The sequence below is a fragment of the Zobellella taiwanensis genome (genome assembly GCF_003012795.1).
In the GTDB taxonomy this organism is placed as follows: Bacteria; Pseudomonadota; Gammaproteobacteria; order Enterobacterales; family Aeromonadaceae; genus Oceanimonas; species Oceanimonas taiwanensis.
In genome coordinates, this window is sequence record NZ_PXYH01000009.1 from 55,446 (window position 1) to 143,443 (window position 87,998).

The window sequence follows — 87,998 nt, forward strand, 5'->3', positions numbered from 1 at the left end:
GCCTGGTTCCGGGTGGTGCTGGTGATCAGCATAGGCGCGGTGGCGACAGTGCTGCTGACCCTGGGCGGCAGTGGCGTGGTCGATACCGTCCAGACCGGGACCATCATAGGCGCCTTCCCCTTCTCCATCGTCATCCTGCTGATGATCATCAATACCATCAAGCGGCTGCTGAACAGGGACAGGGCGACCAAGGAGCTGGAAAAGGTGGTCAACAACCCGGATCCCAAAGTGGAGCTGAAAATCGATGAGGCCGGCGAAGCCAGGGCCGTAACCACGGATGGCATGGCACTGGGCAGTGGTGGCGCGCGCTAGGCCATTTTTCCCCGGCCGGGCAGGCTCCGGACATAAGCAGACCGGTTAGTGGTGCCCGCCTTGCTGCGGACCCGGCAGTGGTATTCTCCCGCTGCCGGGTTCGCTTTTTTACTGCCCCTGCCAATCTTCATTAACAAAGTTAATCAATAAATTAAAAGTATTGATTTCATTTATGTCCGATGGGTGTTTAGCATCGATCTTGAGCACGAGTCCTGTGTTTTCCCGCATTGTGATATCAGCTACAAGGAAGGAGTCTTTTCATGCAAATGCCCAACACCCTGACCATCCCCAACGGCGAAAAAGTCCGCGGCATGTTTTCCGAGGCGGAAATGCGTTCCCGCCAGCAGAAGCTGCGCCAGTACATGGCCGCCAGCGACGTGGATGCGGTGCTGTTCACTTCCTACCACAACATCAACTACTTCAGTGATTTTGTGTACTGCCGCTTTGGCCGCGACTACGGCCTGGCGGTGACCCAGGACATCCACACCACCATTACCGCCAATATCGACGGCGGCCAGCCCTACCGTCGTAATGCCCTGGGCGACAACCTGGTGTACACCGACTGGCAGAAAGACAACTTCTTCCGCGCCGTGCAGCAGCTGATTGGCGGCGCCAAGCGGGTGGGCGTGGAGTTCGACCACCTGAGCCTGCAGAACCTCGACAAGCTCAAGGCCGCGCTGCCCGAGGCTGAGTTTGTGGACATCGGCGTGCCCACCATGAAGATGCGCATGATCAAGTCGGCGGAAGAAATTGCGCTTATTAAGCAGGGTGCCCGGGTGGCCGACGTGGGCGGTGCCGCCATTCGCGACGCCATTGGCGTGGGCGTGCCGGAATACGAAGTGGCCCTGGCCGGTACCCAGGCCATGGTGCGCGAAATTGCCCGCACCTTCCCCCACGGCGAGCTGATGGACACCTGGGTGTGGTTCCAGTCCGGCATCAACACCGACGGCGCCCACAACCCGGTCACCAGCCGCAAAATTGAGGCCGGCGACATCCTCAGCCTGAACACCTTCCCGATGATCGGCGGCTACTACACCGCCCTGGAGCGGACCCTGTTCAGCGAGCACGTCTCCGACCGCCACCTGGAGCTGTGGGAAATCAACTGCAAGGTGCACCGCCGTGGCCTGGAGCTGATCAAGGCCGGCAACCGCTGCTGCGACATCGCCGCTGAGCTGAACGAAATCTTCGCCGAGCATGACGTGCTGCAGTACCGTACCTTCGGTTACGGCCACTCCTTCGGTACCCTGAGCCACTACTACGGCCGCGAAGCGGGCCTGGAGCTGCGCGAAGACATTGAAACCGTACTGGAGCCGGGTCACGTGGTGTCCATGGAGCCGATGATCATGCTGCCGGAAGGGCTGCCCGGTGCCGGCGGTTACCGCGAGCACGACATTCTGGTGATCAGCGAAAGCGGGGTGGAAAACATCACCCGCTTCCCCTTCGGCCCCGAATACAACATCATCAAGGGATAACATCCGGCCCACCCTCCTGCGAGGGTGGGCATCCGGTTTTTCAGGGCATCAGGTCCTGCTACAACGCTCAACGACGACGCCATCCCTTTCCCCAGAACCCCGCGCCACCCCGGTTTTCAATCTCCGGTCACTCCCGCCTCGCTCCGTGGGGCCCGCACAGACGGTATTCCATAGGTCTGTTGCCGCAGGAATTCATCAGGCAACAAATCATTAACATCACAAATGGTCCGATTTGAAGTATTCATTTCTGTTATGAATGCCGGGGTTCTAGCATCGAAGAGACGCGCTTAACCGGTGCCGGTTGGCGCAACGACCCATCAAAAACCAGCAAGGAGTCTGTTCACGCTGTTAGCGCCGGCACCGGAGCCGTTGCGGCGGCCAGGGAGTTGTCTGGCCGGTTATTCAAGGGCGGTAGAAGGAGTGGTTACCGCCTGCCTACTTCTGGTGAGGCCGGCCCTGGCCGGTGGAATCAGGGACATTAACGCCAGCTTCGCAAGAAGCCGCTCGAAGAGGTAGAAGTCATGCTCAGTGAATCCTGGACCATGGAATGGTTCGTTTATCTCAACGCCATCATTCTTGCCTGGGCCGCCCTGGCCTATGTCTACCGGGAATACGTTCGTAAATCCGATGATTGATGAACGACTCGACCAAACGACCAAAGGGAATTTGTGATGGAAAATTATTCATTTTTAAACTGGGCCCTGCTGCTGGGCTCCTTCGGTGTGCTGATCTTGATTGGCTGGCTGTCCAGCCGGGTGGTCAAAGACAGCGACGAAACCGGCTTTCTGGTCGCCGGGCGCAGCCTGGGGCCCTTTGTGGGGGCCGGCACCATAGTGGCCACCGGTTTCAGCGGCTGGGGCTTTATGGGCTCCCCCGGCGTGGCCTATGAGTTCGGCGCGGTGGAAGTGCTGGGCAACTTCTTCTTTGCCCCGGCCATGGTGATTGTGGTGCTGTATTTTGCCAACTTCCTGCGCCGGCGCGCCGAAGAGCTGGGCAGTTGCACCATCCCCGAGTATGTGTCCCAGGTGCACGGCGGCGGCGCGCTGCTGGAGCGCTGGGTCAAGGGGGTGGCGGCGGCCATTACCATAGTGCTGCTGTTGGTGTTTCTCACCAGCCAGATCAAGGCGGTGGGGCTCTTGGGCGCATCCTGGCTCGGCATCAGCCTGAACGAAAGCGCGCTGCTGATGATTTCGGTGATCATCCTCTACACCATGCTCGGCGGCCTGGCCGCGGTGGCCTGGACCGACACCCTGATGGTGGCGGGCATGGGCATCGGCGCCCTGGTGATGATGGTGCAGATATTTACCGATGTCAGCCCGATGGAAATGGTGGAGCGGCTCAACGCCATCGATCCGTCGCTGCTCAACCCCACCACCTCGGCGCCCTATGGAGAAAGCAAGGGCTCCGTGTTCCTGGTGCTGCCCTATGCCTTTTTGTTTACCGCCGTGCTGCCTTACATGGCCGTGCGTTTCCTGGCCTTCAAACCCACGGTGAAGATGCATCATGTGGCGATTTGGGTCGCCCCCATGGGCTGCCTGCTGAGCCTGGTGCCCATCGTCGGCATGTATGTGCGGGTGGCGCACCCGGAGCTGGCCGAGGCGGATCAGGCCATGCCGGTGTACCTGGCCAACTTCCTGCACCCGGCCCTGGCGGGGGTGATCACCCTGTTCATTCTGTTCGCCATGAAATCCACCGCCAACTCGCTGCTGCATACGGTGTCGAGCGCCGCTTCCCACGATCTGCGCACCGCCCTGTTCCCGCACAGCCGGCCCTCGGGCGCCCGCATTTTGTGGATCAACCGCATCTGGGTGGCCATTCTCGGTTTTGTCGGCTTCCTGATGATGCTGTACGCGCCGCCCTTTATGTTGTCCTGGCTCGGGATCCTCGGCTCCGGCACCCTGCTGGCGGTAATGATAGGCCCGGTGTTTATCTCCGCCTTCTGGCAGGGCAACGGTTACGGCGCCCTGGCCGCCATGCTGGTCGGCCTGGTGACCAGCGGCAGCTTCCTGCTGTTCACTCAGGTGGGCTGGGTGGAAGGCCCCCTGTATGGCTGCCTGGCCTCCGGCCTTGCCTATGTGGTGGTGAGCAAACTGACATCGGGCCAGCCGGTGGCGCGCCGTGCCACCGCCTGAGGCTAAAGCCAGCATTGATGAGGGCGCCGCAAGGCGCCCTTTTGCTATGTAATGCCGGGAAACGGCCGGGCAGGGGTTACTACTCCCCGCCGGGTTTTTTGCGGCGCAGGGGGGCCGAGCCATCGTCGGAGCCCAGGCCCGGGCCGCTGAAGCGCTCGGCCCGGCTGTGCGCCGGCTTGGCGGGCTTGTGTGGCTGTGCCTGGCCGGCGCTGTCCTTGCCGGCCGACCGTGGTTTGGGCCCGGGTCTGGCCGGGGCTTTGCTTGCCTTGGGCCGGATACCTTTGAATTTGCCTTCCAGCCCCTCGATGCCGGCAAAGGCGATATCCTGGCGCATAAAGCGTTCAATCCGCTTGAAGGCGTCCCAGTCTTTGGGCCCGACCAGAGACACTGCCATGCCGCTGGCTCCGGCGCGGCCGGTACGGCCGATGCGGTGCACGTATTCCTCCGCCTGGCGCGGCAGGTCGAAGTTCACCACCAGCGATACCTGCAACAGGTCCAGCCCCCGCGAGGCCACGTCCGTGGTGATCAGCAACCGCTGCTGGCCACGGGCGAAGCTGTCCATCATGCGGTTGCGCTCGGCCTGGCTCATGTCGCCGTGCAGGGCGGCGGCACTGTGGCCCTGCTGTTGCAGCAGGCCGGCCAGCCGTTCGGTATCGGCGCGGGTGGCGGTGAAGATGATGGCCTGCTGATAGCTTTCGTGGTTCAGCAGGTGCAGCAGCTGTGCCTGTTTGTGATCCAGGTGATCGCTGAGCAAAAACCGCTGCGCTATGTCCCTGTGCTCAGTGTGAGCCTCGCCCACCGCCACCCGTTTGGGCGCCTTGAGCAGGCGAGTGGCCATGTGGTCGACCTCGGCGTGATCCAGGGTGGCGGAAAACAGCAGGGTCTGGCGGCGGCGGTGATCGGCGGCCTGGTGGATCTGCTCCAGCTGGGGCGCGAAGCCCAGATCCAGCATGCGGTCGGCCTCGTCCAGGATCAGCAACTCCAGGTTGTGGAGCAGCAGCGAGCGGGCATCCAGATGGTTGGCCAGCCGGCCGGGGGTGGCCACGATAACCTGGGGCTGCTTGCGCAGGGTTTTGAGCTGATCGTTGAAATTTTCGCCGCCCAGCAGCAGGGCGATGTCCAGGCCGCTGCCGCCGGTCAGGGCGCGCAACTGCCCAAACACCTGACGGGCCAGCTCGCGGGTGGGCGCCAGGATCAGGGCGCGGGGATCCCGCTTGCCGAGGGCACGGGTTTTCAGCAATCGATGCAGGGCCGGCAGCAGAAACGCCAGGGTTTTGCCGGAGCCGGTTTTGGAGGACGCCATCAAGTCGTGGCCGGCCAGCACCACAGGTATGGCGTCCTGCTGGATGTCGGTCGGGGTGTCCAGACCCAGGTGGCCCAGGGCCCTGATCAGCCGGGAATCCAGCCTGAAGTCGGTGAAATGAGGAAATTGTTGCGCCAAGTTGCAGCTCCGGAAACGGGGATGTGGGCGGGCATTGGGCCCTTGCCGTGAAAAGGAGCCGTATTGTAGCCAAACTCGGCAAGGATGTAATGATCCCCACGTCAAAGGGGGCCGGCCAGGGATTTCGCTACAGGCGGTGCAGGGCATTCCTCAGGTAATCCAGCAGCATGCGGCTGGCGGCGCTGAGATCATTTTTGTTGTAGCAAAAGCCCACGGACACACTGCCCAGGCTGGGACAGTGCTGATACTCCATGGAATGCTCCAGATCGTCCGGCACTGTGCTTTTGGCCAGGGCACTGATGCCGAGCCCGGCCTTGATGGCCGCATGGATGCCGAGCAGGCTGGCGGTGCTGTACACGATACGCCAGGGGCGGTTGGCCTGGGTGAGGGCGTTGATCATCGACTTGCGGTAGAGGCAGCCCTTGGGATAGAGGATCAGCGGCAGGGGAGCCTCGGCGGGCAGGATAAAGTTGCTGCTGCGCACCCACACCAGCGGCTCGAGGATAAAGTCGGTCAGTTGGGGATGTTCCGGGCTGCTTTCTTCTATGGCCATCACCAGGTCGTAGGCCCCCTTGCGGTAATCGTGCAGCAGGTTGGTGCTGATGTCGCTGCTCACGTCCAGGGTAACGTCCGGGTAGGACTGGGAAAAACGGCCCAGGGTGGTGGCCAGGAAGGACACCTCGAAGTCGTTGGGAATGCCGAGGCGCACCGAGCCGCTGACTTTGGGCGTGCCCAGCCGGGAGATGACGGCATCGTTGAGATCCAGCATTTTCTGGGCATAACTCAGCAATAACTGGCCTTCTTCCGTCAATTGCAGGCCACTGTTGCGGTTGAACAGCCGGATATCCAGCAACTCTTCGAGCCGCTTTACCTGCAGGCTCACCGCCGGCTGGGAGCGGCCCAGCATTTCCCCCGCCTGGGTAAAGCCCCCCAGCTGGTTGATGGTAACAAAGGTGCGCAGCAAATCCGTGGGCAGGTTCTTCATCCTGAACGCTCGACATTTCCAGTGTTAATAACCGGGCTATTGTCATTAACTTTGGCAATGAAAGCCAGTGTCAGGGTGCAGAGAATGAGGTTTTGTCCGTATTTGGCGACCGGCGTCAACCCGGGGAGTGTCGCTGCCGGGCCGGCGATCTTGGGTGCCTTAGCCGGCTTTCCCTGCCGTTGTCCGGGAATGGAGTGTTACATTACCGGGACAGTGCAAAGGGCGCCGTAGGGTGGCCGGCAGGAGAGGGAGTATTAGGAATGAGAAGCAAGGGACTGAGCCTGTGGCTCGACCGGCTGGCTTATGGATTGTTCTTGTGCGGGGTAGTGGGGCGGTAGGGATGACAGTTCTGGTGTTCGTCAGTACTCTGTCGCGCTATCTGTTCAATATACCCTGGCATTTTGCCAATGAACTGACAGGACTTCTGTTTTTTTCTCTGACGTTCCTGACCATTCCCCATGTGTTCAACCAGGGGGGGCATATACGGCTCGACCTGCTTACCCAGCGTCTTCCCGCTGGCCTGGCGAGGATTGCGGAGGCACTGGCGGCGCTGATCCTGCTGCTGTTTGCCGCCATTCTATTGTATGAGTCCTGGGATTTTATGTTTGTCTCTTACGGGCTTGCCGCCCGCACCGAGATCAGCGGCCTGCTGCTATGGCCATGGATGGCGCTTATGCCGCTGTCATTTCTGCTGTGTATCCTCATCCAGCTGCGCCATGGTCTGTCAGCCCCGGGCAAGCATTGCACCGGGGAGGGGGAGTCATGAGCTGGTTGATGTTGAGCTCCGCCTTGCTGGCACTGCTTGGCAGTGGCGCCCTGCTGGGTGCTGCGCTGGGCCTGGTGGGGTTGATCCTGCTTCACTTCCAGGCTGACGGCGCCAGCTTCCTGGCGGTGCATGCGGCCTGGAATCTGCTCACCGGCTTCTCGCTCACGGCGGTGCCGCTGTTTATCTTTCTCGGCGATATCCTGCTGGCCAGCGGGGTGTCGACCAAGGTGTACAACGGCCTGGCGTCCCTGTTCCGCCGGGTGCCGGGCTACCTGACCTTATCTTGAAGATAAATGTGGAGCTGGTCATCTGGTGTGGCGGTGATCGGATGTGTAAATAAAAATGTAACAGCAACAAATGATTAGCTCAGGGAAAAGGCTTGATATACTGGTTGGATATATTCCGAAAAGAGACTCAGCCATGGACCTTATCCGCATTATCGTCGCCATCCTGCTGCCCCCGCTGGGGGTATTTTTGCAGGTGGGATTCGGCAAGCACTTTTGGCTTAATATCCTGCTGACCCTGTTGGGCTATATCCCTGGGATCGTACACGCAGTGTGGATTATCGCCAAAAAATGAGTTACCGGCCCGGGCCGGTGGCAACCATTGCCATGGCCCAGCTGCTCGGCACCTCGCTGTGGTTCAGTGCCAACAGTGCGGCGGATGACCTTATGGCCAACTGGGGGCTCGGCAACACCGATATCGGCTGGCTGACCGGGGCGGTACAGGGCGGCTTTATCCTGGGGACGCTGATCATGGCGCTGACCGGCCTGGCGGATCGCTATCGCGCCAGCACGGTGTTTGTTGCCAGCGCCATTGCCGGAGCCCTGTTCAACGCCGGTTTTGCCATGGGGGCAGACGGGCTGGCCAGTGCCATGGCCTTTCGTTTCCTGGTGGGCCTGTCGTTGGCGGGGATTTATCCCATGGGGATGAAACTGATCGTCGGCTGGGCTCCCGAGCGCACCGGCCAGGCGCTGGCGCAACTGGTCGCCATGCTGACTCTCGGGACGGCGCTGCCGCACGCCCTGCGGGAACTGGGCACAGGACTGCCCTGGCAACTGGTTATCCTGGCCTCGTCGGGCCTGGCTCTGCTGGCGGCCGGACTAATCCATGCCCTGGGCGATGGCCCCCATCTGCCGCTGGGCCGGCCGGGGCAAACCACAGGAGCCAGGCCCGGGGCTGTGCTCAAGGCCTTTCGTATTGGCCGGTTTCGCGCCGCGGCCTGGGGCTATTTTGGCCACATGTGGGAACTGTATGCCTTCTGGACCCTGGTGCCGCTGCTGGTTTCCCACACCCTGCCGGCCGGCTGGATCCCCGGGCTTGGCACCTTTGGTATGGCGTTTGGCATCATAGGCGCGGGTGCGCTGGGCTGCTGGCTCGGCGGCCGGCTGTCGCTCCGCGTTGGCAGTGCCCGGGTGGCGCTGGCGGCACTGGCCACGTCCGGTGCCTGCGCCCTGGTGTTCGCCCTGTGCTGGCGGGATCTGCCGGCCCTGGCCCTGGGCCTGCTGCTGCTGGTATGGGGGGCGAGCGTCGTCGCGGACTCGCCCCAGTTTTCCGCCCTGTCGGCCCGGGCCTGTCCACAGGAGTGGGTTGGCGCCGCGCTGGCCATGCAGAACGCCATTGGGTTTGCCATTACGGTGGTTTCCATCGCGGCCACCACCTCACTGTTCGACCGGATCGGCCCGGATGCGGTCTGGCTGCTGATCCCGGGGCCCATCATCGGGGTGCTCGGTTTTGCCCTGGCATCCCGCCGGGCCGGCGCTACTTCCTGAGCCGGTGATTCGCTCCCGGCGAGATCATGGTACATGCTTGGTGTTATCCATGTGGGTCCAAAGGTGGGGATTTACCCTGCCGGGCCTCGTTTTCTCCATTTTCGACAGGAGTCGTCCATGAAGCCATCCGTTCACGTGCTCGCCTTAATCCTGCTGCTCGCCGGCTGCACCGGCCAGCCCCAGTCATTCCGCTACCAGGCCCCGCCGCCCCAGCCCGAGATCGCCTCCGGCTACCAGGAAAAACCCGGCTGGGCGTTGCGGGACTACGCGGTGGCGGCCGCCAATCCGCTCGCCACCGACGCAGGCCGCCAGGTACTGGCTGCAGGGGGCTCGGCGCTGGACGCGGCCATAGCGGTGCAGATGGTGCTGGGGCTGGTCGAGCCGCAAAGCAGCGGTATTGGCGGGGGGGCCTTTCTGATGTATTACGACGGCAAGCGGGTCCGCGCCTACGACGGGCGCGAGACGGCGCCGGCCGCCGCCGATGAAACCCTGTTCCTCGATGCCGAGGGCGCGCCGCTGGCGTTCAACCAGGCGGTAGTGGGCGGCCGCTCGGTCGGTGTGCCGGGCACGGTGGCGATGCTCGAGCTCGCCCACCGCGAGCACGGCACCCTGCCTTGGGCCGAGCTGTTCCAGCCGGCGATCCGGCTCGCCGAGCGGGGCTTTGCAATCAGCCCGCGCCTGTACAGCCAGCTCGAGTCCGATGCCTTCCTCCGGCAGGATCCGGTGGCGGCGGCCTATTTCTACCAGCCCGACGGCAGCCCCTATCCGGTCGGCCATGTGTTGCAGAACCGGCCCTATGCGGCGGTACTCCGGCACATCGCCGCCGAGGGCAGCGCGGCTCTGCACAGCGGCGAGATAGCCGAGGCCATCGTCGCGAAAGTCCGGGGCCATGCGACCAACCCCGGCCAGCTGACGCTGGCCGACCTTGCCGGTTACCGGCCGAAGCAGCGCGAGCCCTTGTGCAGCGATTATGACGCCCGCGGCCGGGAGTATGTGCTGTGCGGCTTTCCCCCTCCCAGCAGCGGTGCCATCGCCGTCGCCCAGATCCTCGGCATCCTGGGCCATACCGAAGCCGCCGGGCTGCCGATGCAGCCCACCGACGGCGGCGAGCCGTTGCCTTCGCCCCAGTGGCTGCACCTGTACACCGAAGCGTCGCGGCTCGCCTTTGCCGACCGCGCCAAGTACCTCGGCGACCCCGACTTCGTCAGCCCGCCCGGGGGCGACTGGTCGAGCATGCTGGCGCCCGACTACCTCGCCGCCCGGGCCGGCTTGATCGGCGAGCGCAGCATGAAAACCGCCGAGCCCGGCCGGCCCGGCGAAATACCGGTCGCCCTGGGGGTGTCTGCGGCGCAACCCGAATACGGCACCAGCCACATCAGCATTATCGACCGCGAGGGCAGGGCGCTGAGCATGACCACGACCATAGAGGCCCAGTTCGGCTCCCGCCAGATGGTGAACCCCTACGGCACGGATCCCGGCGGCTTTCTGCTCAACAACGAGCTGACCGACTTCAACTTCGCGCCCAACGACGCCGCCGGCCTGCCCACCGCCAACCGGGTGCAACCGGGCAAACGCCCGCGCAGCTCGATGAGCCCGACCCTGGTCTTCGACAAGCCGAGCGGCCGGGTGCTGTTAAGCGGCGGCAGCCCCGGCGGCGCGCTGATCATCCACTACACCGCCAAGACGCTGTACGGCATGCTCAACTGGGGCATGGACGCCCAGAGCGCGATTAACCTGCCGAACTTCGGCGCCCTCGGCGCGCCGACCCTGCTTGAGAACAACCGTTTCCCGGCCGGGACCCTGGACTGGCTGAGGTCACGGGATCACGACGTGATCGAGATGGACATGACCAGCGGCCTGCAGGCGATAGGGCGTACCGACCAGGGCTGGTTCGGCGGCGCCGATCCGCGCCGGGAAGGCGTGGTGATGGGGGAATAACCGCAGAGGTAAGGTAGGAATGGCGCCATCTCGGGGCGGGGAGCCGGCGCCGTCCTTTCGGGCGGCCGGATGTGCTGATAGGCGCATTTCCGTGCAAGGCCAATCGGCGTAAGATGCGGCCGACAGAGTGGTATTTTAAGACTACCTGAACCTGCTTAGATCCAGCGCCACCGCCTCACCCAGCCAGTAGGCATGGACAGTATGGTCGGCCAGGTTATCTCCCGTATCGGCATGCACCAGCACACTCAGTTCTCCCCGGTTCCGGTCCAACCAGGGAATAAAGCGGTCAAAATCCGCGTGAGTGAACTTCACCTGACAGCTCCACAGGGTATGCGGCCCCACCGGCTTTTGATGAATGCGGCCCACTTCCAGTAACAATTCCCTTTCAATGCGTTGGCACAGCGCAGTGGCAAACGCCAGAGTGCTGGCATCGAAATACACATGGGCATGATAGGCATGGTGTTGATTGACGGGGCTTTTGGGGCTGGTCATTGGGTAACCTTGAGTAAGTTATGGGAAAAGCCAACGGTTGCAGTTTGAGTATATTGGCATCGCCATGGTGGTTGCGAGGAGAAAACACGCCGTAGTCACCTGGTTCACGGCCGGGCAGGCCCATCAGCCGCAGTTCCAAACCGATCCAGGACATCAGGCGATCACATCGCCGTCATCGACATCCTGCCAAAGCGCCTGCCCCCGAGCCGTTTCTGTCGGTGGGCGCCAATCTGACCATGCGCTGGAAGGAATGGTTGGCGGGTATCGAGTTGTAATTGCCGTGTCTTTGGGGATGCACGAGTAAGGTCCCAACCTCGGTAAACGACAAAGCCCTGGATGCAACTCCAGGGCTTGTTTTTGCGGGCCGCGATCACTCGCATTGAGGGAGCAACCGCCCCACTGCAAACGCAGGGGGCGGTCGGCTGAGCCTGCCGTGCTTGCGGTGTTACTTGGCCCATGCCTGGGTGGCCGGGGATCCGGCCTTCTCGGGCCGGGCGGCTTCCTCCGCGCTCAGCCGGGGCGAGAACCAGCCCAGGTAGCCGTAGGCCATGCCGATCAGCGGCGATAGCCAGCAGGCGAAGGCCAGGGGGATGTACAGCAGGTTGATGGTGTTGCCCTCGGCAATGCCGAGTCCGAGGGCGGTGATCACCACGGCGCCGCCGGCGTTCCAGGGAATGAGCGGCGAAATCAGGGTGCCGCCTTCCTCGGTGGCGCGCGACAGGTTGAGAGCCGAGTAGCCCTTGGCCTTGTAGGCCGGGGCGAACATGCGGCCGGGCAGGGCGATGGACAGGTAGGGGTCGCCGCCGATCACGTTGGTCATGGCCGAGGTGGCGATGGCGGAGGACTGCATGGCGCCGAAGCTGTTGGAACGGGACAGGATTTTTTCCACTATCACCTCCAGGCAGCCGGTACGCTCCAGCACGCCGCCGAAGGCCAGGGCCACCAGCATCAGAGTAATCACCCAGGTCATGGACTGGATACCGCCACGGTTAAGCAGGGCGTCAATCTCGCGCACGCCGGTGTCTATCTGGTAACCGCTGAACATGAATTCAAACGCCTGCTGCAGGCCCACTCCCTGGCTCAGCATGGCGGTGGCCAGGCCCAGCAGGGCGCCGGCAAAGAGGGTCGGCAGGGCCGGCATTTTCTTCAGGGCCAGGCCTATGGTCACCAGCAGTGGCAGCAGCAGGGTCCAGGACAGCTCAAAATGCTGCTCCAGGCCGCCGATGATGGTGTTGATGCGGGCAAAGTCCACCTGCTGGTCGCCGATCAGGCTGAATCCCGCCACCAGGTAGATGACCAGGGCGATCAGCATGGCCGGTATGGTGGTGGGCAGCATGTTGCGGATATGGGCGAACAGGTCCACCCCGGTCACCGCCGGCGCCAGGTTGGTGGTGTCCGACAGGGGCGACATCTTGTCGCCGAAGAAGGCGCCCGACACCACGGCGCCGGCGGTCCAGTACATGGGAATGTCGAAGCCGTTGCCGATGCCCATCAGCGCCAGGCCCACGGTGCCGGTGGTGCCCCAGGAGGTGCCGAGCGACACCGATACCACGGCGCAGATCAGCACGCTGGCAGCCAGGAACAGCTCGGGCGAGATCAGGCTCAGGCCCAGCGTGATCAGGTAGGGCACGGTGCCGCTGGCAATCCAGATGCCGATGATCATGCCGACGATGATAAGGATACCCACCGACTGCAGGCCAAGACGCACCACGTGCATGATGCCGTCTTCCATGTCGTGCCAGCGGTAGCCGCGCAGCCAGCCGATCAGGGCGGTCACGGCCACGCCGATGGCGAGCGGAATGTGGGGGGTGAAGTTCTTGAAATAAAACAGCTGTACGCCCAGCACCGCAAAGGTCAGGGCGATGGGTAAACAGGCCAGCCAGAAGCTGGGCTTGTGGGGAAGTTTTGCTGTCGTCATGGGTCTCTCCTTAGAACCTGGGCGGACCGGCCGGCAGCCGGCGGTCCTTGTCGCTATCCCGAGGGATAGCGTCAGGCTAGGGGACGGCTGTAAACAGGGTTTTTCCCTATTGTTAAAAATTGTAAAGAGTTGTGCCGTTACCCCTGCCCGAGCCGGTTCTGAAGCTGGTGCAGCCGTGCCAGGGCCCGCTCGGTCTCTTGCCCGAGCCCGGCCAGCAGGGCGGCGGGCAGGGGCCGGTGCGCCTCCGCCAGGGCCTCGATGTCCGCCAGTTGCGCCGCCAGGGCGTCGAGGCCGAGCAGCCGGGCGGTACCCCGGATGCGATGGGCCAGCTGGGCCTGCTCCAGGTGGTCGCCGTCGGCCAGCTCCCGGCACAGGGCGGCGTGCAGCCCGGGCAGGTCATGGGCAAAGCGGGCGAGCAGGGCGCCCAGGCGCGAGGGGCCGAGCAGGCGCAGGTGCTCCTGCAGCAGGGGATGATCCAGCTCGGGCGGGCCCGCCCTGCCGGTGGCCCGGGCCATGGCCTGGTGCAGTTGCGGCCATTGTACCGGCTTGGCCACCACGGCGCTGATGCCCGCCTCCAGGTAGCGGCGGATGTCCTGGGGGCCGACGCTGGCGGTCAGGGCCAGCACCGGGGTGTCCCGGTTCAGGCCCTGGGGCTGGGCCTGGATGTGGCGGCGGGTTTCCAGGCCGTCCATGCCGGGCAGGTGCATGTCCATCAGGATCAGGTCGAAGGCCTGCTGGGCGGCGATGGCCAGCGCCTCCTCGCCGCTGGCGGCCGGGATGACCAGGTGGCCCTGTTGTTCGAGCAGGGCGGCGATGATCTCCTGGTTGATGGCCACGTCCTCCACCAGCAACAGGCTCAGGCTGGGCAGGGGCGGCGCTGTGGGAACGGGCGCTGCCGCCGGCGCCGGCGCCTCGGCCAGGGGCAGCGAAAACCAGAAGCGGCTGCCCCGGCCCGGCTGGCTTTCCACCCCTATCCGGCCGCCCATGGCGGCGACCAGCCGGGCCGAAATAGCCAGCCCCAGGCCGGTACCGCCATAACGGCGGGTAATGCTTTCATCGGCCTGGGTAAAACGCTGGAAAATGCGCCGCTGTTGTTCCGGGGCGATGCCGATACCGTTGTCCTCCACGCTGAACAGCCAGTCATCCTGGCGCCGGCGCACGGCCACCTCTACCCGGCCGTCTTCGGCGGTGAACTTGATGGCGTTGGACAGCAGGTTGATCAGCACCTGGCGCAGCCGGCCGGCATGGCCCAGCAGCCTGGCCGGGGGCACGGGGGCCAGCGTCAGGCTGATCCGCTTGGCGCCGGCATAGTCCTGCATCATGGCCAGGGTGGCGCCGAGCAGCTCGTCCAGGGCAAAGGGGGCGGCCTGGCCGGACAGGGGCCCCTGCTCCAGGGCGGCGAAGTCGAGCACGTCGTTCAGCAGCATCAGCAGATGTTCGGCCGACTGCTGCAGGGTATCCAGCCGGCGCCGTTCCAGGTCGCCGGTCAGGGCCGGCCGCAGCAGCGCCACCGTGCCCAGAATGCCGTTCATGGGGGTGCGCAGCTCGTGGGTCATGTTGGCGATAAAGCGGGTCTTGGCCCGGTCGGCCGCCTCCGCCGCGTCCTTGGCCTGGCGCAGACGCCGGGTGCGCTTGTCCACCAGGGCTTCCAGCCTGGACTTGTCCAGCTGCAGCTCGCTCTGGCGGCGCTCCCGGTGCCGGCGATCCTGCTCGATGGACTGGCGCAGGGTGTTGAGGGCGCGCACCAGGGTGTCCAGTTCATCCTGTTGCCGGTGTGGCCGGCGACTCAGTTGCAGCGCCTGGCTCCACTCGCCCTTGCCCAGTTGCTCCACATGGCGGGCCATCCGCTCCAGGTGGCGGGTGACCAGGCGCTGGAACAGCAGCATCAGGCTGAGGGCGATGGCCAGCACCGTCAGGCTGTGGCCGAGCAGGGCCGAGAGGGCATTCTGCGCCAGTTGCCGGCGAATGCTGGATCGGCTGAATTCCAGCTCAAGCCGGCCCACCGCCTGCGCCCCCAGAACCGGGCTGGGATACACCAGCTCGAAGGCGTGGCGGTCGGGCTCGCTGTCGCCGGCCGGGTCCCGGGCCAGCACCAGGGGCGCGGCCAGGGCGTCGGCGGTCACGCTCAGCCGGGCCATGTGGGGCATGTCGAGCATGCTCTTGAGCTGCAGCCGGGCCTGGGGCAGGTTCAGATCCCACAGGCTCTGGGTCAGCCCCTCCAGGTAGCTCTGTTCGATAAGGGATAGCCGCGCCGCCATGTCCTGCCTGGCCTGGCGATAATCCAGGGCCAATTGCACCGCGGTGGAGATCAGGGAGAACCCCAGGCTGAACCCCAGCACCAGCAGGAACAGCCGGAAGCCGAGCGGGTGGCGGCGGCGATAGCGGGGCAGCAGGGCGAGCAGGCGGCGCATCTCAGGGACCGTCCAGGTAGCGGTGCTCGTAATGGCGGCCGATGTGCTCTATGTACTTATCCTCGGTCAACTGGCGCAACCGTTCCGACAGCGCCGGCAGCAGCGGCGCCAGCACCGAGCCCCTGGGCAGGGCCAGGTGGTAGCGCTCCACGGTCAACAGGTGATCCAGCGCAAAGACCTGTTCGGTCAGGCCCAGCTTGCGGGCCTGCAGCCGGCCGGTAGTCAGCCCTATGGGCATGTAGTCGATGCGTCCCCGGGCCAGCTTGTGGAAATTCTGTTCACCGGTAGAGACACGCTCCACCCGGGGGTGTTGGGCCGCCTGCCGGTCGAAGGCGTCGCCGAAGCTGTCGCCGAACAACAGCCCCAGGGTGCGGCCGTCCAGTTCGGGCGCCTGGGCGCGCCGCCCGCGGTGGGTAAACAGCACCACGGGATCGGCGATGATGGGGGTGTCGCTGAACAGAAAGTCCTGTTCCCGCCCGCGGGTTTTGTAGGCCGCCACGATCAGGTCCACCTTGCCCTGGCGGGCGGCCAGCTGGCAGCGCTCCCAGTTGCCGAACACCCGCAGATCCAGGGCATAGCCCTGCTCGGCCAGCAGCCGGCGCGCCAGGTGGGGGGCGATGCCGACCAGCTCGCCACCCTCGGCCCAGGACAGGGGCGGATACATGGGGTGGCCGCAGGCCAGCAAGGTCCTGGCCGAGGCGGGCTGGGCCAGCAGCAGCCCGAGCAGCAGCCACAGGCCGGGTTTCAGTGGCACGGCACCGGCCTGGGGGTGAACACATAGCCCGCGCCGTGTACCGTGAGGATGGTCTTGGGATGGGCCGGATTGTCGCCGAGCTTGCGCCGCAGCCGGCCCACCAGCACGTCCACGGTTCTGTCGTTGGGGGCCCATTCGCGGTTTTTGATCTGATCCATCAACTGGTCCCGGGACAGGGTCTGCCCCGAATGGCGGATAAAGGCGCACAGCAGCTGGTATTCCCCGTGGGTCAGGGACGTTTGCCGCTGTTCCCGGTCGATCAGCACCCTTCTGTCCAGATCAAAACGCCAGTCGTCGAACTGGCGCACGTCGCCGGCGTTGGGCGCCGGGCCCGCCGGGGCGGCGGCGCGCACCCGGCGGGCCAGGTTTTTGGCGCGGGCCAGCAGTTCGCGGGGGTTGAAGGGCTTGGTCACGTATTCGTCGGCACCGCATTCCAGGCCGATGATGCGCTCTATCTCATCCTGTCGGCTGGTCACCAGTATGATGCCGGTTTCGGTGTTGGCCCGGATTTCCCGGGTGAGGGTGAGGCCGTCCTTGCCGGGCAGCCGGATGTCGAGCAAAACCAGATCGATGGGCTCGGTTTGCAGTATGTTCTCCGCCTGTTCGGCGCTTTCGGTCGAGTAGACCCTATACTGTTCTGCCGTGAAATAGGCAACCAGGCAATCCCTCGTCACCTCGTCATCTTCCACAATCAAGATGCTGATATCCATATCTTGCTTACCTTCAGGTCGTCGGCGCGCCGGACTGCCCGCCGGCCGCCAACTTCTAACACCGCCAGCCGGCCATTGTCAATGGCCGGGCGGTTTGCCGCAGATGCGAACAAATCGCTACATGTTGTTACATTTTTTTACAAGTCGAGCCCTTACCCCCGGCGCAACTGCCGGGCCTGGCTAGGGGAAACGCCGAAGAAATCCTTGAAGCAGTGGCTGAAGTGGGTGGAGCTGACAAAGCCGCAGGCCACGGCGATGTTGGCGATGCTGTCGTCGCTTTGCAGCAGCAGGCGGCGGGCGTGGGTGATGCGCAACTCCAGGTAGTAACGGGAAGGCGTGGTTTCGAGGTGGCTCTGGAACAGCCGCTCGATGCGCCGCCGCGACAGGCCTACGTAGGCGGCCAGCTCCTCGATGCCGAGCGGCTCCTCGATGTTGCTGTTCATCAGGTGCAGCAGGTTGCGCAGGGGTTCGGGCAGGCCGGGATCGTTTTCCGCCAGGGTGAGCCGGGTTTCGTTGCTGTCGGCGATGCGGTCGCTGCTCAGGATTTCGCGGATGGCGCGCACCGTGTCCTTGCCGTGCAGCCGTTCGATCAGGGCCAGCATCATTTCCAGGGCGCTGCTGGGGCCGGCGCTGGTCAGTACCCGCTCGCTCACCACCATCACCTGATGCGATACCTGCACATGGGGGAAGTGCTCCCGGGCGAAGGCGTGGTTGTCCGGGTGGATGGCGCAGGCCAGGCCGTCGAGCAGGCCGGCATGGGCCAGGGCCACGGCGCCGTTCCACAGTCCGCCCAGCATTTTCTGGCGCTTGGCGGCGGCCTTCAGCTTGAGGGTGAGCAGGGTCTGTTCGTTCAGATCACAGCGAAAGCCGCCGCACACTATCACCACGTCCGGCGCCGTGTCTCCGTCCAGCGGCAATTGGTCGAGGGTGGCCTGGGCGGAGATGTCGATGGCCAGATCGCTGCGTACCCTGGTGCCGTCCAGGCCGTAGCTGGCAAAGGTGAACAGGGGAGAGGCCTGTACCAGGTTGGCGGTGACCAGGGCGTCCACCGCGGCGGTGAAGGCCATCATGGAAAAATGGGGCAGCAGTACAAAGCCCACCCGGGTCGGTTGCCCCGGTTGCTGGCGGGCCGGGAGAAAGGCGCTGTTGGCGTCGCGCAGGCGGTGGCTGAAAAGGCGTTTTTCACGGGTTTGGGACATGGCGTATTGACGACAGCCGGATGGACGGCGGCGGTATTCCTGAAAAGACAACGACTGGGTCGAATATTACCCCTTGCCGGCGGGCTTTGCACTCCCGGCAAGGCGGCGCCATGCCAGGCGTGGCGCGGTTGTTAACGGTTTGCAATCGTTTAGGCGCCATGTTGCCCGCACCGACGGGCCTGCAGGCCCGTCGCTATTGGCTGATGTTGAGTAAATGTGAACTTTTGTCGCAAATACGCAGCTTTCAGCCGCAGCCAGTCAGCCCGGCTCCCGGGGGGCTCAGTAGTATGCAAGTCAACGCAAGACCCGAGCGCCCGCCAGCCGGACGCCGGAGAGATGGACAACATCAGGCCGGGACAGCCCGCGCCGAGCAAGGAGGTCACAAGATGTTCAGCAAACACACCCGCATTCAGGACATGGACCCGGCACTGTGGGCCGCCATGGAAGAAGAGGCCGCCCGCCAGGAACAGCATATCGAGCTGATTGCCTCGGAAAACTACACCAGCCCGGCGGTAATGGAAGCGCAAGGCTCGGTACTGACCAACAAGTATGCGGAAGGCTACCCCGGCAAGCGCTATTACGGCGGTTGCGAGGCGGTGGACAAGGTGGAGCAGCTGGCCATCGATCGGGCCAAGGAACTGTTTGGCGCCGATTACGCCAACGTCCAGCCCCACTCCGGCTCCCAGGCCAACGCCGCCGTCTATATGGCCCTGTGCGCCCCCGGCGACACCGTGCTCGGCATGAGCCTGGCCCATGGCGGCCACCTCACCCACGGCGCCAAGGTCAGCTTTTCCGGAAAAATGTACAACGCGGTGCAATACGGCCTGAACGAGGCCACCGGCGAGGTGGACTACGACCAGGTCGAGGCCCTGGCCCTGGAGCACAAGCCCAAGATGATCGTGGCCGGCTTCTCCGCCTATTCCCGGGTGATGGACTGGGTCCGTTTCCGCGCCATCGCCGACAAGGTGGGTGCCTGGTTGTTCGTGGACATGGCCCACGTGGCCGGCCTGGTGGCTGCGGGCTGCTACCCCAACCCGCTGCCCTACGCGGACGTGGTCACCACCACCACCCACAAGACCCTGCGCGGTCCCCGGGGCGGCCTGATCCTGGCCCGTGCCAACCCGGAGATCGAGAAAAAACTCAATGCCGCCGTTTTCCCCGGCGGCCAGGGCGGCCCCCTGATGCACGCCATCGCCGCCAAGGCGGTGGCCTTTGCCGAAGCGCTGACCCCGGAGTTTCGCGCCTACCAGCAGGCGGTGGTGGACAACGCCCGCGCCATGGTGGAGGTGTTCAAGAGCCGCGGTTTCGATGTGGTGTCGAACGGTACCGATAACCACCTGTTCCTGCTCGACCTGTCCGCCAAGGGCATTACCGGCAAGGACGCGGATCGGGTGTTGGGCGAGGCGCACATCACCGTCAACAAGAACGCGGTGCCGAACGACCCGCAGCCGCCCTTTGTGACCTCGGGCCTGCGTATCGGCACCCCGGCGGTGACCAGCCGCGGTTTCAAGGTGGAGCATTGCCGCCAGCTGGCGGGCTGGATCTGCGACATCCTCGACCATATGGACGACCCGGAAGTGATAGTGGCGGTGAAGGATCAGGTCGCCACCCTGTGCAGCTACTTCCCGGTATATCGCTAAACCATTGCTAACGGCCTGCCTGGAGGAGAGCCAAACCGGCACTCCGCATGTCCAGGCAGTCCGGACACTGACTTAAAAACGACAGGTGACATCATGCAAAAATATTCCGGGTTCGGGCTGCTCAAGCATGCCCTCAGCCATCACGAAAACTGGCAGAAGGTGTGGCACAACCCCACCCCCAAACACGAAGGCTACGATGTGGTGATCGTCGGCGGCGGCGGCCACGGTCTGGCCACCGCCTACTACCTGGCCAAGGAGCACGGCATCACCAACGTGGCGGTGATCGAAAAGGGTTACCTCGGCGGCGGCAACACCGCCCGCAACACCACCATAGTCCGTTCCAACTACCTGTGGGACGAGGCCGCCTGGCTGTATGAGCACGCCATGAAGCTGTGGGAAGGCCTGGCCCAGGATCTCAACTACAACCTGATGTTCAGCCAGCGCGGCGTGCTCAACCTGGGGCACACCCTGCAGGACATGCGCGACATCGAGCGCCGGGTCAACGCCAACCGGCTGAACGGCATCGACGGCGAAGTGCTCAACACCAGGCAGGTGCAGGAGCTGGTGCCGATCCTGGATTGCTCCAAGAACGCCCGCTATCCGGTGCTGGGCGCCTCCTGGCAGCCGCGCGGCGGCACCGCCCGCCACGACGCCGTGGCCTGGGGCTTTGCCCGCGCCGCCGACGCCATGGGGGTACACCTCATTCAGCAGACCGAAGTGACCGGCATCCGCCGGGAAAACGGCGCCGTGGCCGGGGTGGAAACCAACCGCGGCTTTATCAAGGCGCGCAAGGTCGCCTGTGTGGCTGCCGGCAACTCCGGGGTGCTGGCCAATATGGTGGGCATGAAGCTGCCGCTCGAGTCCCACCCGCTGCAGGCCATGGTGTCCGAGCCGGTCAAGCCCATTCTCGATACCGTGGTGATGTCCAACCACGTGCACGGCTATGTGTCCCAGTCCGACAAGGGCGACCTGGTGATCGGCGCCGGTATCGACAGCTACCTGGGTTACGGCCAGCGCGGCTCCTTCCCGGTGGTGGAGCACACCATGGCGGCCATCGTGGAAATGTTCCCGATCTTCAGCCGGGTGCGCCTCAACCGGACCTGGGGCGGCATCGTCGACACCTGTCCCGACGCCTGCCCGATTATTTCCAAGACCCACATCAAGGGGCTGTATTTCAACTGCGGCTGGGGCACCGGCGGCTTCAAGGCCACCCCGGGCTCGGGCAACGTCTTTGCCCACACCATCGCCCATGACGATCCGCACCCCCTGGCCAAGCCCTTCAGCGTGGATCGCTTTACCAGCGGCCACCTGATCGACGAACACGGCGCGGCCGGCGTAGCACACTGAGGAGAGAACCGATGTTACATCTTTACTGTCCGCACTGCGGCGAGCACCGCGAAGAAGAAGAATTCCGCTACGCCGGCGAGGCCCATATTGCCCGCCCGGCGGATCCGGACGCCCTCGGCGACGAGGAATGGGCCCAGTACCTGTTTATGCGCAAGAACCCGCGCGGACTGCATCGGGAGATGTGGTACCACGCCGCCGGCTGCCGCAAGTTTTTCAACGCGGTCCGGCACACAGTGACATATGAAATCGAAGAAACCTACAAGGTCGGCGAGCAAGGAGGCCAGTCATGAGCCAGCAACATCGTATTCAGGGCAAGGGGCGGGTGGACCGCAGCAAGCCGCTCAGCTTTATTTTCAACGGCAAGCGCTACCAGGGTTATGCGGGCGATACCATCGCCTCGGCGCTGCTGGCCAACGGGGTGGATCTGGTCGGCCGCTCCTTCAAGTATTCCCGTCCGCGCGGCATCATGGCCGCCGGGGCGGAAGAGCCGAACTGCATCCTGCAGGTGGGCTCCTCTGAGGCCACCATGATCCCCAACATCCGCGGCACCCAGGCCGAGCTGTATGACGGCCTCACCGCCGCCAGCACCAACGGCTGGCCGAACGTCGACAAGGATCTGATGGGCGTGGTGGGCAAGGTCGGTGGGCGCATGATGCCCCCGGGCTTTTACTACAAGACCTTTATGTATCCCCAGTCCATGTGGCCCAAGTACGAGCACCTGATCCGCAAGGCCGCGGGCCTTGGCCGGGTGCCGAAAGAGCGCGATCCGGACAGCTACGACAAGCTAAACCACCACTGCGATGTGCTGGTGGTGGGCGGTGGCCCCGCCGGCCTGGCCGCGGCCCTGGCCGCCGGTCGCCGTGGCGCCCGGGTGATCCTGGTGGACGAGCAGAACGAGTTCGGCGGCCACCTGCTGCACAGCACCCAGCCCATCAACGGCCAGGCGCCGGGCCACTGGGTGGCGGCGGCGGTGAAGGAGCTGAGTGCGCTTCCCGACGTGACCCTGCTGCCACGCAGCACCGCTGCCGGCTACTACGATCAGAACTTCGTGTCCGTGCTGGAGCGGCGTACCGATCACCTGGGCGAGCGCATTTCCGGCAAGACCCGCCAGCGCCTGCACCGCATCCGCGCCGGCCGGGTGGTACTGGCCACCGGTGCCCACGAGCGCCCCCTGGTGTTCGGCAACAACGACCTGCCCGGCTGCTTTGTGGCCGGCGCCATCTCCACCTATGTCAACCGCTACGGCGTGGCCCCGGGCCGCCGCCTGGTGCTGATGACCTGCAACGACTACGGCTACCAGGCCGCCCTCGACTGGCTGGACGCCGGCCGCGAAGTGGTGGCGGTGGTGGACAGCCGTCACCGGCCGTCCGGTGCCCGTTACCAGCAGCTCAAGGACAGGGGCGTCAAGGTCTATACCGGCCATGGCCTGATTGAAGCCACCGGCAAGAAGCGGGTGAGCGGCGCCAAGGTGGCCCCGCTGTCCAGCGACGGCAGCCAGGTGACAGGCCCAGCCGACACCCTGGCCTGCGATACCATTGCCAGCTCCGGCGGCTGGAGCCCGGTGGTGCACCTGACCGCCCACACCGGCGCCCGTCCGGTATGGAATGACGATATCATCGGCTTTGTGCCCGGCGACACCGTGCAGAAACAACTGCTGGCTGGCGGCGTGCAGGGCAGCTACCTGCTGTCCCGGGTGCTGGCCGAAGGGCTGGAAGCCGGCCGCGCCGCTGCCGAAGCCGCCGGTTACGGCGACCTCGCCGCCCAGGTGACGGATCCGGAAATCAAAACCGTGGACCCGCGTGAAGACGAGCCCCAGGCGCTGTTCCTGGTGCCCCACAGCAAGCCGGTCAGCCGCGCGCCCAAGCAGTTCGTGGATTACCAGAACGACGTGACCGCCGCCGGTATCGAGCTGGCCGTGCGCGAGGGCTTCGAGTCCATCGAGCACATCAAGCGCTATACCGCCATGGGTTTCGGCACCGATCAGGGCAAGCTCGGCAACATCAACGGCATGGCCATTGCCGCCCGGGCCATGGGCAAGAGCATTCCCGAGACCGGCACCACCGTATTCCGGCCCAACTACACCCCGGTGACCATGGGTGCCCTGGCCGGGCGCGACGCCGGCCACCTGTTCGACCCGGCCCGCTTCAGCGCCATGCACGCCTGGCATGTGAAGCACGGCGCCGAGTTCGAGGACGTGGGCCAGTGGAAGCGCCCCTGGTATTTCCCCCAGCCGGGCGAGGATCTGCACCAGGCGGTGAACCGGGAGTGCGTGGCCGCGCGCACCAGCGTGGGCATCCTCGATGCATCCACCCTGGGCAAGATCGATATCCAGGGCAAGGACGCGCGGGAATTCCTGTCGCGCATCTACACCAACGCCTGGGCCAAGCTCACTCCCGGCAGCTGCCGCTACGGCCTGATGTGCAAGGAAGACGGCATGGTGTTCGACGACGGTGTCACCTCCTGCATCAGCGACACCCATTTCGTCATGACCACCACCACAGGTGGTGCCGCAGGTGTGCTGCAGTGGCTGGAGCTGTGGCACCAGACCGAATGGCCGGAGCTGGAGGTGTACTTCGCCTCCGTCACCGACCACTGGGCCACCATGACGGTGTCCGGCCCCAACAGCCGCAAGGTGCTGGAAAAAGTGGTGGAAGGCGTGGATCTGGCCGGCGAGGCCTTCCCCTTCATGACCTGGAAGGACGCCACTATCGCCGGGGTGAAAGGCCGCATCTTCCGCATCTCCTTCACCGGCGAGCTGAGCTTTGAGGTGAACGTGCAGGCCAACTACGGGCTGCATGTGTGGGAGGCGCTGATGGCGGCGGGAGCCGAGTTCAACATTACCCCCTACGGCACCGAAACCATGCACGTGCTGCGGGCCGAAAAGGGCTTCATCATCGTCGGCCAGGATACGGACGGCTCCGTGACCCCCTTCGACCTGGGCATGGACTGGTGTGTGGGCAAGACCAAGCCCTTCCCCTTTATCGGCAAGCGCTCCTGGTCGCGCAGCGACACCGCGCGCACCGACCGCAAGCAGCTGGTGGGGCTGAAGTGCAAGGAGCCCAAGACCGTCATTCCGGAAGGGGCGCAGATTGTGCTGGATCCCAAGCACCCGGTGCCGGTGCCCATGGTCGGCCATGTGACCTCCAGTTATTACAGTGCCAACCTGGGCTACAGCATCGCCATGGGTGTGGTGAAAGGCGGTTTGAACCGCATGGGTGAAACCGTGTTCTTCCCCCTGGCCGACGGCCGGGTGCTGGAAGCCGAGATCACCAGTCCCGTTTTCTATGATCCCAAAGGAGAGCGTCAGCATGTCTAACGTTACCGCCAAACTGGCCCGGACTGAGCCCCGGGTGCGGGTGGAATCCCCGCTCTATCACGCCAACCTGCCGGCCCTGGCGGCCGAGCGGCAGCAGGGCGAGGTGGTGCTGCGCGAAAAGGCGCTGCTGGGCCACCTGGTGCTGCGCGGCAACGCCGGCAACGAGCTGTTCGGCCGAACCGTGGAAAAGGTGCTGGGGGTGGCGTTGCCCACCCAGCTCTGCAGCTCGGTGGAAACCGACCGGGTGCTGGTGCAGTGGCTGGCGCCGGACGAGTGGCTGATCATCGTGGAAGGCGGCCGGGAAGGCCAGCTCGAGGCCCAGCTGCGTGAACAGCTGGCCGGCCACTACGCCATCACCGACGTGAGCGGCGGCCAGACGGTGCTGGAGCTTTCCGGTCCCAAGGCCGAGCTGGTGGTGCGCAAGTCCTGCCCCTACGACGTGCACCCCTCCCACTTCCCCACCGGCAAGTGCGTGGGCACGGTGTTCGCCAAGAGCACGGTACTGCTGCGCCGCACCGGGGCGGAGAGCTTCGAGCTGGTGGTCCGGCGCAGCTTCGCCGACTACCTGTGGATGTGGCTGCAGGATGCCAGCCGCGAATACGGCCTGGTGATCAGCCGCTAAGGGCGGCGCCAAGGCCGGAACAAGGGCCGCGACGCCGGCCACCGGGTTCGCCCGGTGCGCCGGCGGAATTGGCCCTTTGGCCGACGGATATGAGCGGTTCCAAACCGGACTGTTTTCCACAAGGAGGTTGCCCATGAACACCCCAGATACCCTTATCCTCACCGCCACCTGTGCCAGTCGGCTGGGCACGGTGGACGTGGTCACCCGCTACCTGTGCGAGCAGGGGTGCTATGTGGCGGACATGCAAACCTTCGACGACGCCCGTGCCGGCCAGTTCTTTATCCGGGCCGAGTTCCGCCGGCCGGCGGAGGGCGACTTCGACGAAACCGCCTTTCGCGACGGCTTCGCCCCCAAGGCGGCGCGGTTTGGCCTGCAATGGCAACTGACCGAACGCAAGCGCAAGCCCAATGTGGTGATCCTGGTGTCGAAATTCGACCATTGCCTGAACGACCTGCTGTACCGCTACCGCACCGGGCAACTGGCCATCGAAATCCCGGCCATCATCTCCAACCACCCGGATTTGCAGCGACTGGCCGACTGGCACCACATTCCCTACTACCACCTGCCGGTGACCGCCGATACCAAGGCCGAGCAGGAGGCCAGGATGTGGGACATCATCAAGGAGAGCGAGGCGGAGCTGGTGGTGCTGGCGCGCTACATGCAGGTGCTGAGCCCCGAGCTGTGCGACCGGCTCGCCGGCTGGGCCATCAACATCCACCATTCGCTGCTGCCGGGTTTCAAGGGCGCCCAGCCCTACCACCAGGCCTACGCCAAGGGCGTCAAGCTGGTGGGGGCCACAGCCCACTACATCAACAACGAGCTGGACGAAGGCCCCATCATCACCCAGGGCATCCAGCCGGTGGATCACAGCCACTATCCGGAGGATCTGGTGGCCAAGGGCCGGGACGTGGAATGCGTCACCCTGGCCAGGGCCATCCAGTACCATATCGAAAAGCGGGTGTTCATGTACCAAGGCAAGACAGTGGTACTGGGCAGTTGACACCCATCACCCCTCGGGTGCCGACGGCACTCGGTATGAAGAAAAAAGGAGACATCATGTCCAAGAAAATCACGGTTCTGCGCGATACCCAGCCCACCGTCCTGCTGGATGCCACCAAGTGGGAAAAGCTCTCGGGCGACCCCCATACCGTCAACCTCAACGCCTACACCTCGGAAGACGGCAGCAAACTCATGGGCACCTGGATGTGCACCCCGGGCAAGTGGGCGGTGAACTACACCAAGTGGGAATATTGCGACTTCCGTGAAGGCTACTGCATCCTGACCCCGGAAGGCGGTGAGCCCATCCACCTCAAGGCCGGCGACATCTTCGTGGTCGAGCCCGGCTTCCAGGGCACCTGGGAGGTGGTGGAAACCGTGCGCAAGTATTTCGTGTTTGCCTGAGGCCAATGCCTCCGGAGTTGAATAGCTCCGCCATAAATAACACCAAAGGGCGCCATATGGCGTAATGCCGTTCACTTAAGGTGAGCGGCATTTTTCTTTCTGACCGGATAGGTGTTTTTGGACGCTTTCAACACCCTTGGATAACTTCGTTCTCGTTTCCCCTCCAGCTTGAACTGTTTGGCCTGTTTCTCTGGGGCAAACACCTACAGTACGCCCTGGCCAAGCAGATCCTGAACAAGCACGGCCTGGATTACGTGGGCGAGTTTATTGTGGGCTGGCGCGACATGCACCATGTGATCGACGTGCTCTATGACCGCACCAACCCGGAAGAAACCAAGCGGGCCGACGCCTGTTTTAATGAGCTGCTCGACGAGTTCGAAAAGCGCGGCTACGCCGTATACCGGGTGAACACCCGCTTCATGGACCGGGTGGCCCAAAGCTACGGTCCGGTGAAGCGCCGGCTGGAGCATACCCTCAAAAAGGCCCTGGATCCCAACAACATACTGGCCCCGGGCAAGTCCGGTATCGATCTGGACAAGTTCAACGACTGGTAAGCGCCATTGCCGCCAAGCTCAAGGCCGCCCCTCGGGGCGGCCTTGTCGTTGCTGGCCTCAGCGCTGGCCGGCGCGGGCTTCCATCTGCTCCGCGGTATTGCGCACACTGTTCATGAACATCTGGATGGCCGGGGTCGGCAGGGTGTCGGCGCGGGTGGTCAGGCCCACCGGGCCCAGGGTTTCCAGGGTATTGATGGGCAGTTCCATCAGCTCTCCCTCGAGGATCTCCCTTGCCACCACGCCCCGGGAAATAATCCAGATGGCGTCGGTCTGACGGATGTATTCCTTGCCGAAGGAATCGGAGATGGTTTCGATGCGATCCGGCGGCGTGCGCAGCCCCTGGGAAATGAGGAAGCGCTCGACCGAGGCGGTGATAATGGAGTCGCGGGTCGGGTAGAGCACGGGGTAGTGGCCGAGCTGCTGGATATTGAAGGGCGCCCGGGCGAGCAGCGGATGCCCGGGACGGACCACAAAGGATACCCGCTCCGAGTAGAGGTGCTGGAAGGACAGGCCGCTCATCAGCTCCGGCTCAGCCAGCCGGCCGACCACCAGGTCCAGCTCGCCAACCCGCAACTGGCCGAGCAGCAGGGTGTTGGGGCCGGAGATCAGGTTGAGGGTGACATCCAGCCCCGACTGGCGAAAGCGGATCACCGAGGCGGGCAGTATGCTGGCCGCCACCGTCGGCAGCACGCCGATGCTGATCCTGGCCTTGCCCTTCATCTGCGCCTGGATCAGACTGTCGGTGCCCTCGCGCAAGGCGGCCATGCTGGCCCCGGCGTACTTGAGGAACACTTCGCCGAACTGGGTCAGCGCGACCCCCTTTTTGCTGCGATCCAGCAACTGGACCTCCAGCATTTCTTCCAGCTCCTTGAGTTTCTTGGAGACCGCCGGCTGGGTCAGCGACAGCAGGTCGGCGGCGCGGCTGACGCTGCCCTGCCTGGCCACCTCGATAAAGCATTGCAGGTGCCGGAACTTGATTCTGTTTTCTAGCATTGACGCCTCGGATTGCTGTGGCGGGCGGTGGGCCCGCAACCGTTATGACCGTTCCTGGCCGTGCCGGCCGATGCCGTAGTCCTTGAGCTTGTTGGCGATGGCGGTGTGGGAGATGCCAAGCCGCCTGGCCAACTGGCGGGTGGAGGGATATTCGGGGTAAAGCCGCTCCAGCAGCCGCCGCTCGAATCCCTTGACCGCCTCTTCCAGGGAGCCGTCGCACAGGCTGTCCAGGCCCGGCAGCGGCTCCTGCTCGGGCAGGGACAAATCCCCCGGCCCCAGTTCGTCCCCCTCCAGCAGGCTGATCGCCCGGTACAGGCTGTTGCCGAGCTGGCGCACATTGCCCGGCCAGGGATAGTGCTGCAGGTAGTCGGCAAGGGCCGGCGCCAGCCGCGGGCGGGGGCGTTCCAGCTCGGCGGCGAAGCGGGTGCACAGGTGCTGGGCCAGGGGCACGATGTCCTTCTGGCGCTGGCGCAGGGGCGGCACCCGCAGGTTGAGCACATTGAGCCGGTAGAACAGATCCCGGCGGAAGCGGCCGTCCTGCACCAGGCCGGCCAGATCCTGCTGGCTGGTGCAGATCACCCGGATATCCACCTTCACTTCCTGTTCGTCGCCGAGGCGGCGGAACACCCCGTCCTGCAGCACCCGCAGCAACTTGAGCTGGAGCCACGCCGACATTTCACCGATTTCATCGAGCAGCAGGGTGCCGCCGTTGGCCTGCTCCAGTACGCCGCGCTTGCCCTGGGCATTGTTGCCGAAAGCGCCGGGGGCATAGCCGAACAGCTCGTTTTCCGCCGCCTCATCGGGGATGGCGGCGCAGTTGAGCAAAATGAAGGGACCTTCGCCGCGCAGGCTGGCATGGTGGCAGGCCCGGGCCAGCTGCTCCTTGCCGGTGCCGGTTTCGCCCTGGATCAGCAGGGGGGCGTCCAGCGCTGCCAGCCGGCGCGCTTCCCGCAGCAGTTCGCTCATGGCCGGGCTCTGGGCGATAAAGCCGTCAAAGTGGGCCGACTCCCGGTGGCGCATGGCCTTGAAGTGCTGGCCGATGCGCCAGGCGGACCTCAGCACCACCACGGCGCCGGCCAGGCTGGGCCCGCCGGACTCCTCGTCGACCCAGATGGGCAGGAAGTCCGCCAGGTAGGGCTCGCCTTCCAGCATGACCTTTTCGCTCAGCGGCCCGGGCGCGTCCTGCTCCAGCCAGCGGCTCACATGCACCCCCTTCAGGCGTGGCCCGAGCGGCTGCTGGCGCAGCTCGGCCTGGGGCTGGCCGAGCAGGGCGCAGGCGGCGTCGTTGGCCAGGGTAATGCGCCCGCTGCCGTCCACCGCCACCACGGCGTCGGGCAGCACCCGCAACAGGGCGGTGATGGCGTTGTGCTCCTGCTCCGAGGGCATGCAGGGGATGGTCTTGACGTCGAACACCCCGGGAATGCGGCGGATGGCCGGCATCAGGTGCTGCAGGCTGGTGAAGTCGAGGGTGGGGAAGTTGAGATAGATGATGCCGCTGGTATCGATTTCGATGCCGCGCAGATCGATCTGGTGCTCCACCAGAATGTCCAGCAGCTCCCGGGTCATCCCCAGCCGGTCTTCACAGGTTACTTTCAGGCGCATCGTCAGCCTCTGCCAGGTCGTTTTGGGTGTAAATAATACCTTACAGCCGGCAGCGCTGGCCAATGGAAGATGGCCGGCCGTGCCCGGGCCGAAAAAATCCGCCCGGGCGGGCGTGAAATGGTTTACGCCGCCGCCCGGGTCGGACATGCTATGCCCCCTGTCTGGGCGCCCGGCGCCATCCATTACGATACAACGGCAATTTTCAGGTGAAGCAATGAACGAAGCGGGTTTCAGAACGGTCAAGTCCTCCCAGGTCATCCTCAAGGAACTGATGGTGCCCTCCTACGCCAATTTCGGCGGCAAGGTGCACGGGGGCGTGATTTTGTCGCTGATGGACAAAATCGCCTACACCTGCGCGGCCACCCACGCCAAGGGTTACTGCGTGACCGCCTCGGTGGATTCGGTGGATTTCGTCAACCCGGTGGAGGTGGGCGAGCTGCTCACCCTGTACGCCTCGGTCAACTATGTGGGCAAAAGTTCGATGGAAGTGGGCATCAAGGTGGTGTCGGAAGACTTTAAAAACGGCATCGTCAAGCACACCAACACCTCCTACTTCACCATGGTGGCGCTGGACGAGGAAACCCGCAAACCCAGCCAGGTGGCGGGCCTTATTCTGGAGAGCGAAGAGGAAATCCGCCGCTTCGTGATGGGCAAGCTGCGCAAGCAACTGCGCCGGGCCCACCGCCAGGAAATCGCCGACATCCGCCAGGCCCTCACCCTGGGCCCGGACATGGCCGAACTCGAGGGCGAGAACTGCCAGCTGGCCGCAAGCTGAGTGTCCAACAAGTATCAGCAACTGGCCGGACAACTGCGCCACCAGATTGCGGCCGGCGCCTGGCAGCCGGGAGACCGGCTGCCTTCCCTGCGGGAAAGCGCGCGGCGCACGGATCTCAGCCTGATGACGGTGCTCAGCGCCTATCAATTGCTCGAAAGCGAAGGCTGGATCCGCTCCCGGCCCCAGTCCGGTTATTTTGTGGCCGAACCGCTGGCAAGTACCATTGAGCATTCGCCGCCCTTGCTGCAACCGGCGGAGACCGTCGACATCAACGCCGTTATCTTCAGGTTGCTGCAGGCCGGGGACGATCCGGCCTGCGTCGCCCTGGGCTCCGCCTTTCCCGATCCGTCGCTCTTTCCCCGCCAGCAACTGGCCCGCTCCCTCGGCCGGGTGGCCCGGCAGCTGTACCGCCAGGGCACCGGCGTGAGCCTGCCCCCGGGCCGGCTCGAACTCAGGCGAGCCATCGCCCGCCGCTACGCGGCCCGGGGCATGACGGTGTCGCCCGATGAAATCGTCATCACCTCGGGGGCGCTGGAGGCGCTCAACCTCGGCCTGCAGTCACTGACCGCGCCCGGCGACTGGGTGGTGGTGGAGTCGCCCGCTTTTTATGGCGCCCTGCAGGCGCTGGAGCGGCACCGGCTGAAGGCGGTGGCGGTGGCCACGGATCCGCAGAAAGGCATGGATCCGGATGCCCTGGCCGAGGCCCTGAAGCGCTATCCCATCAAGGCCTGCTGGCTGATGAGCCACTGCCAGAATCCCCTGGGTGGTACCCTGCCGGCGGCCCGCAAGCAGCGGCTGCTGGCGTTGCTGGCCGAACACGATGTGGCCCTGATAGAAGACGATGTCTACGGCGAGCTGTATGCCGGGGAGGAGCCGCCCCTGCCGATCAAGGCCTGGGACGAAGAGGGGCGGGTACTGCACTGCGCTTCCTTCTCCAAGACCCTGGGCAGCGGCATGCGCATCGGCTGGGTGGCGGCGGGGCGGCAGGCCGAGGCCGTGCAGCGGCTGCAGCTGATGAGCACCCTGTCCGCCAGTGCGCCCATGCAGCTGGCCCTGGCCGACTACCTGTGCGGTCACCACTACGACAAGCACCTGCATACCCTGAGGCGCACCCTGGCGCAGCGCAAGCAGCGCTTCTGCCGGGCGGTACAGCGGGTCTTTCCGTCCTCGGCCCGGCTGCATGGCGCCGAAGGCGGTTACTTCCTGTGGATCGAGCTGCCGGCGCCGGTCTGCACCACCCGGCTGTACTGGCGGGCCCTGGCGGAGGGCATCACCATAGCACCGGGGCGCATGTTCGCCACCGATGACCGCTACCGGCACTGCCTGCGGCTCAATGCCTCCCTGCCCTGGAACTCCCGCAGCGACGCCGCCATCCGCCGGCTGGCGGAGCTGATCGGCGAACAGCTGGCCTAGAGCACCATATAGTTTAAAACTGAGGCGGCTCTGATACGCCGTTGGTTGCAGGCATTGTTGATTCTGGCGAGGCAGAGGCCGTCGGCCAAAGGGTGCTACTCCTCCGGCACGCCGTAAACCCATCCCTGGGGGCTCCGCCGCGCCCTCCCTGGCGCGGAGGGCCGGCGGAGCAGCACCCTTTGTCCTTCCTATCGCACCGCAACTGCCTGCGGGCACCCCCCTCAGACGGCGCCGGAGCTTGAAAGAGGCAACAGGGATGGCCTCCGCCGACCGTCACCTGCCAGGGATGGCAGGTGCGAGCCTACAGGGACGTACTCGCGGCGTGTCGGCGGAGGTGGCCCTGTTGACTCTTTTCTACGTTGCAACAGACAACAAATAGCTAATTTTGATCGATTTTTAAACTGAGCGGTGCTCTAGCCCGGCTGTTCTGTCAACCGGCGCACAGACCGCAACTGTTATGGTTCATCCGCGGCCAACTGTTTATGTTGCGCCGTCTGCTCCCATGCTCTACTGCCCGGCGAATTCTTCCCAGCCGCAATGTGAGTCCCATGGAAACATCATCCCAACGCATCGAGGTGCAACAGATCCTCCCTTCTTCCGGCAGCAGGCCCATCGACCAGGGCCATGTCTATGTGCGCGCCCAGCAAGGGCGCTGGCAGCGCTGGCGGCAACGCCTGGGCTGGGCGCTGATGCTGCTGTTCCTGGCCGGCCCCTGGCTGCGCTGGAACGGCCGGCAGGCGATCTGGCTGGATCTGGAGCAACAGCGTTTTTACCTGTTCGGCGCCACCATCTGGCCCCAGGATCTGACCCTGCTGGCGCTGCTGCTGATGGTGGCGGCCTTCGCCCTGTTCTTCGTTACCGCCTTGCTGGGGCGGGTCTGGTGCGGCTACCTCTGCCCGCAGACGGTATGGACCTTCTGGTTTATCTGGGTGGAGGAGCGGTTCGAGGGCAGCGCCAACCAGCGCCGACGGCTGGACCAGGCCGCCTGGAGCCCGGTAAAGGTCGCCCGCAAGGGCGGCAAGCACCTGGCCTGGCTGCTGATCGCCCTGCTGAGCGGCGTGACCTTGGTCGCCTATTTCGTGCCGGCGACCGAGCTGGTCACCGGTCTGCTGGCGTTCTCCGCCGGCCCCTGGACCTGCTTCTGGGTGCTGTTCTTCACCCTGTGCACCTACCTCAACGCGGGCTGGATGCGCGCCATAATGTGCACCCATATGTGTCCCTATTCCCGCTTCCAGTCGGCCATGTTCGACCGGGATACCCTGACCGTGGCCTACGACGCCCGCCGGGGCGAGAGCCGGGGGCCGCGCGCCCGCAAGGCCGACCCGACACAGTTGGGTCTGGGAGACTGCATCGACTGCCACCTCTGCGTGCAGGTCTGCCCCACCGGCATCGACATCCGCGACGGCCTGCAGTACGAGTGCATCAACTGCGGCGCCTGTGCGGATGCCTGCGATCAGACCATGAGCGGCATGGGCTATGCCCCCGGGCTTATCCGCTACGCCAGCGAGCGGGAACTGGCCGGGGGCCAGAGCCGGCTGCGGCGGCCCCGGCTGCTGGGCTATGGCCTGATGATGGGCCTTGCGCTGGGATTGCTGGCCTACGCCGCCCTGAACCGCCCGCCGCTGGCGCTGGATGTGCTGCGGGATCGCAACCAGCTGTACCGGGAAACGGCCGAAGGGATGGTGGAAAACAGCTATATCCTCAAGCTTGCCAACAAAACCCAGCAACCCCGGAAGTACCGGTTACGAGTGGCAGGTGACGCTGCGCTGCACTGGCGGGGCGAGCAGGACATAGTGCTTGCCGCCGGAGAAAGACGAAGCCTGCCCGTCAGCCTGGCTGCCGATCCTGCCCGGATATCCGGGCGGATCCTGCCGGTGATCTTCGTGGCCAGCGATGGCCGGACCGAGGTCAGTACCGACAGCCGTTTCTTCGGCTCCGGGCACTGAAGGCCTACTCCAGGCAGGACTCCAGCTGTGCCAGCAGTTGATCGCCCAGTTCGAACAGGGTTGCCAGCAGGGCCTGGGCGTCCCGGCTCCGGCCCTCCTGGTGGGCCAGGCGCAGTTGTTCGGCCTGGTCGTGGATACGCCGGTGCAGCTCGGCCAGCGCCTCCCGGCGCGCCGGAGCCAGGGGCGGCTGGCCCGCCAGCCAGGCGCCGAACCGGCACAGTTCGGGATCCAGCGGCGGCCAGCTGCGGCTGCCGCTGGTGAGGGTGGCCGTCACCTCCTGCAACCAGGCCCTGTGCTCTATGCCGGCGTACAGCAGCGGCAGCTCTTCCCGGTTCAGGCGGCGCAGGCCGGCCCAGTGCGGCTCGGGCCGCCAGCGGGCGACCCAGGCGGGCAGCTCTGCCGCCGGCATGGGCCGGGCGATGCCGTAGCCCTGGGCCAGATCGCAGCCGATACGCAGCAGCATGTCGCCGTGCTCCCGGGTTTCCACCCCTTCGGCGATGACCTGGCGGCCGAAGGCGCTGGCCAGGCCCAGTATCCCGTCCAGGATGGCCAGATCTTCCGGATCTTCCAGGATGTCGCGGATAAAGCTCTGGTCGACCTTGACGATGGTGGCGGGCAGCCGCTTGAGGTAGGTGAGCGAGGAATAGCCGGTGCCGAAGTCGTCGAGAGACAGGCCCACGCCGAGGCCGCGGCAGTCTTCCAGCAGTTGGGAGATTTGCGCCAGGTCGCCGAGGGCGCTGGTTTCCAGCACTTCCAGCTCGAGCAGGCGCGGGGCGATGTCCGGATAGTGGCCGAGCAGCTCCTGGAGCTGGCGGGCGAAGTCCCGCTGGCGCAGCTGGCGGGCACCGATATTGACGCTCACCGGCAGGCTCAGGCCCTGCTGCTGCCATTCCCGGATCTGCTGCAGGGCGGCGTCGATCACCCAGTTGCCCAGTTCCACCGCCAGCGGGTGCTCTTCGATGATCGGCAGAAAGTGGGCGGGCGGCAGCAGCCCCTGCTGGGGATGCTGCCAGCGCAGCAGGGCTTCGGCGCCCAGCACCTCGCCGGTGCGCATGTTGACCTTGGGCTGGAAGAACAGCACGAACTCGCCCGCGTGCAGGGCGGCGCGCAGGTGCTCCAGGCTTTCGTGGTGGCTGCGCAGGGAGCGATCCTGCTCGGCATCGAACAGGTGGTAGCGGTGCTTGCCCGCCAGCTTGGCCTGGTACATGGCCTGATCCGCCTGGCGCAGCAGTTGCTCGGGCTCCAGCTCCTCGGCCTGGGGATAAAAGGTCACGCCCAGGCTGGCGCTGACCTGCAGCCGGTGGCGGCCGAGCGACACCGGGCGGGCGGCGGCCTGCAGCAGCCGGTTGAGCAGGGGCTTGCTGGCGTCCACGTCGTTCAGGTCGAGCAGTATGGCGACGAACTCGTCGCCCCCCAGCCGGCACAGGGTGTCACCCTCGCGGATCACTTCCTTCATGCGGGCGGCGACCGTCATCAGCAGCTTGTCGCCGGCGGCGTGGCCGTAGTGATCGTTGACGGCCTTGAAGCCGTCCAAATCCAGGTACACCACCGCCAGCGACTGGTGGTGGCGGCGGGCCTGCAGCATGGCCTGATGCAGGCGGTCGGCCAGCAGGATCCGGTTGGGCAGGTTGGTCAGGGCGTCGTAGTGGGCCAGTTGTTCGAGCTGTTGTTCATGGGTCTTGAGCGGGGTGATGTCGGTGGAAATGCCGAGCAGCCCGACCACCGCCTGTTGCTCGGGCTCGTCGTAGATGGGGGTCTTGATCTCCAGGAACACGGTGCGCCGGCCGTCCTTGCCGATGCTCTCCACCTCTTCCCGGGTCTGTTCGCCGGCAAACACCCGGGCGTCTATCTGGCGCAGCCGGCGGGCGGTGTCGAGGGGAAAAAACTGCTCGTCGCGGCTGCCGGCCAGGGTGGCGGCGGTGCAGCCGAACAGCTCCAGGGTGGCCCGGTTGGCATAGATATAGCGCGAGTCCGTGTCCTTCATGTAGATGTAGGACGAGAGCTGGTCGAGAGCCTCGCGAAAATGCCGGGTTTGCCGGTTGGCTTCCCTGAGCGCCAGCTCCGCCTGCTTGCGGGCGGTGATGTCGGTGATTACTCCGTACCAGCTGATCGAGCCGTCCTCTTCCCGGTGCGGTACCGAATCCCCAAACACCCAGCGCTGGGTGCCGTCCTCGAAACGGACCCGGTATTCATGGCGCCAGGGCGCGAGCTGGTCGGCGGAACGCTGGATGCTGGCGGCCACGTCTTCCAGGTCGTCCGGATGGATGGCGGTGAACACGGCGGCGGCGTTTTCCCGTGCCTGCTCCGGGCTGATGCGGTAAATCTGGCGGATGCCCTCGCTGGCGTAGGGAAAGCTGGAGCGGCCGTCGGGGTAGAGCCGGTATTCGTAGACCACGCCGGGCACCCGGCTGGCGATGGTCTGCAGCCGGGTGAGCAGTTGTTCGAACTGGCGTTCGCGCTGGCGGATCTCCCCGGTGAGTTGCTCGGCCAGGGCCAGCGCCCGGCTGCGGGTGCGGGACATGGAGCGGATCAGGGAAAACAGCAGCATGCTGAGGGCGGTCCCGCCGGACAGGGTGGCCCAGGCGGCGGTATGATCGACGCCCGCCGCCGGGTTGGCGTGGTCGAAGGTGAGCAGCCACTGGCGGCCGTTGAAGTCGATCAGCCTTTGCTGGAAAAAGGGGCTGGGGGCGGCTTGGTGCGGGCGATCCAGGTTCTGGTAGAGCAACTGGTGCGGATCCGCCCGGTCGCCGTCGAAAATGCGCAGGCCCACCGGTTGTTCCGGGTGGGCGAGTCTGTCGCCGAAGATGCCGTGCATCAGATCCTGCATCCGGTAGGCGCCGTAGGACCAGCCGATCAGGGCCTGACGGCGCTGGACCAGGGTATTCCAGGACGTCCCCTTGCGGTACACGGGCACATACATCAGGGTGGCGGGCTGGGCCTGGCCGGCGGTCTCGGTGACCAGCTCGACCTTGCCGGTCAGCGCCGCCCTGCCGGTGTCTCTGGCCTGGAGCATCGCCGCCCGACGCACCGGGTCCGAGAACATGTCGTAGCCCAGTGCCAGCAGGTTGCGATCCCGAAAAGGCTCGAGAAAGAGCACGGTGCCGTAGAGCGGCCGCCGGCCGGCGGGCCGGATCCGGTAATCGGCAAAGCCCTCGGCACGCATCTGGGCGATGTGCCCGGCCAGCTCCTCCGGACGCAGCAGGCGGGCGAAGCCGATGGCCTCGATGCCGCCGGCCACCTCGGAAATCTGCAGTTTGGCGGCGTACTGGCGCCATTCTTCCCGGGTCACCGCGTCGGAGGCGTCAAACAGGCCGGCGCCGCCGCGCAGCACCAGGGCGTAGGCCGCCAGCCGCTCCTCGATTTTGATGGCGAGCTGGTCGGCGCTAAAGGCGAAGTTCTTGACCGCATCGGCCTCGCCGACCCGCTTGACCTGCAGGGCGGCGAAGGCGGAGATCAGCAGCCCCAGCGCCAGGATGAGCCAGGAAAGGGTGGACAGTCGGACGGCACGGTTGTGGGGCATGGCACCTGCTTATGGCTCTGGTTCGCTGGGCCTTATATTAGCAACGGGAGCGCGCGGCTGACTACGCCTGGCCGCGTTCGTGCTCCCGAATGTGAGCAGTGTCGCCCCGGGCGGCGTTCAGGGGGCCGGGTTGGGGTACTGGCGGTGCAGCTCGGCGATGGCCTGGCGCAGCTCGGGGCCGAGCTCAAGGTGTACCGAGTCGATGTTTTCCCGGAGCTGGGCCAGGCTGGTGGCGCCGATCAGGTTGCTGGTGACGAAGGGACGGCTGTTGACGAAGGCCTGGGCCAGCTGGGCCGGAGTCAGGCCGTGCTCCCGCGCCAGCGCCACATAGGCGGAGGTGGCGGCCCTGGCCTGGGGACCACTGTAGCGCTGAAATCGCTGATAAAGCGTCAGGCGGGCCTGCTCCGGGCGGGCGCCATGCTCGTACTTGCCGCTCAGCATGCCAAAGGCCAGTGGTGAATAGGCCAGCAGGCCCACCTGTTCGCGCAGGCTGAACTCGGACAGGCCGATTTCGAAGGTGCGGTTGAGCAGGTTGTAGGGGTTCTGGATGGCCTGGATGCGCGGATAGCCGAGGGTTTCGGCGGCCCGCAGAAAACGGTGCACGCCCCAGGGGGTTTCGTTGGACAGGCCGATGTGACGGATTTTACCGGCCCGCACCAGTTCGTCGAGCACCGCCAGGGTTTCCTCTATGGGGACGGTGTCGCCCTCGTCCAGCTGCTCAAGGCCGAGCTGGCCGAACATGTTGGTGCGCCGGTCCGGCCAGTGCAACTGGTACAGATCGACATAGTCGGTGCGCAGCCGGCGCAGGCTGTCGTCCAGGGCCCGCACTATGTTGGCCCGGTCGAGCATGGGCTTACCCTCACGAAAATAGGAGGGGCGCTGGGGGTCATGGGCCCGGCCGACCACCTTGGTGGCCAGCACGATTTTATCGCGCTGGCCCCGCGCCGCCAGCCAGTTGCCGATCATGGTTTCGGTGCGCCCCTGGGTTTCCTGGCGTGGCGGTACCGGGTAGAGTTCGGCGGTATCAATAAGGTTGATGCCCGCCTCGAGCGCCAGGTCGAGCTGGGCATGGGCCTCGGCCTCGGTATTCTGCTCGCCCCAGGTCATGGTGCCCAGGCCTATCAGGCTGACGCGGATGTCGGTATTGCCCAGTGGTCGGTATTTCATGCTTTCCCTCGAAGACTGCTGTGCCGATGCGGCCAAGCATAACAGCAAAGGCGGGCGGGGATCACCCCGGTGCGGTTTCGTCCGGCGCCGTCTGGACCTGGTTGCGGCCTTGTGCCTTGGCTCGGTAAAGGGCCTGGTCGGCCCGGCTGAACAGGCTGCTCTGGGTGTCGTTCGGGCCTACCTCGGCCAGCCCCAGGCTGATGGTGACCTGGCCCCAGGGCCAGTCCAGGGCGGCGATATGGCGGCGCAGCCGCTCGGCCACGGCCAGGGCGGCGGCCTGATCGCTGCCGGGCAGGATGACCGCGAATTCCTCGCCGCCGACCCGGGCCAGCCAGTCCAGATCCCGCAACTGTCCCTTCAGCTCCCCGGCCACGGTGTGCAGCACCCGGTCGCCCATGTCGTGGCCGTGGCGATCGTTGATCTGCTTGAAGTGATCGATATCGGCCAGCACCAGGCTGAACGGCTGATGCTGGCGCTGAAACAACGACAGCTGCATGCCCAGCTCGCGCTCGTAGACGCGCCGGTTGTACAGCCCGGTCAGGGGATCCGTGGTGGCGAGCTGTTCCAGCTGCCGGTTGAGCTCGGTCAGCTGCTGCTGCTGCTGCTCCAGTGCGGCCCTGGCCTGCTCCAGCTCGCGGTAGGCCTGCTCCTTGTGGCGCATGGCCTGCTCGGCGGCATGGCGCGCCTGCAGCAGTTGCTCTTCGAACAGGTGGCGACGGTGGATGGGCATGATGGCCAGGTCAAAGGCCCGGCCCCGGGCCAGGTCGCGCCGGCGGGCGTTGAGCAGCACCGGCAGCTCGCCGCCGGGGGTTTTCAGCCGCAGGTAGACTTCATCGATGTACCCCTGCTGCTGCAGTGAGGGCAGGATCTGGGCCAGGTAGTATACCCGGGCCGAAGCCCCGAGCAGCCGGTCCAGGGGGGCGCCCAGCAGGCGGTCGGCGTCCTGGCCGAGCCAATCCGCAAGGGGGGCGTTGATGAAGCGGATGCGGTTGGTTTCATCCACCGTCAGCAGGCCGCAGGGTTGCTGGTGCAGCGTGGGCGGAAGCGTCATGGCCGGGCGTTCAGCTCCTGGTGGATGGCGTCGATAACCAGGCGGGGATGGCTCACCTGGGGATAGTGGCCGCTTGCCGCCAGCCGGTGCAGGCGGCAGCGGGGCAGCCGGCGGGCCAGGTAGTCCACCGCGGTCAGCGGCACTATGATGTCCGATTCGCAATACAGCACCGAGGTGGGCAAGGACACCCGGGGCAACTGGGCGCGGATGTCGCACAGGAAGGTGGCCTCGGCGAAGCGGCGGCTGATCACCGGATCGGCGGCGAGAAAGCTGCGCCGCAGGCCGTCCGCCAGCTCGGGGCGATCCGGATTGTCCATGACCCGGGGCGCGAGGTAGCCGGCCCATTCGAAGCGGTTGCGTTCCATCATGTCGAGCAGGTCGGCAATGTCGGCCCGCTCGAAACCGCCATGGTAGTCCTCGTCGTTGAGGTAGCGGGGCGAGGGACCAAGGGCGATCAACTGCTCGAAACGGCCCGGTTCGGCGATAGCCGCCAGCATGCCGATGGCGCCGCTCACCGAGTGGCCGACGAAGGTGACCGGCCCCGGCGCCAGGGCCGCGGCTACCTCGAGCACATCCAGGGCATAGCCGTCCAGCGTCTGGTAGCGCTGCTCGTCGTAGGCGCCGGGGTCGGCGCGGCCACAGCCCACATAGTCGAACGTCACTACCCGGTAGTCCCGTTCGAAGGCGGGCGCGACCTGGCTCCAGATTTGCTGGTCGCAGCCAAAGCCGTGGCCGAACACCAGGGTGCGCTCGCCCTGGCCCGAGCAGGTGACATGGTTGCGTGTGAGAATGAGGCTGGCATTCATGGCATGGCGTTCCGCTGGATGATGGCCTTGTTATTGTGGCGATATTCGCCGGCGAGATCCAATCCGGACAGGGGCGGAAATAAAAAACGGGACCCAGAAGGCCCCGTTTGGCAGCGAGTGAGCGGACTCAGGCGCCGATCACACCGCCGTCCTTGCGGGTGACTATCATGACGCTGGAGCGGGGAGTGCTGTCGCCGCCCAGGGGGAAGTGGGAGCCGGCCAGCTCTTCGCCCGGGTGCTGGATGCCCACGAACAGGGTCTTCTGATCCGGGGTAAAGGCCAGGCCGGTGACCTCACAGGCGATGGGCCCGGTGAGGAAGCGGCGGATCTCGCCGCTGGCCGGATCGGCGCACAGCATCTGGTTGTTGCCCTGGCCGGCGAAGTCGCCTTGGTTGGAGTAGTTGCCGTCGGTCTGGATCCACAGCCGGCCGCCCTGGTCGAAACCGATGCCGTCCGGGCTGTTGAACATATTGTCGGCACTGACGTTGGCGGAGCCGGCGTAGAGGCTGTCGTTATGCACTTCGGGGTTGCCGGCCAGCACGAACAGATCCCAGTCGAACCCGGCGGCGGTGTGGCGGCCATCCGCCGGGCGCCAGCGCACGATCTGGCCGTAGTGGTTTTCGGCGCGGGGGTTGGGGCCGTCCACCGGCTGGTTGTCCTTGGTGCCCCGGTTCTTGTTGTTGGTCAGGGTGCAGAACACCACCGGCTCGGTGGGGTGGGCCGCGACCCACTCGGGCCTGTCCATGGTGGTGGCACCCACCTGGGTGGCGGCGAGGCGGGCGTGGATCAGCACCTCGGCCTGGCTGTTGAAGCCGTTTTCCGGGGTCAGGCCGTTCTTGCCGAAGGAGAGTTCAATCCATTCGCCCTTGCCCTTGAGTTCACCCTCGGCGCCGCTGTGGAACTTGGCCACGTAGAGGGTGCCCTCGTCGAGCAGGTTGCGGTTGGCAGCCTGGTCGTTGGGGTTGTACTTGTGCTTGCTGACGAAGCGATAAATATGCTCGCCGCGCTCGTCATCGCCGAGATACACCACCACCTGGCCGTCCCGGTCGATCACCAGCTCGGCGTTCTCGTGCTTGAAGCGGCCGAGGGCGGTGCGCTTGACGGGAGTGGACGAGGGATCCCTGGGGTCGATTTCCACCACCCAGCCGAAGCGGTTGGGCTCGTTGGGGTGCTTGGCCAGGTCGAAGCGCTCGTCGAAGCGGTGCCACTGGTAGCCCGCATCTTCCGCCGCCACGCCGTAGCGGGCCAGGGCAGGGGGGAGCTCGATGTCGCCGTCGGTGCCGAAGTAGCCGTTGAAGTTTTCCTCACAGGTGAGGTAGGTGCCCCAGGGGGTCATGCCGTTGGCGCAGTTGTTAAAGGTGCCGAGCGCCCGCTCGCCCTTGGGATCGGCGCCGGTCTGCAGCAGGGCGTGGCCCTTGGCCGGGCCGCTGATGGCCATGGGGGTGTTGGCGTCGATGCGGCGGTTATATTGGCCGTCCTTCTCGAAGCGCCAGCCCTCGGCCTGCTTTTTGAGGGTGATGACGGACACGCCGTGGGCGGCCTGGGCACGCTTGATGTCGTCCTCGCTCATGGCCTTGCCCTGGTGCGGGAACATCAGCTCGTAGTTGGTGTATTCGTTGTTGATGGCCAGGATGGCGGTGTTGTCGTCCACCGGGAAAAAGCTCATGCCGTCGTTGTTGTCGCCGAACTGGCCGGCCTGGTCGGCAGCGCTGTTGCCGCCGCCGTTGATGAATTCGGCCACGTTGGAAAACAGGGGATCGCCCCAGGAGATCAGGCGCTCCACCTGGTAGCCTTCCGGCACCACTATGGTGTCCTGGGTGCTGGTCGGCACCGCCTTGAAGCCCAGCAGCGGGCTGTTGCCGGTGGCGGCGGCGATGGCGCGGGAAACCGGTGAAGCGGCGAAGAAGGCGGCGGCACCCAGGGCCGCGGCCCCGCCCAGGAAACGGCGGCGGCTCAGGCTATGCTCCACCATCTGGGTGAACTCGGGGGTCTGATGGCGCGGGTGATTGCGTTCGTCCTGCTGTTCAAACTGGCTCATTTTTAAATTATCCTTTGCTCACATGGGGTTAGAACGCGGCCATGGTAGAAGCCCAAGATGGCAGTTTGATAACAGACAGATGACAGGAAAAGGAAAGATGAAAATACAGACCGCCGATACCCTGGCCAGGATCATCCTTATTGTGCAGGCCATACTGATCCCCGTGCTGGTACTGGGCAGTGGCCTGCTGATGCAGCAGGGGCTGGCCGAGGGAGGGCCGGCGCCGGCCCTGACCGGCCCCATGCTGTGGGGATTTCTGGTACTGATAAGCCTGGCCTGGATCTGGCTGTGCCGGCGGGCCTGGTCCGGTTACCTCTCCGACGGCGGCATGCTCCGTCAATGGCCTTTCTGGGTGCTGGTGGCGGTGCAACTGCCGTCCTTCCCCCTGGGCACCCTGATGGGGGCGGGCCTGATCTTTCTTAAGATAAAGTTCCACCCGCGCCGCCAGTAACAACAAGGCCCTTTGCGGGCCGCCTGCGCTCCGGGGGCGAATTAGGTCGAGCAAAAGAAAGCCCGGCTTGCGCCGGGCCCGGGAAGTTCAGTCATCCCAATGGCGGTGCTTTTTCTTCCACTTTTTCTTTTTGCCGTGATGGTAGTGATGGACTTCCCGGCGGTGGTTGTCGCCGGACCTGGCGCCCAGGGCCGAGCCGGTGGCGCCGCCGATGCCGGCGCCAATCAATTGACCGTTGTCGCCGGCCAGGTTTTTGCCCAGCGCCGCGCCGCCCAGGGCTCCCACGGCACCACCCAGGGCGGCTTCGTTCTTGTTGCCCCGGTTGGCGGTGGCGGCACCGCCGGCGGCGCCGCCCAGGGCGGCTCCCACCAGGGCACCGGTGTCACCGCCCATCTGTTTGCCGAGCAGGGCCCCGGCGGCCCCGCCGGCGCCACCGCCGATAAGGGTATTGAGGCTTTCACCGGCCAGGGCGGGCGCGGTGCCGAGCAGCAGCAGGCTAAGGGCAAGGCTTTTGTGCAACATGATGAAAGGTCTCTGTCGGTTCAACTTGGGCCCAGTATACAAGGCCGCCGGAAGAGCAAAAGCGCGGCCGCCCCGGGGCCGGCTTGGCGCAGGATCGAGAATTTAATTACAACTATTTGATATTAATATGATTTTTTTGATACTTTCCGGCGGCAACGACAGTCCATGACCGACAGCTCCTGTCCGCTTCAGGCCTTGTATACCCACACCAGGGTGCGCAGGCCGTTCTGGCCGTAGCGGGCCAGGCGGTCGAAGCGGCTGCGCTCTATCGGCAGGTATTGTTTGTCCACCGGGCTTTCGCCGGCATCGTCGTCGATGTCCGGATCGTGGATATAGACGAATTCCTTGTCCATGGCGCACACCAGCACCCAGTGGGGGGCCTTGCGTCCGTCCAGGTGGTAGGTGCTGATCAGCACCAGCGGCAGCCGGCCCAGGGCCAGTCCCTGCTCCAGTTGCTCCAGGCTGAAGCTGCCGTATTGGGGCCTCATGCCAAGCCCGGCCATCTGGGCCAGGAACTGTTCGTGCACCCGTTCGAGGATCAGCTTCTTGTCGGGGGTGCGCACGCTGCTGACGAACAGCGGCCCCTGCTGGTTGAGCATCAGCTCCACCTCGAAGCCGCGCCGCCTGGCGGCCAGGGCCAGACCATGGGGGCCGCAGCCGCCGTGACCCCGAGTCATGAAGATGGTGGTGGCCTCGCGCCACAGCTGCAGCTCTTCGTCGATTTCCGGCCGGTAGTCCGGGTCCAGGGCGCTCACCGCCATCATCAGCGAGGCCGGACCGCAGGTGAATTCGGTGGTCTGACGATAATAGGGCACCGCCTTGGTGCCCGTCAGCGGGTGGTAGTGGTGAACCCGTTTCTGGTAGCGCAGGGCGCTCTGGTGATCCTCGTAATAGTCGTGGAAGACCCCGAACTGGCGGTAGCCGAGGGACTGGTAGAGGTTCTGGGCGGCGGTGTTGTCGGCGCGCACCTCCAGGCGCATGAACACGGCGCCCTTGTCCCTGGCCCCGTCCTCGGCGGCCAGCATCAGGGCGCGCCCCAGCCCCAGGCCGCGGGTGTCGGGGGCCACCGCCACCGAATAAATCCGCGCCAGGCGGGTGTTGCGGCGAAACAGTACCAGTATGTAGCCCTGGAGCTGGCCCGCTATCTCGGCCACCAGCAGCAGGTCCTGGGGATGTTCGATAAAGCGCTGGAAGCTGCGCCGGCTGATCCTGTCCTGTTCAAAGCAACGGGTCTCGAGGGCGAGCAGGGCGGTGAGTTCGGACTTGCGGGCGGGGCGGACGAGGGGTGCGGACATGGGTCACCGGATGGGCCAGATGAATGCTTTCAACATACGTCAAAAATATTCCGCCAGCGAGCAAATTTGCATGCCCCGGGACGGGATTGGGGGTAGAGTGGAAAGCCTCCATTTTGGCAGCCAACACGGATTTTCCCCATGACCCAACTGATCCTGGTGGTGGATGAACTCAGCGCCTGGGAACCCTATTTCCCTTCCGAAAACCTGGTCGACTTCGAAACCTACCTCAAGCAGGCGCCGGCCAAAAACGCGCCCCGCACCCGGGTGATCAACCTGTGCAAGACCGGCAAGTACCTGTCCAACGGCTATTATTGTTCGCTGCTGGCGGAAGCCCGGGGCCAGCATGTGATCCCCTCGGTATCGACCCTCAACAACCTGCGCAACAAGGGCCTGTTCGCCTTCGGCTTCGACGGCGTGTCCGAGGCGCTCGACCAGTGGCTGGCCGGCGGCGAGCCGGTAAAACAGCTGAAAATCAAGAGCTACTTCGGCCACTGCCAGGTGCCGGGCCTGGCCGGCCTGTGCCGGGAGCTGTTCGAGCGGCTGCCGTGCCCCGTCATGGAGCTCGGCTTCAAAAAGCGCACCCACTGGGAGCTGACCGGCCTGGCCACGCTGTCGCCCCGGGATCTGGCGGGGGAGGAGGAGGATCAGTTTGCCAACGCCCTCGAGGCCTATTCCCGCATCATCTGGCGCAAGCCCAGGTCGGTGAAGCGCTACCGCTACGATCTGGCCATGCTGGTCAACCCGGACGAGGAACTGCCGCCTTCCGATCCCAAGGCGCTCAAGCGCTTCGTCAAGGCGGGGGAGCGGGCCGGGGTGAACGTGGAGCTGATCACCCGCAAGGACTACCAGCGGCTGGCGGAGTACGACGGCCTCTTTATCCGCGAGACCACCGCCATCGACCACCACACCTTTCGTTTTGCCCAGAAGGCGGAGCACGAGGGCCTGGTGGTGATCGACTCGCCCACCTCCATACTGCGCTGCGCCAACAAGATCTTCCTGGCGGAGAGTTTCGCCAAGCACGGGGTGCCCACGCCGAAGACGCTGATGGTCAACCCCAAACAGAAGGATGCCGCCGACTGGCTGGAGCGGGAGCTGGGCTACCCCCTGGTGTTGAAGATCCCCGACGGCGCCTTTTCCCGCGGGGTATACAAGGTGGCCGACAAGGCGGCCCTGGTCGATACCCTGGCCAAATTGCGCAACGCCTCGGCCCTGGTGCTGGCCCAGGAGTATTTTTTCACCGAGTTCGACTGGCGTATCGGGGTGCTCAACCACCAGCCGATCTTCGCCTGCAAATATTTCATGGTGAAGGGGCACTGGCAGATCTACCGCCACAACGGCGGCGGCCAGGAGGCGGACTCCGGCGGTTTCGTCACCCTGCCCACCTTCGAGGCGCCCAAGGCGGTGATCAACGCCGCTCTCAAGGCGGTCAGGCCCATCGGCGACGGCCTCTACGGGGTGGATATCAAGGAAGGCAAGGGCCGGGTGGCGGTGATCGAGGTGAACGACAATCCCAATATCGACCACGGGGTGGAGGATGCCTTTCTCAAGGACCGGCTCTACGACATGGTGATCGAGGATTTCGTACGCCGGCTGGAGGCGGATTGAGCCTCAGCCGCCGGCGAACCTGTCCTTGAGGTCGACCCAGAGGGCGTTGCCCTGCCAGCCCCGGATCCAGTCCGGGATGCGTTCGGCGGGCATGGGCTCGGCGATGCCGTAGCCCTGGGCGAAGCGACAGCCCAGACGCAGCAGCAGGGCCGCCAGCTCCGGGCTTTCCACCCCTTCGGCCAGCACCGGCCGGTGCACGCTGTGGGCCAGGTGCAGCATGCTGCTGACCAGGCTGAGATCGTCGCTGTTGGTCAGCATATCGCTGATCAGGCTGTGATCCAGCTTGAGCAGGTCGAGCGGCAGGCTGCGCAGGAACGACAGGGCCGACAGCCCGGTGCCGAAATCGTCCAGGGCGATGCGCACCCCCAGGCGGTGGCAGCGCTCCAGTACCAGGGCGGCCTGCTGGGGATGGTGGAGGGCGGCCACTTCCTGCACTTCCAGCTCCAGCCGCCCGGGCGCCACCGCCGGATGGCGGGCCAGGGCCTGCTCCAGCTGGTCGGCAAAGTCGGCCTGCAGCAGGTGATCGGCGCCGATATTGAGGCTCACCTCCAGCACCAGGCCCTGGTGCTGCCAGAGATCCAGCTGGTGCAACACCTGCTCCAGAACCCAGCGGCCGAGCTGGGATTCGAAGCGGGTGCCGTTCAGCTGGGACAGAAAGGCGCCCGGCACCAGCAGGCCCTGCTGGGGATGCTGCCAGCGCAACAGGGCTTCCAGGCCGACCAGATCGCCGTTGTGCAAATCCACCTTGGGCTGGTAATAAAGCCTGAACTGATGCAGCAGCAGCGCCTGCTCCAGTTGTTGCAACTGCAGCTGGCGGGCGTGCTGGTGCTGTTGCTGGGCCGAGTCGTAGCAGCGATAGCGGTTCTTGCCGCCCTGTTTGGCCAGGTACATGGCCTGGTCCGCGTGCTGCAACAACAGATCGGCCTCGACCTCGTCGTCCGGGTAAAAGGTGACGCCGATACTGGCCGACACCCGCGCCTGGCCTTCGTCCAGCCGCACCGGCTCGGCCACGGTGGCCAGCACCCTGGGCATGACCGAGGCCAGATCGTCCCCCGGCGGCAGATCGGCGAACAGCAGCACGAATTCGTCTCCGCCCAGCCGCGCCAGGGTGTCGTAGGGACGCAGTATCTGCTTGAGCCGGCGGCTGATTTCGATCAGCAACCGGTCTCCCGCCGGGTGGCCGTACTGGTCGTTGACCTGCTTGAAGCCGTCCAGATCCAGGTAGCAGACCGCCAGCCGGGTGCCGTGGCGGTGGGTGCGGGCCATGGCCTGCACCAGGCGGTCCGCCAGCAGGCGGCGGTTGGGAATGCCGGTCAGGGCGTCATACTGGGCGATGTGCTCGAGTTCGGCGTTTTCCGCCCTGAGCTGGCTGATGTCGCTGAACAGGGCCAGGTAATGGCCAACCCGGCCCTGTTCATCGCACAGGGCCGAAATGGCCAGCAATTGGGGATAGATGTCGCCGCCCTTGCGCCGGTTCCAGACCTCGCCGCGCCAGCGGCGCTGCTGTTCGAGGCTGCGCCACATCTCCCGGTAGAAGCTGTCCGGGTGGCGGCCGGAGGCGAGCAGGGCCGGGGTGCGGCCGAGCAGCTCGGCTGCCTCGTAGCCGGTGATCCGGCAGACCGCGGGGTTGGCGAGCAGGATACGGCGGCGGGCATCGGTGATCAGGATGCCGACGTCGATATTGTCGAGGATGCGCGCGGCCAGGCCGAGCTGGGTTTCGACCAGCTGGCGCCGGCGCAGGTCCTGGCCGATGAAGAGGCGGACGCCGGGCAGCTCCAGCAGGGTCCACAGGCCCGGGCAGGAGCGGCCCTGGCTGTCCCGGGGCGACCATTGATGAAAACCGGCGGCGGGCCGGCGGCCGAGCACCTTTTTGACCGCCCGGCGGGCGGCGGGATCCGGAAACAGCAGGGCCAGGGGCGAGGGACCGGCCAACTGGCCGGCGTTCCAGCCGAGCCAGCGCGTGATTTCCCGGTTCCACAGCAGGCAGCGGCCCTGGTGATCGAAAGCGCACACCGGCAGGCTCAGTCCGGCGAGCTGTTCGGCGAAGGGGGCGAAATCCGGGGAGCTGGGGGTACGGCCGTCCATGGCTGGCTGTCCTCAAAGGAAGTCGGTTTCTCCGCGCCTGAGCGGGTCCGGCTTGGGGGCGCCCGCGGCACAGAAATCGAGGGAGGCCGAATTCAGGCAATAGCGCAGGCCCGTTGGCGGAGGGCCGTCGGGAAACACATGGCCCATATGGCCGTCGCAGCGGGCACAGCGGATTTCCACCCGGCGCATGCCGTGGCTGAGATCCACCAGCTCACGGATGTGATCCGGATGATAGGGTGCGTAGAAGCTGGGCCAGCCGGAGCCGGACTCGAACTTGCAGGCGGAGGAAAACAGCGGCAGGGCGCACAACCGGCACACATAGCTGCCGTCGGCATGGTTGTCGAGCAGGCCGCCGCAAAAGGGCGGTTCGGTGCCCTGGCTGAGCAGGATGTGCCGCGCCTGGGGATCGAGGCCGGCGGCCAGTTGTTCGAGTTGCTCCGGGCCGGGCGGGCTGAGGTCGTAGGGGCTCGGGGTTTGCGCCATTATTGTATTTCCTTTTTCAGCCGGTCCGGATAGTAGTGCCGGATTTTGGCCACCTTGGGTTGGGCCACGGCGGCAATATAGGGTTGGGCGGGGTTGGCCGCCGCGTAGTTCTGATGATAGTCCTCCGCCGGATAAAATGCCTCCAGCGGCTCCAGGGTGGTGACGATGGGGGCCCGGAATGCGCCTTGGCGCGCCAGCAGGGCGATATAGTCGGCGGCCAGGCGGCGTTCGTGCTCGTCCTGCCAGAAAATGGCCGAGCGGTACTGGCTGCCGATGTCGTTGCCCTGGCGGTTGAGCTGGGTGGGATCGTGGGCGATGCCGAAAAACACCTTGAGCAGGGTGGCGGGGCCGATGCGGGCGCTGTCGTAGCGCAGGCGGATCACCTCGGCATGGCCGGTGGTGCCGCTGCACACCGCCTGGTAATTGGCGGTGTCGGCGCTGCCGCCGGCATAGCCGGACACCACCTCGAGCACGCCCTCGAGCTGGCGGTAGACCGCCTCGGTACACCAGAAGCAGCCGCCGGCCAGCACCAGGGTGCGTTCGCCGCCGTTACGCAGGGCGCTGTCGTCGAGGTCGGGAAAGTCGCCGGGCAGCAGGCTCAGTACGGAATCCGTCATGGTTGGGGTCTCCTCGTGGATATGAGGCTACGTTACCATAGCCGCCCGCCGGGCTGAATGGCGAAAGCGGATTGAGGTACTGATGAAAAACAGGAATAGGTTTGAGTCTTTGCTTTCGCTGTCGCAGCGTGTGCCATCCTGCTAGGCTGGGCGCCCTTTGCTTGCTAAGTTCGGATTCTCATGGAACTGGATCTCCTGACCCTGGGCCTGCTGGCCCTGGCCGCCCTGCTGGCCGGATTTATCGATGCCATCGCCGGCGGCGGCGGCCTGATCACGGTGCCGGCGCTGCTGGCCACCGGCATGCCGCCGACCATGGCCCTGGCCACCAACAAGCTGCAAAGCAGCTTCGGCTCCTTTTCCGCCACCCTGTATTATCTGCGGCGGGGCCTGATCGACTGGCGGACCATGAAGTGGGCGGTGGCCTGCACCTTCATCGGCAGCACGCTGGGCACCCTGCTGGTGCAGCGCATCGACGCCAGCCTGCTGCAAAAGGTATTGCCCTTCCTGCTGGCCGCCTTTGCGCTCTACTTTTTGTTTTCGCCCCGGGTCGGCGACGAGGATCGCCAACGCCGCCTGGGCCTGGTCCCCTTCGCCCTGCTGGTGGGCACGGGAGTGGGTTTTTACGACGGCTTTTTCGGCCCCGGCACCGGCTCCTTCTTCGCCCTGGGGTTTATCGCCCTGGCCGGCTTCAGCATGGCCAGGGCCACGGCCCATACCAAGCTGCTCAATTTCACCTCCAATATCGCCTCCCTGCTGTTCTTTATCCTGGGCGGCCAGGTCGCCTGGGTGGCCGGCCTGTCCATGGCGCTGGGGCAGTTCGTCGGCGCCCGGCTGGGCTCGAAAATGGTGGTGACCCGGGGTACCCGCATCATTCGCCCCATGCTGGTCACGGTGTCGCTGGTAATGTCGGTGCGGCTGCTGTGGCAGCAGCACCCGGAATGGTTCGCCTGGCTGGGGTAGCAAGGAATCAATCCAGCCCGGCGAAATGGCGCTCCAGGGCCGCCATCAACCGGGCCAGCCGGTCCCGCTTGCGCGAGCTGGGCCGGAACACCAGGCTGACCGGCCGGCTCAGGGGGACGGGCGGGGCATGGCGGCAATCGTGCCCGGCCCCCATCAGCCGGGCCACCCCGAGCGGCACCACCGCCGGCGCCACTCCCGCCCGGCCCAGCTCGGCGGCGGCGAAGTAGGAGTCCATCTGCATCCAGGGGATGAGGCCGCTGCCGCGCAGCCGGTGCTCCAGGTAACGGTTGGCGGGGTTGCCGAGATCGATGGTGACCACGTCCAGCGGCCGGCTGAAGTCGGGTGGGGACGGCGCCACCAGCACCATTTGCTCCTCCAGCAGGGGCACCACGTCCAGTCCCCTGGCCTGCAGCACCTCGCCGGCACAGAGGCCGAGGGCGGCATCGCCGGCCCTTACCCGCTCCAGGATCACCGGGGTATGATGGGTCGAAAAACGCAGGTAGGGGTCCTGGCGCAGGTAGTCCTTGAGCAGGGAACCCAGGTAACCGGCCAGTATGGTTTCCGAGCAGGCGATGGCCAGCGGCCGGCTGTCGGTGAGCTGCTGGCTGTCGAACAGCTGGCCGCGCAATTCGTCGAGGCTGGGGCCGATGCGTTCCAGCAGGGCCTGGGCTTCGGCCGTCAGCCGCAGCTGGCGGCCATCCGGCTCCACCAGCTTTTTGCCCAGGCGCGCCTCCAGGTTGCTGATCCGCTTGCTTACCGCCGACTGGGTGATATAAAGCCGTCCGGCCACCTTGCCCATGGTCTTTTCCTGGGCCAGCAGGTGCAGGGTTTCCAGTCCTTCAAGCAGCATATGATCACCTATTCCGGTAGGGAATAGCCGATTCTAGCAGGCCGGCGGCGACAAAGCAGGCCGTCCCTTCGCCGGGTTGCGGCCGGCGCGGTTTTGCCCCCGGGCCCGGGATGGTAACATGGCGGCTTTTCCCCAAGAGAGGCCGCCGTGCTGACCGCCCTGCTGACCACGCAACAACGCAAATACCGCCACTGGCTGCTGGTGCTGTCCCTGGTGCTGGCCACGGCCATGCTGCTCAGCCTGCAGCTCGGTGCCGTGGGCGTGGGCATAGAGGCCCTGTGGCGGCCGGTATCGGCGCTGGAGCAGCAGGTGTTCTGGCAGTTGCGCCTGCCGCGTACCCTGCTGGCGATGCTGGTCGGCGCCAGCCTGGCCCTGTGCGGCGCCGTGCTGCAGGTACTGCTGCACAATCCCCTGGCCGAGCCGGGGCTGATTGGCATTTCCAGCGGCGCCAGCCTGGCGGCGGTGCTGACCCTGTCCCTGGGCGCCTGGTTCGGGCTGGCACTGCCCTGGTGGAGCCTGCCGCTGGCGGCCTTCGGCGGCGCCCTGGTGGTCACCACCCTGCTGATGGTGCTGGCCCGGCGCCGGCTGGGCCAAGGCGCCCTGCTGCTGTTCGGGGTGGCGGTGGCCATTTTTGCCAATGCCATCCTTACCTGGCTGCTGTACCTGGCCGACGACGCCTCGCTGCGTACCTTCCTGTTCTGGATGATGGGCAGCCTGGGCCATGGCCAGCCCCTGTCCTGGTGGTGGTGGCTGCCGGCGCTGTTCACCCTGGCCTGGCTGCTGTGCCAGGGACGGCGGCTCGATCTGCTGGCCCTGGGCGAAAACCAGGCCCGCCTGCTGGGGCTGGACGCCCACCGGCTGCGGCCCCGGCTGGTACTGGCGGTGTGCCTGCTCACCGCCTTCAGTGTGGCCATGGCCGGAGTGATCGGCTTTGTCGGCCTGGTGGTGCCCCACCTGCTGCGGCTGCTGGCCGGCGGGCGGCAACGGTTTTTACTGCCCGCCTCGGCCCTGGCCGGCGCCAGCCTGCTGACCCTGGCCGACGTGGCCGCGCGCCAGACCCTGGCGGTGGGGGAGCTGCCCATCGGCGCGGTCACCGCCAGCCTGGGGGCGCCGGTGTTTATCTGGCTGCTGGTGCGTCGCCATGCTGTCGCTTGAGGCGGTGCAACTGGCCGGCCGGGTCGGCCCGATCAGCGCCGAGCTGGCGGCGGGCAGGCTGACCCTGCTGCTCGGCCCCAACGGCAGCGGCAAATCCAGCCTGCTGGCGGCGGCGGCCGGCCTGCTCGACGGCCAGGGCGAGATCCGGCTGGCGGGACGGCCGCTGCGCGCCATGGCCCTGTCCGAACTGGCCCGCCGGCGGGCCATGCTGGTGCAGCATGCGCCGCTGCCCGCCGGGCTGCGTGGCTACGAGTTGCTGGCCCTTGCGGTGGCGCCCCTGGGCGAGGTGAGCGAGGCGGCCTGCCTGGCCATGGCCGAACTCGGCGAGTACCTGGGACTGGCCTCGCTCTATCCGCGGTTGCTGGCGGACCTGTCCGGGGGGGAGCAGCAGCGGTTGCAGATCGCCGCCACCCTGTTGCAGGTATCGCCGCGCATCAACCCCGAAGCCCGGCTGCTGCTGCTGGATGAACCCCTGGCCGGGCTCGACTGGCAGCATCAGCTGGCCACCCTGCGGTTGTTGCGCCACTACGCGGGCCTGGGGCTGGCGGTGGTGGCCTCCATTCACGATATCAACCTGGCCTGCCAGTACGCGGACGAGATCTGGTGCCTGCACAAGGGCCGGCTGGTGGCCCAGGGCGGCCCCGGGCTGTTGACGCCGGCGCTGGTGGCCGAGGTGTTCGGCGTCCGGGTACGGCTGCTGGAGCAGGACGGCGCCCGGCTGCTGTTGCCTGACTAAAGCTGGAAGCCAGGTGCCGGAAGCTGGAAGAAAAAACCTTGTGGATGTGGCATCGGGCTTGTTCTTAAACAGGGTGTTGCCTGGCTTTGCACAGGTTGATGCGACACAGCCCCGTACGGGCATCAGGTGACCGAATGGGGCGCGGGCGGCCCGCCTGCGCTCCAGGGTTGCCGCCTTTGTTGATTGAGCGCCGTCTTGTTGGCCATTAGTTCAGCTTCTAGCTTTCAGCCTGGTACAGCATCGCCAGCAGTTGTTCGCTGTCCGCCCAGCCCAGGCAGGCGTCGGTGATGCTCTGGCCGAACACCTCGGCCCTGCCGTTCACCACCTCCTGGCGGCCTGGCTCGATAAAGCTCTCGGCCATGATGCCGGCAATATGGGGGCTGCCCTGGCGCAGCTGGCGGCAGATGTCTTCTGCCACCGGCAACTGGCGCTGGTGCTGCTTCTGGCTGTTGCCGTGGCTGAGATCCACCACCAGCCGGGGCGACAGCCCGACTGCGGCCAGCCCCTCGGCCGCCTGGCGGATGCTCTCTGCATCGTAATTGGGCGCCTTGCCGCCGCGCAGGATCAGGTGGCCGTAGGGGTTGCCGTCGGTCTGGTAGATGGTCATGCGGCCGTCCTTGTCCGGCGAGCAGAAGATATGGGGGTGGCTCGCCGCCCGCACCGCGTCCAGGGCGATCTGGATATTGCCGTCGGTGCCGTTCTTGAAGCCCACCGGGCAGGACAGGGCCGAGGCCATTTCCCGGTGCACCTGGGACTCGGTGGTGCGCGCGCCGATGGCGCCCCAACTGATCAGGTCCGCGATATACTGGCCGGTCACCATATCCAGGAATTCGGTGGCGGTGGGCAGGCCCAGGGCATTGATGTCGCACAACAGCTTGCGCGCCAGGCCCAGGCCGGTGTTCACATCGAAGCTGCCGTCCAGGTGCGGATCGTTGATCAGCCCCTTCCAGCCCACTATGGTGCGCGGCTTTTCGAAGTAGGTGCGCATCACAATGCACAGTTTGTCGGCGTAGCGGGCGCGCAGGGGCGCCAGCCGTTCGGCGTAGGCCAGGGCGGCGGCCGGGTCGTGGATGGAGCAGGGGCCGATGATCACCAGCAGCTTGTCGCTCGCGCCGGTGAGGATGGCTTCAATCTCGGCCCGGGCGCCGAGCACGGTCTGGGCCATGGCGTCGGACAGGGGGTATTGTTCGCTCAGCTGGTGCGGGGTGATCAGGGCCGCCAGCCGGCGACTCCTCAGTTCATCGGTATGCAGGGACATAGGTTTCTCTAAAAGCAGGAAAAATCGGGGTGCGTACGCACTATGTCCTTACCATAACGGAAAGCCGTGGCAGGGAAAACCACGGCGAAGGGGGAAAAGCGGGATTTATTCCGGCCGGCTGAAGCGCTGGCCGGAAATGGCCGGATGATAGAGGGGCTGGATCACGTTGCCGGCGGGATCGGTAAGGTGGAAGCTGCGGGCGCCGTCGCCATGGTCGTGGGGCCGGTCCAGCAGGGTGACGCCCTTGCTCTGGAAGTACAGGTACCACTGCTCCAGCTCTTCCTTGCTGTCCACGATAAAGCCGAAGTGATCCATGCGCTGCACGCCGCTGGCGGGCAGGTCGGCGCGGCCCAGGGAGAGGTTGTCGTTGCCGCAGCTGAGGTACACCAGATCCGCATGGGCCCGGTTCAGTATTTCCATGCCCATGATCTCGGTGTAGAACTGCACGCATTCTTCCAGGTTGGGCATGGTGAAGGCGATATGGCGCATGCCGTTGAAGCGGCCGGGTCGGTCCATGAGAGGCTCCTTGGAATTGGCAATAATAATTGTGTACTATTTGTTTAAATTAAATAAACAAATGGAGTTTACAATGTATTCAATTATTGTCAAAACCAGGCTCAAGCCGGGCACTGCCCAGGCCTTTCTCGACGCCATGCTGCAAAACGCCGCCGCCTCGGTGCGCGACGAGCCCGGCTGCCACACCTTCGACGTGCTGCAGGACCGCGCCGATCCCGAACTGTTCTGGCTCTATGAAATCTACCAGGACGAAGCCGCCTTGGCCGCCCACAAGGAAACCCCGCACTACCAGGCGAGCCGCGCCGTGGTGAATGAGCTGATTGCCGAGCAGTCGGTGATCCGCGCCGACGTGCTGGCGGTCAATCCGACCCGTTAACTCTCAGCCCACCAAGTCCGCCAGCAACGACAGGCTGTGGTGGCGGGCGGCCTGATCGTAAATATCGGATACCAGCATCAGCTCGTTGGCGCCGGTCCGGGCCAGCAGTGCTTCGAGCTGCTGCGCTACCCGGGCCGGACTGCCGATGACGGCGGCGCCGAGGAAACCCTCCACCCCGCGCTGCTCGTGGGGCAGCCAGCGCTGGTCCAGGTCGGTGACCGGCGGCTGCAACAGGCGGCCTTCGCCGCGCAGCAGCGACAGTACCTTCTGGCGCGCCGTGCTGGCCAGGAACTCGGCCTCCCGGTCGCTGTCGGCGACGATGGCCGGCACGCCCAGCATCAGGTAGGGCTCGGCCAGCACCTCCGAGGGCCGGAACCGGTCTTTATAGATGGCCACCGCCTCATGCAGCATGCGCGGCGCGAAGTGGGAGGCGAAGGCGTAGGGCAGGCCGAGCTGCGCCGCCAGCTGGGCGCTGAACAGGCTGGAGCCGAGCAGCCAGATGGGCACATTGGTGCCGGCGCCGGGGATGGCCATCAGCTTCTGGCCATGATGTGCCGGCCCCAGCAGCTGCCGCAACTGCTGAACCTGTTCGGGAAAGTCCTCGCCGTCTTCCGGCCGGCGGCGCAGGGCGCGCATGGTATCGGGATCCGTGCCCGGGGCCCGACCCAGGCCCAGGTCGATACGCCCGGGGTAAAGGGTGGCCAGGGTACCGAACTGCTCGGCCACCACCAGGGGCGGGTGGTTGGGCAGCATGATGCCGCCGGAGCCGACCCGGATGCGGGCCGTGTGGCCGGCGATATGGCCCACCAGCACGGCGGTGGCGGAGCTGGCGATGCCGTCCAGGTTGTGGTGTTCCGCCAGCCAGAAGCGCTCGAAGCCGAGGCCCTCCACATGGCGGGCCAGGGCGACCGAGTTGGCGATGGCGTCGGCGGCGTCGAAACCGCTACGGATATGCACCAGGTCCAGCACGGACAGTTTGACCTTGGATAATAGACTCATAAATGGTAATGGTATCGATTGAAACAATAACCCGATAACAACATATTTTGCCCGGGATCGCCATCCGCAGTGGATATGGCTTGTGTCCCGGCAGCTACCGGAGGAACCCCATGGACATGATGGCGCGGCTGGCCGGCTGGCAGATCCGGCCGCCGCTGATTGAACATCCGCCGCTGCCTACCTGTGCCGATGCCGACCGGCTGCTGGTGGACAGGCCCGGCACCCGGCTGAAAAACCTGTTCCTGCGCGACAACTACGGTCGCCGCCATGCCCTGCTGCTGACCCGGCCCGGCAAGCAGGTGGATCTCAAGGCATTGTCCCGCCAGCAGGGCTGGTCGCGCCTCGGCTTTGCCTCGGCCGAGCGGCTGCAGCGCTACCTGGGGGTGGCCCCGGGTCATGTCTCGGTGCTGGCGCTGGTGAACGACGTGGCGCAACAGGTGGAGCTTTGGCTGGACGAGGAACTGAAGGACGGCGACGACTTTCACTGCCACCCCCTGCGCAATACCGCCACCGTGCTGCTGAGCCGTAGTGATTTACTGCGCTTCACCGGGCAGACCGGGCACACTCCGCTCTGGCTGCCGGTGCCTTCTTTTTAAGGGATTGGGGACTGGGGAATAGGGACTGGTCACGAGTCGCCAACGAGGACGGAATGCGAAGCATCAGTGCGGTTGCACTCCGCCGACACGCTTCAAGTACTTGTAACGCTCGAAAATGCCATCCATGGCATTTTATGGTCGGCTCCGGCAATCCCCACTGCTGCTTCGGTCAACATTGGCGTTGTTTTCAGCGACCAATCCGCTCCGAGTGCTGAAGACAAAGGGTGTCTGTTTAGCCGACCCTCTGCGCCATGGATGGCGCAGCGGAGCCCCCATGGAAGGTTTACGGCGTGTCGGGGAAACAGTGCCCTTTGGCCTACGGTGTTGCACGGCGTTACAAGCCCACAGTGATCAAATCGCTTCGATTTTCGCCGGCAGTCCCTGGCGGACCGAGGCGCCGCTGGTCCAGTCTAGCCAGACGTTGGCCACCTCCTTGCGGGTGGGATCCATCAACCCCAGGTCGTTCTGGTTGACCCCGGCGCCCAGCCACGGGTTGGCGGGGGTCGGCTCGCCGTCGATCAGGTGGGAGCGGGCGCCCAGCTCGCTGTGGCCATAGCCGTGCTCGATGGCGACGGCCCCTTCCACTATGCCGTCCCTGACCAGGGCGATGCCCTCCACCTGTCCCCCCGGGGTGATTACCCGCACCGGCTGGCCGTGGCGGATGCCGGCCCGCTCGGCGTCCCTGCGATGGATGCTGATGGGGTTTTCCGGATGGATCATGCGCAGCCGCTCGGCACCGATGCTGGACGAGCTCATCAGGTGCGACTTGTAGGAGGTCACCAGCAATGGCCATTCCTGTTCCGGATAATGGTCGCGCATGGGGCTGCCGTCGGCAAAGCGCGGGCCGTAGAAGGCGGCGCAGCCGCTCAGCCGTTCGCCGGTCATGGCATGCACGGTACTGCCGATGGTGGCATTCCAGATGCACAGTGTATTGCCGGTGCGCTTGCCCATCAGTTCTCCCTGCCAGCCCGACTCGAAGGGGGCGAAGCGTCCGCCCCGGCTGAAAATAAAGCCGGCCCGGCGTTGTTCGTCCGGCGCCAGGGTGGCTTCAATCAGCGGCATCAGCCGGGCGGCGTTGGTCAGCACCAGATCGTCGGCGCTGGCCTCGGGCACCGGCCGGTCGCCGGCAAAGGCCAGGTTGGCGGCACCGCGCAGGTAAAAATCGGCGGCGGTGTGCAGGTCGTGACGGCCGCCCCGGCTGTCGGGGATGGCTCCCTTGCCGTAGCCGGGCAGCTCCATTTTGCCGGCCAGGGCGATGATGAAGGCTTCCAGTCCCAGGTGATCGCCGTTGGCGAGCCGGGGCGTGGCCGGCGCAACCACCGGCCAGCGGGCGGTGGTGGTCTGCTGGGGTACCCCGCTCCAGGGCTTGGTGAAGCCCCAGCTTTCGTAGGTGAGGGTGTCCGGCACTATGTAGTCGGCCAGGGCGGTGGTTTCGTTGATAAAACCGTCCACCGCGATAAACAGCGGCAGGTTGGCCGGATCTTTCAGTTTTTCCCCCAGAAACGCCTGGCCGCCGCCGATGCCGTACAGGGGGTTGGTCATGTGGCTGATCCAGGCCTTGAGCCGGTAGGGATAGCCTGCAAAAGCGGCTGCCAGGTGCTCGGTGAGCAGGGGCGAGGAAAAGCTGAACCAGGGCGCCCGGGCCGGGTAGGGGGATTCCCCGGCGGCCAGCTTGCGCCGGTATTCGCTGCTGTTCTGGTAGGGAAAGCGGTTGCGTGACAGGAAGAGGCCCTTGGGGGTTACCATGCCGTCGAACCGGGCCAGATCGTAGCGGGGGCCGTTTTCCACCGCCGCCACGCCGCCGGCGCCGAGCGCCAGCCCGCCCCGGGCGTTGATGTTGCCGAGCAGGGCGTTGAGGGTCATCACCGAAAAGGCGGTATAGAAGGCGTTGCCGTTCATCATGCCGCCGTGGGCATCCACCACCGCCCGGGGACCATGACGCTTGAGCTGGCGGCCCAGGCCTTCGATGATCTCCAGCGGCACGCCGCAGTAGTCGCTGTACTGGGCCAGGGTCTGCCCGAAGGCGGCCTCCCTGAGGCACAGCAGGGCGGATTTTACCCGGGCCGGGCCATCGGCCAGCTGCACTTCCCGCTCGACCCAAAGGGCGGCCTCGCGGGCGTCGGTGTGGTCCATCAGCTCGCCGCTGTCGGCGTTGACCACCAGCGGGCTGCTGGCCTCGCCCCGGCCCAGGTCGGCGGCGGTGAGGAACTGACCGGCCCTGGGATGCGGTGCCTGCAGCACCAGGTGGGTGGCGTTGGTATGACTGGGCTGGCCGGCCCTGGCCTGGGCGGCCGGGCCGGGCTGGGCCAGGTAGCGCCGGTTGATGCTGTCGTTCTCCATCAGCCAGCGGATCAGGGCCAGGGCCAGGGCGTCGTCGGTGGCGGGCTTGATCGGCACCCAGCGGCCGCGCTCTTCGTTGAGCCGGCTGATGCTGTTGGGCAGGGTGGGAGCCACCACCACATAGTCGAGGCCGCCGTCGCTGCGGGCGCTGGCCAGTTGGCGGCCCTGGCGCTTGAAGGGATTGCCCGCCTGGGCCGGCGAGGTGCCGATACACAGCACGAAGGCGGCATGATCCCAGTCCGGCTTGCCGTGGGCGAACTTGTCCAGGTCATTGAACATGGCGCCGGAGCCGGCCCGGAAGCCAAAGCCGCAGTAGCCGCCATGGTGGCCGAAATTGCGGGTGCCGAAACTGTTGAAGGCAAAGCGCTTGAGAAAGCTGTCGCGGCCCTCGTCGCCGGCGTTTGTCACCAGCAACTGGTTGGCCCTGGGGCCGTATTCGGGGTTATCAGGGTCGACCGGGGTCTCCAGGTCGCGGATGGCGCGCAGGCCGTCCACCTGGCCCTCGCCAAACAGATCTCCGCCCTCGACCACTTCCTCCAGCAACTGCTCCAGGCTGATGCTCTGCCACTTGCCCTCGCCGCGCCGCCCGGCGCGCTTGAGGATGCGGGTCACCCGGTAGGGGCTGTGCAGCTGCTCGGCCAGGGCCGCGCCCCGGGCGCAGGCCGTGGAGCGCTGTTCGATGCCGGCCTCTCCGGCCAGGGTCTTGTATACCTCCCGGACCGGCGTTTCCTGGGCCGGCGGGCGGGGGTTGGAGAGGGGATGGTAAGGGTTGCCGGCGATGCGCAGTACCCTGTTGTTGGCGGTATCGACCCGGGCACGCAGGCCGCACAGGGTCCAGCAACCGAAACACTGCACCGGGCTCACCGCCTGGTGCTCGGCCATTACCAGCTCGCCCTGGGGGGTTATCATGAATTCCGGCGGCAGGGCGTTGCCGGCGATGCGGTCATTGGCGGGCACGCCGCTGGTGCCGTTGAGGACGCCCTTGACCGCCTTGGCGACGGGGTTGGCGTAACCGGCGGCAAAGGCGCCGGCGCCGCCCACCATCATGCCGGTCTGCAAAAGGGCGCGACGTTTCTTATCCATGACGGACTCCTGTGTTATCCAGTAGCATCCAGACCGCGCCGGCCAGCGCCAGCCACAGGCCCAGGGTGCCGGCGACGATGTGGCCGGCGGAAGACAAAAGATGGGGATCCAGGTGGTAGAGGCCGGCGCCGTACTTGGGCACCGTCTGCACGTTCATCAGCACTACCCAGCGAAAGCCCCAGGCGCACAGCAGGGCCAGGGCGGCGGTCAGGCCGTCGGCGGCGGCCAGGGGCCGGTGCCGGCGGACCAGGGCCAGCAGCCACAGCAGGGCGCCGGCGGCCAGGGACAGCAGCAGCAGGTGGCGCCAGAAGGCAAAGCCCTGGAACAGCCGGCGGGCCTCGAGCCAGGAGGCGCCGTTGTGCACGCCGGACAGGGCCCAGAGTGCCATCGTCAGGCTCAGGGCCGCCAGCAGCCACAGCAGGGCGCGACGCAGCGGGGCGGCGTCCGGCGCCGGTCCCCGGCGGGGCAGCAGCAGCTCGAGCGCCATCAGCAGCCCCACCAGCGCCAGCAGGGCGGTCAGCAGCAGGTTCACCGGCAGCCAGGCGGTATGCCAGAGCGGCCGGGCCCGTACCACCATGATCTCCATGCCGGTATAAAGCAGTATGCCCGCGCCGGCCAAGGCGCCCAGCCAGGCCACAAGGCGCAGGCGGCGGGCGCAGGGCCAGGGCAGAGCGGCCAGCCGGCGTAGCAGGGCCTGGCGCGGGCTTATCCGGGTCATCAGCAGGCTCAGGCTGACCAGCAGCGCCAGGGTCACGAACAGCGGCAGGATCAGCGCCCCTAGCCACATCCAGGAGCTGGGGGTCAACTGGGTGTAAAAATGCCAGAAGCGGGCGGGCTGGTGCAGATCCGCCAGCAGCGCCACCGGTCCGGTCAGGGCGCTGAGCCCGAGGATCAGCGCCAGCCGGTCGCGCCAGGGATGCCAGCCGCTCCGGGGGGACAGGGCCAGGGGCAGCAGCAGGGCGGCGGTGGCGGCCAGGCCGATGAAGAAAAAGTATTGCACGGCCCAGGGCAGCCAGGGCGCCTCGGCATGGGTGGTGAGCAGTTCGGTCACGGGCATGTTGCCTCCTCAGTCATGGCCGGGGGACCAGAGTCCGGGCTGGCCATCGATACGATTAACGAATTCATCGCCCAGGCCGATGTAGTACACTTGCGGGCCCGTGCCCTGTTCGGGCTTGAGCACCTTGATGTCGTCGGCATGCTCCCGCAGCAGCCGGCCGGCCTGGCTTTGGGGGTTGTTGAGATCGCCAATCACCCGGGCGCCGCCAACGCAGGACTCAACGCAGGCGGGCAGCAGGCCCACCTCCAGCCGGTGCACGCAGAAGGTGCACTTGTCGGCGGTCTGGGTATCGTGGTTGATGAAGCGGGCGTCGTAGGGGCAGGCCTGAACGCAGTAGGCACAGCCCACGCACTGCTGGTTGTCGACCACCACGATGCCGTCGTCGCGCTGGTAGGTGGCCTGGGTCGGACACACCGGGATGCAGGGCGGGTTGGCGCAGTGGTTGCACAGGCGGGGCAGCATCACCTGGGTGGCCTGCTGCCGGTTTTCCAGGCGCACCTCGTACTGCTGGACGGTGGTGCGGAACTGGCCCACCGGGGGCAGGTTTTCCATGCTGCAACTGACGGTGCAGGCCTGGCAACCGATGCACTTGCGCAGGTCGATGACCATGCCATAGCGCTTGCCGGCGGTGGCGGGCGCGGCGTCCAGCTCGGTTACCGGGATCAGGCTGGCGCCGGCGGTCAGCCCGCCCAGGCGCTTGAGAAATTGTCGTTTACTGGCATCCATCTCGTTCTCCTCGGTGAGGTTTGGGGTATTGTCCCGGGAGCGGATGGGTTACCTCTATTGTGGTATTCCACATAACGGATGCGGATTTGATCTGGAACAAGCTTTTATGGCCGCTGGTGCTGGCGGCGCTGCTGGCCCAGGCACCGGCCCGGGCCGATGACTTCGATATCGGCTTTCTGGCCTTTCGCGGCGAGGCCCGCGCCCGGGAAGAATGGTCGCCGTTGCTCGACTCCCTGCACCAGGCGCTGCCCGGGCACCGTTTCGAGGGGCATTTCCTGACCCAGCGGCAGCTGGACCGGCGGCTGGCCGAAGGCAGCCTGGACTTTGTGGTCACCAACCCGGCCCACTTTGTGCTGAACCGGGGCCAGGGGCTGAACTGGCTGGCCTCCTGGCTGGATCCCCGCTTCGGCTCGGCCCGGGAAAGCGTGGCCGGCAGCCTCTGGGTGCACGCCGACAGCGGCATCACCCATCCGGAGCAGTTGACGGGGCGGCGGGTCGGCGCCATCCACGACCAGGCCTTCGGCGGCTACCTGCTGGTGGCCGAGCAACTGCGCCGCCAGGGGCTGGACCCGGCCCGCTGGCAGATGCAGTTTGCCGGCTATCCGGCCGATGCCCTGCTTTACCTGTTGCGCGATGGCGCCCTGAGTGGCGCCATGCTGCCGGCCTGCGTGCTGGAAAGCATGGTGGCCGAAGGCCTGGTGGCAAGGGCCGAGTTCCGGGCGCTGATGGTGCAATCCGAGTCTCCCTGCGTGCGATCCACCCCCCTCTATCCGGGCTGGAGCTTCGCCGCCGTGGGGCAGGTCGACGAAGGCCTGCTGCGCAGCCTGACCCGGGCCCTGCTGGACCAGGAGCAGGACGGCCGCCCGCTGTGGGGCGCGCCCATCCGGCTGGACGAGGTGGAGCGGCTGCTGGCCGGCTGGCAGCTGGGCCCGGGGGCGACGCCGCCGCTGCAACTGTTGCGGCAGGTGCTGGTGCGCCACTGGCAGTGGCTGGCGGCGGCGGGGCTGGTGCTGCTGGCCCTGGTGCTGCACCATGTCAGGGTGAGCCGGCTGCTGCGCCGGCGGACCCGGGAGCGGGACCGGCTGCACGGGCTTATCCAGCACAAGGAGCAGGAGCTGGCCCGGGCCCGCCAGGCCACCCTGCTGGGGGAAATGGCCACCGGCCTGGCCCACGAACTGAACCAGCCCCTGTCCGCCATCCAGGCCTATGCCCAGGCGGGAGAACTGGTGACCGAAGAGGCCCGCAGCCGGGAAGCCTTTGGCCAGATCAGCCGGGAAACCGAGCGGGGGGCGGCCATCATCCGCCGCTTCCGCCAGTGGGCCACCCAGCCCCTGCCGGGGCCCGCCGCCTTCGAGCCCGCGGCCCTGTGCCAGGCCCTGTGCGAACGGCTCGGTCCCCGCGCCGAGGCCGGCCAGGTGCGGCTGTGTTGCGATACGGAGCCGGGCGAAGCCTACGGCGTGGCGCCGGCGGTGGAGCAGATCCTCACCAACCTGCTGGGCAACAGCCTGGATGCCTACCGCCGCCAGCAACGGGCGGGCACCCTGCGGCTGGGGCTGAGCCGGGCGGACGGCGGCTGGTGCTATGTGGTGGAAGACAGCGCCGGCGGGGTCGAGCAGGGGGTGCTCGACGCCCTGGGCCAGAGCCTGCCCGCCAGCCGCGTCCACGGACTGGGGATAGGGCTGTTGGTCAGCTACCGGCTGGCCCAACGACTGGGCGGGCGCCTGCGGCTGGAAAACACCGGCTGGGGCACCCGGGCCGAGCTTTTTCTGCCCGAGGAGGCATGATGCGGATTTATGTTCTGGACGACGACCCTCAGGTGCTGGCGGCCAACGCCTTCCTGCTCAAGGCCATGGGGCATGAGAGCCGGTGCTGGTCGGAGCCGGCGGCCTTTCTCGCCGAGCTGGACGACGCCGAGCCGGCGGTGCTGCTGCTGGATTTGGCGATGCCGGAACTGGACGGGCTGGCGGTGCTGGATATCCTGAACCGGCGCCGCAGCCCGGTGGCGGTTATTTTGCTGACCGGCCATGGCGACGTGCCCCAGGCGGTAACCGCGATGAAGCGGGGCGCGGTGGATTTTCTGGAAAAACCGGTGGATGCCCGCCGGCTGGCGACGGCCCTGGCCCAGGCCCGGGCGCGCGCCGGCGAACTGGAGGAGAGGGCCCGGGCCCGGCGGCAACTGGCCCGGCTGTCGGCCCGGGAGCGGGAAGTGGTGGCGCTGGTGGCCGGGGGGCTGACCAACAAGGCCATCGCCGACAGCCTTTGCCTGGCGGTGCGCACCGTGGAAGTGCACCGGGCCTCGGCCATGAGCAAACTGGAGGTGGCCAACATGGCCGAGCTGCTGCGTTGCTGGCAACAGGGCCAAGACTAGGCCTCAGCCCGCCGGAGTCAGCTCGCCCCTCAGGCTCTGGCCCATTAGCCGGCGGATTTGCTCCGGCGGCAGCTGCTTGCTGAGCAGGTAGTGCAGCTTGGCCAGGGCCGCCTCCGTGGTCATGTCGAAGCCCGAGATCACCCCGGCTTCGGCCAGGGCGTGGCCGGTGGCGTAGCCTTCCATATTGACCGAGCCGCGCAGGCACTGGGTGAGGTTGACGATAACCACGCCCCGGGCCGAGGCCTCGGCCAGCAGCGTGAGCATGGCGTCGTTCTGGGGCGCGTTGCCCACCCCGTATGACAAGAGCAGCAGCGCCTTCACCGGCTGGCGCAGCAGGTTGGCAATCACTTCGGCGGAAATCCCCGGATACAGGGTTACCACGCCGATGGGCTGGGGGGTGATGGGACTGACGGTGAGCGGCTTGCCGGTGGCGGTGCCGAGTTTGCCCGCTTCCAGGCCGATATGGATACCGGCGTTGAGCAGGGGCGGGAAATTGGGGGAGTCGAAGGCATTGAAGCCGTCGGCGTGCACCTTGCTGGCCCGGTTGCCGCGATAGAGCCGGTTGTTGAAGAACAGCCCCACCTCATGGATGGGGTATTCGGCGGCGATATAGAGGGCGTTGAGCAGGTTGTTGCGCCCGTCCGAGCGCAGCTCTACCAGGGGGATCTGGGAGCCGGTGACGATCACCGGTTTTTCCAGATCCTCCAGCATGAACGACAGCGCCGAGGCGGTGAAGGCCATGGTGTCGGTGCCGTGCAGCACCACGAAGCCGTCGTAGTGGTCGTAGTTGGCCTGGATGTCGTCGGCGATGCGCTGCCAGTCGGAAGGGGTCATGTCCGAGGAGTCGATTAAGGGATCGTACTCGTGGATATGGTAGTCGGGCATTTCCGGGCGGTGCAGCTCGGGGGTACGCGCCAGGCTGTCGGTCATAAAGCCCGCCAGGGGCACGTAGCCCTTGGCGGATTTCTGCATGCCGATGGTGCCGCCGGTATAGGCGATATAGATCCTTTTCTTGTCCATCAGAACTCCTGACATTCCACGCACAGTACATACTGGCCCCGGATGTCGTCGAAGCGACCCAGGGTGGACAACTCCCGGCCCAGTTGCTCGCCGGCCGGGCGCAGGGCGCCGGGCAGCATGGCGCCGAGGCGTTCCGCGACGCCGGCGCCGGAGTCGAGCAGCAGCTGCTCCATCAACACTTCACGGGCGCTGGCGGGCAGGCGCACCTTTTTCACCCGGTAGGCGGGCAGGCCGGCCAGCCCGGCGGCGCCGGCCAGGGCGTCGTCCAGGTAACCCAGCTCGTCCACCAGGCCCAGCGCCTTGGCGTCGACCCCGGTCCACACATGGCCCTGGGCGGCGCGCTCCACCTGCCCGGGGCTGAGCCCCCGGCCCTCGGCCACAATGTCCACAAAGCGGCGGTAGGTGTGTTCGACGCCGAGCTGAATCAGCTCCCGGGCGTGTTCGGGCAGGCCGGTGGTGAGGCCTGCGCCGACGAAGTCGGTGGTGCCCACGCCATCGCTGTTGAAACCGAGCTTGGCGAGGGCTTCCTCGAAGGTGAGAAAGAGGCCGAACACGCCGATGGAGCCGGTGAGGGTGGTGGGGGCGGCGTAGATGCGGTCGGCATCCGCCGCTATCCAGTAGCCGCCGGAGGCGGCGGTGCTGCCCATGGACACCACCAGCGGCTTGCCGCTGGCCTTGAACTGCAGCAGGGCGGTGCGGATCTGTTCGGCGGCGAAGGCGCTGCCGCCGGGACTGTCGATGCGCAGCACCAGGGCGTTGATCTCGTTGTCCAGGCGGGCTTCCTCGATAAGCCGGGCCAGGTACTCGTCGTTGATGGTGTTGCCGCCTGCCTCGTTGCCGCTCATGATGGCGCCGCTGGCGGTAATCAGCCCCACCGCCGGCGCCGTGGTGTCGCGCTGGCCGGCCCGGGCCAGGTAGCTGGCGATGCCGACGCCGCTGTATTCGCCGGCCTGGCTGTCCCAGCCCACCTGCTCGCCTATGGTCTGCAGCATTTCGCCGCGTCCGGCCAGGCGGTCCACCAGCCCCAGCTCCAGGGCATAGCGGGCCGGATCGCCGCCCACGGCGCGAAAGCGGCTGAGCAACTGCTCTTTTTCCGGGCTGACATGGTCGGCGGGAATGCCGCGCAGGGTGGCCACCCTGTCCTGGTAGTGACGCCACAGCTGGTCCAGCCAGCGCAGGGTATCCTCCCTGCTTTCCGGCGACATGTCGTCGCGCAGGTAGGGCTCGACGAAGGATTTGTAGGTGCCCACCCGGAACACATGGGGGGTGATGTTGAAGCGCTCGAAGGCCGACCTGTAGTGCAGCCGGTACACGCCCATGCCCTGGATGGTCACGGCCCCGGCGGGGTTGAGCAGGATTTCGTCGGCATGGGCGGCCAGGTAGTACTGGCCCTGGGTGTAATAGTCGCCGATGGCGTACACCGGTTTGCCCGAGGTTTTGAAGCCCTCTATGGCCTCGCCGATTTCGTCGAGCCGGGTCAGGCTCGATTCGGTCATGTTCTGCAGCCGCAGCACCAGGGCCTGGATGCGCTCGTCATGCCGGGCCCGGTCCAGGGCCTGCTTGATGTCGCCCAGGGTGGCGGGTGGCGGCGTGTCGTCGCCCGCCAGCCACTTCTGTACCAGCCGGCGGGGGCTGGCGGGGCTGTTCTGCTCCGGCACCGGGCCGATAATCTCCAGGGTGAGGGCCGCACTGTCGGGCAGGCGGGGTGCTTCCTCCCGGGCGGTGAACACCAGCACCAGGGAAACCAGCACGGCCAGGAAGAAAAGATTGATAATCAACATGCGGATGGCATTCAGCACCCGACCTAGGGTACGGAAAAACCACTTGATGGCAGACCACATAGCGATGCCTTGAACGGAAACGTTGTCGAATTGGTCCATTATGACGCGAGCCGGCGCACAATGCCATGGAGCCGGCGTCGGCAGGATATAAAACAAGTGTTTGAAAAAGGTGTTTTAATCCATTAGCCTGAGCGGGTCATTTCGGCATCTACCGGCGGAGGGATCATGAGCCGTTACCCCCATTTACTGGCGCCCCTGGATCTGGGCTTCACCACCCTGAAAAACCGGGTCCTGATGGGATCCATGCACACCGGCCTGGAAGAGGAAAAAGGCGGTTTCGAAAAACTGGCCGCCTTTTACCGGGAACGGGCCCGGGGCGGGGTAGGGCTCATCATCACCGGCGGCATTGCCCCCAACTTCCGGGGTCGGCTGATGCCCCACGCCGCCCAGCTCAGCTTTCCCTGGCAACGGGCCAGGCACCGGCGGGTGACTGACGCGGTGCACCAGGAGGGCGGCAAGATAGCCCTGCAAATCCTGCACGCCGGGCGTTACGCCTACCATCCCTTCCTGCAGGCGCCCTCGCCCGGGCAGGCGCCCATCAGCCCGTTCAAGCCGGCGGTGATGAGCGAGCGGCAAATCCGCCACTGTATCGACGACTTCGCCAATACCGCCCGGCTGGCGCGGGAGGCCGGTTACGACGGCGTTGAAATCATGGGCTCCGAGGGCTACCTCATCAATCAGTTCGTCTGCGCCCGCACCAACCACCGCCAGGACGACTGGGGCGGAGACGCCGGGCGTCGCAACCGTTTCCCGCTGGAGATAGTGCAGGCGGTGCGCGCCGCCGTGGGCGAGGATTTCATCATTATCTTCCGGCTGTCGATGCTGGATCTGGTGGAGCAGGGCTCGAGCTTGGAAGAGGTCATTGCCCTGGGCCAGGCCCTGGAGCGGGCCGGGGTGACCATCATCAACACCGGCATCGGCTGGCACGAGGCGCGGGTGCCCACCATCGCTACCAGCGTGCCCCGGGCCGCCTTCAGCTGGGTTACCGAGCGGGTGCGCCAGGCGCTGTCGGTGCCGGTGGTGGCCACCAACCGCATCAACACCCCCGAGGTGGCCGAGGCCATACTGGCCGGCGGCCAGGCGGATCTGGTGTGCCTGGCCCGGCCCTTCCTGGCGGACGCGGACTTCGTGGCCAAGGCCGCGGCGGGCACGCCCGAGCTTATCAACACCTGCATCGCCTGCAACCAGGCCTGCCTGGATCATATCTTCAGGGGGCGGCGGGCCTCCTGCCTGGTCAACCCCAGGGCCTGTCACGAGACCGAGCTGAATTTTTTGCCCACGGCCGCGCCCAAGCGGTTGGCGGTGGTGGGCGCGGGGCCGGCGGGGCTGAGCTTCGCCTGCGAGGCGGCGGCGCGCGGCCACAGTGTGACCCTGTTCGACCGGGCGGCGGACATCGGCGGCCAGTTCAACTATGCCAAGCAGATCCCGGGCAAGGAGGAGTTTTTTGAAACCCTCCGCTACTTCCGGGAGCGGCTGGCGCGTAGCCGGGTGCGCCTGCGCCTGGGCACCGAAGCCACCCCCGAGCGGCTGGCGGAGTTCGACGAGGTGGTGCTGGCCACCGGCATCCGCCCGCGTACCCCCGATATTGAAGGCATCCATCATCCCAGGGTGCTGAGCTACCTGGACGTGCTGGCGCGCCAGGCCCCGGTGGGGGAGAAAGTGGCCATCATCGGCGCCGGCGGCATCGGCTTCGACCTGGCCGAGTACCTGGTGGCCACTCCGGCCCGGGGCACCGAACACTGGCTGGCCCAGTGGGGCATCGACAAGGAGTACCGGGCGCCGGGGGCGCTGATGACGCCGGCGCCGGCCGTTCCCGGACGGCAGGTCTGGCTGCTGCAGCGCAAGGCCGGCAACCCGGGCCAGGGCCTGGGCAAGACCACCGGCTGGATCCACAAGGCCAGCCTGCGCCACCACGGGGTACGGATGTGGGGTGGGATAAGCTACCAGCGTATCGACGATGCCGGCCTGCATATCGAGAAGGACGGCGAGCCGCTGTGCCTGGCGGTGGACAATATTATCGTCTGCGCCGGCCAGGAGCCGGAGCGCGGCCTGCAGGCGGCGCTGGTCGGGCTTGGCCTGCCGGTACACCTGATCGGTGGCGCCGATGTGGCCGCCGAGCTGGACGCCAAGCGCGCCATCCGCCAGGGAGCCGAACTGGCGGCGTCCATTTGAGAATGCCTCTTTTTTGCTTTGCTCCGTTCCGGCCGGCTGCTAAGGTAGCGCCATTGCAATCTGGAGTGAAACGATGGACGCACTGGAACTGTTACTGAACCGCCATTCCTGCCCCCGCCTGGCCGAGCCGGCCCCGGCGGGCGAGCAACTTGAGCTTATCTTCAAGGCCGGGCTACGCGCCCCGGATCACGCCACCCTGACGCCCTGGGAGTTTATTGTCTTTGCCGGCGAGCAGCGCTACCGGCTGGGCGACATACTGGCAGCGGCGGCCGAGGCCAGGGGCGAGGTGCCGGAGGCGGTGGACAAGGCCCGCAACGCGCCCCTGCGCGCGCCCCTGGTGATCGCCGTGGCGGCCAGGGTCAAACCCCACGACAAGGTGCCCGAGCTGGAGCAGCACTTGTCCGCCGGCTGCGCTCTGATGGCGATGCAGATGGCGGCCCAGGCCCAGGGTTTCAACGGCATCTGGCGCTCCGGCTGGTTTATCTTCGATCGTGGCGTGCACCGGCAACTGGGGCTGGGCGAGCAGGATCAACTGGTGGGCTTTTTGTACCTGGGCACACCGCTGATGGAGGTACGCAAGCTGCCCGAGCGGGATCCCGCCCAGTTTGTGCGTTATTTCGACCGTTAAAACAAAAAAGGGGTCGGAGTCAATTTTAAATTGACTCCGACCCCTTTTTTTCAGCGACGGCGCTGTTTTTCCAGCTCGGCCAGGGCATGGGGGGTGTTGAGGTTGAAAAAAGCGCCGGCTTCGTCGCTAAAGTCCACCGGCACCAGTTGATGGCGCTCGTACCACAGCTGCAGTTTGCGGTCGCCGCCGTCCAGGTAATTGTTCAGGGATGGCAGCAAGGACTGATGCAGCAGGGCGGTGGCGGCGTGCAGCCGGGCACCGTCGTCCACCACCGCTATTTGATCGTGGCGGTGCACGGCGGCGCACAGGCGGCGGGCCAGGTCGGCGGGCACCAGGGGGCTGTCGCAGGGCACAAACAGGACCCATTCGCTGGGGGCGTGGCTGAGGCCGGCCTCGAACCCGGCCAGGGGACCGGCGCTGTGGTAGTCGCGATCCGGGATCACCGGTGCCAGGGCGCGGTAGCGGTCCAGGTTGCGGTTGGCGTTGATCAGCACTTCGGCTACCTGGGGCTTGAGCCGGTCCAGCACATGACACACCAGGGGGCGATCCCACAGGCTGACCAGCCCTTTGTCGGCGCCTCCCATGCGCCGGCCTTCGCCGCCGGCGAGAATAACGGCGGTAATGTCTTTCGGATCCAGCATAGTGATTCCCGTGTTGGCAGTCTCTGGCCGGATGTTAACCCGTAATCCCTGCCCTGAGCAGGGGCTGGGTCAAACAAAATGCGCTTTCCCGGTGCTTGTTATGGTGTCTTTCAGCTCCTACCATAGGGCGCTGCGCCCTCATATCCCATAAAACAGAGATAACAACAATGACGAGCACTGCCTTTCCCGACGGCCCCTTTCACGGTCGCCCCCTGGTTGCCGCCCTGGCCGTGGCCGCCCTGATGCTGGCCGCCGCCAACCTGCGTGGCGGTATTGTGGTGGTGGGGCCCCTGGTGGAGCAAATCCGCCAGACCCTGGCGATCAGCGCCAGCGCCTTCAGCCTGCTGACCACGCTGCCGCTGATCTGCTTCGGGGTCATCTCCATCTGCGTACCGGCGCTCACCCGCCGCTGGTCGCCCCAGGTTCTGGCCATCGGCGGCCTGTTGCTGATCAGCCTGGGGGTGGGATTGCGCCTGGTCGATCACTATCCGGTGGTACTGCTCGGCACCCTGCTGCTGGGCGCCGCCATCGCCCTGCTCAATGTGCTGATCCCGGGGTTGGTCAAGGCGTTTTTTCCGCGTCGGGTAGGGCTGATGACCGGCCTGTATTCGGTGACCCTGAGCGTGGGCGCCGGTCTTGGCGTTTTTCTGGCGGTGCCGCTGATGGAGCTGTTCGGCAGTTGGCGCCACCCGGTGGCCCTGTGGGCCCTGCTGCCCCTGTTCTGCCTGCTGTTCTGGCTGCCCATGCTCAGGGTGAGGGGAGTGGGCCGGCCCAGCAACCCGGTGCGGGTGAGCCTGTGGCGGGACCGGCTGGCCTGGGCCATTACCTTCTACATGGGACTGCAGTCCTTCTATTTCTATTCTATGGCGACCTGGCTGCCCAAGATACTGCTCGAAAGCGGACTCGACGGCCACCAGGCGGGCACGGCCACGGCGCTGATCAACCTGGTGAGCATTCCCTTCAACCTGTTCGTGCCCATACTGGCGGCGCGGATGCGGGATCAACGGATCCTGGTGCTGGGTATTTTCGTGGCCTCCCTCAGTGGGCTGGCGGGATTGTGGTGGCAGCCGGCAGCGGCGCCCATGCTGTGGGCCTCGCTCATCGGCGTGGGCTGCGGCAGCTCGCTCAGCCTGGCCCTGTCGTTTTTTGTGCTGCGCGCCGCCAATACCGCCCAGGCCACGGCCCTGTCGGCCATGGCCCAGAGCATCGGCTACCTGCTGGCGGCGGCGGGCCCGGCGACGCTGGGGCTGATGCGCGATCTCGGCGGCGCCTGGCAGGGGGCCCTGTTGCTGATGATGGTGCTGCAATTTCTGCAGTTCGGATTTGGCTGGTATTCGGCCCGGTCGGCCGGCGTGGTGGCGGATCAGGACAGATAACGGCGGCGCCGAAACGGGGGAGAGCGGCTAAGCTTGGTCTGAAAACGGGAGGACAAGATCATGCGTTATCTGCTGCTTCCCCTGGGCCTGCTGGCGGTGACGCCGGCCCAGGCCCAGGCGCCCGGGGCGCCGCCCCTGCAACTGGCGGAGGTGTTTCGCCCCCACCACGACATTGCCCATTATCTGGTCAGTGAAAAACTCGACGGTGTGCGCGCCTACTGGGATGGCCGGCAATTGCTGTCCCGCGGCGGCTATCCCTTTGCGGCGCCGGAGTGGTTCCTGGCCGGTTTTCCCGCCACCCCCCTGGACGGCGAACTGTGGCTGGGGCGAGGCCGTTTCGACGAGCTGTCCGCCGCGGTGCGCCGTTATGAGCCCATCGACGGGGAGTGGCGGCAGATCCGCTTTATGGTGTTCGACCTGCCCGCCAGCGAATTGCCCTTCGAGGCGCGGCTGGCCGCCCTTGAACGCCTGTTTGCCGGCCTGTCGTCCCCCTGGCTGGCGCTGGTGGAGCAGCAGCCGGTGACGGACAGGGCCGGCCTGGCGGCAAGGCTGGACGAGGTGGAGGCGGGCGGTGGCGAGGGACTGATGCTGCGCCATCGGCACAGCCTGTACCTGGCCGGGCGCAACGAGGATTTGCTCAAGCTCAAGCGCCACCAGGACGCCGAAGCGGTGGTGCTGGCGCACTTGCCCGGCCAGGGCAAGTATGAGGGCCAGCTGGGGGCGCTGCTGGTGCAAACCCCGGACGGCCGGCGCTTTAGGCTGGGCACCGGTTTCAGCGACGAGCAGCGCCGCCGGCCGCCGGCGGTGGGCAGCACCGTCAGCTACCGCTACCGGGGGGAAACCGCCGCTGGCCTGCCGCGTTTCGCCAGTTTCCTGCGGGAGCGCCGGGACCAGCCCGAGCCGCCCCGTTAGGACCTGGCCGGGCTGGTGTCCCTTGGCGCCCGACGTTAAGGTAGGAAACAACCGCACCCAATCCGAGGAACTTATTTTGTGTCTGATCGCCTTTTCCTGGCAGCCCGGCGCCCACCGCGCCCTGCGGCTGTTGGCCAACCGTGACGAATTTTACGACCGGGCCACGGCCCCGGCCGGCTGGTGGCCGGATCTGCCCCATATCTGGGGCGGGCGGGATCTGCAGGCGGGCGGCAGCTGGCTGGGGGTGACGCGCCATGGCCGGCTGGCTGCCCTCACCAACCACCGGGATGGCCGGGTGCCGCCGCCGGCCCATGCCCGCTCCCGGGGCGAGCTGGTGGCGGATTTTCTGGCGGGCGATGACAGCCCGCGGCAGTATCTGGCCAGGGTGATGGCCCGCCGTCGGGATTATGGCGGATTCAACCTGCTGGTGGCGGATCTGGGCGCGGGCGAGCTCTGGTATGGGGGCAGCCGGGACGGCGCCGGGCCGCGCGCCCTGGCGGCCGGACTTTACGGCCTGTCCAACGCCGTGCTGGATACGCCCTGGCCCAAGGTGGAGCGGCTCAAGCAGGGGCTGGCCGGATGGACGGGCGACGATGAGGCGGCGGCCTTCGCCCTGCTCGACGATCACCGTCCGGCCGAGCCGGCGCTGCTGCCCGATACCGGCGTAGGCGCCGAGTGGGAACGGCGGTTGTCGCCGGTATTCATTCACAGCCCGGGTTACGGCACCCGGGCCCAGACGCTGCTGACCCTGAGCGGGGACGAACTGCGCCTGGTGGAACGGGAACGGGATGCGGATGGCGCCGTACTCGGCCTGCGCCGGGCCTGCTTGCAACTGGCCCGGCACACCGCCCTGAAGGGGGCCTGCTGATGAGCGGACGACTGCAACAGGCGCTGCGCGAACAGGTGCGGCGGATGCTGGTCCTCAACCCCAGCCTGCGGCCCTGGCATTTTCCCCTGGTGGCGGGCCTGTGCACCGGACTGCCAGTGCTGCTGGGCGCCTGGCTGGGCCGGCTCGACCTGGGCGTGCTGGGCAGCCTGGGCGGCATGGTGATCCTCTACCTGCCCCAGGCAACGGTGGCCTACCGCCTGGTGACCCTGGTGGTGTGCGGCTTTGGTTTTGCAACCAGTTTTACCCTGGCCGCCCTGGCGGGCGGGCCCTCCTGGGTATCGGCCCTGGTGCTGGGGCTGGTGACCATGCTGATCAACCTTGTCTGCCGTTTTTATTCGGTGGCGCCACCGGGGCGCTTCTTTTTCGTGATGATCGCCTCCCTCGCCAGCACGGCGTCCCTCGACCTGGCGCTGCTGCCGGAAAAAGTGGGCGTTATGGTCATGGGCTCCATGCTGGCCTGCCTGCTGGTGTTCGGCTACAGCCTGCTGCTGCCGGCCCCGTCCGGCGGACGGGAGCCCCACCACCCGGCGGATTGGTACCTGCGCCGGTTGTGGCTGGAGTCGCTGCTGATTGGCGCCCTGGTGGGCGGCTCCTTCCTGCTGGCCCTGCTGCTGGGGCTGGACAACCCCTACTGGGTACCCATCTCCTGCGCCGCCGTGCTGCAGGGCAACAGCGTGTCCATGCTGATCCAGCGCAAGCTGCACCGCATCCTGGGCACCGCCGTGGGGCTGGTGCTGGCCTGGCTGCTGTTCAGCCTGCCGCCGGATCCCTGGTTGCTGGCGACCCTGGTGATCTTGCTCAACTTCGCCATCGAAACCCTGGTGACCCGCAACTACGGCCTGGCGGTGGTGTTCATTACCCCGCTGACCGTCTTGCTGGCAGGCATGCTGCAGCACGGCGCCCCGCCCGAACAGCTGGTGCTGGCGCGCATGGTCGATATCCTGCTGGGCAGCCTGTGCGGCCTGCTCGGGGGCAGCCTGTTGCAGTGGCTGCCGTCCCCCCGGCGCAGCTGACCTGCTGGGGGCCGGGACTATAGCTTTATCGCTTGCCGCCGTGCCCCCCGGCCCGAAGGCGATATGACCAAGCGCCGGGCCACCGCAACATCCCCCAGCAGGCCAGGGCCTGCAGGATAGCGTCGAACACATAGGGCGTTATTAAAAGCCAGGCCCGCCATCCCTTCCATGGCACCGCCGGCCGGCGCCACCCGGCGTACTGGCCATGATGACACCGTCAACGGGTGCGCCCAGGGTCAAAAGCCGGTGCGCCCAGCGTCAATTCGGGCGGGTGGCGTCACTTTTATACTGGCGGCGAAAACGAGTGGTAACAGCTTGTTAACGACCCTGTTCAGCCAGTCATAAAACGGAAGGTAGACGATGGCCACACATGTAGACCCAATCACCCTGGCGGTGGTGCGCGGAGCGCTCGAAACCACCCAGCGGGAAATGACCCTCACCCTGGAAAAGACCGGCCGCTCCAGCGTGTTCAACCTGGCCCACGATTACAGCAACGCCCTGTTCGACCATTTCCCCGAGATGATCCTCCAGGGCCAGGATATTCCCATCCACCTGGGATCCTTGATCCCGGCCATGAAGGCGGTGGCCGAGCACTTTGGCGACGACATCCACGAAGGGGACGTCATCTATCATAACGACCCGGCCTACAAGGGCAGCCACATCCTCGACTGCTGCATGTACAAGCCGGTGTTCTACCGGGGCGAGCTGGTGTTCTGGACGGTGTGCAAGGGCCACCTCACCGACATCGGCGGCCCGGTGCCCGCGGGCTACAACCCGGATGCCAAGGAAATTTACGCCGAGGGCCTGCGCATTCCGCCGGTGAAGCTGTGGGAGAAGGGCAAGCGCCGGGACGACGTGATTAACCTGCTGCTCACCAACATGCGTGCCCGTCGGGATCAGGAAGGGGACATCAACGCCCAGTTCGGCGCCTGCCGGGTGGGGGAGCGCAACCTGCTGGCCCTGCTCGACAAGTACGGCGTGAAAACGGTGCAGGCCTGCATTGCCGAGCTGAAAGACATGGCCGACCGCCAGATGCGCGCCCTGATCCGCGCGGTGCCGGACGGCGTGTACCAGGGCTGCGCCGTGCTGGAAGACGCCGGCCACGGCTTTGGCGAAATGACGATCACCAGCACCATCACGGTGAGCGGCGACCGGCTGCACATCGAGGTGCAGAGCCCGCCCCAGATCCCCTATTTCATCAATTCCTACGAGGGCAACTCGCTTTCCGGCGTCTACCTGGGGCTGATGATGTTCGCCCAGCTGCCGCCGCCCTACAACGAGGGACTGTACCGCTGCGTGACTGTGGATCTGGGACCCAAAGGCACCCTGTGCAACGCGGTGGAGCCGGCGCCCCACGTGAACTGCACCACCACTCCGATGGAAACCCTGACCGACGCGGTGCGCATGGCCCTGGAGCAGGCCGCGCCCGAGCGGGTCACCGCCTCCTGGGGCCATGCCAGCGGCATTAACATCGCCGGTATCGATCCGCGCAGCGGCGAGCAGTACGTGACCATGGTGCTGGCTTCCATCATTTCCGGCGCCGGCGCCACCCAGGTGATGGACGGCTGGCACGCGGTGGGGCCCCTGTGTTGCTTCGGTGCGCTCAGCTCCGGCGACATCGAACTGCTGGAGTACTCCTATCCCATCATCATCCACCGCTACGGCCTGGTGCCCGACAGCGGCGGTGCCGGCAAGTACCGGGGCGGCTCGGGCACCGCCTGGGAAGTGGAGCCCAGGGAGCACGAGATGCAGGTGATCGCCTTCGGTGAGGGCCGCCAGATCCCCACCATGGGCGCGGCGGGCGCCGAGAACCGGTTGCTGGAGCCCAAGCTCGGCAAGCTGGTGGTGACCCGGCCCGACGGCGAGCAGGTGCATAAACACAACACCATGCTCACCATCAAGCCCGGCGAGCGGATCACCAACATCAACCCCGGCGGCGGCGGTTATGGCCCGGCCTTTGAGCGGGATCCCAGGGCGGTGCTGGAAGACGTGCGCAACGGCCTGGTGTCGCGGGAGGCGGCCGAGCTGGAATACGGCGTGGCACTCAACCCCGATTGTCTGAGCGTGAACTGGGCTCACACCGAGCGCCTGCGTGGCTGAACTCATTAACTGGTAAGGAAACTGATTATGCGTAGCAAATATCGTCTGGGCGTGGACGCCGGCGGCACTTTCACCGATTTTGTACTGGCCGAGAACGACGGCAGCATCCGGGTGTTCAAGAGCCCGTCCACTCCCGAGGACGGCACCATTGCCATCCGCCACGGCCTGGGCCAGATTGCCGAGGCGCTGAACAAGCCGGTGAGCCAGATAGTGCAGGAGTGCGATCTGTGCATCAATGGCACTACGGTGGCGCTCAACGCCCTGATCGAGAAAAAGGGCGTCAAGGTGGGCCTGCTGTGCAGCCACGGCCATGAAGACAGCATCGAGATCCGCCTGGGCCACAAGGAGGAGGGCTACCGCTACGAGGCCGACTTTCCCCCGGCCCACATGATAGTGCCGCGCCACCTGCGCCGGGGCATCGGCGGCCGCTTCCTGGCCGACGGCACCGAGCACAGCCCCCTCAATGAGCAGCAGATCCGCGAGGCGATTGCCTACTTCAAGGAGCAGGAAGTGGAGAGCGTGGCCATTTCCTTCGTGTGGTCGGTGCGCAACCCGGCCCACGAGCGCCGCGCCAGGGAGCTGGTGCAGCAATTTCTGCCCGGGGTGTTTGTCTGCACCGGTAGTGAGGTCTATCCGCAGATCCGCGAATACACCCGCACTTCCACCACCATCGTTAACGCCTACCTGAGCCCGGTGATGCGTCGTTATGTGGAGCGCATCGACGATTACTTCAAGGGCCTGGGCGCCCGTTATCCGGTGCGTTACTTCCAGTCCAACGGCGGCCTGGCCATCGGCGAGGCCATGCAGGGGCGGGCGGTCAACGCCATCAACTCGGGGCCGGCCTCGGCGCCCCAGGCGGGCCTTTATGTGGCGCGGCCCTTCGGCATCGACAACGTGATCACCGTGGACATGGGCGGCACCTCGTTCGACATCACCCTGACCAAGGACAGCCACACCAACCTGAGCAAGGACATCGACTTTTTGCGCTACCGCATCGGCGTGCCCATGATCCAGGTGGAAACCCTGGGCGCCGGCGGCGGCTCTATCTGCCAGGTGGACGAATACGGCATGCTGCAGGTGGGCCCGGAGAGCGCCGGCGCCACGCCCGGGCCGGTGTGCTACGGCAAGGGCGGTACCCGCCCCACCGTGACCGACGCCAACCTGGTGCTGGGCTACCTGAACCCGGACGCCGTGCTGGGCGGCACCATTCGGCTGAACCGGGAAGCGGCCTGGCAGGCGGTGAAAAAGCACGTGGCCGATCCGCTCGGCATCAGCGTGGAAAAGGCAGCCTATGGCATCAGCACCATCGTCAACCTCAACATGGTCAACGGCATCCGCCGGGTGTCCATTGAGCGGGGCTATGATCCGCGCGACTTCGCCCTGGTGTGCGCCGGCGGGGCGGCGGGCATGCACATTACCGCCCTGGCCGAGGAAATCGGCAGCCGCACCGTGCTGGTGCCCAAGGTGGCCTCGGTGTTCTGCGCCTTCGGCCAGATCATCTCGGACGTGCGCTACAACTACCTGGCCTCGGAGCCCATGCCCATCCACCGGGAGGCGGACCTGTCCACCCTCAATGCCCGCTTCCATGAGCTGGAGCGCCAGGGCACCGAGCACCTGCTGGCCGACGGCTTCCAGCTGGGCGATATCGGTTTGGGCCGCAGCGTGGAAATGCGTTACCAGGGGCAGATCCACGAATGCCCGGTGGAGATCCCCGGCGGCGAGATCACCCCGGAGACGGTGGACGCCATGCTGGCCGCCTTCCACCGCCGCCACGAGGAGCTGTATACCTACAGCGAGCCCGGCAACCCGGTGGAGCTGGTGAACATCGAGTCCACCCTCACCGGCCGGGTGAGCAAGCCGCCGGTGCAGCATCGCACCCCCGTGGGCAAGACCCTGGCCGACGCCCTGACCGGCCACAGGCCCATGCTGTTCGACGCCGACGGCCACTGGGTGGAAACCGGCGTGTACAGCGGCGAGCGGCTGGACGTGGGGCTGGAAATCGTGGGCCCGGCGGTGGTGGAAGAGCCCACCACCAACATAGTGGTGCGCCCGGGCTGGTGCCTGGTGCTGGAGCCCAACAACTGCTACCGGCTGACCCGGCTGAAGTAAGGTCACAACTTAATCACTCGTCCCTTGTGATTGCCGCCGGCGCCGGTTTACCATGGCCCGGCGGTTTTTTTGACCGGATCAGACGCAATGGATTTGCGAAGGAAGCGAATATGCATTCATGCCATCTGACCAGTTTGCTGCCGGCGCAGGAGCGGCAGGATTACTGGCGCGGGGTGATCGGAAGCACCTATTTCGACCTGGCCCTGCACTTTACCGAACAACAGCGCTTTTACGGCCAGCTGTGGCGCTGGGACGTGGCGCCCTTCGGCATCTCCTTTCTCAGCACCTCGGCCACCCGCTACCACCGCCTCAAACAGCACATCAACCGGCACGAAGACCACCACTTCCTGATCACCCTTCCCGAGCGCCACGAGGTGCACTTCAGCCAGGAGCGGCGCAGCGTGCGCTGCCGGCCCGGGGGCTTTATCCTGGAGCGCAGCGACAAGCCCTACGAGTTTGAATACGGCCAGGACAACAGCCTGTGGGTGGTGCGGGTGCCCGGCTCGCTGCTGCGCGCCCGGCTGCGACTGCCCGAGCGCTACCTGTTCAGCGAGTTCGACCGCAGCCAGGGGCTGGGGGCGGTGTTTTTCGACTACTTTCGCAGCATCACCAATCAGGTGGCCTACCTGGACGACCGCCAGGCGGCGGCGCTGATGCGCCAGCTGATTGAGCTGTTTGCCCTGGCGGTGGAAGGGGACCCGCGCGCCATTTCCAGCGACGACAGCGGCCTGCGCCAGGTGCACCTGCAGCGGGTGGAGCAGTACATTCGCGATCATATTCGCGAGCCCGGCCTTAATCCCGAACAGGTGGCCGGGGCCTGCGGCATTTCCACCCGCTATCTGCACAAGCTGTTCCAGGGCCAGGAATTCAGCGTCGGCCAGTGGATCCGCGAACTGCGCCTGCAGGGCGCCGAGGCCGACATCCGCGCCGCCGGCCCCGGCCGCACCCTGGCCGATATCGCCTACAAATGGGGCTTCAACGACCAGGCCCACTTCTGCCGCAGTTTTAAAACAAGGTTTGGGATCACGCCCAAGGAAGCGAGGAGTGGGTGAGGTAAGGCGTTTGCCTTAACGGCTCCCCTTGGGAGCACACAGGCCAGTCCTGAGGTTCCCGCAGTGCAGTAAAGCAGGCGGGCCGCCTGCGCTCCACCAGTCAGATGCCAATGGGGCTCTAAATAACAGATCCTAATAGTGCTACATCGACTGGGCCGCGCCCGCAGACACGCCGTGAACCCATCCCTGGGGGCTCCGCCGCGCCATCCGTGGCGCGGAGGGTCTGCTTAGCGGAACCCAGTCGCCGCCGCCAGTGATCTACTATTCGGAACAGCTATTTATCCGGAAGAGTCTTGACCACACCCGTTAGAGGCACGAAATCGGTTGCCTGCATACTACGCCCTTCTCGCCAGCAGTGCGCGCAGCGCGGCGGGCAGGTGCCGTTGCAGGCGCTCGGTCAGTTGCCGCTGGTGGCGCTGCCAGAGGATGCCGAGACCCATCACGGCCAGGCCGATGGCGGTGAGGGCCAGCGGAAACAGCAGGCTGTCCTCGAACACCTCCCAGGCCAGCCAGCCCAGGTACCAGGCCAGGCCCAGGCCGCCCAGGGCGACGAATACCCGCCGGTCCAGCAGGGTGCCGGTGGCTATCATCATGAGGTTGACCAGCAAAAACAGCAGCCGTTCGCCGCCGCCGTTGTCGGTCAGCAGGCAGAGCCCGCCCCAGAAGGTAATGGCGCCGAACAGATAAAGCCAGAAGGCGAAGTCCCGCCGGCTGCGGTTGCGGATGTCCACCCAAAAGGCCAGCAGCACCATCAAGAGCCCGAACCAGAGCGATACCCACTGGCGAAACTCCCAGCCGGCGACATCCCGGCCGCTCAGCCACAGGCTCAGGTCCATGCTCATATACCAGAGGGTGGCGGCCAGGGGCAGCAGCAGAAAGGGCTGGCGATAGCGCCACAGCATAAGCCAGCCCACCGCCAGGGTGGCCAGCTCCAGGCTCAGCCAGCGGCCGTGGATGAGGCGGTGGTACTGACGGTAGTCCAGCGCCGGATCCCACCAGCCCAGGGCAACTTGCAGGCCGTACAGGGTGAGGGGTGTCAGGCAGATCACCAGGGCGGCGAGAATGCCGCTCGGCACCCACAGCCGCCGCTGCTTGAGCCCTTCGGCCAGGGCCAGGGCGGGCAGGGCATAGAGCACACCCAGACCCACCAGGGCCCAGCCGCCGTACTGCTGCCAGCCCAGGGTCATAAAGAGAGTCATGGCGCCGATGGCGATAAGGCCGCCCAGGTAATAGAGAAGATGGGCGAAGCGAAAGCCGGCGGGGGCGCCCTGCTCGAGGAACTGCCACAGGGGCGCCACCTGCTCCGGGTGCAGCAGGCCCCGGCGGGCCGCCTGCTCCAGTTGTTGGCGATCTATCTTCATGGCTCAGGCTCCCTTGCCCGGGGTGTCGATATGGGCCAGCAGCCTGGCCAGGTCATTGTGGATATAGCGGCTGTCGATGCAGCTTGCCAGGTTGTCGTTGATAAAGCGGACAAAATTCGCCGCCGGGTAGGGCAGGCGGCGGTTGTTGTGGCACACCAGGTACCAGTGGCTAGTGAGCGGGAACTCGGGCAGCGCCGGGCGTCCCAGGCGGTGCTCGCCCTCCGCCAGGGTGTGCTCCGACAGCACCGCCAGCCCCAGGCCCTGCTCCACGCTCATGCGCACCACCTCGTTGCTCTCTATCTGCATCACCCGCTTCAGCTGCAGGTTGTGGTTGCGCAGCCATTCCTCGAACACCAGCCGGGTGGCGCTGCCCGGCTCGCGCAGCAGAAAGCGCTCGCCCAGCAGGGCGGAAAAGTCCGCCGGCGGCCGGCGCGCCGTCCAGTGATCCGGCGGGGTGATCAGCACCAGCGGATTGCGGATAAAGCGGCCGCTCAGGGTGTGCTCGCCGGCGGGCGGATGGCTGAACAGATAAAGATCATCCTGCTGGTGGCGGTGGCGCTCCAGGATGTAGCCCCGGTTGCCCACGCTGATGGACACCTCCACCTCGGGAAAGCGGCGGTTAAAGGGCCCGAGCAGGCGCGGCAGTATGTATTTGGCGGTGGTCACCACCCCGATACTGAAGCCGCCGCGGGTGCCCTGGCGGGCGTCCTGCAAAAAGCCGTTGAAGTCGTCGAAGCGGGAGAGGGCGTCGAGGGCGGCGTGGTAGAGCTCGGTGCCCACGGCGGTGGGGCGGATGCGTCCTTCCTGGCTGTCGAGCAGGGGCTCGCCCACCGCCTCGGCCAGGCGCTTGAGCTGCTGGGACACGGTGGGCTGGGTCAGGTGCAGCTGGGCGGCGGCGCGGGACACCGAGCCCAGCCGCACCACGGCCACGTACACCTGCAGCAGGCGAAAGGTCAGGTGGCGTATGTTCATAGATGATTATCTATATCTTCTGTTATTAACATTTATTGGTAACTATATACCTTGATCCGCACAATGTCCGCCGTTGTATTCCTGGATAGGCAATCGAGTCTGACTGGGCGCCGGAAGGAAACTGCTAAGCCGACCGTGACATGCCAGGGATGGCATGTCCGAGCCCCCATGGGGCGAGCTTGCTTGGCGTAACGAGCTTTTTCGGCCTGACCGAACATCCAGTGAATGTTCGCAGCAGGCCGAAACAGCGAGTGTCACGTCCTATGGCGAGTCGGCGTGTAGTTCCTTCCGGTGGCGAGCTCATGGTCTGACTTACTGCTCTACTTAATTATCACGAGGATTTGTTATGCCGGATATTGTAGTGGCGTTTTTTGCGCTGGGAGTGGTGGCGGGGCTGGCCCGCTCGGATTTGAAGGTGCCCAAGGCGGCCTACGACACCCTCAGCATACTGCTGATGCTCACCATCGGCTTTAAAGGGGGCCTCGCGCTGCACGGCAACCTGCACTGGCGGCTGCTGCCCGAGCTGCTGGCGGTGGCCGCCCTGGGCGTGCTCATTCCTCTGCTGTGCTACCCGGTGGCGCGCAAGCTGCTCAGGCTGAACAGCGCCAACAGCGCCAGCATCGCCGCCCACTACGGCTCGGTCAGCGCCGGTACCTTCGCGGTGGCCCTGGCCTACGCCCAGAGCCTGCAACTGGAAATAGCCCCGCAAACCACCCTCTACCTGGTGTTGCTGGAGCTGCCGGCCATCATCGTCGCCATCTACCTGTACAAGACCCTGTCGGGGCAGGATACCGGCAGCAAGGCGGCGGTGTGGCACGAGGCGCTCACCAGCCGGGGCGTGGTGCTGCTCACCGGCGGGGTGTTGATCGGCTACTTCTATGGCCCCGAGCAGTCGGCGCCGGTGAGCGATCTCTTTATCACCGCCTTCAAGGGCCTGCTGGCGCTGTTCCTGCTTGAAATGGGGCTGTGCACCGCCCAGGCGCTCACCCCGGTGCCCTGGCGGCGCTGGCCGGTGATGCTGTTCGCCCTGCTCGCCCCCCTGGTGCTGGCCGGCATCGGCGTGGGCGCGGCCTGGCTGCTGGGGCTGCCGGCGGGCTCGGCACTGATTTTGGTGACCCTGGTGGCCAGCGCTTCCTATATCGCGGCCCCGGCCGCCATCGGCGCCGCCATCAAGGAGGCGGACATCGGCCTGGCCATGCTGGCGGCGCTGGCGGTGACCTTTCCCTTCAACGTGGTGGTGGGCATACCGCTCTATGCCCGCCTGCTGGCAGCCTGAGTAAAGGCAAAGCAGGTCGGGACATCATGCGAAGCGGCAGCGCATGTACTGTCGGTATAAAAAAGCGGACCCCTTGGGGTCCGCTTTTGCCTGGATGGATGGCAAGGGAGCTACACCAGCTCCCGGTTTTCCTGTTTGGCAACGGCCACGTCGTTCCATACCCCTTTGCAGATGCGTACCAGCACCCAGAGGGTGAGGGCGGGCCAGATCAGGATGTAGGCGCCGAGCAACAGTTCGTTCATATCAGGACTCCTTGACCAGTCGGGTGGGGGTGCGGGCACCGGCATTGCCGGCGGGGCGGACGCGGTTGTCGTAGCTGCCCACACGCTGTTTGATAAGTTCAAAATCGAATTCCTCCCGGGTCAGCAGGCTCATCGCCACGCACACCAGGGTGCTGACGCCATAGGCCACCAGAGAAGAAAGCAGTACCGTGTATTCCCGCAAAAAGCCGGTGGCGAAGAACATCAGCGCCAGGCCGGCGATAATGCCGGCGGCAAAGCCGATGCGCTTGCCCAGAAAGCCGAACGCCATCAGGCCGATGACCACGCCGCCGCCGATGCTAGCCAGCAGTTCAAACCCCAGGGCTACGGCGCCGGTCATGGGCAGCAGCTCGAAGCGGGCCACGCAAAACAGCACCAGCGCCGCCAGCACCGAGGTGGTGAAGGCGCTGTTGGTGACCCGGCTCCAGAAGCAGCTGGCGATTACCGGGAATACAATGGCCCCCCAGAGTGCCCCCACAAACACCAGCATCACCAGAATATCGAGAGAGAAGCTGGCGAACACAATGCCCAGCATGGTGGCCACTATCATGGTCAGCCGGCCGATCAACAGCATGCGCTTGGGGCAGGCCCGGCCCCGGGCAATGTTCTTGCCGTAGACGTCGGCCATCATGATGGCGGAGAGCGCCGACAGGTCCGAGTCGGCGGTGGACGACAGGGAGCCGATCACCAGGATAAAGAACAGGCCGATAAACACCGGCGGCAGGTAGCTGGACACCATTTGCGGGATCAGGTTGTTCATGTTGCCGTTCAGGGGCTCAACGCCGTTGGCGAGCGCCATCAGGCCAATCATGCCCAGGCCAATGACGATGGCGCCGTAACCCAGGGTGGCGGTGAGGAAGGTGGGCTTGATGTGTTTTTCGTTTACCGCGAACAGCCGCTGGGAAATGGTCTGGTTGCCGATGGCGTAGGCCAGCACCGCCACAAAGTAGGGCGCGCCCTGGTGCAGTATGGCCTCGGTGGAGAACAGGTTGGTCTGCTCGGCGGTCAGGTTGTCAAAGCCGTTCAGCACCTCGGCCGGGCCGCCCATGGCGAACAGCACGGCGGGGATGATCACCACGGCAATGGCCATGAGCGCAATCAGCTGGGCGAAGTCGGTGAGCACGGAAGCGCGAAAGCCCGACCACAGGGTGTAGCTGAGCACGCCCACCCCGGCGATGATGACGCCGGTCTGGAACGACAGGGGCGACAGCACCGACACCAGGGCGCCGGCGGCGGTAAAGTTGACCATCAGGCTGATGATGCTGCCGAGCAGGTTGGAAAAGGCCAGGATCAGCTGGCTCGACGAGCCGTGGCGGGCGTGGATCACCTCGCCCAGGGTATGGGCCCGGGGTGCCAGGGCGCGAAAGCGCCGGCCAAAGGGATAGATGAACAGGATCATCAGCGCGCCCCACAGGCCGTAGTGCAAGGGGCCCGACACCCCGTAGGTATAGCCCGAGGTGGCGGCGGCGTAGAAGGAGGCGGCCCAGATCCAGGTGGCGGTCATGCTGGCCGCGCCCATGCCAAAGCCGACGCTGTGGTTGGACACCATAAAGGCGTCGGTATCTTCCTGCTCTTTTTTGATAAAGGTGGTGATTAGGTAGGTTCCGCCGTAAAAGGCGGCCAGCAGCAGCAATACTGTGGTGCTGGAGAATTGGTAGAGTTCCAAGTTCATCTCCCTGTTCTTGCGAAAAAACACAGACACGCCCCCCGCGGCATCGCCGAAAGGCGAAACGCAGGGCACGAATTGGACGACCTGGCTAGCGGCAACGGACGTGTAGAACCCGTAACAAGGGCTCGGCAAACCATTCAGGGGTGAAAGCAATGCGCTTTAAAGACGTTGGCGGTAGCCGGGTATGGTGCGGTCGACGGCACGGGGCCGGGGGTCAGGGTAACGCTTCGAGTGCGCCCATCATAAGGCGGAATCCTCCTCTCATGGTGTTCGGCCGGGGGTGGCGGCCAATACCTTAGCGGCCCGCCCGGGCAATGTCCACCCCCGGGCGGGCGCGGCCGACTAGCCGCAAAACCGGCGTTTCGCTATAATCCGCGCTCCCCCTGGATCCACCCCATTGCAGAACGTTGTTGAACAGGAGTAGTCATGCAAGCAAAAGTTGCCGTCATCATGGGCTCGAAAAGCGATTGGCCCACCATGCAGGGCGCTGCGGAGATCATGGACAAGCTGCAGGTCGCCTATACCGTGGAAGTGGTGTCGGCCCACCGCACCCCCGACAAGCTGATGGCATTCGGCGAGCAGGCCGTGGCCCGCGGCTATGAGGTGATCATCGCCGGTGCCGGCGGCGCCGCCCACCTGCCGGGCATGGTGGCAGCCAAAACCCGCCTGCCGGTGCTGGGCGTGCCGGTGCAGAGCAAGGCCCTGAGCGGGCTCGACAGCCTGTTGTCCATTGTGCAGATGCCCAAGGGCATCGCCGTGGGCACCCTGGCCATCGGCGCCGCCGGCGCCTTCAACGCCGGCCTGATGGCCTGCCAGATCCTGGCCAACAACGACGCCGCCCTGGCCGAACGGCTGGAGGCGTTCCGCGCCGAGCAGACCGAGGCGGTGCTGAGCCAGCCGGATCCGCGGGAGGAAGCATGAGCCGTATCTGGGTTCTGGGCGCCGGCCAGCTCGGCCAGATGCTGAAGCACGCGGGCATGCCCCTCGATCTTGAAGTGTGCCCGGTGGACATCGAATCGGAAGAGACCTTTCCGCTTGAGCTGCACGAGCAGGTCACTGCCGAACGCGAACAGTGGCCGGACACCGCCGCCACCCGCCAGCTGGCGGCGCACCCGGGTTTCGTCAACCTGAACACCTTCCCCATACTGGCGGACCGCTTCACCCAGAAGTCGCTTATCGACAAACTGGAGCTGGCCACCGCGCCCTGGCGCCTGGTGGAAGCGGACACCACCGCCGACGGGTTGCACCAGGCCCTGGGCGAACGGGTGCTGCTCAAGCGCCGCACCGGCGGCTACGACGGCCGCGGCCAGCACTGGCTGCGCGAGCCGGGCCGTGACGCCATTCCCGATGACTGGCACACCCAGGCCATCGCCGAGCAGGCCATCGACTTCGATGAGGAAGTGTCCATCGTCGGCATGCGCGGCGACGACGGCCAGTGCCATTTCTATCCGCTCACCCTCAACCTGCATGTCAACGGCATCCTGCTGGGCTCGGTGTCGCCCCTGGCGCGGCTGGCCCACCTGCAAGCAGAAGCCGAGGGTATGCTGGGCAAGCTGATGAACGATCTGGACTACGTGGGCGTGATGGCCATGGAGTGCTTCCGGGTCGGCGATCACCTGCTGATCAACGAGCTTGCCCCCCGGGTGCACAACAGCGGCCACTGGACCCAGGCCGGCGCCAGCGTCAGCCAGTTCGAGGCGCACCTGCGCGCCGTGGCCGGCCTGCCTCTGGTCAAGCCGCGGGTGAAAAACCTGAGCGTCATGGTCAACCTGGTGGGCACCGAGCGGGACAACGGCTGGCTGGCGGTGGACGGCGCCGAGCTGTACTGGTACGGCAAGGAAGTACGCCCCGGCCGCAAGGTGGGCCACATCAACTTCTGCCTCGACAGCCAGGCCGAGACCCGCTCGGCCCTGGACCGGCTCGAACCCCTGCTGCCCGCCAGCTACGGCCCCGTGCTGGACTGGCTGCGCAGCCAGCTCGACTGAGCCCCACACCCCGCTCCGGCGGGGTTTTTTGTTTGCCCGGCGAAGCCGGCAAACCCGGCCATCTGAAAGAAGATGGCGTCACCCCGACTGAGGGGAAGACAATCCGACTGGCAAGGGCGCCACTGGCCAACGGTGGGGTCTGAAGGAAGCC

Annotated in this window: 74 protein-coding genes (1 of these 74 only partly in view); 40 read left to right on the forward strand and 34 right to left on the reverse strand. The window is 65.9% G+C overall.

Going from position 1 to position 87,998, the window contains the following annotated elements:
• The 3 genes from C7I36_RS08215 to C7I36_RS08225 form a co-directional block, all read left to right on the forward strand.
• Positions 1-312 carry the 3' end of a BCCT family transporter gene (locus tag C7I36_RS08215; protein ID WP_219899621.1) on the forward strand. The gene continues 1,359 nt to the left of window position 1, outside the view, so 312 of the gene's 1,671 nt are visible here — the last part of the coding sequence; its start codon lies off the left edge, out of view; it ends in the stop codon at positions 310-312.
• Between the two features lie 260 nt (positions 313-572).
• Positions 573-1,784, forward strand: coding sequence for a M24 family metallopeptidase (locus tag C7I36_RS08220; RefSeq protein ID WP_106453242.1), 1,212 nt, complete (start codon positions 573-575; stop codon positions 1,782-1,784).
• A 671-nt stretch (positions 1,785-2,455) separates the two neighbouring features.
• Positions 2,456-3,916 carry a sodium:solute symporter family protein gene (locus tag C7I36_RS08225; RefSeq protein ID WP_106453243.1) on the forward strand — a complete coding sequence of 487 codons (1,461 nt, stop codon included), beginning with the start codon at positions 2,456-2,458 and terminating at the stop codon, positions 3,914-3,916.
• Positions 3,917-3,995: 79 nt separating this feature from the next.
• Here C7I36_RS08225 and C7I36_RS08230 read toward each other — a convergent pair whose 3' ends face one another.
• Together C7I36_RS08230 and C7I36_RS08235 are read right to left on the reverse strand one after the other, a co-directional pair.
• Entirely contained in the window at positions 3,996-5,357 is a 1,362-nt protein-coding gene (locus C7I36_RS08230; RefSeq protein WP_245880072.1) for a DEAD/DEAH box helicase, read from the reverse strand.
• A 127-nt stretch (positions 5,358-5,484) separates the two neighbouring features.
• On the reverse strand, positions 5,485-6,342 hold the full coding sequence (locus C7I36_RS08235) for a LysR substrate-binding domain-containing protein (protein ID WP_106453245.1): 858 nt from the start codon (positions 6,340-6,342) through the stop codon (positions 5,485-5,487).
• Positions 6,343-6,682: 340 nt separating this feature from the next.
• Here C7I36_RS08235 and C7I36_RS08240 point away from each other — a divergent pair, with 340 nt between their 5' ends.
• The 5 genes from C7I36_RS08240 to C7I36_RS08260 all read left to right on the forward strand — a co-directional run bounded on the left by C7I36_RS08240 (position 6,683) and on the right by C7I36_RS08260 (position 10,818).
• Positions 6,683-7,108, forward strand: a complete 426-nt coding sequence (locus C7I36_RS08240; protein WP_219899622.1) for a TRAP transporter small permease — start codon at positions 6,683-6,685, stop codon at positions 7,106-7,108.
• Complete coding sequence (locus C7I36_RS08245) at positions 7,105-7,395, forward strand: TRAP transporter large permease subunit (protein ID WP_245880073.1); 291 nt, start codon at positions 7,105-7,107, stop codon at positions 7,393-7,395. The genes C7I36_RS08240 and C7I36_RS08245 overlap by 4 nt, the downstream gene beginning before the upstream one ends.
• A gap of 133 nt (positions 7,396-7,528) precedes the next feature.
• The gene (locus tag C7I36_RS08250; RefSeq protein WP_106453246.1) at positions 7,529-7,687 is read left to right on the forward strand and encodes a YqaE/Pmp3 family membrane protein; all 159 of its coding nucleotides are present in this window, start codon (positions 7,529-7,531) and stop codon (positions 7,685-7,687) included.
• Between the two features lie 17 nt (positions 7,688-7,704).
• On the forward strand, positions 7,705-8,880 hold the full coding sequence (locus C7I36_RS08255; RefSeq protein WP_219899623.1) for an MFS transporter: 1,176 nt from the start codon (positions 7,705-7,707) through the stop codon (positions 8,878-8,880).
• 117 nt (positions 8,881-8,997) lie between these two features.
• Positions 8,998-10,818, forward strand: coding sequence for a gamma-glutamyltransferase family protein (locus tag C7I36_RS08260; RefSeq protein WP_106453248.1), 1,821 nt, complete (start codon positions 8,998-9,000; stop codon positions 10,816-10,818).
• Positions 10,819-10,959: 141 nt separating this feature from the next.
• On the opposite strand, the gene C7I36_RS08265 is transcribed toward C7I36_RS08260, so the two are convergent.
• The 6 genes from C7I36_RS08265 to C7I36_RS08290 all read right to left on the reverse strand — a co-directional run bounded on the left by C7I36_RS08265 (position 10,960) and on the right by C7I36_RS08290 (position 18,302).
• On the reverse strand, positions 10,960-11,310 hold the full coding sequence (locus C7I36_RS08265; RefSeq protein ID WP_106453249.1) for a DOPA 4,5-dioxygenase family protein: 351 nt from the start codon (positions 11,308-11,310) through the stop codon (positions 10,960-10,962).
• Positions 11,311-11,755: 445 nt separating this feature from the next.
• A complete protein-coding gene (nhaC, locus tag C7I36_RS08270; protein WP_106453250.1) occupies positions 11,756-13,228 on the reverse strand; it encodes a Na+/H+ antiporter NhaC in 1,473 nt (490 codons plus the stop codon).
• A 137-nt stretch (positions 13,229-13,365) separates the two neighbouring features.
• The gene (locus tag C7I36_RS08275; RefSeq protein ID WP_106453251.1) at positions 13,366-15,639 is read right to left on the reverse strand and encodes an ATP-binding protein; all 2,274 of its coding nucleotides are present in this window, start codon (positions 15,637-15,639) and stop codon (positions 13,366-13,368) included.
• Between the two features lies 1 nt (position 15,640).
• Positions 15,641-16,393, reverse strand: a complete 753-nt coding sequence (locus tag C7I36_RS08280) for a substrate-binding periplasmic protein (protein ID WP_245880074.1) — start codon at positions 16,391-16,393, stop codon at positions 15,641-15,643.
• The gene (locus C7I36_RS08285) at positions 16,384-17,103 is read right to left on the reverse strand and encodes a response regulator (RefSeq protein ID WP_106453252.1); all 720 of its coding nucleotides are present in this window, start codon (positions 17,101-17,103) and stop codon (positions 16,384-16,386) included. The genes C7I36_RS08280 and C7I36_RS08285 overlap by 10 nt, the downstream gene beginning before the upstream one ends.
• A gap of 152 nt (positions 17,104-17,255) precedes the next feature.
• Positions 17,256-18,302 carry a GlxA family transcriptional regulator gene (locus tag C7I36_RS08290; protein ID WP_106453253.1) on the reverse strand — a complete coding sequence of 349 codons (1,047 nt, stop codon included), beginning with the start codon at positions 18,300-18,302 and terminating at the stop codon, positions 17,256-17,258.
• A gap of 386 nt (positions 18,303-18,688) precedes the next feature.
• Between C7I36_RS08290 and glyA the strand changes: the two genes are divergently transcribed.
• From glyA to C7I36_RS08330, 8 genes are all read left to right on the forward strand, one after another.
• Positions 18,689-19,942: a serine hydroxymethyltransferase gene (glyA, locus tag C7I36_RS08295; RefSeq protein WP_106453254.1), complete on the forward strand. Its 1,254-nt coding sequence runs from the start codon at positions 18,689-18,691 to the stop codon at positions 19,940-19,942.
• 93 nt (positions 19,943-20,035) lie between these two features.
• The gene (locus C7I36_RS08300) at positions 20,036-21,289 is read left to right on the forward strand and encodes a sarcosine oxidase subunit beta family protein (protein ID WP_106453255.1); all 1,254 of its coding nucleotides are present in this window, start codon (positions 20,036-20,038) and stop codon (positions 21,287-21,289) included.
• 11 nt (positions 21,290-21,300) lie between these two features.
• Positions 21,301-21,579, forward strand: coding sequence for a sarcosine oxidase subunit delta (locus tag C7I36_RS08305; RefSeq protein ID WP_106453256.1), 279 nt, complete (start codon positions 21,301-21,303; stop codon positions 21,577-21,579).
• Positions 21,576-24,605 carry a sarcosine oxidase subunit alpha family protein gene (locus tag C7I36_RS08310; protein ID WP_106453257.1) on the forward strand — a complete coding sequence of 1,010 codons (3,030 nt, stop codon included), beginning with the start codon at positions 21,576-21,578 and terminating at the stop codon, positions 24,603-24,605. Before C7I36_RS08305 ends, C7I36_RS08310 begins: the two co-directional genes overlap by 4 nt.
• Positions 24,598-25,227 carry a sarcosine oxidase subunit gamma gene (locus C7I36_RS08315; RefSeq protein WP_106453258.1) on the forward strand — a complete coding sequence of 210 codons (630 nt, stop codon included), beginning with the start codon at positions 24,598-24,600 and terminating at the stop codon, positions 25,225-25,227. Before C7I36_RS08310 ends, C7I36_RS08315 begins: the two co-directional genes overlap by 8 nt.
• A 133-nt stretch (positions 25,228-25,360) precedes the next feature.
• The gene (gene purU / locus C7I36_RS08320) at positions 25,361-26,227 is read left to right on the forward strand and encodes a formyltetrahydrofolate deformylase (protein ID WP_106453259.1); all 867 of its coding nucleotides are present in this window, start codon (positions 25,361-25,363) and stop codon (positions 26,225-26,227) included.
• A 56-nt stretch (positions 26,228-26,283) separates the two neighbouring features.
• Complete coding sequence (locus tag C7I36_RS08325; protein WP_106453260.1) at positions 26,284-26,628, forward strand: cupin domain-containing protein; 345 nt, start codon at positions 26,284-26,286, stop codon at positions 26,626-26,628.
• 215 nt (positions 26,629-26,843) lie between these two features.
• Complete coding sequence (locus C7I36_RS08330) at positions 26,844-27,182, forward strand: FAD-linked oxidase C-terminal domain-containing protein (protein ID WP_281258136.1); 339 nt, start codon at positions 26,844-26,846, stop codon at positions 27,180-27,182.
• 57 nt (positions 27,183-27,239) lie between these two features.
• On the opposite strand, the gene pcaQ is transcribed toward C7I36_RS08330, so the two are convergent.
• Both pcaQ and tyrR read right to left on the reverse strand, forming a co-directional pair.
• Positions 27,240-28,175 carry a pca operon transcription factor PcaQ gene (gene pcaQ, locus C7I36_RS08335; protein ID WP_106453261.1) on the reverse strand — a complete coding sequence of 312 codons (936 nt, stop codon included), beginning with the start codon at positions 28,173-28,175 and terminating at the stop codon, positions 27,240-27,242.
• A 42-nt stretch (positions 28,176-28,217) separates the two neighbouring features.
• A complete protein-coding gene (gene tyrR, locus C7I36_RS08340) occupies positions 28,218-29,777 on the reverse strand; it encodes a transcriptional regulator TyrR (protein WP_106453262.1) in 1,560 nt (519 codons plus the stop codon).
• 214 nt (positions 29,778-29,991) lie between these two features.
• On the opposite strand from tyrR, the gene C7I36_RS08345 reads away from it, so the two are divergent.
• From C7I36_RS08345 to ccoG, 3 genes are all read left to right on the forward strand, one after another.
• Positions 29,992-30,552 (forward strand): acyl-CoA thioesterase, encoded by a 561-nt coding sequence (locus C7I36_RS08345; protein WP_106453263.1) that lies wholly within the window; start codon positions 29,992-29,994, stop codon positions 30,550-30,552.
• Complete coding sequence (locus C7I36_RS08350) at positions 30,553-31,965, forward strand: aminotransferase-like domain-containing protein (protein WP_106453264.1); 1,413 nt, start codon at positions 30,553-30,555, stop codon at positions 31,963-31,965.
• Between the two features lie 548 nt (positions 31,966-32,513).
• Positions 32,514-33,911, forward strand: coding sequence for a cytochrome c oxidase accessory protein CcoG (gene ccoG / locus C7I36_RS08355; protein ID WP_106453265.1), 1,398 nt, complete (start codon positions 32,514-32,516; stop codon positions 33,909-33,911).
• A 4-nt stretch (positions 33,912-33,915) separates the two neighbouring features.
• Here ccoG and C7I36_RS08360 read toward each other — a convergent pair whose 3' ends face one another.
• The 5 genes from C7I36_RS08360 to C7I36_RS08380 form a co-directional block, all read right to left on the reverse strand.
• Positions 33,916-37,431 carry an EAL domain-containing protein gene (locus tag C7I36_RS08360; RefSeq protein ID WP_106453266.1) on the reverse strand — a complete coding sequence of 1,172 codons (3,516 nt, stop codon included), beginning with the start codon at positions 37,429-37,431 and terminating at the stop codon, positions 33,916-33,918.
• A 117-nt stretch (positions 37,432-37,548) separates the two neighbouring features.
• The gene (locus tag C7I36_RS08365) at positions 37,549-38,598 is read right to left on the reverse strand and encodes an NADP(H)-dependent aldo-keto reductase (RefSeq protein ID WP_106453267.1); all 1,050 of its coding nucleotides are present in this window, start codon (positions 38,596-38,598) and stop codon (positions 37,549-37,551) included.
• Positions 38,599-38,659: 61 nt separating this feature from the next.
• Positions 38,660-39,649 (reverse strand): sensor domain-containing diguanylate cyclase, encoded by a 990-nt coding sequence (locus C7I36_RS08370; protein WP_106453268.1) that lies wholly within the window; start codon positions 39,647-39,649, stop codon positions 38,660-38,662.
• Positions 39,646-40,455: an alpha/beta fold hydrolase gene (locus tag C7I36_RS08375; protein ID WP_106453269.1), complete on the reverse strand. Its 810-nt coding sequence runs from the start codon at positions 40,453-40,455 to the stop codon at positions 39,646-39,648. Before C7I36_RS08375 ends, C7I36_RS08370 begins: the two co-directional genes overlap by 4 nt.
• Positions 40,456-40,582: 127 nt before the next feature.
• Positions 40,583-42,493: a PhoX family protein gene (locus C7I36_RS08380; RefSeq protein ID WP_106453270.1), complete on the reverse strand. Its 1,911-nt coding sequence runs from the start codon at positions 42,491-42,493 to the stop codon at positions 40,583-40,585.
• 97 nt (positions 42,494-42,590) lie between these two features.
• On the opposite strand from C7I36_RS08380, the gene C7I36_RS08385 reads away from it, so the two are divergent.
• Positions 42,591-42,944 (forward strand): hypothetical protein, encoded by a 354-nt coding sequence (locus C7I36_RS08385; protein ID WP_106453271.1) that lies wholly within the window; start codon positions 42,591-42,593, stop codon positions 42,942-42,944.
• Between the two features lie 87 nt (positions 42,945-43,031).
• Here the strand turns inward: C7I36_RS08385 and C7I36_RS08390 are convergent, their stop codons facing one another.
• Positions 43,032-43,466: a hypothetical protein gene (locus C7I36_RS08390; protein WP_106453272.1), complete on the reverse strand. Its 435-nt coding sequence runs from the start codon at positions 43,464-43,466 to the stop codon at positions 43,032-43,034.
• Positions 43,467-43,654: 188 nt separating this feature from the next.
• On the reverse strand, positions 43,655-44,761 hold the full coding sequence (locus C7I36_RS08395; protein ID WP_106453273.1) for a GNAT family N-acetyltransferase/peptidase C39 family protein: 1,107 nt from the start codon (positions 44,759-44,761) through the stop codon (positions 43,655-43,657).
• A gap of 138 nt (positions 44,762-44,899) precedes the next feature.
• On the opposite strand from C7I36_RS08395, the gene C7I36_RS08400 reads away from it, so the two are divergent.
• Positions 44,900-46,366 (forward strand): RimK family protein, encoded by a 1,467-nt coding sequence (locus tag C7I36_RS08400; protein ID WP_106453274.1) that lies wholly within the window; start codon positions 44,900-44,902, stop codon positions 46,364-46,366.
• Between the two features lie 3 nt (positions 46,367-46,369).
• Here the strand turns inward: C7I36_RS08400 and C7I36_RS08405 are convergent, their stop codons facing one another.
• Genes C7I36_RS08405 through msrA form a run of 3 tightly spaced genes read right to left on the reverse strand, consistent with a single transcriptional unit; the run spans position 46,370 to position 49,551 of the window.
• The gene (locus C7I36_RS08405) at positions 46,370-48,451 is read right to left on the reverse strand and encodes a putative bifunctional diguanylate cyclase/phosphodiesterase (RefSeq protein WP_106453275.1); all 2,082 of its coding nucleotides are present in this window, start codon (positions 48,449-48,451) and stop codon (positions 46,370-46,372) included.
• 12 nt (positions 48,452-48,463) lie between these two features.
• Positions 48,464-48,934, reverse strand: coding sequence for a peptide-methionine (R)-S-oxide reductase MsrB (gene msrB, locus C7I36_RS08410; RefSeq protein WP_106453276.1), 471 nt, complete (start codon positions 48,932-48,934; stop codon positions 48,464-48,466).
• Entirely contained in the window at positions 48,934-49,551 is a 618-nt protein-coding gene (gene msrA, locus C7I36_RS08415) for a peptide-methionine (S)-S-oxide reductase MsrA (protein WP_106453277.1), read from the reverse strand. Before msrA ends, msrB begins: the two co-directional genes overlap by 1 nt.
• A 180-nt stretch (positions 49,552-49,731) precedes the next feature.
• On the opposite strand from msrA, the gene C7I36_RS08420 reads away from it, so the two are divergent.
• Positions 49,732-50,511 carry a TSUP family transporter gene (locus tag C7I36_RS08420; protein WP_106453278.1) on the forward strand — a complete coding sequence of 260 codons (780 nt, stop codon included), beginning with the start codon at positions 49,732-49,734 and terminating at the stop codon, positions 50,509-50,511.
• A 7-nt stretch (positions 50,512-50,518) separates the two neighbouring features.
• On the opposite strand, the gene C7I36_RS08425 is transcribed toward C7I36_RS08420, so the two are convergent.
• The gene (locus C7I36_RS08425) at positions 50,519-51,361 is read right to left on the reverse strand and encodes a LysR family transcriptional regulator (protein ID WP_106453279.1); all 843 of its coding nucleotides are present in this window, start codon (positions 51,359-51,361) and stop codon (positions 50,519-50,521) included.
• Between the two features lie 147 nt (positions 51,362-51,508).
• Here C7I36_RS08425 and btuC point away from each other — a divergent pair, with 147 nt between their 5' ends.
• Complete coding sequence (btuC, locus tag C7I36_RS08430; RefSeq protein WP_106453280.1) at positions 51,509-52,516, forward strand: vitamin B12 ABC transporter permease BtuC; 1,008 nt, start codon at positions 51,509-51,511, stop codon at positions 52,514-52,516.
• A complete protein-coding gene (locus C7I36_RS08435) occupies positions 52,503-53,252 on the forward strand; it encodes an ATP-binding cassette domain-containing protein (protein WP_106453281.1) in 750 nt (249 codons plus the stop codon). Before btuC ends, C7I36_RS08435 begins: the two co-directional genes overlap by 14 nt.
• Positions 53,253-53,469: 217 nt before the next feature.
• Here C7I36_RS08435 and C7I36_RS08440 read toward each other — a convergent pair whose 3' ends face one another.
• Positions 53,470-54,510 carry a 3-deoxy-7-phosphoheptulonate synthase gene (locus C7I36_RS08440; RefSeq protein WP_106453282.1) on the reverse strand — a complete coding sequence of 347 codons (1,041 nt, stop codon included), beginning with the start codon at positions 54,508-54,510 and terminating at the stop codon, positions 53,470-53,472.
• 105 nt (positions 54,511-54,615) lie between these two features.
• Positions 54,616-55,026 carry a VOC family protein gene (locus C7I36_RS08445; RefSeq protein WP_094041277.1) on the reverse strand — a complete coding sequence of 137 codons (411 nt, stop codon included), beginning with the start codon at positions 55,024-55,026 and terminating at the stop codon, positions 54,616-54,618.
• Positions 55,027-55,099: 73 nt separating this feature from the next.
• Here C7I36_RS08445 and C7I36_RS08450 point away from each other — a divergent pair, with 73 nt between their 5' ends.
• A complete protein-coding gene (locus C7I36_RS08450) occupies positions 55,100-55,402 on the forward strand; it encodes a putative quinol monooxygenase (protein WP_106453283.1) in 303 nt (100 codons plus the stop codon).
• 3 nt (positions 55,403-55,405) lie between these two features.
• Here C7I36_RS08450 and C7I36_RS08455 read toward each other — a convergent pair whose 3' ends face one another.
• A complete protein-coding gene (locus C7I36_RS08455; RefSeq protein WP_106453284.1) occupies positions 55,406-56,401 on the reverse strand; it encodes an LLM class flavin-dependent oxidoreductase in 996 nt (331 codons plus the stop codon).
• 110 nt (positions 56,402-56,511) lie between these two features.
• On the opposite strand from C7I36_RS08455, the gene C7I36_RS08460 reads away from it, so the two are divergent.
• Positions 56,512-56,997, forward strand: coding sequence for a prolyl-tRNA synthetase associated domain-containing protein (locus C7I36_RS08460; protein ID WP_106453285.1), 486 nt, complete (start codon positions 56,512-56,514; stop codon positions 56,995-56,997).
• A gap of 351 nt (positions 56,998-57,348) precedes the next feature.
• Here the strand turns inward: C7I36_RS08460 and C7I36_RS08465 are convergent, their stop codons facing one another.
• Genes C7I36_RS08465 through dsrO form a run of 3 tightly spaced genes read right to left on the reverse strand, consistent with a single transcriptional unit; the run spans position 57,349 to position 62,203 of the window.
• Positions 57,349-60,420, reverse strand: coding sequence for a molybdopterin dinucleotide binding domain-containing protein (locus C7I36_RS08465; protein ID WP_106453286.1), 3,072 nt, complete (start codon positions 60,418-60,420; stop codon positions 57,349-57,351).
• Entirely contained in the window at positions 60,413-61,477 is a 1,065-nt protein-coding gene (gene nrfD, locus C7I36_RS08470; RefSeq protein ID WP_245880076.1) for an NrfD/PsrC family molybdoenzyme membrane anchor subunit, read from the reverse strand. The genes C7I36_RS08465 and nrfD overlap by 8 nt, the downstream gene beginning before the upstream one ends.
• 9 nt (positions 61,478-61,486) lie before the next feature.
• Positions 61,487-62,203: a sulfate reduction electron transfer complex DsrMKJOP subunit DsrO gene (dsrO, locus tag C7I36_RS08475; RefSeq protein WP_106453287.1), complete on the reverse strand. Its 717-nt coding sequence runs from the start codon at positions 62,201-62,203 to the stop codon at positions 61,487-61,489.
• Between the two features lie 86 nt (positions 62,204-62,289).
• Here dsrO and C7I36_RS08480 point away from each other — a divergent pair, with 86 nt between their 5' ends.
• Together C7I36_RS08480 and C7I36_RS08485 are read left to right on the forward strand one after the other, a co-directional pair.
• Positions 62,290-63,987, forward strand: coding sequence for a PhnD/SsuA/transferrin family substrate-binding protein (locus C7I36_RS08480; protein WP_106453288.1), 1,698 nt, complete (start codon positions 62,290-62,292; stop codon positions 63,985-63,987).
• Positions 63,987-64,571 carry a response regulator transcription factor gene (locus C7I36_RS08485; protein WP_094041053.1) on the forward strand — a complete coding sequence of 195 codons (585 nt, stop codon included), beginning with the start codon at positions 63,987-63,989 and terminating at the stop codon, positions 64,569-64,571. Before C7I36_RS08480 ends, C7I36_RS08485 begins: the two co-directional genes overlap by 1 nt.
• Positions 64,572-64,574: 3 nt before the next feature.
• On the opposite strand, the gene ansA is transcribed toward C7I36_RS08485, so the two are convergent.
• On the reverse strand, positions 64,575-65,591 hold the full coding sequence (gene ansA, locus C7I36_RS08490; RefSeq protein WP_094041054.1) for an asparaginase: 1,017 nt from the start codon (positions 65,589-65,591) through the stop codon (positions 64,575-64,577).
• Complete coding sequence (gene sppA / locus C7I36_RS08495; protein ID WP_106453289.1) at positions 65,591-67,432, reverse strand: signal peptide peptidase SppA; 1,842 nt, start codon at positions 67,430-67,432, stop codon at positions 65,591-65,593. Before sppA ends, ansA begins: the two co-directional genes overlap by 1 nt.
• Positions 67,433-67,597: 165 nt before the next feature.
• On the opposite strand from sppA, the gene C7I36_RS08500 reads away from it, so the two are divergent.
• A complete protein-coding gene (locus C7I36_RS08500) occupies positions 67,598-69,604 on the forward strand; it encodes an NADPH-dependent 2,4-dienoyl-CoA reductase (protein WP_106453290.1) in 2,007 nt (668 codons plus the stop codon).
• A 73-nt stretch (positions 69,605-69,677) separates the two neighbouring features.
• Complete coding sequence (locus C7I36_RS08505) at positions 69,678-70,232, forward strand: NAD(P)H nitroreductase (protein ID WP_106453291.1); 555 nt, start codon at positions 69,678-69,680, stop codon at positions 70,230-70,232.
• Positions 70,233-70,282: 50 nt separating this feature from the next.
• Here the strand turns inward: C7I36_RS08505 and mobA are convergent, their stop codons facing one another.
• Positions 70,283-70,873: a molybdenum cofactor guanylyltransferase MobA gene (mobA, locus tag C7I36_RS08510; protein ID WP_106453292.1), complete on the reverse strand. Its 591-nt coding sequence runs from the start codon at positions 70,871-70,873 to the stop codon at positions 70,283-70,285.
• Positions 70,874-71,040: 167 nt separating this feature from the next.
• On the opposite strand from mobA, the gene C7I36_RS08515 reads away from it, so the two are divergent.
• From C7I36_RS08515 to C7I36_RS08545, 7 genes are all read left to right on the forward strand, one after another.
• A complete protein-coding gene (locus C7I36_RS08515) occupies positions 71,041-72,249 on the forward strand; it encodes a CynX/NimT family MFS transporter (RefSeq protein WP_106453293.1) in 1,209 nt (402 codons plus the stop codon).
• A 60-nt stretch (positions 72,250-72,309) separates the two neighbouring features.
• On the forward strand, positions 72,310-73,161 hold the full coding sequence (locus C7I36_RS08520) for a DNA ligase (protein ID WP_106453294.1): 852 nt from the start codon (positions 72,310-72,312) through the stop codon (positions 73,159-73,161).
• Positions 73,162-73,237: 76 nt separating this feature from the next.
• On the forward strand, positions 73,238-74,029 hold the full coding sequence (locus C7I36_RS08525) for an NRDE family protein (RefSeq protein ID WP_106453295.1): 792 nt from the start codon (positions 73,238-73,240) through the stop codon (positions 74,027-74,029).
• Entirely contained in the window at positions 74,029-75,063 is a 1,035-nt protein-coding gene (locus C7I36_RS08530; RefSeq protein ID WP_245880077.1) for an FUSC family protein, read from the forward strand. Before C7I36_RS08525 ends, C7I36_RS08530 begins: the two co-directional genes overlap by 1 nt.
• A gap of 360 nt (positions 75,064-75,423) precedes the next feature.
• The gene (capB, locus tag C7I36_RS08535) at positions 75,424-77,163 is read left to right on the forward strand and encodes a caprolactamase subunit beta (RefSeq protein WP_106453296.1); all 1,740 of its coding nucleotides are present in this window, start codon (positions 75,424-75,426) and stop codon (positions 77,161-77,163) included.
• 27 nt (positions 77,164-77,190) lie between these two features.
• Positions 77,191-79,272 carry a caprolactamase subunit alpha gene (gene capA, locus C7I36_RS08540; protein WP_106453297.1) on the forward strand — a complete coding sequence of 694 codons (2,082 nt, stop codon included), beginning with the start codon at positions 77,191-77,193 and terminating at the stop codon, positions 79,270-79,272.
• 110 nt (positions 79,273-79,382) lie between these two features.
• Entirely contained in the window at positions 79,383-80,324 is a 942-nt protein-coding gene (locus tag C7I36_RS08545; RefSeq protein ID WP_106453298.1) for an AraC-like ligand-binding domain-containing protein, read from the forward strand.
• Between the two features lie 335 nt (positions 80,325-80,659).
• Here C7I36_RS08545 and C7I36_RS08550 read toward each other — a convergent pair whose 3' ends face one another.
• Together C7I36_RS08550 and C7I36_RS08555 are read right to left on the reverse strand one after the other, a co-directional pair.
• Entirely contained in the window at positions 80,660-81,685 is a 1,026-nt protein-coding gene (locus C7I36_RS08550) for a DUF2157 domain-containing protein (protein ID WP_106453299.1), read from the reverse strand.
• 3 nt (positions 81,686-81,688) lie between these two features.
• The gene (locus C7I36_RS08555) at positions 81,689-82,657 is read right to left on the reverse strand and encodes a LysR family transcriptional regulator (RefSeq protein WP_106453300.1); all 969 of its coding nucleotides are present in this window, start codon (positions 82,655-82,657) and stop codon (positions 81,689-81,691) included.
• A 346-nt stretch (positions 82,658-83,003) separates the two neighbouring features.
• On the opposite strand from C7I36_RS08555, the gene C7I36_RS08560 reads away from it, so the two are divergent.
• Positions 83,004-83,933: a sodium-dependent bicarbonate transport family permease gene (locus C7I36_RS08560; RefSeq protein ID WP_106453301.1), complete on the forward strand. Its 930-nt coding sequence runs from the start codon at positions 83,004-83,006 to the stop codon at positions 83,931-83,933.
• A gap of 110 nt (positions 83,934-84,043) precedes the next feature.
• On the opposite strand, the gene C7I36_RS17560 is transcribed toward C7I36_RS08560, so the two are convergent.
• Entirely contained in the window at positions 84,044-84,175 is a 132-nt protein-coding gene (locus C7I36_RS17560) for a putative transporter small subunit (RefSeq protein WP_219899624.1), read from the reverse strand.
• 1 nt (position 84,176) lies between these two features.
• A complete protein-coding gene (locus C7I36_RS08565) occupies positions 84,177-85,865 on the reverse strand; it encodes a sodium:solute symporter family protein (protein WP_106453302.1) in 1,689 nt (562 codons plus the stop codon).
• A gap of 423 nt (positions 85,866-86,288) precedes the next feature.
• Between C7I36_RS08565 and purE the strand changes: the two genes are divergently transcribed.
• Together purE and purK are read left to right on the forward strand one after the other, a co-directional pair.
• Positions 86,289-86,783, forward strand: coding sequence for a 5-(carboxyamino)imidazole ribonucleotide mutase (purE, locus tag C7I36_RS08570; RefSeq protein WP_106453303.1), 495 nt, complete (start codon positions 86,289-86,291; stop codon positions 86,781-86,783).
• Entirely contained in the window at positions 86,780-87,847 is a 1,068-nt protein-coding gene (purK, locus tag C7I36_RS08575; protein WP_106453304.1) for a 5-(carboxyamino)imidazole ribonucleotide synthase, read from the forward strand. The genes purE and purK overlap by 4 nt, the downstream gene beginning before the upstream one ends.
• Positions 87,848-87,998 lie beyond the last annotated feature (151 nt).

Excerpts from the sequence above, each read along its gene's own strand:
- C7I36_RS08275 (WP_106453251.1), bottom strand. The coding sequence starts at position 15,639 with ATGCGCCGCCTGCTCGCCCTGCTGCCCCGCTATCGCCGCCGCCACCCG.
- C7I36_RS08485 (WP_094041053.1), top strand. The coding sequence starts at position 63,987 with ATGCGGATTTATGTTCTGGACGACGACCCTCAGGTGCTGGCGGCCAAC.
- tyrR (WP_106453262.1), bottom strand. The coding sequence starts at position 29,777 with ATGCGCCTGAAAGTAACCTGTGAAGACCGGCTGGGGATGACCCGGGAG.
- C7I36_RS08565 (WP_106453302.1), bottom strand. The coding sequence starts at position 85,865 with ATGAACTTGGAACTCTACCAATTCTCCAGCACCACAGTATTGCTGCTG.
- C7I36_RS08445 (WP_094041277.1), bottom strand. The coding sequence starts at position 55,026 with ATGGACCGACCCGGCCGCTTCAACGGCATGCGCCATATCGCCTTCACC.
- C7I36_RS08505 (WP_106453291.1), top strand. The coding sequence starts at position 69,678 with ATGGACGCACTGGAACTGTTACTGAACCGCCATTCCTGCCCCCGCCTG.
- C7I36_RS08235 (WP_106453245.1), bottom strand. The coding sequence starts at position 6,342 with ATGAAGAACCTGCCCACGGATTTGCTGCGCACCTTTGTTACCATCAAC.
- pcaQ (WP_106453261.1), bottom strand. The coding sequence starts at position 28,175 with ATGCTAGAAAACAGAATCAAGTTCCGGCACCTGCAATGCTTTATCGAG.
- C7I36_RS08370 (WP_106453268.1), bottom strand. The coding sequence starts at position 39,649 with ATGACGCTTCCGCCCACGCTGCACCAGCAACCCTGCGGCCTGCTGACG.
- C7I36_RS08300 (WP_106453255.1), top strand. The coding sequence starts at position 20,036 with ATGCAAAAATATTCCGGGTTCGGGCTGCTCAAGCATGCCCTCAGCCAT.
- C7I36_RS08240 (WP_219899622.1), top strand. The coding sequence starts at position 6,683 with ATGACAGTTCTGGTGTTCGTCAGTACTCTGTCGCGCTATCTGTTCAAT.
- msrB (WP_106453276.1), bottom strand. The coding sequence starts at position 48,934 with ATGGCGCAAACCCCGAGCCCCTACGACCTCAGCCCGCCCGGCCCGGAG.
- purE (WP_106453303.1), top strand. The coding sequence starts at position 86,289 with ATGCAAGCAAAAGTTGCCGTCATCATGGGCTCGAAAAGCGATTGGCCC.
- glyA (WP_106453254.1), top strand. The coding sequence starts at position 18,689 with ATGTTCAGCAAACACACCCGCATTCAGGACATGGACCCGGCACTGTGG.
- C7I36_RS08520 (WP_106453294.1), top strand. The coding sequence starts at position 72,310 with ATGCGTTATCTGCTGCTTCCCCTGGGCCTGCTGGCGGTGACGCCGGCC.
- C7I36_RS08345 (WP_106453263.1), top strand. The coding sequence starts at position 29,992 with ATGAACGAAGCGGGTTTCAGAACGGTCAAGTCCTCCCAGGTCATCCTC.
- C7I36_RS08360 (WP_106453266.1), bottom strand. The coding sequence starts at position 37,431 with ATGCCCCACAACCGTGCCGTCCGACTGTCCACCCTTTCCTGGCTCATC.
- C7I36_RS08390 (WP_106453272.1), bottom strand. The coding sequence starts at position 43,466 with ATGTTGCACAAAAGCCTTGCCCTTAGCCTGCTGCTGCTCGGCACCGCG.
- C7I36_RS08285 (WP_106453252.1), bottom strand. The coding sequence starts at position 17,103 with ATGGATATCAGCATCTTGATTGTGGAAGATGACGAGGTGACGAGGGAT.
- C7I36_RS08420 (WP_106453278.1), top strand. The coding sequence starts at position 49,732 with ATGGAACTGGATCTCCTGACCCTGGGCCTGCTGGCCCTGGCCGCCCTG.
- C7I36_RS08500 (WP_106453290.1), top strand. The coding sequence starts at position 67,598 with ATGAGCCGTTACCCCCATTTACTGGCGCCCCTGGATCTGGGCTTCACC.
- C7I36_RS08250 (WP_106453246.1), top strand. The coding sequence starts at position 7,529 with ATGGACCTTATCCGCATTATCGTCGCCATCCTGCTGCCCCCGCTGGGG.
- nhaC (WP_106453250.1), bottom strand. The coding sequence starts at position 13,228 with ATGACGACAGCAAAACTTCCCCACAAGCCCAGCTTCTGGCTGGCCTGT.
- C7I36_RS08290 (WP_106453253.1), bottom strand. The coding sequence starts at position 18,302 with ATGTCCCAAACCCGTGAAAAACGCCTTTTCAGCCACCGCCTGCGCGAC.
- C7I36_RS08310 (WP_106453257.1), top strand. The coding sequence starts at position 21,576 with ATGAGCCAGCAACATCGTATTCAGGGCAAGGGGCGGGTGGACCGCAGC.
- C7I36_RS08530 (WP_245880077.1), top strand. The coding sequence starts at position 74,029 with ATGAGCGGACGACTGCAACAGGCGCTGCGCGAACAGGTGCGGCGGATG.
- capA (WP_106453297.1), top strand. The coding sequence starts at position 77,191 with ATGCGTAGCAAATATCGTCTGGGCGTGGACGCCGGCGGCACTTTCACC.
- msrA (WP_106453277.1), bottom strand. The coding sequence starts at position 49,551 with ATGACGGATTCCGTACTGAGCCTGCTGCCCGGCGACTTTCCCGACCTC.
- C7I36_RS08440 (WP_106453282.1), bottom strand. The coding sequence starts at position 54,510 with ATGTCCCTGCATACCGATGAACTGAGGAGTCGCCGGCTGGCGGCCCTG.
- C7I36_RS08315 (WP_106453258.1), top strand. The coding sequence starts at position 24,598 with ATGTCTAACGTTACCGCCAAACTGGCCCGGACTGAGCCCCGGGTGCGG.
- C7I36_RS08380 (WP_106453270.1), bottom strand. The coding sequence starts at position 42,493 with ATGAGCCAGTTTGAACAGCAGGACGAACGCAATCACCCGCGCCATCAG.
- C7I36_RS08455 (WP_106453284.1), bottom strand. The coding sequence starts at position 56,401 with ATGAGTCTATTATCCAAGGTCAAACTGTCCGTGCTGGACCTGGTGCAT.
- C7I36_RS08405 (WP_106453275.1), bottom strand. The coding sequence starts at position 48,451 with ATGGACGGCCGTACCCCCAGCTCCCCGGATTTCGCCCCCTTCGCCGAA.
- nrfD (WP_245880076.1), bottom strand. The coding sequence starts at position 61,477 with ATGCCCGTGACCGAACTGCTCACCACCCATGCCGAGGCGCCCTGGCTG.
- C7I36_RS08515 (WP_106453293.1), top strand. The coding sequence starts at position 71,041 with ATGACGAGCACTGCCTTTCCCGACGGCCCCTTTCACGGTCGCCCCCTG.
- C7I36_RS08365 (WP_106453267.1), bottom strand. The coding sequence starts at position 38,598 with ATGAAATACCGACCACTGGGCAATACCGACATCCGCGTCAGCCTGATA.
- C7I36_RS08225 (WP_106453243.1), top strand. The coding sequence starts at position 2,456 with ATGGAAAATTATTCATTTTTAAACTGGGCCCTGCTGCTGGGCTCCTTC.
- C7I36_RS08435 (WP_106453281.1), top strand. The coding sequence starts at position 52,503 with ATGCTGTCGCTTGAGGCGGTGCAACTGGCCGGCCGGGTCGGCCCGATC.
- C7I36_RS08450 (WP_106453283.1), top strand. The coding sequence starts at position 55,100 with ATGTATTCAATTATTGTCAAAACCAGGCTCAAGCCGGGCACTGCCCAG.
- C7I36_RS08265 (WP_106453249.1), bottom strand. The coding sequence starts at position 11,310 with ATGACCAGCCCCAAAAGCCCCGTCAATCAACACCATGCCTATCATGCC.
- C7I36_RS08305 (WP_106453256.1), top strand. The coding sequence starts at position 21,301 with ATGTTACATCTTTACTGTCCGCACTGCGGCGAGCACCGCGAAGAAGAA.
- purK (WP_106453304.1), top strand. The coding sequence starts at position 86,780 with ATGAGCCGTATCTGGGTTCTGGGCGCCGGCCAGCTCGGCCAGATGCTG.
- C7I36_RS08460 (WP_106453285.1), top strand. The coding sequence starts at position 56,512 with ATGGACATGATGGCGCGGCTGGCCGGCTGGCAGATCCGGCCGCCGCTG.
- C7I36_RS08395 (WP_106453273.1), bottom strand. The coding sequence starts at position 44,761 with ATGTCCGCACCCCTCGTCCGCCCCGCCCGCAAGTCCGAACTCACCGCC.
- C7I36_RS08550 (WP_106453299.1), bottom strand. The coding sequence starts at position 81,685 with ATGAAGATAGATCGCCAACAACTGGAGCAGGCGGCCCGCCGGGGCCTG.
- C7I36_RS08375 (WP_106453269.1), bottom strand. The coding sequence starts at position 40,455 with ATGAATGCCAGCCTCATTCTCACACGCAACCATGTCACCTGCTCGGGC.
- sppA (WP_106453289.1), bottom strand. The coding sequence starts at position 67,432 with ATGTGGTCTGCCATCAAGTGGTTTTTCCGTACCCTAGGTCGGGTGCTG.
- C7I36_RS08555 (WP_106453300.1), bottom strand. The coding sequence starts at position 82,657 with ATGAACATACGCCACCTGACCTTTCGCCTGCTGCAGGTGTACGTGGCC.
- mobA (WP_106453292.1), bottom strand. The coding sequence starts at position 70,873 with ATGCTGGATCCGAAAGACATTACCGCCGTTATTCTCGCCGGCGGCGAA.
- ansA (WP_094041054.1), bottom strand. The coding sequence starts at position 65,591 with ATGGACAAGAAAAGGATCTATATCGCCTATACCGGCGGCACCATCGGC.
- C7I36_RS17560 (WP_219899624.1), bottom strand. The coding sequence starts at position 84,175 with ATGAACGAACTGTTGCTCGGCGCCTACATCCTGATCTGGCCCGCCCTC.
- C7I36_RS08465 (WP_106453286.1), bottom strand. The coding sequence starts at position 60,420 with ATGGATAAGAAACGTCGCGCCCTTTTGCAGACCGGCATGATGGTGGGC.
- capB (WP_106453296.1), top strand. The coding sequence starts at position 75,424 with ATGGCCACACATGTAGACCCAATCACCCTGGCGGTGGTGCGCGGAGCG.
- C7I36_RS08245 (WP_245880073.1), top strand. The coding sequence starts at position 7,105 with ATGAGCTGGTTGATGTTGAGCTCCGCCTTGCTGGCACTGCTTGGCAGT.
- C7I36_RS08385 (WP_106453271.1), top strand. The coding sequence starts at position 42,591 with ATGAAAATACAGACCGCCGATACCCTGGCCAGGATCATCCTTATTGTG.
- C7I36_RS08325 (WP_106453260.1), top strand. The coding sequence starts at position 26,284 with ATGTCCAAGAAAATCACGGTTCTGCGCGATACCCAGCCCACCGTCCTG.
- dsrO (WP_106453287.1), bottom strand. The coding sequence starts at position 62,203 with ATGGATGCCAGTAAACGACAATTTCTCAAGCGCCTGGGCGGGCTGACC.
- C7I36_RS08560 (WP_106453301.1), top strand. The coding sequence starts at position 83,004 with ATGCCGGATATTGTAGTGGCGTTTTTTGCGCTGGGAGTGGTGGCGGGG.
- purU (WP_106453259.1), top strand. The coding sequence starts at position 25,361 with ATGAACACCCCAGATACCCTTATCCTCACCGCCACCTGTGCCAGTCGG.
- C7I36_RS08260 (WP_106453248.1), top strand. The coding sequence starts at position 8,998 with ATGAAGCCATCCGTTCACGTGCTCGCCTTAATCCTGCTGCTCGCCGGC.
- ccoG (WP_106453265.1), top strand. The coding sequence starts at position 32,514 with ATGGAAACATCATCCCAACGCATCGAGGTGCAACAGATCCTCCCTTCT.
- C7I36_RS08400 (WP_106453274.1), top strand. The coding sequence starts at position 44,900 with ATGACCCAACTGATCCTGGTGGTGGATGAACTCAGCGCCTGGGAACCC.
- C7I36_RS08425 (WP_106453279.1), bottom strand. The coding sequence starts at position 51,361 with ATGCTGCTTGAAGGACTGGAAACCCTGCACCTGCTGGCCCAGGAAAAG.
- C7I36_RS08545 (WP_106453298.1), top strand. The coding sequence starts at position 79,383 with ATGCATTCATGCCATCTGACCAGTTTGCTGCCGGCGCAGGAGCGGCAG.
- C7I36_RS08220 (WP_106453242.1), top strand. The coding sequence starts at position 573 with ATGCAAATGCCCAACACCCTGACCATCCCCAACGGCGAAAAAGTCCGC.